The sequence below is a fragment of the Aliiroseovarius sp. F47248L genome, assembly GCF_023016085.1.
Taxonomy (GTDB): Bacteria; Pseudomonadota; Alphaproteobacteria; order Rhodobacterales; family Rhodobacteraceae; genus Aliiroseovarius.
Genome location: NZ_JALKBF010000003.1, coordinates 1 through 115003, shown reverse-complemented (window position 1 = coordinate 115003; position 115003 = coordinate 1). Strand labels below are relative to the sequence as shown.

At 59.1% G+C, this 115003-nt stretch carries 107 protein-coding genes and 1 pseudogene (1 of these 108 cut by a window edge); 38 read left to right on the top strand and 70 right to left on the bottom strand.

The genetic code is table 11. The annotated features are described in order from the left end of the window. The 3 genes in view from MWU51_RS16665 to MWU51_RS16655 are tightly spaced (at most 16 nt apart) and all read right to left on the bottom strand, a layout consistent with a single transcriptional unit that may run on beyond the window. Positions 1–1821: the 5' portion of an FAD-dependent oxidoreductase gene (locus MWU51_RS16665; RefSeq protein WP_247039584.1), read on the bottom strand. The gene continues 162 nt to the left of window position 1, outside the view; 1821 of the gene's 1983 nt are visible here — the first part of the coding sequence; the start codon lies at positions 1819–1821; its stop codon lies beyond the left edge, outside the window. A 16-nt stretch (positions 1822–1837) separates the two neighbouring features. Further along, a complete protein-coding gene (locus MWU51_RS16660) occupies positions 1838–3883 on the bottom strand; it encodes an NADH:flavin oxidoreductase (protein WP_247039582.1) in 2046 nt (681 codons plus the stop codon). 10 nt (positions 3884–3893) lie between these two features. Next, positions 3894–5468 carry a trimethylamine methyltransferase family protein gene (locus MWU51_RS16655; RefSeq protein ID WP_247039580.1) on the bottom strand — a complete coding sequence of 525 codons (1575 nt, stop codon included), beginning with the start codon at positions 5466–5468 and terminating at the stop codon, positions 3894–3896. A gap of 81 nt (positions 5469–5549) precedes the next feature. Here MWU51_RS16655 and MWU51_RS16650 point away from each other — a divergent pair, with 81 nt between their 5' ends. Together MWU51_RS16650 and MWU51_RS16645 are read left to right on the top strand one after the other, a co-directional pair. Next, positions 5550–6176: a TetR/AcrR family transcriptional regulator gene (locus MWU51_RS16650; protein ID WP_247039578.1), complete on the top strand. Its 627-nt coding sequence runs from the start codon at positions 5550–5552 to the stop codon at positions 6174–6176. Positions 6177–6329: 153 nt separating this feature from the next. Continuing rightward, positions 6330–7163 carry a bifunctional allantoicase/(S)-ureidoglycine aminohydrolase gene (locus MWU51_RS16645; protein WP_247039577.1) on the top strand — a complete coding sequence of 278 codons (834 nt, stop codon included), beginning with the start codon at positions 6330–6332 and terminating at the stop codon, positions 7161–7163. Here the strand turns inward: MWU51_RS16645 and bhcR are convergent. Beyond that, positions 7160–7969, bottom strand: coding sequence for an HTH-type transcriptional regulator BhcR (gene bhcR, locus MWU51_RS16640; protein ID WP_247039575.1), 810 nt, complete (start codon positions 7967–7969; stop codon positions 7160–7162). The two genes, MWU51_RS16645 and bhcR, sit on opposite strands and share 4 nt — an antisense overlap. Before the next feature lie 199 nt (positions 7970–8168). Here bhcR and bhcA point away from each other — a divergent pair, with 199 nt between their 5' ends. The 7 genes from bhcA (at position 8169) to MWU51_RS16605 (ending at position 17094) form a co-directional block, all read left to right on the top strand. Then, the gene (gene bhcA, locus MWU51_RS16635) at positions 8169–9356 is read left to right on the top strand and encodes an L-aspartate--glyoxylate aminotransferase BhcA (RefSeq protein WP_247039573.1); all 1188 of its coding nucleotides are present in this window, start codon (positions 8169–8171) and stop codon (positions 9354–9356) included. A gap of 11 nt (positions 9357–9367) precedes the next feature. Further along, on the top strand, positions 9368–10321 hold the full coding sequence (bhcB, locus tag MWU51_RS16630) for a beta-hydroxyaspartate dehydratase BhcB (protein ID WP_247039571.1): 954 nt from the start codon (positions 9368–9370) through the stop codon (positions 10319–10321). Positions 10322–10336: 15 nt separating this feature from the next. Next, entirely contained in the window at positions 10337–11500 is a 1164-nt protein-coding gene (gene bhcC / locus MWU51_RS16625) for a 3-hydroxy-D-aspartate aldolase BhcC (RefSeq protein ID WP_247039570.1), read from the top strand. 64 nt (positions 11501–11564) lie between these two features. After that, the gene (gene bhcD / locus MWU51_RS16620) at positions 11565–12530 is read left to right on the top strand and encodes an iminosuccinate reductase BhcD (protein WP_247039568.1); all 966 of its coding nucleotides are present in this window, start codon (positions 11565–11567) and stop codon (positions 12528–12530) included. 152 nt (positions 12531–12682) lie between these two features. Next, positions 12683–14959 carry an NADP-dependent malic enzyme gene (locus MWU51_RS16615; RefSeq protein WP_247039567.1) on the top strand — a complete coding sequence of 759 codons (2277 nt, stop codon included), beginning with the start codon at positions 12683–12685 and terminating at the stop codon, positions 14957–14959. Positions 14960–15045: 86 nt separating this feature from the next. Then, a complete protein-coding gene (locus MWU51_RS16610) occupies positions 15046–16542 on the top strand; it encodes a nucleobase:cation symporter-2 family protein (protein ID WP_247039565.1) in 1497 nt (498 codons plus the stop codon). A 162-nt stretch (positions 16543–16704) separates the two neighbouring features. Then, positions 16705–17094, top strand: a complete 390-nt coding sequence (locus tag MWU51_RS16605) for a VOC family protein (RefSeq protein WP_247039563.1) — start codon at positions 16705–16707, stop codon at positions 17092–17094. Between the two features lie 21 nt (positions 17095–17115). On the opposite strand, the gene MWU51_RS16600 is transcribed toward MWU51_RS16605, so the two are convergent. The 7 genes from MWU51_RS16600 to puuE form a co-directional block, all read right to left on the bottom strand. After that, positions 17116–17868: a sulfite exporter TauE/SafE family protein gene (locus tag MWU51_RS16600; RefSeq protein ID WP_247039561.1), complete on the bottom strand. Its 753-nt coding sequence runs from the start codon at positions 17866–17868 to the stop codon at positions 17116–17118. A gap of 123 nt (positions 17869–17991) precedes the next feature. Beyond that, a complete protein-coding gene (gene lpdA, locus MWU51_RS16595) occupies positions 17992–19731 on the bottom strand; it encodes a dihydrolipoyl dehydrogenase (protein WP_247039559.1) in 1740 nt (579 codons plus the stop codon). Positions 19732–19744: 13 nt separating this feature from the next. Then, positions 19745–20998, bottom strand: coding sequence for a dihydrolipoyllysine-residue acetyltransferase (aceF, locus tag MWU51_RS16590; RefSeq protein ID WP_247039556.1), 1254 nt, complete (start codon positions 20996–20998; stop codon positions 19745–19747). Between the two features lie 23 nt (positions 20999–21021). Continuing rightward, a complete protein-coding gene (gene aceE, locus MWU51_RS16585) occupies positions 21022–23679 on the bottom strand; it encodes a pyruvate dehydrogenase (acetyl-transferring), homodimeric type (protein ID WP_247039554.1) in 2658 nt (885 codons plus the stop codon). A 199-nt stretch (positions 23680–23878) separates the two neighbouring features. Then, positions 23879–25315, bottom strand: a complete 1437-nt coding sequence (locus tag MWU51_RS16580; RefSeq protein ID WP_247039552.1) for a nucleobase:cation symporter-2 family protein — start codon at positions 25313–25315, stop codon at positions 23879–23881. A 61-nt stretch (positions 25316–25376) separates the two neighbouring features. Continuing rightward, positions 25377–25865 carry an ureidoglycolate lyase gene (locus MWU51_RS16575; protein WP_247039549.1) on the bottom strand — a complete coding sequence of 163 codons (489 nt, stop codon included), beginning with the start codon at positions 25863–25865 and terminating at the stop codon, positions 25377–25379. Continuing rightward, complete coding sequence (gene puuE / locus MWU51_RS16570; RefSeq protein WP_247039548.1) at positions 25862–27277, bottom strand: allantoinase PuuE; 1416 nt, start codon at positions 27275–27277, stop codon at positions 25862–25864. The genes MWU51_RS16575 and puuE overlap by 4 nt, the downstream gene beginning before the upstream one ends. Before the next feature lie 144 nt (positions 27278–27421). Here puuE and uraH point away from each other — a divergent pair, with 144 nt between their 5' ends. After that, entirely contained in the window at positions 27422–27775 is a 354-nt protein-coding gene (gene uraH / locus MWU51_RS16565; RefSeq protein WP_247039540.1) for a hydroxyisourate hydrolase, read from the top strand. Between the two features lie 9 nt (positions 27776–27784). On the opposite strand, the gene MWU51_RS16560 is transcribed toward uraH, so the two are convergent. Then, entirely contained in the window at positions 27785–28690 is a 906-nt protein-coding gene (locus MWU51_RS16560; RefSeq protein ID WP_247039538.1) for a LysR family transcriptional regulator, read from the bottom strand. A 101-nt stretch (positions 28691–28791) separates the two neighbouring features. On the opposite strand from MWU51_RS16560, the gene MWU51_RS16555 reads away from it, so the two are divergent. After that, the gene (locus tag MWU51_RS16555; protein WP_247039536.1) at positions 28792–30051 is read left to right on the top strand and encodes a urate hydroxylase PuuD; all 1260 of its coding nucleotides are present in this window, start codon (positions 28792–28794) and stop codon (positions 30049–30051) included. A 90-nt stretch (positions 30052–30141) separates the two neighbouring features. Beyond that, positions 30142–30813, top strand: coding sequence for an SDR family NAD(P)-dependent oxidoreductase (locus MWU51_RS16550; protein WP_247039534.1), 672 nt, complete (start codon positions 30142–30144; stop codon positions 30811–30813). Between the two features lie 327 nt (positions 30814–31140). Here the strand turns inward: MWU51_RS16550 and MWU51_RS16545 are convergent, their stop codons facing one another. Continuing rightward, complete coding sequence (locus MWU51_RS16545) at positions 31141–32337, bottom strand: diaminopropionate ammonia-lyase (protein WP_247039532.1); 1197 nt, start codon at positions 32335–32337, stop codon at positions 31141–31143. 87 nt (positions 32338–32424) lie between these two features. Between MWU51_RS16545 and MWU51_RS16540 the strand changes: the two genes are divergently transcribed. Beyond that, positions 32425–32886, top strand: a complete 462-nt coding sequence (locus MWU51_RS16540) for an Lrp/AsnC family transcriptional regulator (RefSeq protein ID WP_247039531.1) — start codon at positions 32425–32427, stop codon at positions 32884–32886. On the opposite strand, the gene MWU51_RS16535 is transcribed toward MWU51_RS16540, so the two are convergent. Continuing rightward, entirely contained in the window at positions 32883–33794 is a 912-nt protein-coding gene (locus tag MWU51_RS16535; protein ID WP_247039529.1) for a LysR family transcriptional regulator, read from the bottom strand. The genes MWU51_RS16540 and MWU51_RS16535 overlap by 4 nt on opposite strands. Positions 33795–33961: 167 nt before the next feature. Between MWU51_RS16535 and xdhA the strand changes: the two genes are divergently transcribed. From xdhA to guaD, 5 genes are all read left to right on the top strand, one after another. Then, positions 33962–35425: a xanthine dehydrogenase small subunit gene (gene xdhA / locus MWU51_RS16530; RefSeq protein ID WP_247039527.1), complete on the top strand. Its 1464-nt coding sequence runs from the start codon at positions 33962–33964 to the stop codon at positions 35423–35425. Positions 35426–35437: 12 nt separating this feature from the next. Further along, a complete protein-coding gene (xdhB, locus tag MWU51_RS16525) occupies positions 35438–37756 on the top strand; it encodes a xanthine dehydrogenase molybdopterin binding subunit (protein WP_247039525.1) in 2319 nt (772 codons plus the stop codon). A gap of 3 nt (positions 37757–37759) precedes the next feature. Continuing rightward, entirely contained in the window at positions 37760–38644 is an 885-nt protein-coding gene (gene xdhC, locus MWU51_RS16520) for a xanthine dehydrogenase accessory protein XdhC (protein WP_247039523.1), read from the top strand. 39 nt (positions 38645–38683) lie between these two features. Continuing rightward, positions 38684–40267 carry a xanthine/uracil/vitamin C permease gene (locus MWU51_RS16515; RefSeq protein WP_247039522.1) on the top strand — a complete coding sequence of 528 codons (1584 nt, stop codon included), beginning with the start codon at positions 38684–38686 and terminating at the stop codon, positions 40265–40267. 74 nt (positions 40268–40341) lie between these two features. Then, a complete protein-coding gene (gene guaD / locus MWU51_RS16510) occupies positions 40342–41643 on the top strand; it encodes a guanine deaminase (protein ID WP_247039519.1) in 1302 nt (433 codons plus the stop codon). A gap of 105 nt (positions 41644–41748) precedes the next feature. Here guaD and MWU51_RS16505 read toward each other — a convergent pair. The 8 genes and pseudogenes from MWU51_RS16505 to MWU51_RS16470 all read right to left on the bottom strand — a co-directional run. After that, a pseudogene (locus MWU51_RS16505) lies at positions 41749–42128 on the bottom strand (OmpA family protein); the annotation flags it as partial. 247 nt (positions 42129–42375) lie between these two features. Then, on the bottom strand, positions 42376–43416 hold the full coding sequence (locus MWU51_RS16500; protein WP_247039517.1) for an aromatic ring-hydroxylating dioxygenase subunit alpha: 1041 nt from the start codon (positions 43414–43416) through the stop codon (positions 42376–42378). A gap of 169 nt (positions 43417–43585) precedes the next feature. Then, positions 43586–44011 carry an HIT domain-containing protein gene (locus tag MWU51_RS16495; RefSeq protein WP_247039515.1) on the bottom strand — a complete coding sequence of 142 codons (426 nt, stop codon included), beginning with the start codon at positions 44009–44011 and terminating at the stop codon, positions 43586–43588. A 123-nt stretch (positions 44012–44134) separates the two neighbouring features. Continuing rightward, positions 44135–45685, bottom strand: coding sequence for a TRAP transporter large permease subunit (locus MWU51_RS16490; protein WP_247039513.1), 1551 nt, complete (start codon positions 45683–45685; stop codon positions 44135–44137). Next, complete coding sequence (locus MWU51_RS16485; protein WP_247039511.1) at positions 45682–46179, bottom strand: TRAP transporter small permease subunit; 498 nt, start codon at positions 46177–46179, stop codon at positions 45682–45684. The genes MWU51_RS16490 and MWU51_RS16485 overlap by 4 nt, the downstream gene beginning before the upstream one ends. Positions 46180–46242: 63 nt before the next feature. Further along, entirely contained in the window at positions 46243–47328 is a 1086-nt protein-coding gene (locus MWU51_RS16480) for a TRAP transporter substrate-binding protein (RefSeq protein WP_247039509.1), read from the bottom strand. A 124-nt stretch (positions 47329–47452) separates the two neighbouring features. Further along, entirely contained in the window at positions 47453–48592 is a 1140-nt protein-coding gene (locus tag MWU51_RS16475) for an acyl-CoA dehydrogenase family protein (RefSeq protein WP_247039507.1), read from the bottom strand. Further along, on the bottom strand, positions 48589–49767 hold the full coding sequence (locus MWU51_RS16470; RefSeq protein WP_247039505.1) for a CoA transferase: 1179 nt from the start codon (positions 49765–49767) through the stop codon (positions 48589–48591). Before MWU51_RS16470 ends, MWU51_RS16475 begins: the two co-directional genes overlap by 4 nt. 80 nt (positions 49768–49847) lie before the next feature. Here MWU51_RS16470 and MWU51_RS16465 point away from each other — a divergent pair, with 80 nt between their 5' ends. Both MWU51_RS16465 and MWU51_RS16460 read left to right on the top strand, forming a co-directional pair. Continuing rightward, a complete protein-coding gene (locus MWU51_RS16465; protein ID WP_247039498.1) occupies positions 49848–50741 on the top strand; it encodes a LysR family transcriptional regulator in 894 nt (297 codons plus the stop codon). A gap of 92 nt (positions 50742–50833) precedes the next feature. Beyond that, on the top strand, positions 50834–51523 hold the full coding sequence (locus MWU51_RS16460) for a GntR family transcriptional regulator (RefSeq protein WP_247039496.1): 690 nt from the start codon (positions 50834–50836) through the stop codon (positions 51521–51523). Between the two features lie 58 nt (positions 51524–51581). Here the strand turns inward: MWU51_RS16460 and MWU51_RS16455 are convergent, their stop codons facing one another. From MWU51_RS16455 to hutI, 5 genes are read right to left on the bottom strand one after another with little or no spacing between them, the layout of a single operon-like run. Next, positions 51582–51923, bottom strand: coding sequence for a RidA family protein (locus MWU51_RS16455; protein WP_242113222.1), 342 nt, complete (start codon positions 51921–51923; stop codon positions 51582–51584). A 50-nt stretch (positions 51924–51973) separates the two neighbouring features. Then, positions 51974–53641, bottom strand: coding sequence for a urocanate hydratase (hutU, locus tag MWU51_RS16450; protein ID WP_247039494.1), 1668 nt, complete (start codon positions 53639–53641; stop codon positions 51974–51976). Then, complete coding sequence (hutG, locus tag MWU51_RS16445) at positions 53638–54438, bottom strand: N-formylglutamate deformylase (protein ID WP_247039492.1); 801 nt, start codon at positions 54436–54438, stop codon at positions 53638–53640. Before hutG ends, hutU begins: the two co-directional genes overlap by 4 nt. Next, positions 54435–55973: a histidine ammonia-lyase gene (gene hutH, locus MWU51_RS16440; protein WP_247039490.1), complete on the bottom strand. Its 1539-nt coding sequence runs from the start codon at positions 55971–55973 to the stop codon at positions 54435–54437. Before hutH ends, hutG begins: the two co-directional genes overlap by 4 nt. Further along, a complete protein-coding gene (hutI, locus tag MWU51_RS16435; protein WP_247039488.1) occupies positions 55970–57181 on the bottom strand; it encodes an imidazolonepropionase in 1212 nt (403 codons plus the stop codon). Before hutI ends, hutH begins: the two co-directional genes overlap by 4 nt. 93 nt (positions 57182–57274) lie before the next feature. Here hutI and MWU51_RS16430 point away from each other — a divergent pair, with 93 nt between their 5' ends. Next, positions 57275–58633 (top strand): formimidoylglutamate deiminase, encoded by a 1359-nt coding sequence (locus tag MWU51_RS16430; protein ID WP_247039486.1) that lies wholly within the window; start codon positions 57275–57277, stop codon positions 58631–58633. Here MWU51_RS16430 and MWU51_RS16425 read toward each other — a convergent pair. Next, the gene (locus MWU51_RS16425; protein WP_247039484.1) at positions 58630–59178 is read right to left on the bottom strand and encodes a HutD family protein; all 549 of its coding nucleotides are present in this window, start codon (positions 59176–59178) and stop codon (positions 58630–58632) included. The genes MWU51_RS16430 and MWU51_RS16425 overlap by 4 nt on opposite strands. A 64-nt stretch (positions 59179–59242) precedes the next feature. Between MWU51_RS16425 and MWU51_RS16420 the strand changes: the two genes are divergently transcribed. After that, positions 59243–60148 carry a bestrophin family ion channel gene (locus tag MWU51_RS16420; protein WP_247039479.1) on the top strand — a complete coding sequence of 302 codons (906 nt, stop codon included), beginning with the start codon at positions 59243–59245 and terminating at the stop codon, positions 60146–60148. Between the two features lie 6 nt (positions 60149–60154). On the opposite strand, the gene MWU51_RS16415 is transcribed toward MWU51_RS16420, so the two are convergent. From MWU51_RS16415 to MWU51_RS16385, 7 genes are all read right to left on the bottom strand, one after another. Further along, positions 60155–62131 (bottom strand): CocE/NonD family hydrolase, encoded by a 1977-nt coding sequence (locus MWU51_RS16415; RefSeq protein WP_247039477.1) that lies wholly within the window; start codon positions 62129–62131, stop codon positions 60155–60157. A gap of 237 nt (positions 62132–62368) precedes the next feature. Continuing rightward, complete coding sequence (locus MWU51_RS16410; protein ID WP_247039475.1) at positions 62369–62935, bottom strand: fasciclin domain-containing protein; 567 nt, start codon at positions 62933–62935, stop codon at positions 62369–62371. A 149-nt stretch (positions 62936–63084) separates the two neighbouring features. Next, complete coding sequence (locus MWU51_RS16405; protein WP_247039473.1) at positions 63085–63780, bottom strand: anti-sigma factor; 696 nt, start codon at positions 63778–63780, stop codon at positions 63085–63087. Then, on the bottom strand, positions 63777–64319 hold the full coding sequence (locus tag MWU51_RS16400; protein ID WP_247039470.1) for a sigma-70 family RNA polymerase sigma factor: 543 nt from the start codon (positions 64317–64319) through the stop codon (positions 63777–63779). Before MWU51_RS16400 ends, MWU51_RS16405 begins: the two co-directional genes overlap by 4 nt. A 136-nt stretch (positions 64320–64455) precedes the next feature. Continuing rightward, positions 64456–64761, bottom strand: coding sequence for a type II toxin-antitoxin system RelE/ParE family toxin (locus MWU51_RS16395; RefSeq protein WP_247039469.1), 306 nt, complete (start codon positions 64759–64761; stop codon positions 64456–64458). Continuing rightward, positions 64751–64990 carry a type II toxin-antitoxin system ParD family antitoxin gene (locus MWU51_RS16390; RefSeq protein WP_247039467.1) on the bottom strand — a complete coding sequence of 80 codons (240 nt, stop codon included), beginning with the start codon at positions 64988–64990 and terminating at the stop codon, positions 64751–64753. The genes MWU51_RS16395 and MWU51_RS16390 overlap by 11 nt, the downstream gene beginning before the upstream one ends. Positions 64991–65059: 69 nt before the next feature. Beyond that, positions 65060–65959 (bottom strand): N-acetylneuraminate lyase, encoded by a 900-nt coding sequence (locus MWU51_RS16385; RefSeq protein ID WP_247039465.1) that lies wholly within the window; start codon positions 65957–65959, stop codon positions 65060–65062. Between the two features lie 165 nt (positions 65960–66124). Between MWU51_RS16385 and MWU51_RS16380 the strand changes: the two genes are divergently transcribed. From MWU51_RS16380 to MWU51_RS16355, 6 genes are all read left to right on the top strand, one after another. Further along, a complete protein-coding gene (locus tag MWU51_RS16380; RefSeq protein WP_247039463.1) occupies positions 66125–66847 on the top strand; it encodes an FCD domain-containing protein in 723 nt (240 codons plus the stop codon). 74 nt (positions 66848–66921) lie between these two features. Further along, positions 66922–67884, top strand: a complete 963-nt coding sequence (locus MWU51_RS16375; protein WP_247039461.1) for a DctP family TRAP transporter solute-binding subunit — start codon at positions 66922–66924, stop codon at positions 67882–67884. Positions 67885–67942: 58 nt separating this feature from the next. Continuing rightward, on the top strand, positions 67943–68434 hold the full coding sequence (locus MWU51_RS16370; protein ID WP_247039459.1) for a TRAP transporter small permease: 492 nt from the start codon (positions 67943–67945) through the stop codon (positions 68432–68434). Further along, on the top strand, positions 68431–69705 hold the full coding sequence (locus MWU51_RS16365) for a TRAP transporter large permease (RefSeq protein WP_247039457.1): 1275 nt from the start codon (positions 68431–68433) through the stop codon (positions 69703–69705). The genes MWU51_RS16370 and MWU51_RS16365 overlap by 4 nt, the downstream gene beginning before the upstream one ends. A 3-nt stretch (positions 69706–69708) precedes the next feature. Further along, the gene (locus tag MWU51_RS16360; protein ID WP_247039454.1) at positions 69709–70386 is read left to right on the top strand and encodes a putative N-acetylmannosamine-6-phosphate 2-epimerase; all 678 of its coding nucleotides are present in this window, start codon (positions 69709–69711) and stop codon (positions 70384–70386) included. Further along, on the top strand, positions 70383–71288 hold the full coding sequence (locus MWU51_RS16355; protein ID WP_247039452.1) for an ROK family protein: 906 nt from the start codon (positions 70383–70385) through the stop codon (positions 71286–71288). The genes MWU51_RS16360 and MWU51_RS16355 overlap by 4 nt, the downstream gene beginning before the upstream one ends. A 42-nt stretch (positions 71289–71330) precedes the next feature. Here the strand turns inward: MWU51_RS16355 and MWU51_RS16350 are convergent, their stop codons facing one another. Then, positions 71331–72080, bottom strand: coding sequence for a hypothetical protein (locus tag MWU51_RS16350; RefSeq protein WP_247039450.1), 750 nt, complete (start codon positions 72078–72080; stop codon positions 71331–71333). A 90-nt stretch (positions 72081–72170) separates the two neighbouring features. Here MWU51_RS16350 and MWU51_RS16345 point away from each other — a divergent pair, with 90 nt between their 5' ends. Continuing rightward, positions 72171–72713 carry a MarR family transcriptional regulator gene (locus tag MWU51_RS16345; RefSeq protein WP_247039440.1) on the top strand — a complete coding sequence of 181 codons (543 nt, stop codon included), beginning with the start codon at positions 72171–72173 and terminating at the stop codon, positions 72711–72713. Between the two features lie 49 nt (positions 72714–72762). Here MWU51_RS16345 and nadC read toward each other — a convergent pair whose 3' ends face one another. The 11 genes from nadC to MWU51_RS16290 all read right to left on the bottom strand — a co-directional run bounded on the left by nadC (position 72763) and on the right by MWU51_RS16290 (position 83129). Then, positions 72763–73611 (bottom strand): carboxylating nicotinate-nucleotide diphosphorylase, encoded by an 849-nt coding sequence (gene nadC / locus MWU51_RS16340; protein ID WP_247039438.1) that lies wholly within the window; start codon positions 73609–73611, stop codon positions 72763–72765. Continuing rightward, a complete protein-coding gene (locus tag MWU51_RS16335) occupies positions 73608–75176 on the bottom strand; it encodes an L-aspartate oxidase (RefSeq protein ID WP_247039436.1) in 1569 nt (522 codons plus the stop codon). Before MWU51_RS16335 ends, nadC begins: the two co-directional genes overlap by 4 nt. Before the next feature lie 6 nt (positions 75177–75182). Next, complete coding sequence (gene nadA / locus MWU51_RS16330; protein ID WP_247039434.1) at positions 75183–76232, bottom strand: quinolinate synthase NadA; 1050 nt, start codon at positions 76230–76232, stop codon at positions 75183–75185. Between the two features lie 89 nt (positions 76233–76321). Beyond that, complete coding sequence (locus MWU51_RS16325) at positions 76322–76945, bottom strand: class I SAM-dependent methyltransferase (protein WP_247039432.1); 624 nt, start codon at positions 76943–76945, stop codon at positions 76322–76324. 1 nt (position 76946) lies between these two features. Further along, positions 76947–77711 (bottom strand): CDP-diacylglycerol--serine O-phosphatidyltransferase, encoded by a 765-nt coding sequence (pssA, locus tag MWU51_RS16320; protein WP_247039427.1) that lies wholly within the window; start codon positions 77709–77711, stop codon positions 76947–76949. Continuing rightward, a complete protein-coding gene (locus MWU51_RS16315; RefSeq protein ID WP_247039425.1) occupies positions 77708–78394 on the bottom strand; it encodes a phosphatidylserine decarboxylase in 687 nt (228 codons plus the stop codon). Before MWU51_RS16315 ends, pssA begins: the two co-directional genes overlap by 4 nt. A 154-nt stretch (positions 78395–78548) precedes the next feature. Next, the gene (locus MWU51_RS16310; RefSeq protein ID WP_247039423.1) at positions 78549–79169 is read right to left on the bottom strand and encodes an SMC-Scp complex subunit ScpB; all 621 of its coding nucleotides are present in this window, start codon (positions 79167–79169) and stop codon (positions 78549–78551) included. Positions 79170–79171: 2 nt separating this feature from the next. Then, positions 79172–80062: a DUF1403 family protein gene (locus tag MWU51_RS16305; protein WP_247039415.1), complete on the bottom strand. Its 891-nt coding sequence runs from the start codon at positions 80060–80062 to the stop codon at positions 79172–79174. 116 nt (positions 80063–80178) lie between these two features. Further along, the gene (locus tag MWU51_RS16300) at positions 80179–80967 is read right to left on the bottom strand and encodes an ATP-binding cassette domain-containing protein (protein ID WP_247039413.1); all 789 of its coding nucleotides are present in this window, start codon (positions 80965–80967) and stop codon (positions 80179–80181) included. A 1-nt stretch (position 80968) separates the two neighbouring features. Further along, on the bottom strand, positions 80969–82081 hold the full coding sequence (locus MWU51_RS16295; RefSeq protein ID WP_247039410.1) for an ABC transporter permease: 1113 nt from the start codon (positions 82079–82081) through the stop codon (positions 80969–80971). Between the two features lie 97 nt (positions 82082–82178). Continuing rightward, the gene (locus tag MWU51_RS16290) at positions 82179–83129 is read right to left on the bottom strand and encodes a sugar ABC transporter substrate-binding protein (RefSeq protein WP_247039408.1); all 951 of its coding nucleotides are present in this window, start codon (positions 83127–83129) and stop codon (positions 82179–82181) included. 190 nt (positions 83130–83319) lie between these two features. Here MWU51_RS16290 and MWU51_RS16285 point away from each other — a divergent pair, with 190 nt between their 5' ends. Continuing rightward, positions 83320–84321, top strand: coding sequence for a LacI family DNA-binding transcriptional regulator (locus MWU51_RS16285; protein ID WP_247039407.1), 1002 nt, complete (start codon positions 83320–83322; stop codon positions 84319–84321). Positions 84322–84330: 9 nt separating this feature from the next. Here MWU51_RS16285 and MWU51_RS16280 read toward each other — a convergent pair whose 3' ends face one another. The 3 genes from MWU51_RS16280 to MWU51_RS16270 are packed head-to-tail and all read right to left on the bottom strand — an operon-like array spanning position 84331 to position 87494. After that, positions 84331–85464: a Gfo/Idh/MocA family oxidoreductase gene (locus MWU51_RS16280; protein ID WP_247039405.1), complete on the bottom strand. Its 1134-nt coding sequence runs from the start codon at positions 85462–85464 to the stop codon at positions 84331–84333. 13 nt (positions 85465–85477) lie between these two features. After that, complete coding sequence (locus MWU51_RS16275; RefSeq protein WP_247039397.1) at positions 85478–86371, bottom strand: TIM barrel protein; 894 nt, start codon at positions 86369–86371, stop codon at positions 85478–85480. A 19-nt stretch (positions 86372–86390) separates the two neighbouring features. Continuing rightward, positions 86391–87494: a Gfo/Idh/MocA family oxidoreductase gene (locus tag MWU51_RS16270; RefSeq protein ID WP_247039395.1), complete on the bottom strand. Its 1104-nt coding sequence runs from the start codon at positions 87492–87494 to the stop codon at positions 86391–86393. A gap of 122 nt (positions 87495–87616) precedes the next feature. Between MWU51_RS16270 and iolD the strand changes: the two genes are divergently transcribed. Genes iolD through iolG form a run of 5 tightly spaced genes read left to right on the top strand, consistent with a single transcriptional unit; the run spans position 87617 to position 93154 of the window. Then, on the top strand, positions 87617–89485 hold the full coding sequence (iolD, locus tag MWU51_RS16265; RefSeq protein WP_247039393.1) for a 3D-(3,5/4)-trihydroxycyclohexane-1,2-dione acylhydrolase (decyclizing): 1869 nt from the start codon (positions 87617–87619) through the stop codon (positions 89483–89485). A gap of 4 nt (positions 89486–89489) precedes the next feature. Beyond that, complete coding sequence (gene iolC / locus MWU51_RS16260; RefSeq protein WP_247039378.1) at positions 89490–90464, top strand: 5-dehydro-2-deoxygluconokinase; 975 nt, start codon at positions 89490–89492, stop codon at positions 90462–90464. Positions 90465–90493: 29 nt separating this feature from the next. Beyond that, positions 90494–91336: a 5-deoxy-glucuronate isomerase gene (locus MWU51_RS16255; protein ID WP_247039376.1), complete on the top strand. Its 843-nt coding sequence runs from the start codon at positions 90494–90496 to the stop codon at positions 91334–91336. Further along, entirely contained in the window at positions 91333–92163 is an 831-nt protein-coding gene (locus MWU51_RS16250) for a class II fructose-bisphosphate aldolase (protein ID WP_247039375.1), read from the top strand. Before MWU51_RS16255 ends, MWU51_RS16250 begins: the two co-directional genes overlap by 4 nt. Position 92164: 1 nt before the next feature. Then, positions 92165–93154: an inositol 2-dehydrogenase gene (gene iolG, locus MWU51_RS16245; RefSeq protein ID WP_247039373.1), complete on the top strand. Its 990-nt coding sequence runs from the start codon at positions 92165–92167 to the stop codon at positions 93152–93154. A 124-nt stretch (positions 93155–93278) separates the two neighbouring features. On the opposite strand, the gene MWU51_RS16240 is transcribed toward iolG, so the two are convergent. The 9 genes from MWU51_RS16240 to MWU51_RS16200 all read right to left on the bottom strand — a co-directional run bounded on the left by MWU51_RS16240 (position 93279) and on the right by MWU51_RS16200 (position 102640). Further along, on the bottom strand, positions 93279–94364 hold the full coding sequence (locus MWU51_RS16240; RefSeq protein ID WP_247039365.1) for an ABC transporter ATP-binding protein: 1086 nt from the start codon (positions 94362–94364) through the stop codon (positions 93279–93281). A gap of 3 nt (positions 94365–94367) precedes the next feature. Next, positions 94368–95153, bottom strand: a complete 786-nt coding sequence (locus MWU51_RS16235) for an ABC transporter permease (RefSeq protein ID WP_247039699.1) — start codon at positions 95151–95153, stop codon at positions 94368–94370. 14 nt (positions 95154–95167) lie between these two features. Further along, complete coding sequence (locus MWU51_RS16230; RefSeq protein WP_247039363.1) at positions 95168–96154, bottom strand: ABC transporter permease; 987 nt, start codon at positions 96152–96154, stop codon at positions 95168–95170. 73 nt (positions 96155–96227) lie between these two features. Next, the gene (locus MWU51_RS16225; RefSeq protein WP_247039361.1) at positions 96228–97337 is read right to left on the bottom strand and encodes an extracellular solute-binding protein; all 1110 of its coding nucleotides are present in this window, start codon (positions 97335–97337) and stop codon (positions 96228–96230) included. A 55-nt stretch (positions 97338–97392) separates the two neighbouring features. Then, positions 97393–98490 carry an NAD/NADP octopine/nopaline dehydrogenase family protein gene (locus tag MWU51_RS16220; protein ID WP_247039359.1) on the bottom strand — a complete coding sequence of 366 codons (1098 nt, stop codon included), beginning with the start codon at positions 98488–98490 and terminating at the stop codon, positions 97393–97395. An 82-nt stretch (positions 98491–98572) separates the two neighbouring features. After that, positions 98573–99163: a peroxidase-related enzyme gene (locus MWU51_RS16215; protein WP_247039357.1), complete on the bottom strand. Its 591-nt coding sequence runs from the start codon at positions 99161–99163 to the stop codon at positions 98573–98575. After that, positions 99160–99639, bottom strand: coding sequence for a hypothetical protein (locus tag MWU51_RS16210; protein ID WP_247039355.1), 480 nt, complete (start codon positions 99637–99639; stop codon positions 99160–99162). Before MWU51_RS16210 ends, MWU51_RS16215 begins: the two co-directional genes overlap by 4 nt. Further along, positions 99639–101105 (bottom strand): NAD(P)/FAD-dependent oxidoreductase, encoded by a 1467-nt coding sequence (locus MWU51_RS16205; protein WP_247039353.1) that lies wholly within the window; start codon positions 101103–101105, stop codon positions 99639–99641. The genes MWU51_RS16210 and MWU51_RS16205 overlap by 1 nt, the downstream gene beginning before the upstream one ends. 74 nt (positions 101106–101179) lie before the next feature. Beyond that, positions 101180–102640, bottom strand: coding sequence for an aminotransferase class V-fold PLP-dependent enzyme (locus MWU51_RS16200; protein ID WP_247039351.1), 1461 nt, complete (start codon positions 102638–102640; stop codon positions 101180–101182). Positions 102641–102741: 101 nt separating this feature from the next. Here MWU51_RS16200 and MWU51_RS16195 point away from each other — a divergent pair, with 101 nt between their 5' ends. Then, the gene (locus MWU51_RS16195) at positions 102742–103206 is read left to right on the top strand and encodes an Lrp/AsnC family transcriptional regulator (RefSeq protein WP_247039349.1); all 465 of its coding nucleotides are present in this window, start codon (positions 102742–102744) and stop codon (positions 103204–103206) included. 9 nt (positions 103207–103215) lie between these two features. Here the strand turns inward: MWU51_RS16195 and tdh are convergent, their stop codons facing one another. From tdh to MWU51_RS16140, 11 genes are all read right to left on the bottom strand, one after another. After that, entirely contained in the window at positions 103216–104244 is a 1029-nt protein-coding gene (gene tdh / locus MWU51_RS16190; protein WP_247039697.1) for an L-threonine 3-dehydrogenase, read from the bottom strand. Positions 104245–104258: 14 nt separating this feature from the next. After that, positions 104259–105446 carry a glycine C-acetyltransferase gene (locus MWU51_RS16185; protein ID WP_247039347.1) on the bottom strand — a complete coding sequence of 396 codons (1188 nt, stop codon included), beginning with the start codon at positions 105444–105446 and terminating at the stop codon, positions 104259–104261. A 93-nt stretch (positions 105447–105539) separates the two neighbouring features. Continuing rightward, positions 105540–106097, bottom strand: a complete 558-nt coding sequence (locus MWU51_RS16180) for a helix-turn-helix domain-containing protein (protein ID WP_247039340.1) — start codon at positions 106095–106097, stop codon at positions 105540–105542. A 108-nt stretch (positions 106098–106205) separates the two neighbouring features. Beyond that, a complete protein-coding gene (locus MWU51_RS16175; protein WP_247039338.1) occupies positions 106206–106598 on the bottom strand; it encodes a CBS domain-containing protein in 393 nt (130 codons plus the stop codon). Further along, on the bottom strand, positions 106595–106774 hold the full coding sequence (locus MWU51_RS16170; RefSeq protein WP_247039330.1) for a hypothetical protein: 180 nt from the start codon (positions 106772–106774) through the stop codon (positions 106595–106597). Before MWU51_RS16170 ends, MWU51_RS16175 begins: the two co-directional genes overlap by 4 nt. 174 nt (positions 106775–106948) lie before the next feature. Next, entirely contained in the window at positions 106949–108172 is a 1224-nt protein-coding gene (nqrF, locus tag MWU51_RS16165) for an NADH:ubiquinone reductase (Na(+)-transporting) subunit F (protein WP_247039328.1), read from the bottom strand. Then, entirely contained in the window at positions 108169–108783 is a 615-nt protein-coding gene (gene nqrE / locus MWU51_RS16160) for an NADH:ubiquinone reductase (Na(+)-transporting) subunit E (RefSeq protein ID WP_247039326.1), read from the bottom strand. Before nqrE ends, nqrF begins: the two co-directional genes overlap by 4 nt. Further along, positions 108780–109445 (bottom strand): NADH:ubiquinone reductase (Na(+)-transporting) subunit D, encoded by a 666-nt coding sequence (locus tag MWU51_RS16155; RefSeq protein ID WP_247039324.1) that lies wholly within the window; start codon positions 109443–109445, stop codon positions 108780–108782. Before MWU51_RS16155 ends, nqrE begins: the two co-directional genes overlap by 4 nt. Positions 109446–109448: 3 nt before the next feature. Then, positions 109449–110243, bottom strand: a complete 795-nt coding sequence (locus MWU51_RS16150) for an FMN-binding protein (protein WP_247039323.1) — start codon at positions 110241–110243, stop codon at positions 109449–109451. Then, a complete protein-coding gene (locus MWU51_RS16145) occupies positions 110230–111012 on the bottom strand; it encodes an RnfABCDGE type electron transport complex subunit D (RefSeq protein ID WP_247039321.1) in 783 nt (260 codons plus the stop codon). The genes MWU51_RS16150 and MWU51_RS16145 overlap by 14 nt, the downstream gene beginning before the upstream one ends. Next, a complete protein-coding gene (locus tag MWU51_RS16140; protein WP_247039319.1) occupies positions 111009–112280 on the bottom strand; it encodes a Na(+)-translocating NADH-quinone reductase subunit A in 1272 nt (423 codons plus the stop codon). The genes MWU51_RS16145 and MWU51_RS16140 overlap by 4 nt, the downstream gene beginning before the upstream one ends. A gap of 181 nt (positions 112281–112461) precedes the next feature. On the opposite strand from MWU51_RS16140, the gene MWU51_RS16135 reads away from it, so the two are divergent. Together MWU51_RS16135 and MWU51_RS16130 are read left to right on the top strand one after the other, a co-directional pair. After that, positions 112462–113589 (top strand): cytochrome c3 family protein, encoded by a 1128-nt coding sequence (locus MWU51_RS16135; RefSeq protein WP_247039311.1) that lies wholly within the window; start codon positions 112462–112464, stop codon positions 113587–113589. Positions 113590–113650: 61 nt separating this feature from the next. Beyond that, positions 113651–114817: a cation:proton antiporter gene (locus MWU51_RS16130; protein WP_247039309.1), complete on the top strand. Its 1167-nt coding sequence runs from the start codon at positions 113651–113653 to the stop codon at positions 114815–114817. The last annotated feature ends 186 nt before the right edge of the window (positions 114818–115003 follow it).

Here is a 115003-nt window from a genome sequence, read left to right as displayed (position 1 = left end):
GGCCAGAAGTTCGGTCTGACCGGTCAGCAGAGATTTTATGATCGCACCGTCGGTGGTCCATTCACCAATCGTGGTGTCGGTCACGAAGTGCACACCCAATCGCGCCAACGCCCGTCTGAGCGGCCAATCGGTCGCCGAGCGCTCCAGTTCCTTGCCGATCATCGCGGCGGGGGTGACAATCGTCACCGCGTGGCCGTCTTCGGCCAGCCGCCAAGCAGTGCCGCAGCCGCGCCAGTTGCCGCCTTCGTCCAGCACCACAACGCGCGGGCCGGGCCGGGCGGCCTGCATCATCACATCCTCGACCGACCAGACGCGGCCCAACCCGAGGCCCGGCAGGCGCGGCAGATGCGGCAGCGCCTTCTGGAACCCGGTCCCGGCGGGCAACGATCCGGTGGCCAACACAACGTGGTCGGCGCCGATGTCCGCAATCTCGTCGTCGTCCAGACAGGTGTTCAGGCGCAGCTCGACGCCCAGCCGCGCCAGTTGCCGGTCATACCAGTCGATCAGGTCGCCGATCTGACCCCGGCGCGGTTGCAGACCGGCCAGACGGAACTGTCCGCCCAGTTTCGGCCCGGCCTCGGCCAGCGTGACGCGGTGGCCGCGTTCGGCGGCGACACGCGCGGCTTCCAGCCCGGCGGGGCCCGCGCCGACCACCAGCACCGTTTGCGGGTTGGGGGCCGGTTCGAAGCGATCCCCGCCCCACAGGTATTCATGCCCCGCAGACGGGTTGATCAGACACGAGATATAGTAATCCCGCGACCGCCGACCCCAACATTGCTGGTTGCAGGAGATGCAGCCGCGAATGTCGTCCGCTCGCCCGGCTTCGGCCTTGGCGACCAGATGCGGGTCGGCAATCTGGCCGCGCACGATGGACACCAGATCCGCCTCGCTCGCGCCCAGCACGGTGTTGGCGTTTTCCGGTGTGCGGATGTGGCTTTCGGCGGTGACAAGGGCGTTTTTCACCACGCGTTTCAGCATCGCGGCCAGATCGACCCCTAGCTTCTCGCTATACAGGAACGTGGGCATTAGCTTGTAGAAGTCGAAATAGCCGCCGGTGCCACAGGTGACGTAATCCATCAGCCCTTCGGCATCGTGCAGGGCGACGATATCGGCGGTTTCCTCGCGGTTCAGCGCGGCGTCGACATCCGGTTCATCATTGACGGCAAGCCCGATGATGAAGTCGTCGCCGCAGGCTGCACGAATGCGGCGCAACACCTCGCGCGAGGCGCGGGTGCGGTTTTCAAGACTGCCGCCCCAGCGGTCGCTGCGCTGGTTGGAAAACGGTGTCCAGAACTGGTCCAGAAGCCCGTGATAGGCCGCCCAGACCTCGACCCCGTCAAAGCCTGCCTTTTGGCACCGAATGGCGGCCTGCACGAAACCGTCGATGGTGTCCTCGATCTCGGCCTCGGTCATTTCGTGACTGCCGTCGCTGTCGTGATAGCTGGGGCCGCCCGAGGGCGACCAATGCGCGTGCCACGAGTTGTCGCCATCGCCATGCGCGCCGATGTGATAGAGCTGCTGGATCATCACCGTGCCGTGGGCCTGGCACGCTTCGGTCAATCGCCTGAAATGCGGGATGACATCGTCCGAGCCGGGTCGGAAATTGCCGCGGGTCAGGACGGCGGCAGGGTGGACCGGCATCGGCTCGACTACGATCATCGCGGCCCCACCCATGGCGCGTTCGACGTAGTAGGCCAGATGCTGGTCGCCGGGCAGGCCATCACGCGCCATGTTGGTGGTATGCGCGCCGAACACCACCCGGTTCTTCAGCGTCTTGTGCCGCAATTGCACCGGTTGAAAGACATGGGGGAAATCGGTCACTGGCTCGCGTCCCGTTTCAGATGTCCTTGACCAGCCGAAGCGCGTCATAGATCGCCGCGTGGGTGTTGCGGGCCGAAACTGCATCGCCAATGCGGAACAGCTGGAACGAGCCGTCGGGGTTGCGGTCGGTTGTTTGCGGTTGACCGTCGATCAGGGCGTCGTAATCCACCGCGCCGCCATTTGACGACAGCGGTTTCAGATCGAAATAGAGATCATCCAACGGCAGGGTGCCATAGTTCACCACGACCTGATCATACTGCGTGGTGTGCGTGTGATCGCTGTAGTCGGTGCCGATGGTCGCGGTCAGCTTGTTGCCGTCGCGGGTCACGTCCAGAAGCCGCCGGGTCACGGTGAAGGTCACGTCTTTGTCCTGTAACGCGCGCATGTAAGGGACAAGGTTCATCGCCATGATGTCGGGGGCAAACACGCGGTCGGGAGTCATCACTTCGACCTTCGATCCGGCGAGCGCAGCAATCTCGGCAGCCTGAAGCCCCGGATGATCGCCGCTTTCGTCATAGATCAGGAGGCTGTCCGCAGGCTTCACGTCGCCCGAGATGATGTCCCAGGCAGTAACGACATTGGCTTGCTCGGTCCCGGTTTCGAAAAGTTCGGTGTTGGGCAGACCGCCGGTGGCGACGATCACCACATCGGGGGCCAGGGCGGTGATGTCATCGGCCTCGGCCCAGGTGTTGAACCGGAAGGTCACATCGCGGGCGGCACATTGGGCCATGCGCCAGTCGATGATCCCGATCATCTCGCGCCGCCGGGGGGATTGCGCGGTCAGCCGCACCTGCCCGCCGGGGTCGGCAGCGGCTTCGAACACGATCACTTCGTGGCCGCGTTCGGCGGCGACGCGGGCGGCTTCCAGCCCACCAGGACCGGCCCCGACCACCACCACCTTCTTGCGGGTCTTGGCGGGCGGAATGTCATGCGGCATGGTCAGCTCGCGCCCCGTTGCCGCGTTGTGCATGCACAGCGCATCGCCCGCCTGATAGATACGATCAAGGCAATAGGTTGCGCCAACGCAGGGGCGGATATCATCCTCGCGCCCTTCGATGATTTTGCGCACGATATGGGGGTCGGCCATATGTGCCCGCGTCATGCCGACCATGTCCAGAAGCCCCGCCTGCACTGCATGGCGCGCGGTCGCCACATCGGGGATTTTCGCGGCGTGGAAGGTGGGCATTCCGGTGGCTTTCCGGACCGCGCCTGCGAAATCCAGATGCGGGGCGTTTTTCATCCCCTGCACCGGAATCACGTCGGTCATCGCCGGATCGGTGTGAATGCGCCCGCGGATGACGTTCAGAAAATCGACTTGCTTGGTGGCGGCCAACTTCTTGGAAATCTCGATCCCGTCTTCGGCGGTGATGCCGCCCTTCTGCGCCTCGTCCGCCGTGTAGCGGAACCCGACGATGAAGTCGTTGCCGACGCGTTTTCGAATGGCCGCAAGCACATCCATCGGAAAACGCAGCCGGTTTTCAAGTGTATCGGCGCCATATGGCCCGGTCAGGTCATTGGTCAGGGGTGACCAGAACTGGTCCAGCAGATGGCCATAGACCTGCAATTCGATCCCGTCCATACCCCCAGCCTGCATCCGTTCGGCGGCGTCGGCGAAATCGGTGATGATGCGGTCGATGTCCCAATCCTCGATCAGTTTGGGAAAGGCGCGGTGTGCCGGTTCGCGGTGTTTGGACGAGGACACCGAAGGCAGCCAGTCGCCCTTGTTCCACGCGGTGCGGCGGCCCAGATGGGTCAGCTGGATCATCACCGCGCAGCCATGGTCGTGGCAGGCATCGGTCAGGTTTCTGATCCACGGCACCACCTCGTCGCGAAAGGCGAGGATGTTGTTGAACACCGGCGGGCTGTCCTTTGACACCGCCGCCGACCCGGCGGTCATGGCCAGCGCAACCCCCGCCTTCGCCCGTTCCGCGTGATAGGCAGCATAGCGTTCCTTCGGCATCCCGTCTTCGGGATAGGCGGGTTCATGACTGGTGGTCATGATCCGATTTCTGAGCGTCAGATGTTTAAGCTGATAGGGCTGGAGTAGCGGATCGTTGGACATCGGATTATCCTTAATACCACGCGTCTGGCATCGACGCTTTCTTCTTTGTCATGAAGTCCTGCAGGGCTTCGTCTTTTCCGGGGTCAAGCGGGGGTGCCTGATAGGCGTTCAGTTGTTCTTTCCAGCGCGCATTGGCGCGGGTCGCGGCGTCAATCCCGCCTTGCTCGTCCCACGTTTCCCACGGCTGGTTGTCGTCCATTGCACTGTCCCAATAGGCGGTTTTGTAGTGCCGCATCGTGTGCGCGGTCGAGAACAGATGCTCGCCGGGCCCTTGTTCGGCCAAGGCTTCGAACGCAAGCGTGTCCTCGTTTACCTCGATTCCTTTCAGATAGGCGTGAAGCGCGCCACACAGATCGGTGTCCATGATGAATTTCTCGTAGGACATCGACAGCAGCCCATCGAGGAACCCGGCCGAATGCAGGACGTAGTTGGCCCCGCATTGGACCGCCGACATCATCGACATCATGGATTGCTGCATCGCTTGCGCATCGGGCAATTTCGAGGTTGAGAAGTTACCAGCGCAGCGCAGGGGCAAGTTCAGGCGGCGGGCAAGTTGGCCCATTACAAGCGATCCCAGCGCGGGTTCCGGCGTGCCGAAGGTGGGCGAGCCGGACCGGAGTGACATTGAGCTAAGGAAAGATGCCAGCACCGCAGGCGCACCGGGGCGGACAATCTGGGTCAGGGCGCAAGACACCATGCTTTCGGCCAGGCATTGTGCGACGGACCCCGCCATCGTCAGGGGTGACACCGCGCCGCCCAACAGGAAGGGCAGGTGGATCGACCCCTGTCCGGCCCCCGCATAGGCGCGGATGCCTTTGGTTGTGACGCCATCAAGCACCAAGGGCGATGTCGTGTTGAAATTGCCCATGATGACGCAGTTCTGGTCGACGAAGTCAGCCCCGAACAGGATGCGGCACATCTCGATACTGTCCTCGACGCGTTCGGGGGCAGTGATCGACCCCAGAAACGCGCGGTCGGAATAGCGGACGTGGGAATACACCATATCCAGATGCCGCTTGTTCACCGCGATGTCTGTTGGCTCACAGATCGTGCCGCCGGAATGGTGTAGCCACGGGCTGGATTGGCCCAGTTTGATGAAATTGCGGAAATCTTCGATCGTGCCGTAGCGGCGACCTTTGTCGAGGTCCATCACGAAGGGCGAGCCATAGGACGGTGCGAACACCACCGCGTCGCCGCCGATCTCAACCGATCGCGCGGGATTGCGGGCATGTTGGGTGAAGCGGGCTGGCGCGGTTTTCAAAATATCGCGGATCATGCCGGGTTCGAATTTAATGTTCCAGCTGTCGGCGGTCAGATCGGTGACGTGCCCACCGGCGGCACGGAACAAATTCACGGTTTCGGGGTCGTCGCGAAACTCGATCCCGATCTCGGCAAGGATGCGGTCGGCTGTTGCCTCGATCTGCACCAGACTGTCGTCACTCAGAAGATCATAGGTCGGGATGCCGCGGGTGATGAAGGGCACTTCGAGTTGTGGGTTCTGACCGGGGGCGCCGCTGCGCGGCTGATGATCACCGCCCCGCGCGCGCCGCCGCGGTCTGCGTGCTGGTTCTGTCACATGACCCATCTATGTCGCCTTTCGAGTCGCCCTGTTGACACATCTGTCCGCAGAATTGACATACCTGTCAAGAGATTCTAAAACGTCCCCATGAACGTCATCGACCCCTCTCGGCCAAGTGCCACTGAAGATGTCTGGCTGAAAGCGGCCTATGATGTCCTGACCGAAAGCGGTGTTGAGGCGGTGAAAATCATGCCGCTGGCCAAACGGTTGGGTCTGACGCGCACAAGCTTTTACTGGCATTTTAAAGATCGCGACGCTTTGCTGGAAGCGATGATCCGGCATTGGGAAGACACCAACACCGGCAATCTGGTGACCCGCTGCAATGCCTATGCTGCAAATATTTTCGAGGCGATCTTTAACCTGTTCGACTGCTGGCTGGATGACGCGCTGTTTGACTCGCGTCTGGATCTGGCAATCCGCAACTGGGCGCGTAACGATCCCAGCTTGCAAGCCCGGTTAGACCAAGCCGACGCGCGCCGGAAAGAAGCGATGGAGGGTATCTTCCTGCGTTTCGGCTTCGCCCCGGCAGAGGCTGAAATCCGCGCGCTGACCATGATCTATACCCAGATCGGCTATATCTCGATGCAGGTGACGGAAAGCCGCGAGGAGCGGTTCGGCCGGATGCCGGGTTATGTCGAAGTGTTCACGGGGCAAAAACCATCCAAGACCGACATTGAGCGTTTCGTGGCGCGTCATGGCATAGCAACATCCTAGGACGTCAGGGACCTATTGCCGTTTTTTGATCTGATATCGAGATTTTCAAAATTTTGCTGATAATCCTTCATGGACAAATGGAAAGATTAATCTGTCGGTTGTCGGCATTATGGGAGACAGTTGTACCCGAAACCCTTTGCAGAAAGCCCCGGCATGACAAATTCAAGCTACTACGCCCCGCATGGGGGTTTGCCTCCGCAGACGCAGCTTCTGACAGATCGGGCGATGTTCACGGAAGCCTATGCGGTGATCCCAAAGGGAACCTATAGCGATATCGTGACCAGCCTTCTGCCGTTCTGGGACGACGCGCGGTTCTGGGTGCTGTCGCGCCCGCTGTCGGGGTTTGCCGAGACGTTCTCGCAATACATCGCCGAGGTTCTGCCGGGCGGCGGCAGTGACTGGCCCGAAACCGAAGCGGGGGTTGAAGCTGTGCTGTTCGTCGTCGAAGGCGGCATGACCCTGACCATTGATGGCACGGCGCATGAGATGAGTGAAGGTGGATATGCCTTCCTGCCGCCGCACGCCAAGTGGAGCCTACGCAACAACGGGTCCGCGCCGGTTCGGTTCCACTGGATTCGCAAGCAGTATCAGGCGGTTGACGGACTGGACGCGCCCGAGGCGTTCGTGACCAACGAAAACGATGTAGCGCCCACTCCGATGCCCGACACGGATGGCGCGTGGGCGACCAGCCGCTTTGTGGATCCGAACGACCTGCGCCACGATATGCACGTGACGATCGTGACCTTCCAGCCCGGCGGCGTCATCCCGTTTGCAGAAACCCATGTGATGGAGCATGGGCTTTATGTGCTTGAGGGCAAAGCGGTCTATCGCCTGAACCAGGATTGGGTCGAGGTCGAAGCGGGCGATTATATGTGGTTGCGCGCGTTCTGCCCGCAGGCGTGTTATGCGGGTGGGCCGGGGCCGTTCCGGTATCTGCTTTATAAGGACGTGAACCGGCACATGACGCTGGGGTTGTCAGGGGTCTAGGGCGCGCCAAGGCCGCGCGATACCTGCGTGGCCGCGTCCGAAACCAGTGCGCCGATCCGCACGACCTCGCTTTCCGGTATCCGATGGGTGGGGCCAGAGATTGAGATGCCCGCTACCGCCTCGTCGTAAATGTCGCGAATGGGGGCAGCGATGCAGCGCATCCCGTCCGCTTTTTCTTCATCATCAAACGCCCAGCCTTTTTCGCGGATGCGGTTCATTTCTTCCCGCAACCTGTCGGGCTGTGTGATCGTCTTGCTGGTGAAGCCTGTCAGGCGGGCGGATTGCACATACCTGTCCATGCGCCGATCCGAATAGCAACTGAGTAGCGCCTTGCCGATGCCGGATGCGTGCATGGGCGACAAGGTGCCGGGGGGGAAGAAGGCGCGGATGGACTCGTTTGTTTCAACCTGGCTGATGAACATCACCTCGCCGTTGCGTTCGATGCCAAGGTTCGAGGTCTCGCCCGTTGCTTCCATCAGTTCGCGCATGATGGGGCGGCTACGCTCAACAATGCTGCTTCGGCGCAAGAAAGCCGACCCCATCCGAAACGCAGCCGATCCGATGTGCCAAGCTTGGGTTCTTGGGTCCATTTCCACCACGTCGCGCGCATGAAGGGTTGCAAGCACCCGGTGCATGGTCGCGGGCGATTGGTCCAGATGCGTTGACAGGTCAGATAATGTCATGCCGTTCGCATGGGCCAGCGCATCCAGCACATCAAGCGCCCGATCCAACGCCATAATGGTGGTCTGCTTTTCATTGGGGTTGAAGTTCTTCGGGCGACCCATCCGCCGTTTCGGGGCTTCCATTTTCTTTCCTTTCGAGCAAAGCAAGCAAGACTTTCTGGAAAAATTTGAAAGCCGTGAATGGTAAATGAAAAAGTCAAGTCTTTGATAATAATTGTGAATAACATGATTATCCCATAATTGAAACACTTTTTCAAAAATATATCCTCACATCAACCCCTTCGCTACTGTGTGTAGAAACCGCCAATAGGAGGGCAGAATCATGAGCTTCCAGAACCCCGTTTTCATTCCCGGTCCGACCAACATGCCCGAAAGCCTGCGCAAGGCTGTCGATATGCCGACGCTGGACCACCGTTCGCCTCTGTTCGGGCAAATCCTGCATCCGGCGCTGGAGGGTGTGAAGAAGGTTCTGAAAAGCGAAACCGCCAAGATCTTCATCTTCCCGTCAACCGGCACCGGTGGCTGGGAAACCGCGCTGACCAACACGCTGTCCGCCGGTGACAAGGTTCTGGCCGCGCGCAACGGGATGTTCAGCCACCGTTGGATCGATATGTGCCAGCGTCATGGTCTGGACGTTCAAATTGTCGAAACCCCTTGGGGCGCCGGGCTGCCTGCCGACACATACGCCGACATCCTGAAGGCGGATACGGGCCACGAGATTAAGGTGGTTCTGGCCACGCATAACGAAACGGCGACCGGGGTTCGCTCGGACATTGCCGCCGTGCGCAAGGCACTGGACGCTGCAAACCACCCGGCGATGTTGTTTGTGGATGGTGTCAGCTCGATCGCGTCGATGGATTTCCGGATGGACGAATGGGGCGTGGATATCGCCGTCACTGGATCGCAGAAGGGCTTTATGCTGCCTGCTGGTTTGGCGATCGTCGGCTTTTCGCCGAAAGCCATGGACGCGCTTGAAACCGCAACCCTGCCGCGCACCTTCTTTGACGTGCGGGATATGGGCAAAGGTTATGCCAATAGTGCCTATCCCTATACGCCCGCCGTTGGTTTGCTGAACGGTTTGAACGAATCTGTTAAAATGTTGTTGGACGAAGGTCTGGAAAACGTCTTTGCTCGCCACCACCGCATCGCAGAAGGCGTGCGTCAGGCGGTCAGCGCTTGGGGGCTGGACCTGTGCGCAGTGTCGAAAGATGTGCAGTCGGACACGGTCAGCGCCATTCGCACGCCCGAAGGCTTCAACGCCACGGATATCGTCACCCATGCGGCCAACAAATACGGCGTCGCGTTTGGTGTTGGCCTGGGCGAGGTCGCGGGCAAGGTGTTCCGTATCGGCCACCTTGGCAGTCTGACCGACGTGATGACCTTGTCCGGTCTGGCCACCGCCGAAATGTGCATGGTCGATCTGGGGCTGGATATCAAACTGGGGTCAGGCGTTGCCGCGGCACAGGAATACTATCGCGCCAATCAGCTCGCCATGAGCAAAGCTGCGTGAAGGGGGCCACGATGTATATCCCGACCTATCAGGACATGCTGGACGCGCATGAGCGCATCAAACCGCATATCCGCCGCACGCCGATCCGCACGTCGAATTACCTGAACGAGTTGACTGGGGCCGAGTTGTTCTTCAAGTGCGAGAATTTTCAGGAGCCGGGCGCCTTCAAGGTGCGCGGTGCCTCGAACGCGGTGTTCGGGCTGGATGACGAACAGGCGAAGAAGGGTGTCGCCACCCATTCATCGGGCAATCATGCCTCGTGCCTGAGCTATGCGGCCATGCTGCGCGGCATCCCATGTAACGTGGTGATGCCGCACACAGCGCCGCAGGCCAAGAAAGACACCGTGCGTCGGTATGGTGGCAAGATCACCGAATGCGAACCTTCGACCACCTCGCGCGAAGAAACATTTGCCAAAGTGCAGGCTGAAACCGGCGGCGATTTCGTGCACCCCTATAACGATCCGCGCGTGATTGCGGGGCAGGGGACTTGTGCGAAAGAGATGATCGAGCAGGTGGATGGGCTGGACTTTGCGGTTGCGCCCATTGGCGGCGGCGGCATGATTTCGGGCACCTGCCTGACCCTGTCCAATCTTGCCCCGGAAACCAAGATCATCGCGGCGGAACCGGAGCAGGCGGACGATGCTTATCGCAGCTTCAAGGCGGGGCATATCATTGCCGACGACGCGCCCAAGACCATCGCCGATGGTCTGCTGGTGCCCTTGAAGGATCTGACGTGGCATTTCGTGTCGAACCACGTCTCCGACATCTATACCGTGTCCGACCCCGAGATCATCGAAGCGATGAAGATCATCTGGAAGCATCTGCGCGTGGTGATGGAACCCTCCAGCGCCGTGCCTCTGGCGACGATCCTGAAAAACCCCGACACGTTTAAAGGCAAGCGTGTTGGCATCATCATCACTGGCGGCAATGTCGATCTGGACAAACTGCCGTGGCTGAACACCTGATTGGGAGACTGAACAATGAATGCACCGACTGATTTTTCGAAGTTCGACGTGGGTTTCGACATTCCCGCCAAACCCGGCATGGACGAGGCGGACATCCAAACGCCATGTCTGATCCTTGATCTTGATGCGCTTGAGCGTAACGTCAAGAAAATGGGCGACTATGCCAAGGCGCACGGGATGCGTCACCGCGCCCACGGCAAAATGCACAAGTCCGTTGACGTGCTGAAGCTGCAACAAGATCTTGGCGCTGCTGTTGGCGTGTGCTGCCAGAAAGTCTCTGAGGCCGAAGTTTTTGCCCGTGGCGGCATCAAGGACGTCATGGTGTCGAACCAAGTGACGGAACCGGCCAAGATCAAACGTCTGGCTGAAATGCCCAAGCTGGGTGCGCGGGTTCTGGTTTGTGTGGATGACCCCGAGAACGTCAAGCAACTGTCGGATGCTGCTGTTGCAGCGGGCACGGAGTTGGAAGCGCTGGTCGAGATCGACTGCGGCGCGGGCCGTTGCGGCGTCAGCACTACACAGGACGTGGTGAACATTGCCAAGCTGATCGACGCGGCTCCGAACCTGAAATTTGCGGGCATCCAAGCCTATCAGGGCGCGATGCAACACATGGACCTGTATGAAGATCGCAAGGAAAAGCTGGATGCGGCCATCGCGCAGGTCGCCGACGCGGTTCAGGGTCTGAAAAGCAACGGTCTGGAGTGTGACATCGTTGGTGGCGGTGGCACCGGGTCGTATTATTTCGAAAGCGCCTCGGGCGTGTATAACGAGCTGCAATGCGGATCGTATGCCTTCATGGATGCCGATTACGGTCGTATCCTCGACAAGGACGGCAAGCGCATTGACGATGGGGAGTGGGAGAACGCGCTGTTCATCCTGACCACGGTGATGAGCCATTCGAAAGCTGACAAGGCCATCGTGGACGCCGGTCTGAAAGCGCAATCCGTCGATAGCGGTCTTCCGTTCATCTATGGCCGCGATGATGTCGAATACCTGAAATGTTCAGACGAACATGGCGTTGTTGCCGACCCTAACGGCGCGTTGAAGGTGAACGACAAGCTGAAGCTGGTGCCGGGTCACTGCGACCCGACCTGTAACGTCCATGATTGGTATGTGGGCGTGCGCAACGGCAAGGTTGAAACCGTCTGGCCCGTGTCTGCACGTGGCAAAGCCTACTAAGGTTACTTCCCTGAACTGGTGGGGCTTTCTTTCCGGTCCCACCACTATTTTAGGATAGAAGATCATGTTTATCGTTCCCGAAAAAGAAATCGCCGCCCTTGTGACGCGCAAAGACAACTTTGATGCGGTTGAACAAGTGTTCGCGTCTATGGCCAAACGTTCGGCCTATAACTTTCCCGTGATCCGTGAAGCGATTGGCCATGCTGACGCGCTTTACGGGTTCAAATCGGGGTTTGACCGCGCCGCGCTGAACCTTGGTTTGAAATCGGGCGGATACTGGCCCGGCAATGCCGACAAGGGTCTAACCAACCACCAATCGACCGTTTTTCTGTTTGATGCGGATACTGGCAAATGCCGCGCCGTTGTCGGGGGCAACCTGTTGACCGCTCTGCGCACGGCTGCCGCCGCCGCTGTGTCGGTCGCGCATCTGGCGCGCAAGGACAGCAAGGTGCTGGGCATGATCGGGGCAGGGCACCAAGCCACGTTCCAACTGCAAGCCGTGGCCGAGCAGCGCAACTTTGAAAAAGTCGTCGCTTGGAACCGGACGCCCGAAAAATTGGCCTCGCTTGAGAAAGTCGCGGGCGAGTTGGGTCTGCCGTTTGAAAGCGTCAGCCTTGACGAATTGGGCGCGCAGGCGGACGTGATCGTGACGATCGTGTCCAGCCAAGCCGCGATCCTGAAGGACGCTCAGGTCAAGCCCGGCACCCACGTTGCCTGTATGGGCACCGACACCAAAGGCAAGCAAGAGGTTGAGGCCGAATTGGTCGCGCGCGCCACCGTGTTCACCGATGAAATCGCCCAGTCGACCACCATCGGCGAGGCACAGCACGCGATTGCGGATGGGTCGCTGAAACAGGCTGACATCGCCGAGATTGGCGCGGTGATCAACGGTGCTCATCCGGGCCGCAGTTCGGACAATGAAGTGACGTTGTTCGACGGCACCGGTGTGGGTCTGCAAGACCTCGCGGTTGCGTCCAAGGTTGTCGATCTTGCCGTAGAAAAGGGTATCGCTATCGAGGTTGATTTCTAAGCGATTTCCGGCTGCCGCGCAGCAGGCAGCGACCACCAATCAACACGATCCAGCCGTTTGCGGTTAGTATCAGCATGACAACAGGTGGGGCAAACCCATAACATGCTGAAAGCGGGTACCTTTTGGCCCACCCCTTGGAGGAGGAACAGAACATGGCATTGGACAACAAAAGCGACGACAAACGTCAGGAAGCTCTGGATTACCACGAGTTTCCGAAGCCCGGAAAACTTGAAATCCGCGCGACCAAGCCAATGGCCACCGGGCGCGATCTGTCTAACGCCTATAGCCCCGGCGTGGCCGAGGCCTGTCTTGAGATCGAAAAGAATCCCGCTGATGCCACGCGCTATACGTCGAAGGGCAATCTGGTCGCGGTGATTTCCAACGGAACGGCGGTTCTGGGGTTGGGCGATATCGGGGCACAGGCGTCCAAGCCCGTGATGGAAGGCAAGGCGGTTCTGTTCAAGAAATTCGCTGGCATTGATTGCTTTGACATCGAAGTGAACGAAACCGACCCCGAAAAGCTGGCCGAAATTGTCGCCAAACTGGAACCCACTTTCGGGGCGGTCAACCTTGAGGATATCAAGGCGCCCGACTGTTTTCTGGTCGAGGAATTGTGCAAGCAGAAGATGAACATTCCGGTGTTCCATGACGACCAGCACGGCACGGCGATTGTGGCCTCGGCGGCGGCTTTCAACGCGCTGATCGTGGCGAAAAAGGATGTGGCCAAGATCAAGGTTGTGGCCCTTGGTGCGGGGGCTGCGGGCATTGCCTGTCTGAAAATGCTGATGGTGATGGGCGTCAAGAAAGAGCATATCACCATGCTGGACAGCAAGGGCGTGGTGCACACGGGCCGCTCTGACCTGAACAAGCAAAAGCAGGAATTCGCCCGCGACACCGACATGCGCACCACCGATGATGCGATGGTCGGGGCGGACCTTTTCCTGGGCGTTTCTGGTCCGGGTCTATTGACCAAAGAAATGGTTGCCAAGATGGCGGATGACCCGATCATCTTTGCCCTTGCCAATCCCACTCCGGAAATTATGCCCGAAGAAGCGCGAAAAGTGGCGCCCGGTGCCCTGATCGCCACCGGCCGGTCGGATTATCCCAATCAGGTCAACAACGTGCTTTGTTTCCCGTTCATCTTCCGCGGCGCGCTGGACAGTGGCGCGACCGAGATCAATGACGAGATGAAGCTGGCTTGCGTCGAAGCGATTGCAGGGCTGGCACGTGAAACGACCTCGGCTGAGGTGGGCGTGGCCTATCGTGGCGAGCGTCTGACCTTTGGGCCTGAATACCTGATCCCGAAACCGTTCGACCCGCGCCTGCTGCCGAAAATTGCCACCGCCGTTGCGCGCGCTGCGATCGAATCTGGTGTCGCCACGCGCCCACTTGACCTTGATGAATACAAGATCACCCTTCAGGGCGAGGTTTTCCGATCGTATTCCATCATGCGCCGCGTGTTTGACGCCGCCCGCGCTGCCAAGCGCCGGATCGTCTTTGCCGAAGGCGAGGATGAACGCGTGTTGCGCGCCGCTCAGACCATGGTGGAAGACGGGGTAGATACGCCAATTCTGATTGGCCGTCCCGAGGTCGTTGAGGCGCGGTTGGAGCGGGAAGGGTTGAAGATCAAGCCCGACAAGGATTTTGAGCTTGTGAACCCGGAAAGCGATCCCCGTTACCGCGATTATTGGGAGACCTATCACGAAGTTCTGGCGCGAAAAGGCGTCACGCCCGATCTGGCCCGCGCCATTCTGCGCACAAACACAACCGCCATCGCTGGCGTGATGGTACGGCGTGGCGAGGCTGACAGCATGATCTGTGGCACGTTCGGCGAGTTCCGCTGGCATCTGAATTATGCCACGAGCCTGCTGGCGGAAGGCGAACTGCACCCGGTCGGTGCGCTGTCGCTGGTGATCCTGGATCAAGGCCCGCTGTTCGTGGCCGACACCCATGTCAACATCACGCCCGATGCGCAGCAACTGTCGGAAATCGTTGTCGCCGCCGCGCGCCATGTCTGCCGGTTCGGGGTCGAGCCGCGGGTCGCGCTGTGTTCGGGCTCGCAATTCGGCAACCTTGACAGCGCGTCAGGGCGGGCGATGCGCGGGGCGCTGGAAATTCTGGACGCGCAGGATCTGAATTTCGAATACGAAGGTGAGATGCACACCGATGCCGCCCTTGACCCGGAATTGCGCGAACGGCTGTTCCCCGGCGGGCGGCTGACCGGCAAGGCGAATGTGCTTGTTTATTCCAACACAGATGCGGCAGGGGCCACGCGCAACATTCTGAAATCCGTCGCCGGCGGGCTTGAGGTCGGCCCGATCCTGATGGGGATGGGCAACCGCGTGCATATCGTCACGCCCTCGATCACCGTGCGCGGGTTGTTGAATACCGCTGCGTTGGCGGGATCCGCGGTGTCCAGTTACGGCTGAACACCCGGTCAAGGGGTTGGGCCATCGCCGTAAGAGCGGCCCAACCTCGCGACCATAAATCAAGAAAATTTTGGAGGAGAATGAAAGTGTCTGCACTTACTACAGACGTGTCTGCGGTTGACGAAAAGCTGCCGCCCGCGAAATTATTTACACTTGGATTACAACATGTTCTGGTGATGTATGCCGGTGCTATCGCGGTGCCGCTGATTGTCGGGCGTGTCCTGAAATTGAACCCTGAACAGGTGGCGTTCCTGATCTCGGCTGACCTGTTTGTCTGCGGGGTTGTGACCATTATCCAGTCGCTGGGCGCGTCTAAATGGTTTGGCATCAAGATGCCGGTCATGATGGGTGTGACCTTTGCCTCGGTCGGACCGATGGTGTCGATTGCGGTGGCCAATCCGGGCGTCGATGGTGCGCGGATGATCTTCGGGGCCATTATCGGCGCGGGTATCATCGCGATGCTGATTGCGCCATTGGTCAGTCGCATGTTGCGGTTCTTTCCGCCTGTTGTCACGGGCACGATTATTCTTGTGATCGGTGTCACCCTGATGCGTGTCGGGATCAACTGGATCTTTGGCCTTCCCGTCGGCCCCACCGCACCTGCAATTGTCGATCCTGCCCACACGGCATGGCTTGAGGAAGTGCGGGGGATGCTTGCAAGCGGCGCAATTCCGGCCATCCCGGAAGGGCTTACAGTCGCACCGACCGTGGACAACCCGCGTTACGCGACACCGCAGAACATGATGATCTCGGGCATCGTGCTGCTGACCATTATCGTTGTGATGAAATACGCCACGGGCTTCCTGGCGAACATCTCGGTCCTTTTGGGCATTATCGTGGGTGCGATTTTCGCAGCCTCGATCGGGATGATGCATTTCGACAGCGTCGGTCATGCTGGCTGGTTTGCCCTGATCACGCCGTTCCGCTTCGGCCTGCCGATTTTCGACCCCATCATGATCCTGACCATGACGCTTGTCATGATCGTCGTGATGATTGAATCGACCGGTATGTTTCTGGCTTTGGGCGAGATGTGCGGCAAGAAGATCGAGCGTCCGTCTTTGTCGGCCGGTCTGCGCACTGATGGTCTGGGCACCTTGATCGGTGGCGTGTTCAACACCTTCCCCTATACCTCGTTCAGCCAGAATGTGGGCCTTGTCGGTGTGACGGGCATCCGGTCGCGCTATGTCTGTGTGGCCGGTGGTGCGATCATGATCGTGCTGGGTCTGGTGCCCAAAATGGGCGCTTTGGTCGAAGCCTTGCCAGTCGCCGTTCTTGGCGGTGCTGGTCTGGTGATGTTCGGCATGGTCGCGGCCACGGGTGTTCGCATTCTGGGTGGCGTTGACTTCAAGAACAACCGTTTCAATGGTCTGATTGTCGCCATTTCACTGGGTCTGGGTATGATCCCGTTGATCGCGCCGGATTTCACCATGTGGCTGCCGCACTCGATCGAGCCGCTGATCCACTCGGGTATCCTTCTGGCCGCGATTGCCTCGGTTGTGTTGAACATGGTGTTCAACGGCACCAAGGAGATCTCGGAAGAGGAACTGGTCGAAGCAGCCAAGCAATCAGATGGTGGTCACTAATCTGACGATCTGACAGCTTGTGAAAACCGGGGAAGGGGCGTTTGTCCCTTCCTTTTTTTGTTCGATACCGGAAATAGGTTGCCGTCGTTGTGCCGGATTGGTTTTGCCGCAGGGGGTGCTAGCATGTGAGCCACCTGCCAATCTCCGAGAAAGGTTAGACGCATGTCCACCGTAATCGATCACGTCACCCTTGGCGTTTCTGATTTTGAAGAAACCCGAAAATTCTATGATTGCGTCATGCCCGCTCTGGGGTTCCATATTGTTTGGGAAAAGCCGTCCATGGTTGCCTATGGCATCGGGCGAGAGGACGATTTCGGACTGATGGCGGATGAAGGGCGTGCGCGCCGGGGCACTCATGTGGCCTTCCGCGCGCCAGACCGGAACAGCGTGCGCCGGTTCCATTCCGAGGCTTTGAAGGCTGGTGGGCGCGATGATGGAGCCCCCGGACTGCGGCCAGAGTATAACGCCACCTATTATGCTGCGTTTGTCATTGACCCAGAGGGCAACCGCATTGAAGCGGTATGTCATGATAAGGACGTGCCGCCCGCATAGCGGGACGAGGAAGCCGCCTCGTCACCCCGCCAGAAAGCGATAGAAGAAAACGGCGCTCATCGAGAAGCCGATGATGGCGATGATCAGGCGCAGCACAGGCACCGGGATCGCGCGGGCGACGGGCGCGCCGGTGTAGCCACCCAGTGTGGATGCCACCATCATCACCAGCGCCTGTGGCCATGCGACCAGCCCCGCCAGAGCGAAGATCGCGACCGAGATGGCGGACAGCGCGAAGGACAACCCGTTTTTCAGCCCGTTCATCTGGTGGATGTTGGACATGCCCCAAAGCGAAAACAGCGCCAGAAGAACGATGCCAAGGCCGCCGTTGAAATAGCCGCCATAGATGCTGATCAAAAACAGCCCCGCCGCGCCAAAGGGCGTGACGGATCGGCTGTGTTTTGCACTCCATTCCCGTAAGCGGTTGCCAAACAGGAAGACCAGAGTCGCGGCGAGCAGCAGGAACGGCACCACGGCTGAAAACGCCTTGTCGGATGAAATCAGGAGCAAACCGGCCCCGACCACACCGCCCGCCAGCGTGACCAAGGTCAGTTTGACCATCAGCTTGCGCTCAAAGCTTTTCAGTTCTGGCAGAAACCCCAACGCGCCGCCCAGATAGCCGGGAAACACCGCAACGGCACTGGTGGCATTGGCGGCGACAACCGGCACGCCGGTAAAGACCAAAGCGGGCAGCGTCAGGAAGGTGCCGCCCCCTGCAATTGTGTTTAAAACGCCCGCCGCATAAGCCGCGATGGCAAGGATGATGAATTCCAGCATGAAAGATGATCCTGTGCAGTCTGTTTCATTCCTATGGGGCTGAAAGAAGGCCTGCAACATAGAAAAAGGCGCGCCGGGATGGGCGCGCCTTGTCTGTTTGGTTGGCCCAGATCGGGCCGCCCATCACTTCTTGCGTTTCTTCGGCGGGATCAGGTCGGTGATCGTGCCTTCGAACATCTCGGCGGCGAAGTTCACCGTTTCCGACAGGGTCGGGTGCGGGTGGATTGTGTGACCCAGATCGACCGCATCGGCACCCATCTCGATCGCCAGCGCGACTTCGGCGATTAGATCGCCCGCGTTGGGGCCGACGATGCCTGCGCCGATCACCCGGTCGTCTTCTTCGTCAAAGAGCAGCTTGGTGATCCCTTCGGAGCGTCCAAGGCTAAGCGCCCGGCCCGAGGCTGCCCAAGGGAAGCTGCCCTTGCCGACCTTGATGCCCTGCGCCTTGGCCTCGGTTTCCGTCAGGCCGACCCAAGCTACTTCGGGGTCGGTATAGGCGACAGATGGGATCACGCGGGCGTCGAAGTGGCGGTTGTGACCTGCACAGACCTCGGCGGCCACCTTGCCTTCGTGCACGGCTTTGTGCGCCAACATTGGTTGTCCGACCACGTCGCCAATGGCGAAGATATGCGGCACACCCGTGCGCTGCTGGTTGTCCACGTGGATGAAGCCACGGTCGTCCACGGCGACGCCCGCCTTTTCAGCGTCGACCATTTTGCCGTTGGGCTTGCGGCCAACCGCGACCAACACCTTGTCGAACGTGTCGGTTTTCTCGCCGTCCGGGCCTTCCATCGTGACCTTAAGACCCTTCTTCTGGCCTTCGACCGCGGTGACTTTCGTCTTGGTCAGGATCGCTTCATATCGGCCTTCGATCCTCTTGTGCAATGGCTTCACGATGTCCTTGTCGGCACCCGGAATGATCTGGTCCATGAACTCGACAATCGTCACTTTGGACCCGAGCGCATCATAGACCGTGGCCATTTCCAAGCCGATGATCCCGCCGCCCAGCACCAGAAGACGCTTGGGGATATCCTCAAGCTCCAATGCGCCGGTTGAATCGATCACGCGCGGGTCGTCATGCGGGATGAAGGGCAGGGTGACGGGTTCGGAACCCGCCGCGATCACGCACTGATCAAAACTGACTTTGGTCAGGCCATCATCGGTCTGCACCTCGATCATGTTCGGGCCAGAGAAGCGGCCGTAGCCGTTCACGACCTGCACTTTGCGGGCTTTCGCCAGGCCGGACAGACCGCCGGTCAGCCCGGTCACGACGCTTTCTTTCCAACCACGCAGCTTCTTCAGATCCACCTTCGGCTTGGCAAATTTAAGGCCATGCTCGCCCATTTCCTCGGACTCGGTGATGACCTTGGCGGCGTGCAACAGGGCTTTTGACGGAATACAGCCCACGTTCAGGCAGACCCCGCCAAGCGAGCTGTCTTTTTCGATCAGCACGACCTTTTTGCCAAGGTCAGCCGCACGGAACGCGGCGGTGTAGCCACCGGGACCGGAGCCGAGCACGACGACCTCGCCGTGAATATCTCCTTGGCCGGTTGCGGTGCCTGTTGCGGCCACGGAGGCGGGCGCTGCGGCGGGGGCGGCTTCGGGTGTCGCCTTGGCAGGCGCGTCACCCGCATCGGCTGCGTCCAGCACCATGATGACCGAGCCTTCGGACACTTTGTCGCCTTCGGCCACTTTGATCTCTTTCACCACACCAGCGGCGGGTGAGGGGACTTCCATCGTGGCCTTGTCGCTTTCAAGCTCGATCAACGGATCTTCGGCGGCGACCGTGTCACCCACGGCGACCAGAATGCCGATCACCGGCACATCCGTGAAATCGCCAATATCAGGAACTTTCACATCCATGTCTTCGTTCCCCTTACAGCATCAGCCGGCGCACATCGCCGAGCAGGTGTTTCAATGTTGCCGAGAAGCGCGCCGCCAATGCGCCGTCGATGGCGCGGTGGTCATAAGACAGGCTGAGTGGCTGCATGTTGCGCGGCACGAACTCTTCCCCGTTCCAAACGGGCGCCATTTTCGACCGGGTCAGACCCAGAATAGCGACCTCTGGCGCGTTGACGATGGGGGTGAACGACGTGCCACCGATGCCGCCAAGCGACGAGATGGTGAAGGTCGCACCCGACATGTCGTCGCCCTTCAGCTTGCCGTCGCGCGCTTTGGCGGACAGATCGCCCAGTTCCTTGGAGATCTCGATGATCCCCTTGCGGTCGGCATCCTTGATCACCGGCACCATTAAACCGTTGGGCGTGTCGGCGGCGAAGCCGATGTTATAGAAATCCTTGCGGATCAGCTTGTCGCCGTCGGGGTGGATCGAGGAGTTGACCTCCCAATGGGTTTTCAGGGCGGAGACGCTGGCCTTGATGACGAAAGACAGAAGCGTGACGCGATAGCCGTCGGCCTTGGCTGCCGTATCCAGTTCCTTACGATAAGCGTCCAGTTCGGTGATGTCGGCTTCTTCGTTATGGGTGACATGCGGGATGTTCAGCCATGATCGGTGAAGGGCGGGGCCGGACAGTTTCTTGATACGCGGCATTTCCACATCTTCGGTCGGGCCGAATTTCGAGAAGTCCACGGCGGGAATCGGCGGAATGCCCATGCCACCGCTGACCGCAGCCCCACCAGCCGCAGGGGCAGATTTCGATTTTAGGAAGGCAGTTACGTCTTCGCGCAGGATGCGACCCTTGCGGCCCGATCCGTTAACCTGTGCCAGATCAATTTCCAGCTGACGCGCAAAGGCGCGGACCGACGGGCTGGCATGGGCCTTGCCGAATCCAGCGTCTGTCACCGCTGCCGGTGCCGGTGCGGCGGCTGGCGCTGCTGCCGGTGCGGGTGCCGCGTCAGCAGCGGGGGCGGGGGCTGGCGTATCAGCTCCGGCGCCGTCGCCTTCCAGCAGCAGGATCAGCGCGCCTTCGGATACGGTGTCGCCTTCGGACACTTTGATCTCAACAACCTTGCCCGCAGCGGGCGCGGGCACCTCTAGCGTGGCCTTGTCGCTTTCCAGCTCGATAATCGGGTCTTCTTCGGCAATCACATCCCCCACGCTGACCAGAACGGTCACAACGGGCACGTCGGAAAAATCACCGATGTCGGGAACTTTTACTTCGATTGTCATTGTATAATCTCCTGTCTGTCCGTTCACACCAAGCGCGGGTTGGGCTTGTTGCCGTCGATGTCATATTTGGAAAGCGCGTCTTGAAGCTGTTTCTTCGTCACGTTGCCGTCGCGATAGAGGTCCACCATGGCGGCTGCAGCGATGTGGTTCGCGTCCACCTCGAAGAAGCGGCGGAGGTTCACGCGGCTGTCCGAGCGGCCAAACCCGTCTGTGCCCAGCACGGTGTAACGGCCCGGCACGCTTGACCGGATCTGTTCTGCGTAGTTCTTCATGTAATCGGTCGCGGCAATGATCGGGCCTTTGGCCTTTGATAGCTGCTGGGTCACGAAAGCTTCGCGCGGGTCGGACAGCGGGTTCAGCCGGTTCCAGCGCGCCACGTCCTGACAATCGCGCGCCAGCTCGTTGAAGGATGTGGCCGACCAGATTTCCGCTGTGACGCCAAAATCTTCTTTCAGCATTTCGGCGGCCTTGATCGCCTGCACCAGAATTGTGCCTGACCCCATCAGGGTGACGTGTTTCTTGCCGGGCTTCTTGACCTCTTGCAGGCGGTAAAGCCCCTTGATGATCTCGTCCTCGACGCCCATCGGCATGTCGGGGTGCGAATAGTTTTCGTTCATCAGGGTCAGATAAAAATACACGTCCTCCTGATCGACAAACATCCGCTGCAGGCCGTTTTGCACGATCACCGCGACCTCATACTGATAGGTCGGATCATAGGAAATGCAGTTGGGAATAGTGCCCGCCAGAATGTGGCTGTGGCCATCCTGGTGCTGCAACCCTTCACCGTTCAACGTGGTGCGCCCGGCGGTGCCGCCCAGCATGAAGCCGCGCGAACGGCTGTCACCTGCCGCCCATGCCAGATCGCCGATCCGCTGGAATCCGAACATCGAGTAATAGATGTAGAAGGGGATCATCGGAACGCCGTGATTGGAATATGACGTGGCCGCCGCGATCCAATCGGCCATGGCGCCGGCCTCGTTGATGCCTTCCTGAAGCACCTGACCATCGGTGCTTTCCTTGTAATACATCATCTGATCGGCGTCTTCGGGGGTATAGTTCTGCCCTTTTGGGTTATAGATTCCAACGGATCGGAACAGACCCTCCATCCCGAAGGTGCGGCTTTCGTCGGGCACGATAGGCACGACATTCTTGCCGATATTCTTGTCGCGCAGAAGCGTGGTCAGGATGCGCACGAACGCCATGGTGGTCGAAATTTCACGGTCGCCCGTGCCTTTCAACTGGGCGTCGAACTTGTCCAGACCGGGAATGTCCAGTTTGGGCGTGTCGCGCCAGTCGCGTTTGGGAAATTCGCCGCCTAACTTTTTGCGCTGATCCAGAAGATAGGATTTCTGCGCGTTGTTCAGCTTGACGAAAGGCGCGTTTGGCAGGTCTTCGTCGCTGACCGGAATGTCAAAGCGGTCGCGGAAGGCGCGCAGTTGATCTTCGGCCATCTTCTTTTGTTGGTGGGTGATATTTTGGCCTTCACCGGCTTTGCCCATACCATAGCCTTTGACCGTTTTGACCAGAAGGCAGGTGGGTTGGCCTTTGTTCTCGGAGGCTCGTTTGAAAGCGGTATAGACCTTTTGTGGATCGTGTCCGCCCCGGCGCAGCGCCCAGATCTGGTCATCGGTCCAGTCTTCGACCAACGCGGCGGTTTCGGGGTATTTTCCGAAGAAATGCTTGCGGATGTAAGCGCCGTCCTTCGACTTAAAGGTCTGATAGTCGCCATCAACGGTTTCATCCATTAACTGACGCAGGCGCCCCGTCGTGTCTTTCTCAAGCAGTTCGTCCCAGCCTTTGCCCCACAAGAGCTTGATGACGTTCCAGCCAGAGCCGCGAAAGCCGCCCTCCAGCTCCTGCACAATTTTGGAGTTGCCGCGCACGGGGCCATCCAGCCGTTGCAGGTTGCAGTTCACCACGAAGATCAGGTTGTCCAGCCCTTCGCGTGCCGCAAGGTCGATCGCGCCGCGGCTTTCCGGTTCGTCCATTTCGCCGTCGCCAAGGAAGACCCAGACCTTGCGGTCAGCCATGTCGATCAGGCCGCGATTGTGCATGTATTTCATGAATCGCGCCTGATAGATCGCCATCAGCGGACCAAGGCCCATCGAGACGGTCGGGAACTGCCAGTAATCCGGCATCAGCCACGGGTGCGGATAGGATGACAGGCCTTCGCCTGCCACCTCGGATCGGAAGTTTTCAAGCTGTTCCTCGGAAAGGCGACCTTCCATAAAGGACCGCGCATAGATGCCGGGGATCACGTGGCCCTGGAAGAACACCAGATCACCGCCGTGGATCGCGGATTTCGAGCGCCAGAAGTGGTTCAGCCCGATGTCATACATCACCGCCGAGGATGCGAACGACGCGATATGTCCGCCATATTCCGATGAGACCTTGTTGCGGCGCACGACGGTGGCCATGGCGTTCCAGCGGTTGATGGTGCGGATGCGCCATTCCATGTCCATGTTACCGGGGATCTCAAGTTCGTCATCCGCGGGAATGGTGTTTTGATAGGGGGTAGTCGCCGAAAACGGCAGGTTCGCACCCGATGCGCGGGCTTGTTGAACAGACTTGTCCAGCAGGAAGTGGGCACGATCCGGGCCGTCTCGGGCAATGACGTCTTCTATCGCTTCCTGCCATTCGCGACTTTCGATTGGATCAATGTCGTTAGGAAATTCAACCATGGCAAAGTCTCCGTTTTGTGCGGTTCATTAAGCAATACTGGTTCATTGCGCGGCATTTGCCCACAGGAATTATTTTTTGATTATTCGAGGGTTGGGCAGATCTGCGAGCCGGGGATGGCACACGTAGTGTGTCAGGCGTTGCGTGACGTCATCCGTTCTTTGAAACAGACGCCCCCGTTTGGGGGCGTCTGATGTTTCTTTAGACGTGATCGTCGTGGGGAAGTGACCCGCGACCGTGACCAGCCATACCGCCCGAGACTTCTTCGGTCGATTCGTCAGCCAGTTCTTCGGGCAGGATCAGGTTCAGGACGATGGCGATCAACGCGGCTGGCAGCAGACCCGAAGTCAGCAGGATGCGCGCCGTGTCCGGCATGTGCTGAAGCGCACCCGGTTCCAGTTGCAGGCCCAGACCGATGGACAGGGCAATCGCGAAGATCACCATGTTGCGACGGTTCCAGTCCACGTCCGACAGCATCGAGATACCGGCGGCCACGACCATTCCGAACATCACGATCACGCCGCCGCCCAGAACCTCGATCGGGACGGTGCGGATGACGCCGCCGACCTTGGGGATCAGGCCGCAGATGATCAGGAAGATCGCACCACAGGTGACGACGTGGCGGCTCATCACGCCGGTCATGGCGATCAGGCCCACGTTCTGGCTGAACGAGGTGTTGGGGAACGCACCGAACATCCCGGCAATCGCAGTGCCGATACCATCGGCATAGGTCGCGCCCTGGATCTCTTCTTCGGTGGCCTCGCGGCCTGCACCACCTTTGGTGATCCCCGACACGTCGCCGACCGTCTCAATCGCCGAGATGAAGGCCATCAGGCAGAAGCCGATGATCGCGGCAGCCGACAGTTCGAAGCCGTATTTGAACGGTTGCGGCAGGGCGAAGGCGGCCGAATTGTTCCACGAACCAGCGATGGCTTCAAACGACAACATGCCGACCATGATCGAATAGACATAGCCGACGATCAGACCAATCAGCACCGCCGAGATCGACAGCATCCCCTTGGTGAAAAACTTCAGCCCAAGTGTCACCAGGATGACGATCAACGCCGCCGACCAGTTCAGAAGTGAGCCATATTCAGGCGTGCCAATCGCGGGAACGCCGCCTGCGGCATACTGAATGCCCACTTTCACAAGCGCCAGACCGATCATGGTCACGACAAGCCCGGTGACAAGCGGGGGCAGCGCAAAGCGCAGTTTGCCGACGAATGTCCCGATGAAGGCATGGAAGATACCGCCGATGATGACACCCGTGAACAGGGCGGCCAGCGCGTCAACGCCTTTGCCCGCCACAAGCGGGATCATGATGGGCAGGAACGCAAAGGACGTGCCCTGCACGATGGGCAACGCTGCGCCAACCGGGCCAAGTGTAATGGTTTGCAGCAAGGTTGCGACACCGGCAAAGAGCATCGACATCTGGATCAGATACAAAAGCTCGGGAAAGTCGGGTGAGTTTGACCCGAAGCCGAATCCTGCCGCGCCGGCGACGATGATCGCGGGCGTGACGTTCGAGACGAACATCGCCAGGACGTGCTGGATGCCCAGCGGGATCGCCTTGTGCAATGGGGGTGTAAAATTCGGGTCGCGAAGTTGCTCCGCTGTCCCGATGGAATTGTCAGCCATGTGGTTTCCTCCCAATTTGACTGTTCGCGCTAGGCCCCCGCTTCTGAGGCGAGGTGCCTTGTTAAACTGATTGAACGATATAGGGGTCGTCGAACCAGTGTTCTTGCAGGTTTGACCCATCGCCGATGCGGTCGATGACGATGAACTGTCCCGGTTTTTCGATGGGGGCGAGCACGCCGTGCCAGACTCCGCGATGAAGGTTGATGGATTGGCCGGGTTGCGACACGAAGGCCATCAGGTTCACCGGTACGCCGTCCTGATCTTCGGCCACGATGACCAGCATGGGAACACCTGACACCGGGATGAACGCCTGACTGCCGTCCGGGTGACGTTCGACCATATCCACGATATGCGGAAAACTCCGCGCTTTGGCGTCAAACAGGCTGATCCCGGCCCGACCATCCGCAAAATCGAGCTTGGCAAGGTCATGGTGACGCCCGCACATGCCTTGGTTGATGATCTTGTCGGGATCGCCCGAGACCTCGATCACCTCGCCAAACGGGGCGAAAGCGGCAGCCGTCAGGGGCTGCGGGATCAGCGGGCGGCTCACGGCAGCAGATCCTTCAGACGAAACTGCGCGATGCGTTCGACCTGACGGCAGGCTTCGGCAAATTCGGTGTCGCGGTCATTGTCGATCCGCTTGCGGAAATTGGCGAGGATGGACGCCTTGTCGTGGTCACGCACTGCGATGATGAAGGGAAAGCCGTGCTTGTCCACATAGGTGGTGTTGAGCTTGGTGAAGGTCTCGCGTTCCTCGTCGGTCAGATAGTCCAACCCCGCGCGTGCCTGTTCCGAGGTGCTTTCGGCGGTCAACTCACCCGCCGCCGCCAGCTTGCCTGCCAAGTCGGGGTGGGCGGTCAGAACGCCAAGGCGTTCGTCTTCAGTTGCTGATCGGAAGACACGAGACAGCGCATTGTGGACACCTGCCGCACTGTCATGGGCCGGGCCAAGCTCCAGATCGAAGGCGCGTTCGGCGATCCACGGGGAGTGCTCGAAGATCGAGCCATAGAGTGAAACGAAACGCTCTTTGTCCATCTGGCTGGGGCGCTCAAACCGCTTGGGCGGATGGGTCTTCGTCCAGTGGTCGGCGATGTCGATGCGACGCGGGGTCCAGACGCCGTCATGGGCCTGAATGTGGTCAATGAAACGTTTCAGACCGGCGATCTTGCCGGGGCGCCCCACAAGGCGGCAGTGCAGACCGATGGTCATCATCGCCGGACGCCCGGCTTCGCCTTCGGCATACAGTGTGTCGAACGCGTCGGTCAGATAATCGCCGAAATCTTGCCCCGTCACCCAACCCGGCGCAGTGGCGAAGCGCATGTCGTTGGCTTCCAGGGTGTAGGGGATGATCAGTTGATCGCGGTCGCCCACTTCCAGCCAATAGGGCAGGTCGTCGTCATAGGTGTCGGACACATAGGCAAACCCGCCTTCTTCGGCGGTCAGACGCACGGTGTTTTCCGAACAGCGCCCGGTATACCAACCGCGTGGACGTTCGCCCACGACCTCGGTGTGCAGGCGGACGGCTTCGGCAATCGCGGCGCGCTCGGCGTCTTCGGGCATGTCCTTGTGTTCGATCCATTTCAGGCCATGGCTGGCGATTTCCCAGCCCGCGTCTTTCATCGCCTGAACCTGTTCGGGGCTGCGCGAAAGGGCGCGGGCGACGCCGTAGATGGTCAGCGGAATATCTGCACCGGTGAACAAACGGTGCAGACGCCAGAACCCGGCGCGCGCGCCGTATTCATACATGCTTTCCATGTTCCAATGACGCTTGCCGGGCCAGGGTGCGGCGCCGGGAATGTCGGACAGGAAGGCCTCGGAGGCGTCATCGCCGTGCAGGACACAGTTTTCCGCGCCTTCTTCATAGTTCAACACAAACTGCACTGCGACCTTGGCATCGCCAGGCCACTGTGGATGGGGCGGGTTCGGGCCGTAGCCGCGCATATCACGAGTGTAACGGTTCAACACGGGTCTCCTCATTTTGTTTCTTATAGCTCGAAACAATCTCTGTAACTTTCATATTTTTTTTGAAAGAGCTTTTTGTCACTTCTCTATGTAATGATGACAAAGCGCAGGACATTAATGAGCCAACCCAAAAGGAGATGCCACATGACCGGATATCTGACCACACACGTTCTGGACACGGCACGGGGTTGCCCGGCCGAGGGACTTGAGATCGACCTGTATCGGATCGAGGGCGACAAACGCACCCATCTGCGCAGCCTGAAGACCAATGATGACGGGCGCACGGACGAGCAGATCCTGCCCAAGGATGATTTTGAAATCGGAACCTACGAGCTTGTGTTTCATGCGGGCGCCTATCTGGACGCGACCGGCACCCCGCCGGAAGATCCGCGCTTCCTCGATGTGGTTCCGCTTCGCTTTGGGATGTCGCAAGAGGCGCACTACCACGTGCCGCTTTTGTTGTCGCCCTTTGGCTATTCGACCTATCGCGGCAGCTAAGTCGTCGGTCTATTTAGGCATCGACGCCAGAATGTGATCGACCATGAAATCGATGAACAGGCGGGCCTTGGGGTCTTGCCTGCGGCGGTGCATATACAGGCAAGCCAGCTGAATGGGCAGGGGGGGCTCATTCTCGAGCACCGGTACCAGACGCCCCTTGGCCAGATGGTCCGAAATCTCGAACACTGTTTTCAGAACGATGCCGTGTCCGTCCAGCGCCCAATTGGTCAGGATCTCGCCGTGGTCGGCTTCGAACGGGCCTGATACGGTCACGCGCTTGACGCCGTCAGGGGTTTGCAGCGGCCATTGAAATTCCGGCGCACCCGGATAGCGCAGATTCAGGCAATCATGCATATCGGTGCGCAGCTCGTCGCTGGAAGTCGGCATCCCATGGTTTTTGATGTATTCGGGCGAGGCACACAGCACCCGCGGACAATCGGTGATCTTGCGAATGCGCAGATTGCTGTCTTCGGGCACACCCAGAAAGAAGGCAGCATCCAAGCCTTCGGCGGCAAGATCAAGTTTCCGGTCAGACGACCGCAGGCGGATGTTGATCAGGGGATAAGCTTCCTTGAACTTCGGCACTGCGGGCGCAATGAACCGTTGGGATATGCCAATGGGTGCGGCCACATGCAACGTGCCGCGCGGTGATTGCGTAATATCGCTGATATCAGCCTCGGCGGCCTCGACTGCCTCAAGAATTTTGCTGGCCCCTTTGTAAAAGGTATTGCCTTGCTCGGTCGGGTTTAGAAGCCGCGTCGTGCGCTGAAACAGCCGTATGCCCAAATGCCCCTCAAGCTGCGATATGCGCGACGACGCCACGGCCGCTGAGATCCTAAGATCGCGGGCGGCAGCCGACATGCTGCCCAATTCATAGACCCGCACGAAGGTTCTGATATTGTCCAGATAGGCCATTTTCGATTATTCTTCTTTTTTTGAAGCAGCTAGATACTTTTTCCTAATATACGATAATCAGGCAGTGAGCTACCGTTTGTAAAAGCTCGGAGGAAAACCCTATGCAAGATCTTGCAATCATGTGGGACTGGCTGGCCTTTGCGGTCCGTTGGTTGCACGTCATCACGGCTATGGCCTGGATTGGCTCGTCCTTTTACTTTGTCGCACTGGACCTTGGTCTGCGCAAAGCACCGGATTTGCCCAAAGGGGCCCATGGTGAGGAATGGCAGGTGCATGGGGGCGGGTTTTATCATATCCGCAAGTTCCTTGTGGCGCCTGAAAACATGCCCGAGCACCTGATCTGGTTCAAATGGGAAAGCTATACGACATGGCTGTCGGGCGCAGCGCTTCTGATGATCGTTTACTGGGTGGGTGGTGAACTTTACCTGATCGACGCGCAGAAAGCCGATCTGGCCTTGTGGCAAGGGATCGTGATTTCGGCCGTGTCGTTGTCGATTGGCTGGCTGGTCTATGACCGGTTGTGCAAATCGCCTTTGGCTGAAAATCCGACTGTTCTGATGGTTCTGCTGTTCGTGCTGCTTGTGGCGATGGGATATGGCTATAACCAGATTTTCACGGGCCGGGCGACGATGCTGCACCTTGGCGCCTTCACCGCGACGATCATGACGGCGAATGTGTTTTTCATCATCATGCCGAACCAGCGTATCGTGGTGAAAGACCTGCAGGAAGGCCGCACGCCGGACGCCAAATACGGCAAGATCGCCAAGCTGCGCTCGACACATAACAACTATCTGACGCTGCCAGTGATCTTCCTGATGCTGTCCAATCACTATCCGCTGGCGTTTGCTTCGGAATACAACTGGATCATCGCAGCCCTTGTGTTCCTGATGGGTGTGTCGATCCGGCATTACTTCAACTCGAACCACGCGGGCACAAGTGACCCCAAGTGGACATGGTTGGTGACCGCGGTTCTATTCATCCTGATCATGTGGCTGTCGACCGCACCGTTGGAGAATGACACGCTGGAAGAGGCCGAAGCCCGCCCGCTGAGCAAAACCGAGCAGATCTTCGCAAATGCCGAAGGGTTTGAAGAGGTCCAGGACATTGTCCTGGGCCGCTGCTCCATGTGTCATGCACGCGAGGTTTACTATGACGGTATCCGCCGCGCACCCAAGGGCCTCCATCTGGAAACCACCGGCGACATCACCCGCGCTGCGCGCCAGATTTATCTGCAAGCTGGTGTCTCGGTCGCCATGCCGCCTGCGAATGTTTCGTTCATGGAAGAAGAAGAGCGTAAGAAGGTGGTCAAATGGTATCGCAATGCCGCCAAGGATCTGCCGTTCTACATCGCGTCAAACTGAGATCAATCCACAGAGCAATGTCTTTGCAAAAGGCCGCTGTCCAATCAGGGGCCTTTTGCCTGTTCTGACCCCGGATCGTATGATCGGGGCATGACAGAATCAAACAAACGCGCGCTTGTCATTGGATCGTCTGGCGGGGTGGGGCAGGCGCTGAGCATGGCCTTAAAGAGGCGGGGATATGACGTTACCGGCTTGTCACGCACGGATGACGGGTTGGACATCACAAACGAAGATAGTGTGTCATATGCGCTGGGGCGGCTTGATGGTCCCTTTGACATGATTGTTGCCGCCACAGGCATTCTTGCCGACCAGACCGGCCCCGAGAAATCGCTAAGCGCTGTGACGGGTGACGAGCTTTCCGCACTGTTCGCAGTCAATGCGATTGGTCCCGCGCTAATCCTGAAGCACGTAAAACACTTGTTGCCCCGTGACAGACGCGCGGTCTTTGCCGCCCTGTCCGCCCGTGTGGGGTCTATTGGCGATAACAGGCTGGGCGGTTGGTACTCCTATCGCGCCTCGAAAGCGGCGCTGAACCAGTTGATCAAGACCGCCGCGATTGAACTTGGCCGGACGCACAAACACCTGATCTGCATCGCACTGCATCCGGGTACGGTCGCAACCCCCTTTACCCAAGACTATCCCCAACACAAATCCGTCCCAGCCCAAGACGCTGCCAAAAACCTGTTGACGGTCATGGACGGGCTGACACCGGAAGACACCGGAGGCTTTTACGATTGGGCAGGGAAACCTGTGCCGTGGTGAAAGGGCGGATACGCATAATGAGAGTTATGTTAATAAAAGATCGCTTAAGCAGCCAAAAACGTCAGCAATCGGTTTGAATTTAGCACTTGGCAGACGTTGACGGCAATCGTCACAAAAACGCGGCTGCCATGGTCCAAAGCTGCATCGTTGAAATCATAGGTCGGGCTGTGAAGCAGTGCTGATACCTCTCCGTTGCCGATGAATGCGATGCCGCGCGTTTCTTCGCCACGAACGCCTCAGTGCGATGCTCTTCAAAGCCAAACTCGCGGTGCTGGTGCAGGTCCCGGCGCTATGCGGTCATCTCGGCTTCAAGGGCGGCTGGATCGATCATCTGAGCCCACTTAGTACGGCTTCGGGTGTACGGCCTATGATTTCGGCGTAAAGCGCAGGGTCAGTTGCACCTTCGGTGTTGATTACCAGAAGCCGTGCCTCGGGGCCAAGGCCGATACTGGCGGCAAGTTCCGGGTCGTTCAGAACGGCAATGGCCCCGGCCAGCCCCACCCCGCCGCTTTCGCCTGCGACGATTGCGGGATCACCAGCGACGGGGTCGGCGAGGCGGCGCATAATCGACAGCGCATCATCTTCATCGACTGTCATGAACCCGTCCGCGACACGTTCCAGAACCCGGAAGGCGACCAAAGACGGCTCGTAGCATTCCAGCATAGCCATGACGGTTGGCTCGGTTTCATCGACCTTCACAGGTTGATTTTGTTTGGCGCTGGCCAACACACAAGCCGCGCGGGTTGGTTCGACCACGGTGATATATGGGCGATTCTTGCCCAATAGCACGGCCAGATGCCCAGCAATGGCAGCCGCGAAACCGCCGACGCCTGCCTGAAGGAACACATGGGTCGGAGGCTGCGGTAGGTCTGCCAAAGCCTCGCGGACAATGGCTGTATATCCTTGCATCACAAGACCGGGGACGTCCTCATAGCCCGGCCAGGAGGTGTCCGACAAAACGGTCCAACCCCTTTCCCGCGCGACGGCCGAAGCCTCGGCGACTGAGTCGTCATAATTGCCCGCCACGCGCATGATTTCGGCACCGAAACCCGCGATGGCGTCAATGCGGGACTGGCTGACACCGGCGTGAACGAAGATCACGGCCTTCGCCCCCATCAACTGCGCGCCTTGTGCGACGGACCGCCCGTGATTGCCATCGGTGGCACAGGCAAACGTCATGCCGCGGGCGATCGCGCGCACCTCGTCGGATAGCAGTGCGTCGACGGGGAAGGTGCGGCCCAGTTGCTGCTCTGCCTCGTCCTGCACCAAACGCATCAGGGCGTAAGCCCCACCCAGCGCCTTAAAGCTGCCTAGACCCAGCCGATACCCTTCGTCCTTCAGGTGCAAGGCGCCAAGGTTTAACTTCATCGCAAGTCCCGGAAGAGCCGCCAGCGGCGTGGGCGCGCTGTTCTCTCTGAGTGTCAGGATACGAGCAACGTCATCAGCACCTGCAACCCCCAGAGTTTCGGCATCGCGGGGATCGAGAGGGGTGTTATGGGTCGGAAGGGTATTGTGCAAATACATGAAGAACTCCGTGTTTATAGAATTAATATTGCAGAGGACCTGAAATTTGCGCTGATTTTTCGAGGTTGTTGTGCAACTTTGTTTCACATGTCCTCACTAGATGCTTTCGACATTGCCATTCTGCGCATCCTGCAGCGCGACAACACAACGCCTCAGCGGCAGATTGGCGAGGCGGTGAACTTGTCCGCGCCTTCCGTTCAACGCCGCATCCGCCGGATGGAGAATGGTGGCGTCATCACGTCGAACGTGGCCGTCATCGACCCGGACAAGGTGGGGCTGCCCCTGACCATATTCGTGCAGGTCGAACTGGTCAGTGAAACTCCATCAGAAATTGATGTAATGAAGCACCGGTTTCGTGATGCCCCCGAAGTGCAACAATGTTTCTATGTCACCGGCGATGCGGACTTCATGCTCGTCGTCGTGGTTGAAAGCATGGCGGCGTACGAAGAATTTACCCGCCGCGTCTTTTTCCAAGACAGCAATGTCCGCAAATTTCGCACCTTCGTGTCTATGGATGCGGTGAAGACAGGATCGGGGCTGAACGTCTAGTTTTGTTCGCCCAACAACGGCTTGCTGTGTTCAATCACATATTCGACGAACAGGCGAATTTTTGGGTCTTGCAGCTTTTTATGAGGATAGAGACAGCCGAAGATCGTCGGGGTTGGTGGCGTTTCGGAAAGCACTTCAACCAGACTGCCGTCGCGCAGATGTTCCGCCACGTCGAAGCGGGGTTTGTTCACGATGCCGCGCCCGTCCAGTGCCCAAGCGGTCAGCACGTCCCCGTCATCGACATCGTATTTTCCGGCGACCTCTAACTTACGTGCGCCTGCGGGGGTTTGCAGAACCCAAAAATATTCGGGCGAGCGTGGGTATCTGAGCAGCAGGCAATTGAACTGCTCTTTAAGCAGATCATCTGGCGTCTTTGGCGTTCCGTTTCGGGCCAGATATGTCGGGGATGCACACAAGACCCGTTCACAATCGCGGATCTTGCGTAGCTTCAGGTTCGAATCGCTAGGCGTGCCGATGAAAAAGGCGATATCCAAGCCGTCGGCCATGATGTCCACCTTGCGGTCGGACAGACGCATTTGCACCCGTGTATCGGGAAAGGCGTCAACAAAACGGGGCACCAGAGGGGCGATAATCCGGCGACCCGCCCCCAATGGCGCTGTTATTCGGATTGTGCCGCGCGGCGCGTGCGAGAAGTTTGCGACCTTCGATTCCGCGATCTCAACGGTTTCCAGAACCGCCTTGGCTTCGTGATAGAACAGCTTGCCAACCTCGGTTGGCGACAGCGATCGCGTGGTGCGATTAAACAGGCGCACACCCAGATGTTTTTCCAATTCTTTGATGCGCTTGCTGGCCACCGCCGGGGTCAGGCGCAGGTCACGCCCGCCCGAAGTGATGCTGCCCAGATCGACGACGCGGACGAAGACGCGGAGGCTTTCGATATAGGACATGGTGTCCCTTTCGACATTCGGATTGGTCCGCGTTCACAGTGCCATGCACAAAACTTATTATCAACGATCTGTTGAAAGTCTTTGCCGAATGGACCTCTGTTTGGAGGCATTAGCCCGCGCTATGGTTTTTGGGAATGGTCCAACATGACCCGTTTTCAGGAGCCACCATGACACATCGCAGCCACATCCACTTTCTTCTGAATGGGCAAGCCGTCAGCGTCGCGGAAGTCTGTGCAGACCAGACCTTGCTGGACTACCTGCGCCTGAACCGGCGTCTGACCGGCACCAAGGAAGGTTGTGCAGAAGGCGATTGCGGTGCTTGCACCGTGTTGGTTGGCCGCCTTACTGACGGGGGCCTGACCTATGAGCCGGTGAATGCCTGCATCCGTTTTCTGGCCTCGTTGGATGGCTGTCATGTGGTGACGATCGAACATGTGTCCGGTCCTGAAGGGCGTCTGCACCCGGTGCAACAAGCGATGGTTGACCACCACGGCAGCCAATGCGGCTTCTGCACTCCCGGCTTCGTGATGTCGCTGTATGCGCTGTGGATGACGACGCCCGAACCCACCGAAACACAGGTCGAAACCGCGCTGCAAGGCAATCTGTGTCGCTGCACGGGATACGAGCCGATCATCCGCGCCGCGGTAGCGGTCAGCCGTTATGGCACGCCGTCAGCGGACCATTTGAACACTGAACGCGATCACGTGATCGCCCGGTTGCGTGATTTGCAAGACCGCCAGCGTGTCGTTACCGGCCCTGCCGACAACCAAGCCATTCTGCCCGCAGATGTAGATGATTTGGCCGAGGTTCTGCTGAACCATCCCAATGCAACCATCGTGGCTGGGGCCACAGATGTTGGCCTGTGGGTCACGAAGTTTCTGCGCCCCATCGGCCCGGCGGTGTTCATCGGTCATCTGACCGAGTTGAAAACCGTACACTTTGACGACGGCGCCCTGACCATCGGGGCCACCGCGACCTATACAGACTGTCAGGACGCGATTGCCAAGGTCTTCCCGCACCTGACCCCCTATTGGGACCGGATCGCCGGGTGGCAGGTGCGCAATATGGGCACGGTCGGTGGCAATATCGCAAACGGCTCGCCCATTGGCGACACGCCGCCCGTGCTGATTGCGCTGGGGGCCGAGGTCACTCTGCGTCACGGCACCACCCGGCGCACCATGCCGTTGCAGGACTTTTTCATCGACTATGGCAAGCAGGATCGCAAACCCGGCGAGTTCGTCGAAAGCATCCGCGTGCCCAGCCCTGCGCCCGACCAACGCGATGCGGCCTATAAGATTTCGAAACGTCGGGACGAGGATATTTCGTCGGTTGCCGTTGGGATCAGTGTCACGGTGACTGACAATATCATCACGGAAGCCCGGATTGCCTTCGGCGGGATGGCCGCCACGCCGAAACGTGCCGCCGCGGCCGAAGCCGCTCTGTTGGGTCAGATGTGGAGCGAAGAGACCTTCGAAGCCGCCGCAAAGGTGCTGCCGCAGGATTTCCAACCACTGTCTGATTGGCGCGCGTCATCTGACTATCGGATGTTGTCGGCGCAAAACCTGCTGCGCCGGTTTTACCTCGACCAAGATGATGCCTCGTCTGATCCCGTTCAACTGGCCATCGCGTAAGGAGTGGATGATATGAAAGACAACGTCTCGATCCGTGGGGCCGCCCATACCGACCGCATCCATGACAGCGCCACCAAACATGTCACGGGGGCGGCTGACTATACCGACGATATCGTCGAACCCGTCGGCACGCTTCACGCTTATCTGGGCGTGTCGGACGTGGCCCATGCCAATATCCGCAGCTTGGACCTGAGTGCCGTGCGCGCTGCCCCCGGTGTGGTGGGCGTTCTGACTGCTGCCGATATCCCCGGCCACAACGATATCAGCCCAACGGGCCTGAATGACGAGCCGGTGTTTCCCACCGACAAGATCCAGTTTCACGGCCAGCCCCTGTTTGCGGTCATCGCCGAAACTCGCGATGCTGCGCGTCGGGCTGCTGAACTCGCCAAAGTTGATTGTGAAGAGCTGCCCCACGCGCTGGACCCGATTGCTGCACAGGATGCGGGCTATCCCCATGTCACTGCGCCCTTGAAGTTGGAGCGTGGCGAGGTGGCTCCGGCTATTGCCAAGGCGACCAACCGCATCAAGGGACGGATGAGCGTCGGCGGGCAGGATCACATGTATCTGGAAGGCCATATCGCCTTCGCCATTCCCGGTGAGGATGACGATGTGATCCTCCATTGTTCAACCCAGCACCCAAGCGAGGCGCAGCATATGGTGGCCCATGTGTTGGGCGTGCCCTCGAACGCCGTCACGGTGAACGTGCGCCGTATGGGCGGCGGGTTTGGTGGCAAGGAAAGCCAGATGAACCTGTTCTGTGTGGTCGCCGCAATGGCCGCCAAAAAATGGGGCCGTGCGGTGAAAATCCGCCCCGACCGCGATCAGGATATGACCGCGACCGGCAAGCGGCATGATTTCGTGATCGATTATGACGTGGGTTTTGATGACGCAGGCCGGATTGAAGCTGTGGATGGTGTCTTTGCCGCCCGCTGCGGGTTTTCGTCTGACCTGTCCGGCCCCGTCACCGACCGCGCTTTGTTTCACGCAGACAATGCATACTTTTATCCGAATGTGCGGTTGGTTAGCCATCCGATGAAGACCAACACCGTTTCGAATACAGCGTTTCGTGGTTTCGGTGGACCGCAAGGCGTGATCGTCGCCGAGCGCATCATGGAAGAGATCGCCTATGCCACTGGCCAAGACCCGCTGGATGTGCGCAAGGCGAACTTCTATGGCGGTAAGGGGCGTGATCTGACGCCCTATCATCAAGAGGTTGAGGATAATATCCTGGACCGTCTGGTGAGCGAGCTTGAGGAAAGCGCCGATTATCGCGCACGTCGCAAAGCGATCATTGATTTTAATGCCACATCACGCATTCTGAAAAAAGGCATCGCGCTGACGCCGGTCAAGTTCGGCATCTCGTTCACTGCGACCTGGTATAATCAGGCGGGTGCGCTGGTCCATGTCTATAATGACGGGTCGATCCACTTGAACCATGGCGGCACCGAAATGGGTCAAGGTCTGAACACCAAGGTTGCCCAAGTGGTGGCCGAGGCGTTCCAAGTGGATTTCGAGCGCATCAAAATCACCAAAACGACGACCGAGAAAGTACCGAACACTTCGGCCACCGCCGCCTCGTCGGGCACCGACCTGAACGGCATGGCCGCGCTGAACGCGGTCGAGCAGATCAAGGCGCGGCTGGTCGAATTTGCGGCCAGCAAGTGGGATGTTGCACCAGATGCCGTGGTGTTCGAACCCAACCAAGTGCGCATCGGTGACGAGGTTCTGAGCTTTGATGCCTTCATCAAACAGGCGTATCTGGCCCGCGTTCAATTGTCCGCCGCAGGCTTCTACAAAACGCCCAAGATCCACTGGGACCGCGCCGCTGGCAAGGGACGGCCCTTCTATTACTATGCCTATGGTGCGGCTTGTTCCGAGGTCACTATTGACACGCTGACCGGCGAGTACCGGGTCGAACAGACAGATATCCTGCACGATGTAGGCCGGTCGCTGAACCCGGTATTGGACAAGGGTCAAGTCGAAGGCGCGTTCATTCAAGGCATGGGCTGGCTGACCACAGAAGAGCTTTGGTGGGATGATTCAGGTCGTTTGCGCACGCATGCGCCGTCGACTTACAAAATTCCGTTGGCTTCCGACCGGCCGCGCAAATTTAATGTGAAACTGGTCGACTGGTCCGATAACCGCGAACTGACCATCAAACGCTCCAAGGCCGTGGGCGAGCCGCCCTTCATGCTGGGCATTTCGGTGTTCGAGGCCTTGTCGATGGCGGTAGCCTCGGTCGCAGACTATCGCATTTGCCCGCGTCTTGATGCGCCTGCCACGCCTGAGCGTGTATTGATTGCGGTCGAACGTCTGAAGGCGGCGGGCTGAGTGATGGCCCACCCCGTGCGCACCCTGTCCGACTTTCTGTCCCTGAACGGGCCGGTCATTCGCGTGACATTGACCCGCGTGCGCGGCTCGTCTCCGCGCAATGAAGGGACCGAGATGTTCGTGACGCGGGAGCACCTGTGGGGAACCATCGGGGGCGGGCAATTGGAGTTCATCGCCATCGAACATGCTCGCGACATGCTGAAGGGCGGTGTTCTGAACCTTGATCTGGACGTGCCGCTTGGCCCCGAAATCGGCCAGTGCTGCGGAGGCCGGGTCGAGCTGTCGCTGGCGCGAATGCGCCGGGCTGACAAGCGCGATGCGCTGACAAGGGCACAGGATCAGGCGGCGCATCTGCCCCATGTCTATGTCATGGGGGCGGGTCATGTGGGGCGTGCGCTGGCCGATCTGTTTCAGCATATGCCGGTGTGCTGCATCCTGATTGATACTCGTGAAAATGAATTGGCCCAATGCCGGGCAGATGTGGAAACAAGATTAAGCGCCATCCCGGAAGTGGATATCGCCAATGCCCCGGCTGGCAGCGCCTTTGTCGTGCTGACCCATGACCACGCGCTTGATTTTCTGCTGACGCTTGCCGCACTGGAAAAAGGCGACGCGCGATATGTCGGCATGATCGGATCGGCCACCAAGCGGGCCAAGTTTCGCAACTGGGTCCGCCAGCATGGCGACAACCACAGCACCGAACAATTGATTTGCCCCATCGGGGCAAGCGGCAGCCGCGATAAGCGGCCCAGCGTGATCGCGGCCTTCGTGGCGGCGGAAGTGATCGCTGATTTGACCTCTGAAACTGCCGCAAATTCCCTGCAATGGGACATGGGAGCGCCCGTCGCGGGCAAACAACAAGACCAAAAGGACAGCACTGTCGTTTAGCGGCGTGACTGACCATCGGTCACAGAGGAGGAGACCGTCATGGACGGGACAACACATAACTACAAGCTATTTGCGCGCAGTGATTTCAGCGCGTTTTGGGCGCTGTTTACGGACAACTTGATCAATCTGATCGTGTTGGCTGGCGTCTGTCAGTTCGTTTTCAACATGCCGACCGAGATCGTGTTTGGCCGCATCCTACCCGGTGCGGCCGTGGCTATCATGGCCGGTGTCGCGGCCTATACCTGGCTTGCAAAACGGGCTGCCGCGCGGCATGGGCGCGACGTGACCGCCCTGCCCTATGGTATTTCGACGCCCGTCATGTTCGTCTACCTGTTTGGTGTGATCGGGCCAATTTACTGGTCCACCAATGACGCAACACTTGCTTGGCAAGTGGGCATCGGTGCGGGTTTCATGGGGGGGATCGTTGCAGGACTTGGAGCCATCGTCGGCCCGTGGCTGAAACGCGTTACACCGCGCGCGGGTATGTTGGGCACTTTGTGCGGGATCGCGCTTGTGTTCATCGGCACTGTGCCTCTGGCCACCGTTTTCGAGGATCCGTTCATCGGTTTTGCCTCGATGATTATCATCCTGTGGGGTCTGGTCGGACGTTTCCGTCTGCCCTTTAACATTCCCGCCGGTCTTCTGGCGCTGATCGTCGGCACCGTGGTTGCACTGGGCATGGGCAAGGCGACCATCAGCTTTGAAGGCGTCGGCTTCTATCCGCCCCTGCCCTATTTCGGTGATTTGATCGCGGGTATCCAGCACCTGTTCGCCAATCCCGAACTGTTCCTGGTTCTGGTGCCGGTGCAGATCTATAACTTCATCGAAACCATGAACAATGTCGAAAGCGCCGAAGCGGCGGGCGACCACTATCCGGTGGGAACCTGTCAGGTTGTGGACGGCGTGGGCACGATGATCGGAGCGGTCTTTGGCTCGCCCTTCCCGACCACGGCCTATATCGGCCACCCCGCTTACAAACGGATGGGGGCACATACCGGCTATATCATCGCGGTTGGGTTGGTCATTCCCTTCGCGGCGTTCTTTGGGTTGCTGGCTTTTCTGAACAACCTGATCCCCGTGGCTGCCGCCGCGCCAGTTCTGGTCTTCGTGGCCCTAAGCCTGATCACCAACACGGCACATTCGGTCAAGACCGAGCATATGGCCGCCGTGACCATCGCGATGATGCCGCATGTCTCGTCCTTTCTTGTGACCAAATGGGGGTCGCTGATGGGCGCACTTGGTGCAACCGGGGTAGAAGGCCTGCCGCGTCTTGGTGACGAAGCGTTGACTGCAGCGCTGTTGCAACAAGGCGCGCATTTCGAGGGTCATTTGGCGCTGAGCCAAGGGGCCATTCTGACCGGCCTGATTTGGGGTGCCATCGTAGCCAGCGTGATTGACGGACGGTTCCGCAACGCCGGCGGGTTTGCTCTTGCTGCATGTGGCATGTCGCTGGTTGGTATCGTCCATTCGGCCAGCCTGCATTGGCCAAGCCTTAGCGGGGTCAGCATGGGGTATCTGATCGCCGCGGCGTTCCTGTTCATCTATCCGCACTTCCACAAGGAAGACGAGCTGGTGAACGAGAACCTGCCGACGGACGAGCCACAAGTAACGCCGGGCGAATAGTTCCTCCCTTTCGCCCAAACTCAGCACAGGGCGCGCGTGTTGCGTCCTGTGCCTTTTCTTGAACGGATTACACAATGACTTCGCCGCAAACACTTCTGCGTGGCCGCACGCTCAGCTTCAACGCCGAACCAACCGGCCCTGACGACACCCACGCTTATGAGTATTGCGAGGATGGCGCGGTGCTGGTCGAGGATGGCAAGATCATCGCCGCTGGCGATTACACCACAGTCAGCGCACAGTCTAATGACGCGCGGATCATCGACCACCGTCCACACCTTCTGATGGCCGGTTTCATCGACACGCATATCCATTTCCCGCAGGTGCAGGTGATTGCCTCTTGGGGCGCGCAGCTTCTGGATTGGCTGAACACCTACACGTTCCCTGCCGAGACAGAATATTCCGACCCCGCGCATAGCGCGACGATGGCGGGCAGGTTCTATGACCAGATCACCGCGCATGGCACCACGACGGCGGTGGCCTATTGTTCGGTCCACAAAACGTCTGCGGATGCGTTCTTTACCGAGGCCGCCCGGCGCAACATGTGCATGATCGGCGGTAAAGTGATGATGGACCGCAATGCGCCGGACGGGCTTCGCGACACGCCGCAATCATCCTATGACGACACCAAGACGTTGATCGACGCATGGCATGGCACCGGGCGCGGCCACTATGCGATCACGCCGCGCTTCGCGATCACCTCGACCCCTGCGCAGATGGAGATGGCGCAAGCCTTGGTGCAGGAACATCCTGATTGCTACGTACAAACGCATCTGTCCGAAAACCACGACGAGATTGCCTTTACCGCCGAGCTTTACCCCGATGCCCGCGACTATCTGGATGTCTATCAATCCTATGAATTGCTGAGCCCCAAGATGCTTCTGGGCCATTCCATCCACCTGCAACCGCGCGAGATCGACGCGCTGGTCGACACCGGCGCGCATCCGGTGTTCTGCCCGACCTCGAACCTGTTTCTGGGCAGCGGGCTGTTCGATGACGCGGGCCTGCGCGGCCGGGGCATCACCAACGCAATTGCCACCGATGTGGGCGCTGGCACCAGCTACTCGATGCTGCAAACGCTGAACGAGGGCTACAAGGTGTTGCAATTGCAGGGTCAATCCCTGCACCCGCTGCGCGCTTTTCACTGGATCACCCGCGGCAATGCGCTGGCGCTGGGGCTTGAGGACAAGATCGGCACGCTTGCCACCGGAAGTGACGCCGACATTGTCGTGCTGAATGCGTCTGCCACCAAGGCTATGGCTTTGCGGATGGCACGAGCAACCACCCTGTCGGAAGAGTTGTTCGTGTTGATGATGATGGGTGACGACCGTGCAGTGGAACAGGTTTATGTGGCCGGTGTGGCTCCTGAACCTGCCTGAGCCAAAGCGGGTCGGTTCGAACACCTCAACCGCGCACAGAATGCGGACGGGCAACGGTGTTGATCTATGGCTGACCAAGCCAATGAGTGATCCGTCATGGCCTGATCAGTTGGAGGCCTGACGCAACAACTGGGTGATCAGGCGCACACTGGCGCGGCGGTTCGCCCGTTCTTCGAGTTCGGAATCCACCTTCAGGAAGGCCTCGCCATACCCTTGCACGATCAAGTTTTCGGGTGGCACATCAAAATACTCAGTCAAAGCCAGCGCCACCGATTCCGGGCGACGGTCTGACAAGGCCAGATTATAGGTGGCTGACCCCACTACATCAGTGTGACCTTCGATCAGGAACACCTCGTTCCGGTCATTGGCCACATAGCTTTGAATCAACTTGCCCAGCCGCGCCAGTGACCGCGCTTGATCGCAGCGGACCCGGATTCAAACGTTACAGAATCCAAGTCTATCACCGGGACAAGGTTGCGCACTTGCGGGATGTGCCGGATCGGCGCCGGCTGAAACGACGATCAAACGCGGTCTAGCGCGCCGGCGCCGCGCGCAAGGCGTTGTCATCCTTGATGATCTCTTAGCTGCCATCGCCGCGGTCTCGGCCTCGGGTGCTCCTAAACCTACCCGTTCGCCTGCAAAGACACAGCCGCTGGCCTGTCCCAGAATCTGACAGGCTTTATGGGCGCGGCACTGGCCGATGTCCCACCGACCAATTCGATGCGAAGTTTGCTATTCGGCCATCTGTCGGTCTACTTCCTGCTCCTCGTTGATCATTGCTTGAAGCTGGCGCCGGAAACGCAACTGACCGCCATCGATCGGCAGGTCGATATGTGGCGTCCGTTTATTGGCCATACCCTTCTGCACCTCATTCAGGACCGCCCGGTCCTCTTCAAACGCGTGCTGTACGTCCTCACTCATTAGTTTTGACAGCGCTTCATCGTCGGGGCGGATATTGCGAAGCTGGAACCAATAGTAGCGGGTTTGACCTTCGTTGGTCGGAGTCATGAAATTGTAGCTATCCATGATAAAGACATCTTCATGCAAGGGGCCATCCGGTCCGCCGGTTCCAGCAGGCGTAAAGACCGCCTTGATCAGGGCGTGGCTCGGATACCTTACCTCATAGTGCTGCAGACGGTCGCAGTTGCCCTTGAAACCGACGACCTTTTTATAGAACGGTGCGGGTTCCACATCCATCATCCAACGATGCACGATAATGCTGTCATTCGTCTTGCTGACGCGCAGGGGTGCGTCTTTGGTCGCGGACTGGCCAAAGCTACTTTCATGGACCCAAGCGACATGGGTCGGGTCCAACAGGTTATCGCACATCAACAAGTAGTTGCAGTCCAGCTCCATTGCTGCGCCACGGTTGATGCCCCAAGCGGGATCATCGTAGTTTTCAATCTCGAAGATGTCGTTTGGATCAGCCAGTGCGGGATTGCCCATCCAGATCCAAACCAGTCCGTATTCTTCATGCAACGGATAGGCATGTACTTTGGCATTTGAAGGGATGCGACCCGTCCCCGGTGACCACACGCATTGTCCCGCACAATCAAACGTCAGGCCATGATAGCCGCATTCAACCGTATCGCCCTTGATCCGACCTTTTGAAAGCGGCAGCTTGCGGTGTGGACAAGCATCCTCAAGCCCGACAAGCTCGCCGGATTCTGACCGGAAAACACAGATCTTTTCACCGAGGACCATGATCTGTTGCAGATCGCGCGTAATCTCGGAACCCCACGCGGCCACGTACCAAGCGTTCTTTAAAAACATGCCATGCCTTTCGATAATTTGTCGTGATTCAAGCTTTGATCGTGCACCCGGTCCAGTACGAATGCGCAGCCCTTATCGACTCAAGACCTTCGCTGCGTTTCAGAAAGAATGCAACAAGGCTGATCGGTTTAGAAGATGCGACATCGACCTTGAAACAGCCGATGGACAGTTAACCAGCACGCAGTTTACGCGCTATCTCTGCCATTTCGGGGTCTGGAAGTTGCGGCGGTAAAGTGTATTCGTCGGTGCCTGCCGAAAGATACGCCTGCGAGGTGACATCATGCACATGATGCATAGGCACCACATGGGCATGGGCATGAGGCACATGGATACCGGTGTAAAACATCGCGACGCGCTCGACCCCGTATAGCGCCTTCATTCGCTGCGCCAAACGCTGCGCGCAACTTGTTATCCGCGTCGCCAGGTCCTCGGGCAGGTCTTCGAACCAGACATGATGCGCTTTCGGAATGACCAGCGCATGGCCGGCACGGATCGGATGCAGGTCCAGAAAAGCCAGGATATGGTCGTCCTCATAGACGCGATGAGCAGGCACATCGCCGGATGCGATCCGGCAAAACAGGCAACCATCATTCATGTTTCGATCTTTCATTCACACCTATCGCGGCCATGTGTGGTTTATCTTGATAGTCCCAAGACATAATTGCAAATACTTGGGTGCCGTGTCGTGCAGTGACTCCGTCCCCGACCCTGCCCCGCTTTAGAACAGGACCGATGGCAGCCAGGTCGCCAGCACCGGCAGCAACCAGATCAGGGATATCCCCACGATCTGAAGGCAGATGAACGGCAACACCCCCGCATAGATCTGTCCTGTCGTGACCTCTTTCGGGGCCGCGCCGCGCAGATAGAACAGCGAAAATCCGAAGGGCGGCGTCAGGAACGAGGTCTGAAGGTTCACCGCAATCAGCACGCCCAGCCAGATCGGGTCATGGCCCAGCAGGATCAGCGTCGGCGTGATCAAGGGCAGGACGATCACCGAAATTTCTACGAAATCAAGGAAGAAACCCAGGATGAAGATAAAGACCATGCAAAAGACCAGCGCGCCGTTGGCGCCGCCCGGCATCTCGGCCAGAATGCCCGCCACACGCTCTTCCCCGCCCAGGCCGATAAAGACAAGGCTGAAAAACCCTGCCGCAATGATCGTTGCAAAGATCATCGAGGTCATGGTCATCGTGGATTTCACCGCCTCTTGCACGATCTTCCTGTTAAGGGCTGCGCGCAAAGCCAGCAGCACGGACACCATGCCCACGACCGCCAAAGCAGCATAGAAAATCCCAAGTGCATAAGCGCCCGAGGTCAGATCGCTGCGCTGAAAGCGCACCGGAAACGCGCCCGCCAGAATACCCAACGCGATCAGGGCCACCGTACCCATCAAAATGATGCGCGGCGCGATGCCAATGCGATAGCCAGTCATCAACAGCGCGCCCACAGCGCCGACCGATGCGGCTTCGGTCGGGGTGGCAACGCCGCCCAGAATGGCGCCCAGAACGGCCACGATCAGCAGCACGGGTGGGATCACCGCGCCCACAACCTCGCGCCAATCGGGCTTGGCCATGTCAAGGGGCGCGGGCGGCATGTCCTGCGGGCGCAGCCATCCGCGCACCACGATGTAAATCAGGTAAAGGCACACCAGCACCAGACCGGGAATCACGGCAGCGGCGAAAAACTGGCCGACCGACAAAGCCTCGACCGAGAATTTGCCCTGTTCATATTGCGCCTGCTGGAACGAGGTGGACATCACGTCCGCCAGAATGATCAGAAGGGTCGAGGGCGGGATGATCTGCCCCAACGTGCCCGCCGTGCAAACGATGCCCGACGCGACCCGCGCATCATAGCCCGCGCGCAGCATGGTGGGCAGCGCGATCATGCCCATCGCGACCACCGTTGCCCCGACAATGCCTGTCGAGGCCGCCAGCAAGGTGCCGACCAGCACGACCGAGATCCCCAGCCCTCCGCGCAACTGCCCGAACAACCGGCCCATCGTGTCCAGAAGCCCCTCGGCGATGCGGCTTTTCTCCAGCAGCGCGCCCATCAGCACGAACAGCGGAATGGCGATCAGCACCGGGTTGGTCAGAATGCCAAATACGCGCTGACCCAACGCGCCCAGCAGGCTGATATCCATCTGACCCAGCATCCAGCCCAGATAGGCAAAGATCACGGCAACCCCTGCGATGCTGAAGGACACGGGGAATCCCAGAAGGATCGCGCACATCAGGGCGGCAAACATGATAAGGTCGAGATATTGGATCATCGGGTCTCTTTCACGGCCAGAAGGCGGATCAACAGGGCGAGTGATTGCAACATCACGAGGACGCAAAAGGCAGGGATCAGGGATTTCAGCAGGAACACCGCCTCGATCCCGCCCACCGAAATCGGCCCTTCAAGGATCGCCCATGAATTTCGCACCGACGGCCAAGACCAGTAAAGAAGCGCGATCATCGACGGCATCAGCAGGAACAGATGGCCGAAAATATCGATCCGCCGCCGCGCCTCTGGCGTCGCCTTGGCATAGAACACGTCAACGCGCACATGCTTGTCGACCAGAAGCGTATAGCCCGCTGCGAGCATGAACAGCGCGGCGTGCATGTAAAGAACACTTTCCTGCACAGCGATCGAATTCACACCGAACGAATAGCGCCCGACGACGATACCAAACTGCACCAGCATCATCGCCAGCGCGAACCAGCGCACCACATAGGCCACGCCCAGATTCACCTTGTCCAAGGCGTTTGCCAGTTGCTCCATCTTCGGTCCCCGTCGCAAAGGTTACAAGGGCGCAGCCATCGCCACGCCCTTGTCCGGAAGGTCTTAGTAACCCATGACCAGATTACGTGCGTTCATCTGACCGTTGTCGGCATAGACCATGTATTGGCCGACCGAGTCGCGATAAGCCACAAAGCTTTCGGTGATCCGCTTCACCAACTCGTCGTCGTCATTGCGGAGATCATCGATGACTTCGCCAGCGGCCTTGCCCATGGCAGTGATGACATCCTCGGGGAACATCTTCACCTGAACGCCATGCTCGGCAATCATCGCCTGCAGGGCTTGTGCGTGCTTGGTCGTATATTCGGTCCAAACTTGGTTATACAGACTGTCGCACGCCGCCTGCACAACCTGCTTCAGGTCGTCGGGCAGCTCGTTGAACACATCCATGTTGACGCCGCATTCCTCGGCCGAGGACGGCTCGCCCACGCCGGGCCAATAGTAGTTCTTGGCAACCTGGTAATAGCCAAGCGCGCTGTCGGTCCACGGGCCGATGAACTCGCCCGCGTCCAATGCGCCGGTTTGCAGCGCCTGGAACATGTCCGGGCCGCTCATCGCTTCCGCCGCCATGCCCATTTTCGCCGCCATTTCCGAGGCCAACCCGGTGGTGCGGAACTTCATGCCCTTCAGGTCTTCGGCCGAGTTCACTTCGTTGCGGAACCAACCGCCCCATTGCGGGCCAGAGTTGCCGCACAGAAACGGCTTGATCCCGAAACGGCCATACATTTCATCATACAGTGCCTGACCGCCGCCATGGGTCAACCAGCCGACTTGTTCATCTGCACGCAGGCCGAAAGGTTGCGAACCAAACAGCAAAATGCCCTTTGACTTCGATCCCCAATAGGCGGGAACGGCGTGATACAGCTCGGCGGTGCCTTCGCTGACCGCGTCAAAGACGCCGCGCCCGGGTACAAGTTCCCCGGCGGGGAACAGTTTCACCTCGATCCGGCCACCCGACAGGGTGGTGATCCGGTCGGCCAGTTGTTGTGCGGCCACGCCCGGCCCGGGCAGGTTCTTGGGCCATGCCGTCACCATTTTCCACTGGCGCTTGTCCTGCGCGATGGCAGGGGTTGCGAGCGCCGTGGCAGCAGTGCCGATGGCCCCGGTTGTCAGAAATGTCCGTCTTTGCATATGCCTCTCCTCCAATCGGCAGTTGCGACCAAAGGTCAAGCAGCGCGCGCCCTTGGTCAAATCCGTGCATAAAGCTATTATGTAAATACATAATAGAGTCAATCTTTCCGACGCAAAAAGCGGGTTATGCCAGCAGCCCTCGCGCAATGATTGTGCGCTGGATCTCGGACGACCCTTCATAGATGCGGAAAATCCGCAGATCGCGCAGATAGCGTTCCAGTGGGAAGTCGCGGGTATAGCCATAACCGCCATGAATTTGCAGCGCCCGGTCCGCGATCCGCCACGCCGCTTCGCTGGCATAGAGCTTGGCAAAGGCGGATTCACTGGAATAGCGCACGCCAGTGCCGCGCAGGGTGGCCGCCTGCATCGCCAGCGCACGGGCGGCGGCCAGTTCGGTGGCGCTGTCGGCCAGCATCCATTGCAACCCCTGGAATTCCGCGATCGCATGGCCGCTGACCTGCCGTTCCTTGGCATAGGAAATCGCGGCCTTCAACGCGGCGTCGGCAATGCCTGTCGCCTGCGCGGCGACTTCGATCCGGCCATTGTCCAGGACCTTCATCGCAGTGCGGAACCCGGTGCCTTCGTCGCCCAGACGGTTTTCTTCCGGCACCCAGCAATCAAAGCTGATGCCAAAGACGTGCCCGCCTTTCAGGCCCATCGTCTTTTCATGCGGCGCGACCGAGACACCATCGATCTTCTTCGGTTCGACGATGAAGGCGCTGACTCCCCGCGCACCCGCGTCAGGGTCGGTCTTGGCATAGACCACCATGAAATCCGCCGCCCCTGCGTTCGAGATGAAACACTTTGACCCTTTGATCCGGTATCCTTCGCCTTCACGCTTCGCCGTCGTGCGCATGTCGGCGGGGTTCGATCCGGCCTGCGGTTCGGTCAGGGCAAACGCACCCAGTGACGTGCCCGCCGCTGCATCTGGCAGAATCCGCGCCTGCAAGTCGGCATCCGCCCCCAGCAGCAGCGAATCCGTCGCCAGAAAATGCGCCGTCAGCATGGATGCGGTGGACCCACAAGCCCCTGCAATCGCCTCGACCGCCGCATACAGCGCGGGACCGGACAGGCCGATGCCGCCGTGTTCTTCCGGCAGGTTCACACCAAACAGGCCCATTTCGGCCATCGCGTCCCGGTGGACAGTGGCAAACAATGCCTCTTCGTCGATCTGTGCGGCTTTCGGGGCCAGAACCTCGGTCGAGAACCGTTCGATCTGCGCGACCAGCGCGCGTTCGTCGTCGCTCATGGGATAGGTGGTCATGTGCGTTGCTCCTTGTTCAGGGTGTTCAGAATGTCACCTGCATCAGCGTTCAGGGCCGGGGCCGGTTTGCGCCCGCCGCGTGGGACGCCGTTGAAATGCACGGGCTGTTCGGGGACGTTCAAAACGCCCAAGTCGGGATGCGTGACCGTGGACGCCAAGCCGCGTTCCACCGCTTGGGACGAGGCCCAGGCCTGAGCCACCGATTGGATGGGGGATGCCGGAATGCCCGCCGCTGACAGGTGATCCACCACCTGATCCACGGGCAGCGCGCCCGCCCACTGGTCGATATACTCGGCCAAGGCAGGCTCGTTTTCGCGGCGCAGAGGGTCCGTGGCAAACCGCGCGTCGCTGACCAGATCAGGTTGCCCGATCACATCGCAGAAGGTGGCGAACAGCCGGTCGTTCAGAACCGCCAGCGCGAAATGCCCATCGCTCGCCGGATAGGTGCCAAAGGGCGCGGATAGCGGGTGGCGGTTGCCGGTGCGCACGGGGACCTCACCGCCCATCAGGGTGCGGCAGGCCAAGATCGGCATCATTGACACCAGCCCGTCAAACAGCGCCACATCCACATGCCGCCCCTGCCCCGTGCGGCTGCGGTCAAACAGGGCAACCATCGTGCCCCAAGCGGCGAACAGGCCACCGGCCACGTCGCCCAACGCCTCGCCCACCATCGTTGGTGCGCCGTCGGGCTCGCCGGTGGCGTCCATCAGGCCGCTCATCGCCTGCACGATGATGTCATAGGCGGGCTTTTTTGTGTTCGGCCCGGTCTGCCCGAAGCCCGAGACCGAGACATAGACCAGATGCGGAAAGTCCTCGGCCAGCGCGTCATAGCTCAGCCCCAACTTGTCCATCACGCCGGGGCGAAAGTTTTCGATCAGCACGTCACACTCGGCCAACAACGCCTTGACCGTCGCAATCGCATCGGGCGATTTCAGGTCCAGCGCGATGGACCGCTTGCCCCGGTTGATCGCCTGAAACAGCAGGCTTTCCCCATCCTTGAACGGCCCGATATGGCGGTAGTCATCGCCATGTGCGTCTTCGACCTTGATCACATCCGCGCCCAGATCGGCCATCATCGCTGTGCAATAGGGGCCTGCCAGAACGCGGGTGAAATCAAGCACGCGCACCCCGCTGAGTGGTTGCGCGGATTGGGGAATGGGGGGCTGGGCGGGCATATGATCCTCCGATTTTGATCGGTTGAGCATACAGGCCAACATGCTATAAGCAGAAATACACATTGCTGATAGAGTGATTAATGCAGACTATACCCATCAGCTTGCGCCAGATCGACTATGTCATCGCCGCCGCGGACACCGGCAGCACCGCTGCCGCCGCACGGGCCTTGAACGTGTCGCAACCGTCGGTATCGCTGGCAATTGCCAAGGTCGAGGACCATTTCGGCCGCCCGCTGTTCGCCCGCAGCGCAGGCCAGGGCATCGCACCCACCGCCTTCGGGCTGCGCAAGCTGGGCGCCCTGCGCAGCCTGCGCACACAGGCGCAATCGGTGCTCAGCCATGCCGACACGGGGGCGGTGGAATTGAACCTTGGCGTCTTCTCGACCCTTGGCCCGCGTTACGCACCTGCGTTGGTCAATGGCTTTCAGAAGACCAATCCCAACGCAGTCATCAAGCTGCACGAAGGCGACCTTGACCGGCTGACCCGCTGGCTGGACAGTGGACGGATCGACCTTGCCCTGATCTATGATTTCGGCCTGCCCTCATCATTGGACATCATTCCGCTGGCCGACGTGCGCCCCTATGGTCTGGTCGCGCGGGCGCATCCTTTGGCCGGGCGCGGCACGGTCACGATGGCCGAGTTGCTGACCGATCCCCTGATCCTGATGAGCCTGCCACACAGCCGCGATTATTTCCTGACGCTGGCGCAGATGAACGGCATCCGCCCGCGCATCGCGCATGAAACCGGCTCGGTCGAGATGTTGCGCGCCATGGTTGCCAACCATATGGGCGTTGGGCTTCTGGCCACTGACATCGCACAGGACACCGCCTGCGACGGCCAGCCTGTCACCCGGCTGGAACTGGCCGGCCCGCTGGCACCGCACCGCATCGCACTGGCGCGCGCGCCACACCCGCACACCGCGCCGCTGATTGCGGCCTTTCAGGATCACGTGGCGCGCGCTTTCGACGCCTGACACGCTATGTCTGGTGTTTTGCGCCTTATGTCTATATCTTTCAAAGTCAATCCGCCGGGATCACCCCTTACCGCAAGGTCGAAAGGCACAGCATGTCCATAACCTATCGCGAGGTGAAAGCCGATATCCTGCGCCAGATCACCCAGGGCACGCTTGCCCCCGGCAGCGCCATGCCGAACGAAGTTGACCTGGCCGCAAGCTATGGCTGCGCGCGGGCCACTGTCAATCGGGCGATGCGTGAACTGGCCGATGACGGCATCATCGAACGCCGCCGCAAGGCTGGCACAAGGGTGCGCCAGAATCCAATCCGCCAGGTGCGCCTGAACATCCCCATCGTTGGGCAGGAAATCGAGGAACTGGGCGCCACCTATCGCTATGCGCTGGTGCATGGTCAGGCCGAACCCGCCCCCAACTGGCTGCGCGCCCGCATGGCGTTGCAGCGCGATGACCGGGTGCTTCACCTGACCTGTATGCATTACGCCGACGGCGCGCCGTATCAGCACGAGGATCGCTGGATCAACCTCTCGGCCCTGCCCGAAGCAGAGCAACACGATTTCTCAGATGTCGGCCCCAATGAATGGCTGGTGTCCACCGTGCCGTTTACCGACGCGCAGATCAGCTTTCACGCCGTCCAGGCGGACGCCACCATCGCGGAATATCTGGATTGCACCGAAGGCAACGCCCTGTTCCAGACCGAGCGCACAACTTGGCTTGAGGGGCGGACGATCACCTTTGTGCAACTGACCTATCGCCGTGGCCACCGCGTGACGATGCAATACTGACCGCGCATAAGAAAAGGCCCGCACGGAATGATTCGCACGGGCCTTTCAAGGTTCGTTATCAGCTATACGCCGCGTCCACGATGATCTCGACCTTCAGCTCGGGCCGAGCCAGTTTGGCTTCGCCACAGGCGCGGGCGGGGGCGTGGCCCTCGGGCACCCAGGCATTCCAGACCTCGTTCAGCCCGTCGAAATCGCTCATGTCTGCGAGCCAGATGGTGGCCCGCAACATATGTTCGCGCGACGATCCCGCCTGTGTCAGCAACGCATCGACGCGGCGCAGGCACTCGGCAGTCTGGTCCTGAATGGTCGCGCCTTCCCCGACCTGTCCGGTCAGATAAGCAACGCCATTGTGTTTCACGATCTTTGACGACCGGATACCGGTGTCGATGCGTTCGATCATATCTGCGTCTCCTGCATTGGAATGGGGGGCGTTTGTCGCCCCCCGGATCATTACAGAATACCCGGCAGGTTCAAGCCGTTCTCGCGGGCGCAGTCCTTGGCGATCTCATAGCCTGCATCGGCGTGACGCATGACGCCCGTGGCCGGGTCGTTCCACAGAACACGCTCGATCCGGCGGTCTGCATCCTCGGTGCCGTCACAGCAGATCACCATGCCCGAGTGCTGGCTGAAACCCATGCCAACCCCGCCACCATGGTGCAGCGACACCCAGGTCGCGCCCGACGCGGTGTTCAGAAGCGCGTTCAAAAGCGGCCAGTCCGACACGGCGTCCGAACCGTCCATCATCGCTTCCGTCTCGCGGTTGGGCGATGCGACCGAGCCACTGTCCAGATGGTCACGTCCAATCACGATCGGCGCTTTCAATTCGCCGTTGCGCACCATTTCGTTGAATGCCAGCCCCAGTTTGTGACGCACGCCCAGACCGACCCAGCAGATGCGGGCGGGCAGGCCCTGGAATGCAATCCGTTCGCGGGCCATGTCTAGCCAATTGTGCAGGTGACTGTCCTCGGCCAGGATTTCCTTCACCTTGGCGTCGGTCTTGTAGATGTCTTCCGGGTCGCCCGACAGCGCCGCCCAACGGAACGGGCCGATGCCACGGCAGAACAGCGGGCGGATATAGGCGGGCACGAAGCCGGGGAAATCAAACGCATTCTCCAACCCTTCTTCCAGCGCCATCTGGCGGATGTTGTTGCCGTAATCGACGGTCGGAATACCGGCGGCGTGGAAATCGACCATCGCCTTGACCTGCACCTTCATCGACGCGCGGGCGGCTTTTTCGACGGCTTTCGGGTCGCTCTCGCGCTTCTCGCGCCATTCGGCCATGGTCCAGCCCTGCGGCAGATAGCCGTTTACGGGGTCATGGGCGCTGGTCTGGTCGGTGACGATGTCAGGGCGGATGCCGCGTTTCACCAGTTCGGGGAACACGTCGGCAGCATTGCCCAAGAGCGCGACCGACTTGGCCTCACCGGCTGCGGTCCAGCGTTCGATCATCGCAAGCGCTTCATCAAGGCTGTCGGTTTTTTCGTCCACGTAACGGGTGCGCAGGCGGAAATCGATGCTGTCGGGGTTGCATTCGACCGCCAGACAGCAGGCCCCGGCCATCACGGCCGCCAAAGGCTGAGCACCGCCCATACCGCCCAGACCACCGGTCAGGATCCACTTGCCGGTCAGGTCGCCGCTGTAATGCTGGCGCCCAGCTTCAACAAAGGTTTCATAGGTGCCCTGCACGATGCCCTGCGACCCGATGTAAATCCACGAACCGGCCGTCATCTGGCCATACATCGCCAGACCTTTCTTATCCAGCTCGTTGAAATGATCCCAGGTCGCCCAATGTGGCACGAGGTTCGAGTTCGCGATCAACACACGCGGCGCGTCTTTGTGGGTTTGGAACACGCCGACGGGCTTGCCCGATTGCACCAGCAGGGTCTGGTCCTCGTCCAGATCGCGCAAGGTGGCGACCATCTTGTCGAAATCGTCCCATGTGCGTGCGGCGCGGCCGATGCCGCCATAGACGACCAGTTCATGCGGGTTTTCAGCCACGTCGGGGTGCAGGTTGTTCATCAACATCCGCAGGGGCGCTTCGGTCGTCCAGTGCTTGGCCGTCATTTTGGTGCCGGTTGCGGGATAGATGTCGCGGGTGTTTTTGCGCGGATCGCTCATGATGTTCCTTTCAGGTCAGGTGCCATGTCGGCCAAGGTTGTCAGAATGGTTTTCAGATGCCCGCGCAAACGCGCGGCCTTCGCGTCGTCATAGGTCCAGGGCGCGGCCTCGTCCGTCAGATAGGTGCTTTGCGCCAGTTCCATCTGGATCGCGTGCAGCCCCTCAGCAGGTCGGCCATAATGGCGCGTGGTCCAGCCGCCCTTGAAGCGTCCGTTCGTGACGTTGGAATAGCCATCCGCCATCTGGCACAGACTTTGCACGGCGGCCTCAAACTGGGCGGCGCAGGTGGTGCCCAGATTGGTGCCGATGTTAAAATTGGGCAGGGTGCCGTCGAACAGAAACGGGATGCGCGACCGGATCGAGTGGCAATCATACAGGATCGCGATGCCGTGTTGGTCGCGCACCCGCTCAAGCTCGGCCTCCAGCGCGGCGTGATAGGGGGCGTGGAAGGCTTGGCGTCGGGCCTCGACCTCGGCGTCTGTGGGGGGGGTGTCCCAAATATCCTGCCCGTCGAAATCGGTCAGCGGCACCAGCCCGGTGGTGTTCTGGCCGGGGTAAAGCGACTGGCCTGACGGGTCGCGGTTGGCGTCGATCACGTAACGATGGAAGGTCGCGCGGACCGTCGTCGCGCCGGGCAGCAACCCGTCATACAGTGTGTGGATATGCCAATCGGTGTCATCCAACCCCTGCCCGCGCGCGTTCAGACACGCCTTGATGTCATCAGGAACATACGTCCCCGTATGGGGCAGGCCCAGCACGATGGGGCTGTCGCCCCGGTGGATTTCAACGGGGGTCATGGGTGAAGCTCCGGCATTTGGGTGTTGGTAGCGGCCACGATGGCATTCGACGCAATCAGCGACGCTGCTTTTTCCAAGTCAGGCGCAAGGTAACGGTCGTCACGCAATGTCTCGACCTGTTCGCGCACGGCGGCAATCACCGCCGCCAGCGGCGCGCTCGTCGTCAGCGGTGCGCGGAATTCGATGCCTTGCGCGGCGCACAGAAGTTCGACGCCAAGGATGCGCTCCAGATTGGCGACCATGCGCGACAGGCGCACCGCGCCATGGGCGGCCATGCTGACGTGGTCTTCCTGGTTGGCCGAGGTCGGCGTTGAATCCGTCACGCAAGGGTTCGCCAAATGCTTATTCTCGCTCATCAACGCGGCGGTGGTCACTTCGGCGATCATATAGCCCGAGTTCAGCCCCGGATTGGGCGTCAGGAACGGCGGCAGATCGTGGCTGAGAACCGGGTCGACAATCAGGGCGATGCGTCGTTGTGCAATCGCGCCGATCTCGGCAATCGCCAGTGCGATCATGTCGGCGGCAAAGCCCACGGGTTCGGCGTGGAAGTTTCCGCCTGACACAATCAGCCCTGCCTCGCTGAGCACAAGCGGGTTGTCGGTGGCGGCGTTCGCCTCGATCTGCAGCGTGCGGGCGGCCATACGCAACATGTCCATCGCGGCCCCTGTCACCTGCGGCTGGCAGCGGATGCAATAGGGGTCCTGCACGCGCGTATCGCCTTCGCGGTGGCTTTCACGAATGATCGACCCGTCCAGCAGCGCACGCATGGTCGCCGCGGCCTCGATCTGGCCCGCATGACCGCGCAGAGTATGAATTTCCGGCTGCAACGGCGCGGTCGATCCCATGATCGCATCGGTCGACATGGCAGATGTGACCAAAGCCGAGGACATCGCCCGCCATGCGCCAAACAGCCCGATCAGGGCATAGGCCGTGCTGAACTGGGTGCCATTGATCAGTGCCAGCCCCTCTTTCGCGCTGAGCACGACGGGGGTCAGGCCCGCACGGCGCAAAGCCTCGGCTCCGGGCAGCACGTTGCCTTCGAACGTGGCTTCGCCGTGACCGATCATTGCGGCCGCCATATGCGCCAGCGGGGCCAGATCGCCGGACGCGCCAACTGACCCTTGCACGGGAATGACGGGCGTCACGCCGCGCGCGAGCATCTGCTCCAGCAGCTCGATCAACTCCATCCGCACGCCGGACGCACCGCGCCCGAGCGACAGAAGTTTCAGCGCCATCATCAGGCGCGCATGGGGTTCGGGGATCGCGTCACCTACACCGCAGCAATGGGACAGGATCAGGTTGCGTTGCAGGGTGGCGGTGTCGGCGGGGTCGATTTTGACCGAAGCCAGTTTTCCAAAGCCCGTGTTCACGCCATATACCGCGTCCGTTCCGTTGGCGGCGTCGGAGATCCGCGCCTGTGCGGCCTGGATGCCGTCGTGGCAGGCCGGATCAAGGCGCACGGCAAGTCCGTCGCGCCAGATCATTTCCAGATCAGCCAGTGTGGTTTCAGCGGGGGTCAGGGTCAGAGTGGTCATGCGGTCGCTCCTGTGATGCGGAATGCAAGGGGGTTGAAGCCGATGCGGTAAGACAGTTCCGCCGGTTCCGCGATGTCCCAAACCGCCAGATCAGCCGCCTGCCCCGGCGCGATTGTGCCCAGATCCGCCAGACCCAGCGCGGCGGCGGCGTGTTGCGTGACACCGCGCAGCGATTCCTCGGGTGTCATACGAAACAGGGTGCAGCCCATGTTCATTGTCAGCAGGATTGAATTCAGCGGCGACGAACCGGGGTTGATGTCCGTGGCCAAGGCCATCGGCACATTGTGCTTGCGCAAAAGCTCGATGGGCGGCTGTTGCGTCTCGCGCAGGGTATAGAACGCGCCGGGCAGGATCACGGCAACCGTGCCCGCGTCCGCCATGGCACGCACGCCGTCTTCGTCCAGATACTCGATATGATCGGCAGACAGCGCACCATAGCTTGCCGCCAGCTTCGCGCCACCCAGATTGGACAGTTGTTCGGCGTGCAGCTTCACGGGCAAGCCCAGTTCGCGGGCGACGTCAAAGACGCGGGCGATCTGGTCGGGCTGAAAGGCGATGCCTTCGCAGAACCCGTCCACCGCATCCACCAGCCCTTCGGCGTGGGCGGCGCGTAGGGCGGGGATGCACACCTCGTCGATATAGGCGTCATCGCGACCCGCATATTCGGCGGGCGTGGCATGAGCGCCAAGGAAGGTGGTCTTGACGCGAATGGGGCGTTGCTCGGCAATCGCGCGGGCCGTGCGCAGCATCCGAAGCTCGGTGTCCGTGTCCAGACCATAGCCCGACTTGACCTCGATCGTGGTCACGCCTTCGGCGATCAGGACATCGACGCGGCGCAGCGCCGCTTGCAGCAATTCGTCCTCACTGGCCGCGCGGGTGGCTTTAACCGTCGACACGATCCCGCCACCGGCACGCGCGACTTCTTCGTAACTGGCCCCGTTCAAACGCATTTCAAATTCCACCGCGCGGTCGCCACCATGCACGATATGGGTGTGGCAGTCGATCAGGCCCGGCGTCACCACACGCCCAGCCAACGACCGTTGATCCAGCCCGGCAAAATCGGCTGGCACGTCCGCCTGCGGCCCGACCCAAGCGATCTTGCCATCCTGAATGGCAATCGCTGCGTCTCGGATCATCCCATAGGGCGCATCGCCATGCGCCATTGTCGCGGCGTGCAGATCGGTCAAAAGCTGAGGCATAGCAGTCATAAGATCGGTCCTTTTCGCGAAGTTTCGCCTTTTCTGGTATAATTTAATGTGCAATATGTCTATACATAAAATGAAATACACAGGACAAAGACCATGATCCACGCCCGTCAGGCCCTGCTCGCGTCCGGTTGGGCGCAGGATGTTCGCATCACCCTTGAAGGTGGCCGCATTGATCAGATCACGCCCAGCACGGAGGCCCAGCCGGGCGACGCGCGCGTCGATACCCTGCTGCCAGCTTTGGGCAACCTGCACTCGCACACATTCCAGCGCGCAATGGCTGGCATGACCGAGGTCCGCAAGGCCGGGCGCGACAGTTTCTGGACCTGGCGCGAGCTGATGTATCGCTTCATGGACCGCCTGACCCCCGAGCAGATCGAGGCCATCGCGGCGCTTGTTTTCGTCGAAATGCAAGAGGCCGGATATGCCAGCGTGGGCGAGTTTCACTATGTCCACCACCAGCGCGGCGGCGCGCCCTATGATGCGCTGGCCGAACTGTCGCTGCGGGTGATGGCAGCGGCGGGGGAAACCGGCATCGGGCTGACCCATCTGCCGGTGCTTTATACCTATGGCGGGGCGGGCAAGGTGCCGCTGGCCGAAGGGCAGATGCGCTTTGGCAATGATGTCGAACGATTCGCCGATCTGGTGCAGGGTGCGCGCGACGCGCTTGTGGGCTTGCCCGATGACGCCCGCGTCGGCATTGCCCCGCATTCCCTGCGCGCCACCTCGCCCGACGACCTGACCCGCGCGCTGGCGAACCATCAGGGCGGGCCGATCCATATCCACATCGCCGAACAACCGAAAGAGGTCGAGGACATCCAGACTTGGCTGGGCGCACGCCCGGTCGAGTGGCTGTTGGCCAACGCCCTCGTCGATCAAGGCTGGTGCCTGATCCATGCCACCCACATGACCGACACCGAGACCCGCGCGATGGCCGCATCAGGTGCGGTTGCCGGCCTCTGCCCGATCACCGAGGCGAACCTTGGCGACGGCCCCTTCAACGGCCCCACCTTCCTTGAGGCAGGCGGCGCGTTCGGCGTCGGATCGGACAGCAACATCAATATCTCGCTGACGGAAGAGCTGCGCACGCTGGAGTATTCCCAACGTCTGCGCGACGTGGCGCGTAACGTAATGGTGGTCGGCGAAGGCTCGGTCGGGGCAACGCTTTACACGGGCGCGGCCTGCGGTGGGGCGCAAGCTTTGGGCCGTGACGCGGGCGAGATTGCTCAAGGCCGCCTTGCCGATCTGGTCGCCATCGACAGCACTGACCCGACGCTCTGCGCGCTGACGCCGGACCAGATCCTTGACGGTCTAGCCTTTGCAGCGAAGGACAATGTGATTACCGATCTGTGGTCTGCCGGACGTCACAACGTCACCGGCGGGCGGCACATCGCGCGCGACGCTGTCGTTTCAAGTTATCGCCGCGCCGTGACGGATCTTCTGGCGTCGCTTTAACCTTGCGGGCGCAGGGTGATGGTCAGCGCGACCGCATCCTGCACCAGATCGAAACGCAGCGGCGCGGCGGTGCTGATCGCCGTGTCGCCCACGCCCAGATCTGCGCCGTGCACAGACGCAGTTCCAGCGATCACGTGCAGCACGCCGGTCTGCCCTGCCTGCCCGACCTGATGCGGGCCAGCATTGCGCACGATCTGAGCATCCCCCGCACACCGCGCGGTGTCGAACATCAGGTTGAAATCACGGATTGGGCCTTGGGTCAGCGTGGCCGTGACCGGCGCTGCGCCATCGAACCGCACGGGGTTGGCATAATCCGCCTGCAGATCGCCATCCGGCCCGTGCAGCACCATGCCGTCGCCCTTGATCACCGTCAGAATACGCGTCAGGCCGGGAAAGCTGGAAAACGTCCCGTCCCCATCCACATCCGCCATGCTCAGCCGCCAAAGTGCGCCACGGTCGTCGCGTTCCTCGGCAATATTGCGGGTGATACCGCCGCCGTTTTTCCACGGTGTCTCTACAAGATCACGTCGCCGGATTATCTGCATGTCTTTCCCCAGATCCCAAAACTGCCTCTTTATGTCTGATCTCACCTGACGATAGAACCGCGTTATGATTGTTCGATCGCCTCCCTCAGCGCTGCGCCTGTTTTTCATCATGCAAGGCTCAGTTGTGCCTCGTGTTTACGGTAAGATGGTCGCAGTCCTGCTGCTGACCCTGACGGTCGTGCTGGTGGATGAAATGCTGATTCCCCTGCCCCGTATATCACTTGCCGCGATGAGCGTCTTTGGCGTCGCCTTGTCACTGTTTCTGGGCTTTCGCAACAATGCCGCCTATGACCGTTGGTGGGAAGCGCGCCAGCTTTGGGGCGGCCTGATCGCTGATACCCGCACCATTGCCCGCCAACTTGAACTATTCGCCATTCCACCCAGCGACCGGCCCGCCTTGTTAAATATGCTTGCGGCCTATACCCACGCCCACCGTGGCAGCTTGCGACACTGTGACGTGCAGAATGATATTGCCGCATGGATCGGGGATACAGAGGCGCAGGCGTTATTGGCGCATGCCAACCCCGCCGATGCGGCGCTTCGCGATATTGCACAACAGATTGCAAGGCTGCGAAGTGCTGGCGTGTTGGACGGTTTCGCGCAGATATCGCTGGCTGATACTCTTTCTCGGTTGGCGATTTCGCAAACGGGATGCGAGCGGATTCAGACCACGCCGCTGCCCTTCGTCTATTCCCTTCTGGTGCGCCGCACGACATATCTCTATTGCGCGCTGTTGCCGTTTGGACTGCTTGGCTCGGTTGAATGGTTTGCACCGGTGTTTGCCGTCGTCGTGGCCTATGTCTTCTTTGGTCTGCAAGCGGTTACAAACGAACTGGAACACCCGTTTGAACCACGGCCAAATGGCCTGCCGCTGGACGCCATGACCCGCGTGATTGAACGCACCATTTGCGACGCACTGGGAAGAGATATTCCACCTGAAGTGCAGCCCGATGGCCATCTTTTGAGCTAAGGCCATCTAACGCTTGATCTGATGCGTCCATGTTTGATCGAATAATGTTTCATTACCTTCGCTGGCCACAAGCCTCTGCGTGATCTTGAACAGATCCCGCGCGCCGTGCATTTCTGTGTCAGCACGGGTGGACACAAACCAGTCGCCGCGCCCGAAGCTGCGTGTCCATTTGATCTGAGCACGGGCATCGGCCGGGTTGGCGGGGTCAATCGACCAGATTTCTTTCACGGTGCTTTCGGTGATGATGCCTGTTTCCAGATCCTCAATACGGCCATGATCGGACGCAATCGTCAGAATGACCCGTCCGGACTTCGGATCAACCTGCCGCGTCTTCTCATCCTGCCCCTTGCGCAGAAGTCGTGTGCGCCGAGGCGGGGCCGAGATCGGGGGTGGAAATGTCCATTCATCGCCGTCCAACGGGGCGCGCAACGGCAAACCGATATGACCGCCTTCAAGTGTCAGGGTCGCGGGATCGGGTTCAGGCCAGGAGTAAGGCCAGTAACTGCCCGCCACCGCCAATTGCAAGCGATGACCTTTCGGCAGATGATATGCGGTTTCATCAAGGTCCAGCGTCACCTCGACCCATTGATCAGGGATCAGGTCGCGTTTTGCCTCAAACCCTTCACGGTTGCGCAGATCCAACAGTCCCAAAGTGATCAGCATCGAGGTGCCATCGGGCCTGAGATCACACAGCCGCACCACAAGTTGCGCGCGGGCGCGGTCGGCGGACAGGCGCAGTCGCACCGTGGGGCGTCCCACGATGTCGGTCCCGTGATCCAGCGCCTGACTGTCAAAACAGGCGCTGCGGGCATCGTCTGGCTGCTGATCATCTGGCAGTTCGCCTGACCCGAAGCCAAAGGTGAAAAACTCGCCGCATTGTTCACCGTGACGAAGGTCTGGCGCTACGGTTACAGGCAAATCGCCTGACAAGTCCTTTCCCAGTGTCAAATCCTGAACCTGCACATGGGCCGAGGGCAGAGTTTGGTCGCAAACCCAACGCCCGTCACGATGGCTTGCGATCGGATTTGGCTTCGCGCTGTTCATGACATAGGCACGCCATGCCGGGTCATGCGCAGCGCCGTTGTCGACCCCTTTCAACCAGCGATCCCACCAGCGCAGCGCCTCTTGCAAATACCCTATTGAAGGCCCGATTTGTGAGATATGCGGGTATTTGTGCCCCCACGGTCCGGCCACGCCTTTTACCGGCGCATCAAGGTTTTCCACCAGATGCCGCATGGTATTGCGATAGCCATCATGCAGCCCGCCAAAGGCCAGAACCGCCGCTTTGATCGTGCTGTAATCCTCGCACACAGATCCGTGTTTCCAATAGGCATCGCGATCCAGATGCGCGGTCCAGATGCGCGGCAAGGGTGGTGTGTTTTCCAACCGTTCAAGCCACATCGCCCGCCACCTGTCGCCCACCTGATCCGGGTCGGGCGGCGTCGAAAACCACGACAACACCGTCGCCGCCCAACTGATATTGTCAGAGTGCTGAATACCACCTTTGTAGTGGACATCGTCCGCGTAGCGGTCGACGGTTGACCCTATAGTGATCACAGCCTTTAGCGCCTCGGGCGCTCGCGCGGCGATCTGTAAGCTGTTGAACCCGCCCCAAGAGATGCCTTGCATCCCAACCGCCCCCGTGCACCAGGGTTGGCGTGCGATCCAAGCAATCACGTCTTCGCCGTCCTGCAACTCCTGTTCCGAATATTCGTCGTCAAACAACCCTTCGCTTTCGCCGCATCCGCGCCGATCCACCCGCAGGCAGGCATAGCCTCGCTGCGCGATCCAAGGGTGCATCCCAGCATCCCGTTCGGCTGTGCCGTCGGTTTTGCGATAGGGCAGATATTCAAGAATGGCCGGGACGGGATGGACCAACGCATCCACCGGCATCCAGACACGCGCCGACAAACGGGTGCCGTCCGGCAGTGTGATCCCTAGATCGCGATCATGGGTAAGCTCGTGAAGATGTGGTTCGGTCATGTTCCAGCCCTACGACAGTAGAACCAACGGTCCCAGAACCAAACCGACGCGTCAACGCCAACCAAGCAGATTGTTAGCTGATAGACATGAAAGTGGCCTGCCCAAACAAATGGACAGGCCGTGTGGAGAACGCCGTGGGACTGGTCAACCTTTACAATCATACTATGGTTGGCGTTGCCACATTCGCCGAGCGGGTCCAGCACCCAACTGGGAAAGGGCGCCGGCTCTACCAGATGCTTACATGGCGGGCAGAAGCACCTTGTCGATCACATGGATCACACCGTTCGACTGCTTCACATCGGCAATGGTTACGGTCGCCATGTTGCCCTGCTCGTCCTCGATCCAGATGTTGTCCCCGTCATAGGTGGCTTGCAACGTGCAGCCGCCCACGGTGGGCACAGGGTGTTTGCCGCCATCATCATCAATCATGCCGCGAATGGCTTCCGACATTGCATCGGCGGCAACCACGTGACAGGTCAGAACCTTGGTCAGCATCTCTTTGTTTTCGGGCTTCAGCAGCGTTTCAACTGTGCCTTCAGGCAGAGCATCAAAGGCAGCATTGACCGGGGCGAACACGGTGAACGGACCGTCGCCTTGCAGGGTTTCGACAAGACCAGCGGCTTTGACCGCCGCAACCAGCGTCGTGTGGTCGGCAGAGTTCAAGGCATTCTCGACGATGTTCTTATCGGCAAACATTGCCGCGCCGCCCACCATTGGATTTTCATGCGAATGGCCGTCAGCGAAAGCGGTGGTTGCCACAAGTGCAAAGGCTGCAGCGGTGTTCAGAACATTCAATTTGGTCATTTTAGGGTTCCTTTCCTGTTGAGCCGGGCTTCTTACCCGGAGACATTAGGAACCACGAAAGACCGTCGGAAAGAGTTTCAGGGATTACAAAGAAATTTTCAAAAAATTGGAAAACCTATGATAATCAACACATTGGAAGTGAGATTATTTTACAAAACTTGAATCGGACCCGCAGCCAGCACCGCGCCTGAGGGTTGACCAGTGGGTGAGCCGCCCTTTGGCTCATCACTTATCGCAAAGGTGGCTGCCGTCAGACGCACGCGCAATTCTTCGGGAAGGGTTATCCGGGTGCCGTCTTCGGCTGGCATGATACCTAGCGAGATCGGCGCGTCAGCCCCGTCGGGGATCAGCCACATCTCAAGATCGCGCCCGCTGGCGGGACCACCTGCCACCCGACGCACCGTAAATTCGCCGGTGTCCGCCGAGAATACAGCAGCCACGATCAGCGATTGATCCTGCGCACTGATCTCAACGGTGTGGGTCGGGACGGGTGTCTTAGGATCGGTGATCAAGGGCAGAACCGCGACAAGGGCCATTGCCAGTCCAGCCGCCACGCCACCGCCCAGAAGCCAGCCGAACGCGCCGCTCAGGGGTGATGTCTTCTGCGTGGTCCCGAAGACCCGCGCATGGATCGCTGCCTTCACATGGGCGGGTGGTGCGACGCTGTCAAACTCCTCCGACAAGGCGTGAAACTGGTGATCCCAGTCGCGCACAAGCTCCCTCAGCCGGGCATCATCCTGCATTCGGGCTTCGAACTTGCTGCGATCTTCAGCCGACAACAGATGCAGGGCATATTCTGCCGCAAGGACGTCATCGTCCCGGTCATATATGTCTGCCGTGCTCATCGCGTTAAACACTCTTTCAGTTTCATCAAGCTGCGCCGCAGCCAGGTTCGCATCGTATTTACCGGCACCGCGTATCGGCTGGCCAGCTCGTCATAGGTTTCGCCCAGTAGGTAGGCACCGCGCACTGCGCCCGCCTTGGGATCATCCAATTCGTCCAGACATGTGTTGATCCGGTCCCGCTCTGATGACGCCAGTGCAGCATCTTCGGGCGTTGGACCCGCATCGGCGATGTCCTGTCGCGCGGCGATATCTTCGGTCGGGGCCTTGCGGGTGCGCAGCCTGTCGATCGCCTGATTGCGTGTCACCGTAATCAACCATGTCATCGGGCTGTATCCATTGGCCTTGAAGCGTTTTGCGTTCTGCCAGATGCGCACAAAGGCATCCTGCAACACTTCTTCCGCCTCAGCCCGATTATTTAAGACACGCAAACAAACGCCAAAAAGTTTCGCTGATGTCGCATCATAAAGCGCATCAAAGGCCGCGCGGTCGCCCAGGCCAGTCCTGACAATCCAGTCTTCCAGTTCGTGCAGGTCAGCCATGAATATCCCAAATCCGCGTCAACAGAAAGCAAAGGCGGGCGAAGGTGCGCGCCGGTCGATCATGGGGCAATACGGTTGAGATTACAAAGCCTTCATTGGGCTTGGTGAAATTCCGCGCGACCAGACAGGCGGGCGGTTAGCTGTCCAATGCCGCCAGAAGATCCCGTCGGTTATGAAGCACGCGCAGGACTGTCACGCCCTGATTGTCTGCCGTGTAAACAACCAGGTGAGAGCCGGTTGGAAAGATACGCAGGGGCGGCGAAAACTCGGCCCGCAGGCGTGAAATTTCCGGCTGGTCGGTGATCAGTTCGAACCCTGTAATCAATATATCAAGATAGCGATCCGCCTGATCGGCAGACCATGTCTGGGCGCCATATCGCCAAATATCTGTAAGATCGCTTTCTGCTGCAGGGGTTAGTCGATAGGTCGCCCTAGCCGGCATCTTGACGCATCCGGGCTTTGAATGCGTCGGCATCAAAAGAGGTTGCGGGGCCGGAAGCAAGGGCGGCATCAACCGCGGCTTGAACCTCGGCAATTGCGGCGGCACGTTCCTGATCGCGCCGGATCAAATCGCGAACATAGTCGCTGGAATTGGCAAACCGGCCGGATCGGGACTGCGACTCGACCCAACTTTTCATCTGTTCGGGCAGGGAAATGTTCATTGTGGACATGGCGGGCCTCCTGTTCAGAATGTATGGCAAAGATTGCCAATATACAAGTTTCCCGCAGAAATACCTTGATCAGGCTGCAAGCCATGATCTGATTTCCGGGTCATCCAGAAAGACTTGAAGGTCTGCTTTTGCAGTGTCCGACAGCACACGGAACGGAGCGCGACACGGGCCGCAATCCACGCCCAGATGTTGCAATGACAATTTCACACCCGGCATGACACCTGTGCGGAACAGAATTTCCACATAGTCCTGAGAGATACGCTGCAAGCGGCGGGTCAGGGCGATATCCCCGGACGCGACCGCGTCATCCAACGCCACGTATAGCTTGCCAAAGACGTTATAGGTGGACCCGATACCCCCATCTGCGCCCGACAGCGCACCGGTCATGAATGTCTCGTCCGACCCAAAATAGATCACCTTGTCTTGATGGTATTTACGAAGCTGAGACAAGATAAACAGGTTCATGCTGGAAAACTTGATCCCTGCGACACCGGAAAGTTGAAGGATCTTCGACAACTCCTCGACCGTGGATTCACGACCAATACGCCCCGGCACTTCATAGACGATCAGCGGCAGATCGGTCGCCGCTGCAAGCGCCTTGTAATACTCGAAAATCTCATCACTCGTGAACTTGTAAGAATGCGGCGGCAGGGCCGACAAGGCGTCATACCCCAAACGTTCGGCGTTCTTGGCAAGACGAATGGAATCACGCAGCGATGGCTGGCCCACATGTGCAATCAGCTTTGCGCCTGAACCCTTCGTTGCGTCGGCCACAATTCCTTGCTGTTCAGAAAGCTCATCGGTCGACATCAAGCCGGATTCGCCCGTGCTGCCGCCCACATAGAGCCCAGCAAGCCCTTGTCTAAGGTTGTATTCAACGATGTTCCGTTGGCGCGCCTCGTCCAATTCCTCTTGATCCGAAAATCCGGTCAGAAGTGCGGAATACATACCATTCAATTTGGTGTTCATGTGAATTTCCTAAGAGTTTTGGGCTGTTACACCCTTTGAGGGACCGATTTCTTCAGTAAGAGCTAAAAATCTGAATAATGCAAAAGGGGGTTCTGGTAAAGTATGGTTTGACAGCTTTTTAGTTTGGCTTTACCAAAACCCTATCACTGGATCGGAGGAACCCACGTGATTCAAGAAGCAACAGATCGGGTGCTTGCCAAGACAAAGGGCGCAGCAAAGGAAATCGCATCCTCACTTGAGGCACGCATCCATTCGGGGCAGATCACCGTTGGTGATCCGCTGCCAACTGAACGCGCCTTGTGCGAAGAGTTTGCCACCTCGCGCCCTACGGTGCGCGAAGCCATGCTTCTGTTGCAAGGACGCGGCTATGTCAGTCTTGAAACAGGTCACAGACCACGCGCCGCGAAACCAACGCTGGATGGCATTCTGACCTCGGCAGCGGGCCACATCTCGAGCCTTTTGGGGGATGCGGAAAGCGGCGCGCATCTGGAACAGATGCGTCAGTTTATCGAAGCGGCTGCTGCGCGAATTGCGGCAGGCAAAGCCACATCTATTCAGCTGCACCAAATCCGATCAGCGCTTGAACGCAATCAACAAGACATCGATACGGATCAATTCGCCGAAAGCGACATTGCGTTTCATCGCGCGGTGGTCGCGGTGGTTGGAAATCCTATCATCCTGCGTCTTCACGACATGTTCGTCAGCACAATGTTGGCCAATCGCCCTGCACGGGCGAAATATGGCGGGTCGGATCAAACATCCTTTGACGAACACAAGGCGATCTTTGACGCCATTGTCGCGGGCGACGCCATGTCGGCCGCGGAACTGACTGATCAACACCTGATGCGGTCCTATCGGTCGCGATTGTCAGGGGTTGCTACAAAATAGTGGGGCGGCGCTTAGTCCTTTGGACGGCAGCGCTCCTTTCATCCACGAAAGAACGACAGCAGCGAGGAGAAATTATGATGCTGAACAAGATTGTTGGAGGCGTAGTTGCGAGCTTGATGCTGGCCGGAGTGGCCAGCGCCGAAAAGGTTCTAACCTTCGGAACGCAAGAAAACGAAGCCTCGGCCATGTATCAGGGCATGTTGGCGATGAATGACACGCTCAAGGAAGTTTCGGGCGGTGAAATGTCTTTGAAGTTGTTCCCGTCCTCAACTTTGGGCGACTTCAAGGCCATGGTCGCACAGACTCAGGCCGGAGAGCTTGATCTGGTCATGACCGGATATCCGGATATGAGCTATATCATCCCCGAGCTGAAGCTGATCGGCGCGCCTTACGTGGTTTCCGATTTCGGGCATCTGAAGGATCTGATCGCGGGTGAATTCGGCCAGAAAATGGACGCAGCCTTTACCGCCCAAGGCGTGAAGGTTCTGGATGTCTGGTATCTGGGGACACGTCACACGACTTCAAACCGCCCGATCAATTCGCTTGAGGATATGAAAGGTTTGCGTCTGCGCACGCCGAACGTGCCCTTCCTGATCGCATATGCCGAAAACACTGGCGCGTCGCCCGCACCTGTCGCCTTTGCCGAGGTCTATTTGGCCCTGCAAACCAATCAGGTGGACGCCGAAGAAAACCCGCTGCCCACGATTGAAGCGATGAAATTCTACGAGGTGCAAGACCACATCGCTCTGACAGGTCACTTCATTGCTTCGTCGGCCATTCAGGTTGGCACCGGCACTTGGGACAGCCTGTCGGATCAGGAAAAAGGGTGGCTGCAAGAAGCGATCATCAAAGGCGGCGAAGTTGCCAACAAGATCGTAATGGACAAGGAAGAAAGCCTGATCGCTGAATTTGAAGCCAAGGGCCTGACCATCACACGTCCCGACACAGGCCCGTTCCGCGATGCGATGCAGCCATACTATGACGAACTTGAAGCCGAGTTTGGTGAAGGCAGCATCAGCGCCCTGTTCAAGAAGTAAGCCGTTGTTGCGTGCGGGTCCGCCCGCGCGCACTGACACCTAATAGCAAGGCGGGTAAATGCAAAAGCATCGAAAATACAGCATCGAGGGTTACGCCGCGACAGTGCTGTTCCTTGGATTGATCTTCATTGTGCTTTTGCAGGTCGTCGGCCGCACCAGCCTGTTTTCTGCCCCCATCTGGACCGAGGAATTGGCCCGCTGGATCTGGGTCTGGATGGCTTTCATTGCCACCGGTGAAGCTGAACGCCAAAACGTCCAGCTTCGCATGGGCATTCTGGTGGAAAGCCTGTTGGGCAAGGCACGCTTTGCGCTGTTTACCCTGATCGACATCATCTATCTGGCCGTCACCTGCCATCTGCTGTGGATCGGTTACAAAACGGTCATGCGCACTTGGAGCAACGAAGCAGTGACGTTGCCGTTTTCCGATGCAGTGCTGTATGCGTCTTATCCCATTGCGGCGTTGTTTGTGATCTGGCGTGTCACAAATCGCATCCGCTGGCAGGTGGTCAATAAAAACACCTATGTCCATAACGGAGGGGACGTTCTGTGACCCTGCTTATTGTCTGTTCCGTTTGGTTGTTCATGGTATTCGGCGGTGTGCCGATTGGGATCGCGATGATCCTGGTGTCCATGGGCTATTTTTATCACACTGGTATGGGGGCCTCGTTTGCGGTTCAGCGTATGGTGGACGGATTGAACAGCTTTCCCATGCTGGCCGTGCCGCTGTTTTTGCTGGCCGCCGCCATCCTGAATTCCGCAGGCATCACCAATCACCTGTTCGGATTTGCGCGCGCGCTTGTCGGTCGCTTCACCGGTGGGCTTGGCCATGTGAATGTGCTGGCATCGTTGTTCTTTTCCGGCATGTCCGGGTCAGCGGTTGCAGATGCTGGTGGGCTTGGCAAAATGGAAATCAAGGCGATGCGCGACGCGGGCTATGATGACGAGTTTTCAGGCTCGGTCACGGCCGCATCGTCGATGATCGGGCCGCTCGTGCCGCCGTCGATTACCATGGTTCTGTATGGCGTGATTTCGAACACGTCCATCGGCAAGCTATTTTTGGGTGGAGTCGTGCCCGGTTTCCTGTGTGCCGGAGCTTTGATGGCAATGGTTTACGTACTGGCCAAGCGCCGCAACTATCCCAAAGACCCGGTGCAGACGGGCGGCGAAGTTGGACGACTGTTCGTCAAATCCTTCCCTGCTCTTCTGACCCCCATGGTCATTGTGGGTGGAATTTTCAGCGGGCTGTTTTCCCCAACCGAAGCTGCCGCTGTCACTGTGCTGTATGCCATCATCATCGACCTTGTGTTTTACCGCGAGCTGACGTTTCGTCGTTTCTTCGACGCCGTCTATGAAACCGCCGTGACCTCGGCCACCATCGGAACGATCATTGCGGGCGTGTCAGTGCTGGGTTTCGTTTTGGCGCGCGAACAAGCTCCGCAACAGATCGCCAGTTTCTTCCTGTCTTTCGTTGACGATCCGATCAGCTTCCTGATTGCTGTTAACCTTATGATCTTTGTGCTGGGTGCCTTCATCGAATCCCTCGCCATTCTGTTGATTGTTGTTCCGGTGCTAATCCCGCTGGCATTGGGGTTCGGTATTGACCCTGTCCATTTCGGCATCATCGTGGTTCTGAACTTGATGATTTCGACTCTGACGCCCCCAATGGGCATGGCCTTGTTCGTCGTCGCACAGGTTGGCGAAATTGAGTATCACAAGCTGGCCCGCGCCATCCTTCCGTGGCTGATCCCACCTCTTATCGTGCTGGCGCTTGTTTGTGTCTTTCCGATCCTGGCCACTGGCCTTCCTAATTTGATGCAGTGACTCATGACAATTCTGAACAGCTTGAAAGGCGGCCTTGTCGTCTCGTGCCAGCCGTTGACCGGTGGTCCGATGGACCAGACCGATATCATCGTCGCGATGGCACGGGCGGCGGTTGATGGCGGGGCGGATGGGCTACGCATTGAAGGGGTCAACAATATGAGAGCGGTGCGGGCGGCGGTCTCGGTGCCGTTGATCGGCATTGTAAAACGCGATTTGCCCGATACGCCGGTTCGCATAACCCCCTTTGTGTCGGACGCACTTGAATTGATCGAGGCTGGGGCAGACATCGTAGCTTACGATGCGACCGATCGGCCCTCTCGCGACACAAGGTCCGACATCGTGCGTGCCATTTTCGAAGCCGGGGCGCTGGCAATGGGCGACTGCGCCACCCTGCGGGACGCCAAGGCGGCACAGGACATCGGTACGGCGATCATCGGCACGACATTGTCGGGCTACACCGCCGAAACAGAAACAGAGGCAACCGATCCGGACTTTGCCCTTGTCACTGCGTTCACAAAGCTTGGCGGGTTTGTCATGGCGGAGGGGCGCTACAACGCCCCTGATCTTGCACGCCGAGCCATCGAAGCTGGGGCGAATTGTGTCACAGTCGGCAGCGCAATCACCCGAATCGAACATATCTCGCAGTGGTTCTCGGACGCTGTGAAACGTGCTGCGAAATGACAATACGCAACGACATCACTGGTATTGCCCTTGATTTGGGTGGCACCAAGATTGCAGCGGCGCGCATTCAAGACGGACGGGTGATGAAACGCGTTGTCCATCCGACCAGTCCCAACGACCCGCCTGCCCTGCATGTAACGCGCATGCTTGAAATGGCGCAGAAGCTGGGGTTGGCCAAGGCAGACAGGATCGGCATGGCGGTCACCGGTCGCATTGATGCGCAAGGTCTGTGGCACGCGGTGAACGCGGGCACTTTGACCGATGTGAAAGATGCCAATCTGATAAGGCTTGCCAGCCACGCATTTGACCGCCCTGTTCCCATCGTGAATGACGCGCTTGCAGCTGCGATTGCTGAATACAAGATAGGTGCCGGTCAGGGCAGTTCCGCCATGGCATATCTTACGGTTTCAACGGGTGTGGGTGGTGGATTAATCATTGATGGCAAGCCCTTGGCATCACCAAACGGTATGGCTGGACATGTCGGTTTTACAACCTCGCGCCAATCCCAACGGCAATGTGGAAGCGGACGAACGGGCACCGTCGAAAGCGTCGCGGGCGGGCGGGCAATAGCGGCCATTGCTGCCGCACAGGGGCACGACATCACCACCGCCAAACAGGTGTTTGAACATGCCGCTGCCGGGGTAGAATGGGCAGACGAAATCATAGACACGGCCGCCCTGGCAATTGCTGAACTTCTTGGAAATCTAACCGCAACCCTTGGCACGGATCGCGTAGTTCTGGGTGGTAGTATCGGACTTGCCGACGGGTTTGCGGACCGGGTCGGGCGACATCTTATGAAAGAACCCGCGTTGTTTCGCACTGACCTTCGTATCGCACAGCTTGGACAAGACAGCGTGCTTCTGGGTGCGTTCATGCAACCCTCACTCGTCAGACGTCGTTGATCCCGCCACCCGCGCACAAGGGCAGCGCGTGGCGGGGCTGGCTCAATTCAAAGCACCCGGCAATGATAGATCGCCCGAGGCCACGTCGAACACATCCGTCACACAAAGAAGCGGCGCATGAATGTTGGCGTTGACACGCAGCGCCGCCGTCACCCCATCATATGACATTTCTGCCAGATCGACATCGCTGGCAAACCCGACATTCACGCTGATCTCTGGCCCATCAAACAGGGGTGTGAAACCGGGGCTGTCCAGAAAGATCGGAAGCCCGGGCCATGTGGCAGGCAGCTTCGGGGTCGTGCCTTCGGGAATATCACGCACGGCCAACGCGCCATCACCGCAGTCCGGGGTTGGGGTCAGCACGACCCAATGGCTGTGCCAGATCAACCCGTCATTGGCTGGATCGCCGTCCCGGTTTTCATCCAAAAGGGGTGTGTCGTCAAAATCCGGGTGGCTGGTGGCAGCCAGCGCCAGAATGCCAGTCTCTTCCTCGAACCCAACAGCCGAGGGGTCCAGCGACGTGGGCCAGACATAGGACCAGACAGGCGCCCCGCCAAGTGCGCCATTCGGGTCCGGCTGTTCGGCCCCTGCGACACCATTTGTTGTCATGTGGAACGTGACCTGATTGGCGTTTCGATGGGCATGCGCGGCCAGAATATCAAACGACGCAGTGATGGTTTCAGCAGGCGGTGAGATCACCGCACCTTGTTGCTGAACAGCATGATTGCTGTCGGCATGAGCCGCAATGGCACTTAGCCCGACAGTGGCAAATGTAAGTGGGAACAATCGCATTTTAGGTCTCCTTGATGAATTGCGTGCCACTCACATTAGTAGCGAGTCGAAACAATTGCAATTATAATTTCGAGTCGCTATAAAAACTTCATGAGACACCCTGACAAAATCAAAGATCTGATCACGCGCCTTGCACGCATCGAAGCCAGCGAAAGTTGGGAGGCGGATCTGAACCCCGCGCAACGTGCGGCGCTTGATTACCTGGCGCAGGCCAATCGGTTTTCACGCTCACCGTCGCATGCCGCGGCCTATCTGGGCACCACGCGCGGCACGACGACGCAAACCTTCAAAGCGCTGGCGCGAAAGGGGTATGTGTCCGAGCATCGATCCCAAACCGACAAGCGGTCGATCTCATACAATCTGACGGAAGCGGGCAGTCGATGCCTTGACGGTCAAAGCCTGCTGGAACGCGCCCTGCCGGACATCGACCCGACTGAACGGGCGCAGCTGGATCAGGGGTTGCAATCTTTGCTGCGTGTCGCGGTGCGCCAGAACAGTTTTAAGCCGTTTGGAATTTGCCGGACCTGTCGTCATTTCCAAACGCGCCAAAATGGTGGCTATTGCACCCTGCTTGAACAACCTCTTGAGCCTGCCGAAACCGCGCAAATCTGCCACGAGCACGAACTCGCGTAACTTCTTCAGAAGCCTAGTCGCAGATCACGGGTCTCGAGAAAGCAGAGCGTCAGAAATCCAGCCCAAGATCGACTGTGCGCGCCGAATGGGTCAACGCGCCGGATGAAATATAGTCGACCCCCGTCGCCGCGATCGAGGCAATACGCTCAAGCGTTACATTTCCACTGGCTTCGGTCTTCATCGCGCCATCGACCATCGCCACGGCCTGCCGCAGCGTGTCGTTGTCCATATTGTCCAGCAGCACGACCGATGCGCCGCCGACCTCAAGCACTTCGGCCAGTTGGTCTAGCCGGTCGACCTCGATCTCGACCGCCATCATGTGGCTGGCATGGGCCTTGGAGGCCTCAAGCACCTGTCGCACACCGCCTGCCGCCGCGATATGGTTGTCCTTGATCAGGATCGCATCCGATAGGGAATAGCGATGATTAAACCCGCCGCCATGCAGCACTGCCAGTTTTTCCACCAGCCGCAGCCCCGGTGTGGTCTTGCGGGTGCAGGTGACGCGGGCATGGGAGCCGTGTGTTTCGGCCACGAACCCAGCGGTCTTGGTGGCGATCCCGGTCAGGCGTCCCGCGAAGTTCAGCGCCACCCGTTCGCTTGACAGGATCGATGCCGCTGATCCCTTGATTGTCAGCAACGTGTCACCCTTCTTGCAGGGCTGCCCGTCCGCAATGTGGGTGATGACCTCAAGTGTGGGATCCACCAGTCGAAAGGCTATCTTGGCCACCTGCATCCCCGACACGACCGCATCTTCGCGCGCATTCAGCCGGGCGTCATACGTGGTGTCCGCCGGAATGACGGCGCGTGTGGTGACATCACCATAGCTGCCCAGATCCTCCATCAACGCGGTGCGGATCATCGGCTCAAGAACAAGATCGGGAAGAGTGGAAAAGCTCATGACAGCTCCTTACAAGCCTGCGCCCGAACGGCGAGCGCATCGGTCAGATACATCTCAGACCGCTGGCCCGGCCCGTCGGCAGGGTCTGGGAAATCGGAACGTTCATGCGCCCCGCGACTTTCTTGGCGAACCAAAGCCCCCGCCGCGATCAGCGTTGCGGTGGCGCACATGTTCAGAAAGGACGGACTGTCGCCATGGGCGTCTTCCAGCGCGGCGATGGTCACAAGCGCATGGGTCAGTCCATCATGATCCCGCACAACGCCCACATTCTGGGTCATGGTCTGACGCAGGGCTTGTACGGCCTCGGGCGCAGGCGGAGTGCCGTCGTTGGAAAACGTAATGTTCAGAGTCACAGCGTCGGCAACGCCGGTCAGGGACTGCGCGATTCCTTGGGCACAAATGCGGGCAAAGACAAGCGCTTCTAACAACCCGTTGGACGCCAATCGGTTCGCCCCATGCAGCCCCGTTGACGAGGCTTCACCGCAGACCCAAAGACCCTTGAGTGTGGCACATCCCTGCGTGTCGGTCGCAATGCCGCCCATGTGGTAATGCGCCGCCGGGGCAACAGGGATCGGGTCAACCGCCGGGTCAATTCCGTTGCGGGCACAGTATTCAGCGACGGCGGGAAACCGCGCCTTGATCGCCTCGCCCAACACTTCGCGGGTGTCCAGCATCGGGCGGTTGCCTGCCTTGACCTCAGCATAGATCGCGCGGGCAACAATATCGCGCGGCGCGAGTTCGGCATCCGGGTGTATGGCTTGCATGAACCGTTCGCCGTGCTTGTTGATCAGGATCGCCCCCTCTCCGCGCAACGCCTCGGTCGCCAGTGGCGCCGGGTCTTCGCCCACATCCATCGCTGTGGGGTGGAACTGCACAAACTCGGCATCGGCAATCAATGCGCCGGCCCGCGCCGCCATACCAATCACCTGCCCGCGAATACGCGGCGGGTTGGTGGTTAGGGCGTAAAGCCCGCCGGACCCGCCGCCCGCCAGCAACACTGCTGCCCCGCGCAAGAGCACCGGGCCGGAGCGTCCATCATCCGCTTCCTGAATGACTACACCGGTGACGCGCCCATGCGACAGCTCAAGATCACTGGCCATGGTGCCTTCCAGCACCTGAATGGACGGGGTTTCACGCACCTGCGCAATCAGTGCCGCCATGATTTGCGCGCCGGCTTGATCGCCCTTCACCCGCACCACCCGCGCGAAACTATGTGCTGCTTCGCGTGACAAGACATAGTCGCCATCCTCGGTCCGGTCGAACGGCGTGCCCATAGTTGTCAGGTCAAGAATGTAGTCACGGGCTTCCCGCGTCACCAGATCGGCAACCGTCGGGTTCACCGTCCCTGCCCCGGCCTTCACTGTGTCGGCGGCGTGGCTTTCGGGGCTGTCGGCCGAATCCATCGCGGCAGCGACGCCACCTTGCGCCCAAGCTGAACTGGCCCCTTCGCCCAATACTTCGGGCGAGATCATGACGACCGGGTGTGGGGCAAGCTTCAGCGCTGCGTAAAGCGCGCCCAGACCGGCCCCAACGATGATGACACGATCCGTTTCAACGACCTGCATATTGAGTCAAAGGCCCAGCTTGCGAGACAAATCGATCATCGCCTGAACCGAATGACGGGCTTTTTCCGCCACCTCTGGATCAACTTCAACCTGGCCTTCCATCGTGTGAAGGACATACAAGATCTTCTCCAGCGTGATCTTCTTCATGTAGGGGCACATGTTGCAGGGACCGACGAACTCGACTTCGGGCAGTTCGTCCGCGATGTTCGACGCCATCGAGCATTCGGTGATCAGCATCGCCTTCTCGGGTTTCTGGTCGGTCACGTATTTCAGGATACCACTGGTTGAGCCGGAAAAATCTGCCTCGGCCACCACCTCGGGTGTGCATTCGGGATGTGCGATCAGCTTTGTTCCCGGGTTCCATTCACGGAAATCGCGCAAATCCTGCGCGGTGTATTGTTCGTGCACAATGCACGATCCAGGCCAGTAAACCACATTCTTGTGGCTTTCATTGGCGACGTTCTGCGCCAGATATTGATCCGGCGTCATGATAACAGTATCGCTGTCCATCGCGTTCACGATCTGAACCGCGTTGGACGAGGTGCAGCAGATGTCGGACGCCGCCTTCACCTCGGCTGTCGTGTTCACATAGGACACAACCGGCGCGCCGGGATATTTGGCGCGCATTTCGTCGATACCATCGGCGGTAATGCTTTCAGCCAGCGAACACCCGGCCTCAATATCCGGCATCAGCACGGTTTTCTCAGGGCTTAGGATTTTCGAGGTCTCGGCCATGAAATGCACACCTGCCTGCACAATCACGTCCGCTTCGACATCGCTGGCCTTCATCGCCAGTTGCAGACTGTCGCCCACAAAGTCGGACACGCCATGAAAGATCTCGGGCGTCATATAGTTGTGGCCAAGGATTACCGCATTGCGCTTTTTCTTCAAAGCGTTGACGGCCTTGATATAAGGTGCGTAGATCGCGAAGTCCGGCGGGGTTACCACCCGGTCCATGCGGGCATAGATCTCCTGCATCTCGTCGACAAGATCGGCCGAAGGGGTGAGGTCGTAGTGCTCGGACAGAACAGTACGCACATGGGTAAGATCCAACAACGGGCAGGCCTCCAATTCAATTGGCTAAGTGGCTAACACACTGGGCATGGCACGAAAAGCCCATCGCGTGATAGCGTCGATGGACGGCGCTACGCCGCACCGGCTTTGGTCAGTACAAGAAAAGTCATCAATCCAAGCGGCGGCAACGCCTTATGCTCTTCGACCTCCAGCGCACGTTCTTGTAACACCGTTTCAATATGAAAATCGGAATGCCAACCGATCGTGTTTGCAAAAGGTGCAGACAAGCGCTCCAACAGCGCCAATATACCCTGCGTGCGCACGAAATGATTGGTGATGACCACCTTGCCGCCCGGTTTCAACACGCGTGCGATCTCGGACATGACCTGTTCGGGTTCCGGTACAACGGACAGCACATGCATAGCAGCGATCGTGTCGAAACTATGATCGGGAAAGTCCAGCGCGCGGGCATCCATCTTCCGCAGCGCCACAACATGCCTCAGATCATGCTCGCGCACTTTTGCCTGCGCCTTGGACAGCATCTGCGCACTGAAATCAATGCCAGTCACCTTCAATTCGGGATTGTAATGTTCCAAAGACAGGCCAGTGCCGACACCAACCTCCAAAACCGATCCGTCCCGACTGTTGATATAGCTGACCGCCCGCCGCCTGCCAGAATGTGTCACAGCACCGAAGGTCTTGTCATAGATCGGGGCCCAGCGGGCATACGAGGACTGAACCGCTTCGATATCCATCTTAGCCTTTCCTTTCGGAAATCGTCGAACGATGTGCGACACCACACCAGATGATCATGACAATATAGCTAAGGCCCAGCATCAAAAAAGTGACCCAGGCGAAACTAAGCGCCGCAACGCCGACGACCGCAAATCCGACCAGAAAGAATTTAACGTTCTCTCGCGATATGCGCGTTGTCTTGAATGACCAGATCGGCGTGCGGCTGATCATCAACATCCCGATCGCAACCATATAGGCGCAAATCGCCAAGTCGGGCGGCATCGGGATACTGTCAAACGCAAACGATGTTGCCATCGGCAGAAGCACCAAGATAGCACCTGCTGGGGACGGGACGCCCGAGAAGAACGCGCTTGGCGTGCTTTGGCCATTTTCGCTGCTGGCGTTGCTGCTGACATTGAACCGTGCAAGGCGCAGCACGCAACAGACGGCATAGACCAGCACAGATATCCACGCCAGATTGCGCGTGTCCTGCAAAGCCCAGTAGTAGATGACCAAGGGCGGCGCGACGCCGAAATTCACGAAGTCAGCAAGTGAGTCCAATTCGGCCCCCATCTTGCTGCCGCTGTTCATCAGTCGGGCAATGCGCCCATCCAGACCGTCCAGAACACAGGCCACAAGGATCAACTGGACCGCAAATCTGAAATCCCCCTGCACACCATAGCGGATCGCGGACAAACCGGCACACAGGCCCGCGATAGTGAGCATGTTGGGGATCAACTGAATCAGGGCAAACTCAGATGCAGGCTTGTCAGAAGGTCCGGTCACGACACGCTGACCTCGTCGCTGCTGCTGTGCATCTCGGCAATCACGGTTTCACCGGCAACCATTGTTTGACCAATACTGACCAGCGGCGTGACTCCTTCGGGCAGATAAACATCCAAACGCGACCCGAACCGGATCAATCCGAACCGTTCGCCCGTCTGCATCAGCGCACCGGGTTTTACAAAACAAACGATGCGGCGGGCCACCAGCCCGGCAATCTGGACCACAGCTAAATCCTGCCCGTCCTCCATCCGAATACACAGGCTGTTGCGTTCATTATCCGCGCTGGCCTTATCCAGCGATGCATTGAAAAACTTTCCGGGGCGATAGGCCACAGCGGTGATCTCACCGGCGATGGGTGTGCGGTTTACATGACAGTTGAACACGCTCATGAACACACTGACACGGGTCAAGGGCGTGGCAGCCATGCCAAGTTCCTCGGGTGGAACGGCGGCTTCGATCAATGACACCACCCCGTCTGCGGGACTGACAATCACCCCTGGCCGATCAGGCGTCACCCGTTTTGGGTCACGAAAGAAATAGTAGCACCAGACAGTCAACCCGACACCGATCCAACCCAGAAACGGCGATATCAGGAACAGCAGGGCTGTAACACCGGCAAACACCGCGACAAACTTGATGCCTTCAGGGTGCATCGGTTTGATGAAAGTACCCAGCATTTGCATTGAAGATTTCCCTTGCGGCCATTCTGCCCACTCTCATAAGGCGGTTGGGGTCAAGTGCAAGAACATTCCTGATGGGGTGATCCGGTCTGTAAGGCCGTTTCGTCGGGATCCACATTGCCACCTGACAGATACGGCACGGGCAAATCCGTCAACCTTACTCCCCAAGCAAACCCGGTGAGGGCTGGCTTATTCCGGCATCCTCGATCTGCTCACGATCCGGCAAGTCGCGCAGGCTTGTCAGATCGAAGGCGACAAGGAACTGGTCGGTGGTGACGAAGGTGTAGGGTGCCCCGCGACGGGGGGCGCGGGGACCGGTGGCAATCAGGGTGCGGGCGTGCAACCGCCCGATCAAATCGCGGCTGATGTCCTTGCCGAAAATCTCTGCAAGACCGTCACGCGTGATCGGTTGGTGATAGGCGATGGCCGCCAGAACCGCGATATCAAACGGGTTCAAATCCAAAAGCTGATCATCCACATCCGCCGCGGCGCGGATCACGGGCGCATAGGCGGGGCGGGTGCGCAACATCCAACCATCCGCACGCTTGGTAACTTCGAACGATCGCCCGGCCAGATCGTCTGCAAGGTCGTCGATCAGCAGATCAACCGATACTTCGCGTCCCACAACACGCGCCAGATCTTCGCGCGCAAGGGGGGTGCGGCTTGCAAACAACACCGCCTCGATCCGGCGCATCCATTCCCGCCACCGCAGCTCAGGTGGCAGATCAGGCAGTTCGCGATCCAGCTCTGGCTCGGTTCGGTTCTCGGCCACATTCATGGTCACACCCCGTAAAGCCGAAACGTGTCACGCCCCGTCAGCTCGCGCACAGCGCCAAGATCGACCAGCCGATCACATAATCGCCGTGCCGCCCGGTCTGACATCAAGGATGTCAGCGCCGCAGGGGCTGCCGCATCCCGTGTCAGGAAAATGTCGACCGCCGCACTCGCCCCCTTGGCGCGCAGCTTCGGGGTCACAGCTCGAAGATACGCGGCACGGCGCGTCAGATCAGCAGCAATACGAAGTGCGTCCGTCGAAGATCGTGTAACAGCCGAATGGCAGGCCGTTGTCAGATCAGCACCGGCAAGCCGTAACTCTCGCCGCTTCAATCCCATTGCCAATATTGGCATCAGATGGGACCACCCTACGCCACGCGCCAGTGCCGCATCAGCCATGATCAGCGCCGATGCCTCTTCGGTCGGGTGGTCGGCCAACACCGCTTCTAACACCGCCGCAGCTTGACGCACCGGCCCCCCCTGCACTGCCGCCAGCCAAACTGGCACATGTGTTTCCAACCCATCCGGCACTGCGCGTTTCAACACAGGAACCGAGATCGGCCGCGTCACAGCTGTCCACCATTGGTGATAGATCGCGCCGGCCGGTCCCGGATGATCGCCGGGCCGTATCAGATGCAGCGCATCCCGCAGATCTGATGCCCGTTCAGGACGACCCGACAAGACGACGCAGGCTTCAGCGGCAGACAGCGCCAACCGCGCGCGCAACAATGCCTGTGGTACGTCATCCTGAGATACCGCAAAATGTAGATGCGCCAACGCGGCACCCGATAAAAATGCAACATCTTCAGACGTTTCCGGCCGACCGGCTGTCACCCATGCTGGCATCAGGGGGACGGTGTCTGCACCATCGCAGTGGCTTGGTTGGGCATATGTCATGCCTGGATACTAGTCAGGCGCGGCGCTTTTATCCAGACGGTTCGTCCATAACCGCCGCAACAAAAAAAGCACCGCCATCGATCTGACGGCGGTGCTGCCTTTCACATGATACGACCCTAGACCGTGCCGCCCAAGCTGCCCTCCAAGGCGACAAGCTCCTGCCCGCCCGCCATCATATCCTGCAACTCGTCAGGTGTGATCTGGCCACGTTGGGCGGTGCCCAGAGTCTGACCGCGGTTCAACACCGTGAACCGATCCCCCACAGCCATCGCGTGCCGCACGTTGTGCGTGATGAATACAACTGCGATCCCCTGCTTGCGAACTTTGTCAATTGTCGCAAGAACATTGGCCGTCTGTCGAACGCCAAGCGCCGAAGTCGGTTCGTCAAGGATCAACACCTTGGCACCGAAATGCACGGCGCGCGCGATGGCCACGGTCTGACGCTCACCCCCTGACAGGGTGCCGACCGCCTGATCGGGGCCACGCAGGTTGATGCCCATCTTGCTCATTTCGTCCATCGTGACTTTGTTGGCATACTCATGGTCGAAGAATTTCATCGGACCGACCTTTTTCACGGGCTCATTGCCCATGAAGAAGTTGCGGCTGACCGACATCAGGGGGATCATGGCAAGGTGCTGGTGCACAGTCGCGATACCCGCCGAAATCGCATCGCGCGGATCGTGAAACTGCATCGGTTTACCTTCAAAGAAGATTTCGCCACGGGTGGGCTGGTGTACACCGGACATCGTCTTGATGAAGGTCGACTTGCCCGCGCCGTTGTCGCCCAACAGGCAGTGGCATTCCCCGGGGAAGACTTCCAGTGATACACCTGCCAGCGCGATTACGCTGCCAAAATGTTTCTCGATATTCTTCATTTGAATGATTGGGGCTTTTTCCGGATTCATATCAACGCTCCCCTGTGATGATGCGACGGATATAGGTGTTCAGAATGACCGCAAACAGAAGGATCACCCCAAGGAAAACCCGGAACAACGAGCTTTCGACACCTGCGAAAAACAGACCTTGTTGAACGACACCGAAAATCAGAGCACCAAGGGCTGCGCCCAGAACCGAGCCATAGCCACCGGTCAGCAAGGCGCCGCCAATGACCACGGCAATGATCGCTTCAAACTCTTTCAACACACCCCGATCCGCACCGGCAGATCCGAATTCCATAACCTGACAAACGGCAAGAACCGTTGCGCAGAACGCCGTGAGAGTGAACATCAGGATCTTGACTTTGTTCACCGGAACACCCGAGTTACGCGCCGCTTCCGGGTCGCCGCCAGATGCGAAGATCCAGTTGCCGAATTGTGTGCGCGTCAGAAGGATATGGCCAAGCACGATCAACACAATTGCCCAGACAATCAACATGGGGATGCCGTCAACAACCGGTTGTCCTTCACGCGAACCGCGCTCGAACACCGTGATGACACCTATATCCCCCAGCCACTGGAACACAGATTCGCCGATTTTTCCGCCAAAGATCGGGGCCAGCCAATCCCCTTCTGCGGCGTCACGAATGCCGCCAATGATCGTTTTACGCTCGATCGTTTGGGGAATGTAGATGGTGAAACCACGCAGAATGAACAAAAAGGCCAGAGTCACAATGAAACTGGGCAAGCCGGTCTTGACGACGATCCAGCCATTCAGCGCACCAAGCGCACTGCAAATCACAAACGTGATAATAATTGCGATCCACATGGGCCAGCCCAGGACAACGCCGAACACAGCGATCATCATACCGGCGAAACCGATCATCGAACCGACCGACAGATCAAACTCTCCTGCGATCATCAACAGACACGCACCAACGGCAATGATCATGAACTGGGCGGATACGACGGACCAGTTCAGAACCCCTTGTGAGGCAAACATACCGCTGTCAAAGGCAAACAGAAGAAACAGAGTAAACACAGCGACGGTGCCTACGATACCGCCTAGTTCGGGGCGAATAAGCGCCTGCCGAAACGCGGATATCTCTTTTACGCGTTCGTCAGATTGGGTGGTCTCAGCCATAGCTGGCTCCTCCTTAAGTCAAATTCGGAAGATGGTTGAGAAACGGGCGGCGCTTAAGGCCGCCCGCACTGATTGCTCATTTTCTAATAAGCAGAGGTTAGCGGTATTCACCCGCAAACTCTTCAACCTTAGCCAAGCCATCCTTGGTCACGAAGCCAGGGCCAGAGTTGATGTTGTTGCCCGGCAGAACGCCATAGCGATCCCAGTTGGCCAGGATGATGACTGGCATATAGGCCTGCAGGAACGGTTGTTGGTCGATGCCCCAGTTGATCACGCCGTCCTTGATTCCTTTGACAATCTCTTCACCCAGATCGAATGTGCCGAAGTGGATATCCCCGGCCATTCCGCTTTCCTGCAACGCAGCGATGGTGGGGTCTGCTGACACTGGACCAAGGGTCAGGATACCGTCAACATCAGGGTTTGCCGACAGATAGGCCAGCACCTTGTTCTTGATTTCCGACGGGTCCGTCCCCGAATCCATCATCGCATCGCCCAATTCAATGCCGAGGCCGTCCGCGTAACCGCGGCAACGTTCGCCCACAGTGGGCTGTTGAATGGCGTGGTTCACACAAAGGAACTTGGTCACACCTTCGCCTTTGGCGCGCTGCCCAGCGGCGAAACCTGCGTCATATTCAGGCTGACCCACATACATCAGTGCACCAACTTCGCGTGCCTGTTCGGGCGTACCTGTGTTCATGATGATGACGTCGATGCCTTGATCAACGGCGGCGCTGATCGGTCCTTTCAAAACGTCAAAGTCGGCCAATGTGGTGATGATTCCGTCCGGGCTTGACGCCGCAGCCTGATCGATGATGCGCGCCATATCGGCTACGTCACCGGTCGGCGGATTGCGATATTCAACTTCGGCACCAACCTGCTCGCCCGCCAGTGCGATACCGTTCTTGATCGTGTTCCACCAGCTGTCGCTGTCCGGGGCATGGCTGACAAGAATGTACTTTTCGCCTTCGGCCATCGCGCCGGTCCCAACCATCAGCGGCGCTGCGGCGACGGCCGTGGCCAATACGACATTTTTCATCAGTGATTTCATTTGATCCTCCCAAGATCCACTCATTTTGGCATCTGTTCTAAGACCGGGTGGTCCCGACCTCCGAGTCGGAGTTAAGCATATCCTCTGCAATTTTGCAACCGGTTGCAATACACCCATGTTCTTTTCTTGATGCCCTTATGAAAGAACTGCTATAAAAGTGGATAAACAGGCAGTTCCGGGTCAGACTGACATGGCAGTAACATTGAAAGAGGTTGCAGAACGCGCCGGGGTTTCACGCTCCGCTGTTTCCCGCACCTTTACGCCTGGAGCTTCGGTTTCGGACAAAACACGACGAAAGGTTGAAAAAGCCGCGGACGAGCTTGGATACAGCCCGAATGCGCTGGCCTCGTCCTTGACCACAGGGCGTACCAAGTTGATCGGTCTTGTTTCGAACAACTTTCACAACCCGATCTTTCTGGAAGTGTTCGACCTGTTCACCCGCGGCCTTCAAGACCGTGGATTGCGACCGCTTCTGGTCAATCTGACCAATGAAACCGACCCGGAAAACTCGGTGCGGATGCTTCGGCAGTATTCTGTCGATGGCGTTGTCGTCGCCTCGTCCACTTTGCCGCCTGGATTTTCAAAAGCGTTCCGCGATGCGGGCGTCCCGGTGGTGAATTCATTTGGACGTTACTCTTCGACGCCGCAGGTCCATGTGGTCGGGATCGACAACGTCGAATGTGGCCGCATGGCCGCCCGGACGCTGGTAGCGCGTGGCTACAAGAACGTCGCGTTTCTGGGTGGCCCCCAAAGCGCCACATCAACGCAAGATCGGCACAAAGGCTTCATGGCCGAAATGGCCGAACACCCCAACGTCACGGCCACCTGTTCTTACGCCGAAGCCTATTCGTTCGATGCAGGGCGACGCGAAATGCTGCGATTGCTGGAAGGCAGCCCGTCCGAAGCCTATTTTTGCGGCGACGACGTGCTGTCCATCGGTGTTCTGTCTGCCATTCAAGACAGCGGCCTGTCGGTGCCACAGGATATCGGTCTGATGGGTTTGAATGATATGGAAATGGCGGGGTGGGAGAACATCAACCTCACCACCATCCACCAACCCATCCGCCAAATCGTCACATCGTCAATCGAGCTTATGGTCGCGATGCTGGACGAACCAGACCGCTATCCCGAAGCGCGCATTTTCCCATGTTCGATTGTCGAACGTGGAACCTTGCGCCCGATCAGCAGCTAACCCAAAAGATCAGCGAAACATGGGCGGACGCGCGTCAACCCATGTGCCACCAGCCTTGGCTGATGATACCGCCATATGCACCGCCGCCATCGACCGCACACCGTCTGCAGCATTGGGCAGTCCATCGCGTTTCTCGCCCCGGATCGCATCCGCCAGATCGCAATAGACGTTGGCGACGGCCAGCGGAAAGCCCTCGGGATGTGCGATGGCGACCCGGCTCAGACGCTGGGCGTCTTCATGCAAACCGCCTTCGCCTTTTTCGATGACCTGCGTGCGCCCGCCAACAGGGGTATAGATCAACTGGTTCGGCTGCTCTGACGCCCAGCGAAGCCCACCCGTTTCACCGAACACCTGAATGTCGAACCCATGCTGACGACCAATCGCAACGGACGAGGTCCAAAGACGCCCCACGGCCCCGCCTTCCATGCGGAAATTCACCATGGCGTCATCTTCCAGCTCGCGGCTGGCGATGGTCGAGGCGAAATCGGCGGACAGGGTCTTAACCTCGTCATCCGCAATGAAACCCGCCATATGCAGCGCGTGTATACCGCAATCTGCAAACTGTCCTGACACCCCTGCCATCGCGGGGTCATAGCGCCAGCGCACGCGCGGATTGTCTGCGTCTGTCGCATCACCATGATGCCCGTGGCTGAAATTCGTGACGACAAGTCGCACCTTGCCGATCTCGCCCGCGCGCACCATGGCACGCGCTTGACGGACAATCGGATAGGCCGAATAGCAGTAGTTGACCGCGCAGATTTTGCCGGTTTTCTCCGCCACGCGCACGATCTCTTCGCCCTCTTCCACGGTCATGGTCATGGGCTTTTCGCAAAGCACATTGAAACCCGCTTCCAGAAAGGCCTTGGTGATTTCAAAATGGGTCGAGTTGGGTGTCGCAACCGTCACCAGATCCACCCTATCGGCGCGGTCTTTTTCTCCGGCCAACATCTCGGTCCAATCCCCATAAGCGCGATCTTCAGCAATCCCAAGACGCTGAGCATATTCACGCCCTACGTCCGGACGATGGTCCAGCGCACCGGCTGCAAATTCAAACTGCCCATCGGCCAAAGCACCCAAGCGGTGCGCCGGGCCGATCTGACTGCCTTCGCCGCCACCGATCATGCCCCATTTCAGTTTTGCCATGGCTCGTATCTCCTCAGTTAAAGCCAATGCTTTCCAGATATTCACGGTTCAGACGCGCGTCCCCAACAGGGTCTGGGTCAAGCGTCGGATCGCAATCCTGTTCGACCGTGCACCAGCCTTTGAATCCAGCATCGACCAGCACTTGGCGAACCGCTGGGAAATCGACATCACCGTCACCCAGATTGCAGAAAATACCCTGCCCGCAGGCGTCATAGAACCCGGTGCGCTTTTCGATCACGTCGGCTTTGACTTTCGGATCAATATCTTTGAAGTGCATATACGAAATCCGATCCATATGCCGTTTCATGAACGTCACCGGGTCAAAACCGGCATAGGAATGGTGTCCAGTATCAAAGCAGATCTTCAGGATCCTCTCATCCACTTCATCCAGCAAACGCTCCAGTTCCGGCTCGAAATCCATGAACCCCGCCGCGTGGGCATGAATGCCAACGGTCAGCCCGTATTCCTCGGCCCCGATCCGCGCGCTTTCCACGATCCGGTCACGATAGGCCGTCCATTCCGCCTTATCCATCTGCTCGGCTTCGGTCACCCTCCCTGCTGTGGGGGCACGACGGGGCGAGATCGAGTCGATCAGCACAAGATGCTGCGCTCCATGCGCCTTGAGTGCGCGCGCGGTGCGGTGTGTGGCATCCAGCACATCGTCCCATGCGTCCGGGTCGTGATAGGCGCGAAATACAACGCCACCGATCAGTTCCAGATCGTTCTCTTCCAACGCGTCCGCCAAGACCGCCGGGTCTTCCGGCATGAACCCGACCGGGCCAAGCTCAATCCCCTTATATCCTGCCGCCGCGCAGTCTTTCAGCACGGATTGCCATGTTGGATTGCGCGGATCATCCGCAAATTCCACACCCCACGAACAGGGAGCATTGCCAATTCTGATTGTCACTTGGGTCGCCTTTCAAAGCTCAGAAGTTGTCGATGTCCTGCCAGCCGCCTGACTGGTCCGAGGTCAAAGCCGCCGCGATCACGCGGTTAACTTCGTGCCCGTCCCGAAAGGTCGGCCAACGGTTTTCTTGGGTCTCGATGGCGGTCAGAAAATCGCGCGCCTCTATGATGATCTGATCCTGATACCCGGTGCCATGCCCCGGTCCCTGACAGAAGGGTTCATAGTCGGGATGGTCCGGCCCGGTCAGGATCTTGGTGAAACCGCGCGTGGCATCCGGCCCTTCGCTGCGATACAGCCAAAGCGCGTTCTGATCTTCCTGATCAAATCGGATCGCGCCTTTTGTGCCTGTGATTTCATAAGCATAGCCCATCTTGCGCCCCGTCGCGATGCGGCTGAAATACATCTGGCCCATCGCCCCATTGCCAAAGCGACACATCATCTGTCCATGGTCATCATTCGTCACCTCGCCTCCGGGGCGAATTTTATGGACGGTCTCGACTTCGGCCATAACGCGGGTGATCGGCCCCATCAGCGCAAGCGCCGCATTGATCATATGGGGTGCCAAATCACCCATCGTTCCATTGGCCATGCCGGACGTGCGCCAATTTGCGGGCGTTTGAGGATTGGCCAAAAAATCCTCGGTATGTTCGCCGCGAAACCACGTGATGTCGCCAATGGCACCCTCTGCGATCAGCTGGCGTGCAAATTGGCTGGCTGGCGTGCGGATGTAGTTGAACCCGACCATATTTATGGCCCCTGTCCGTTCTGCTGCTTCGGTCATCGCCGCGCTGTCCGCGATCGACGCACCAAGGGGTTTTTCACAAAAGACAGGCTTTCCCAAGGCGAACGCTGCCTCGGCCACCTCGCGGTGGGTTTCTTGTGGTGACGCAATCACAATTGCCCCGATGGCGTCATCATTGACCAATACGCGCCAATCATCGGTGCCCCGGCGAAACCCATAGGCCTTGCGATACCGTTCAGCACTTTCGGGTGTTGTCGCACACACCATCTCAAGCCGCGGGCGCAAGGCTGTATTGAACACCGCCCCAACGGACGACATGGCGACCGCATGAGCTTTGCCCATATAGCCACCGCCAAGGATTCCGATACCGATCTCTGTCATGCTTTCGAGGTCCATCTTGAAATACGGTTTGCAACCGGTTGCAAATTTAGTATCGTAAGAATCAAATTCTCGCAAGCTGCATTCGGTGACACGCCGAAAATTCTCGAAGGGTTCACGCCAACATGACGAAACAACAAGACACTGTTCGCCTGACCACGGCCCAAGCCATCATCCGTTGGCTGTCAAATCAGTTCATCCAGATCGACGGGCAGGAAATGCGCCTGTGTGGTGGAGGGTTTGGCATTTTTGGCCACGGCAACGTGACCTGCCTTGGTGAGGCGCTTTACAATGTGCAGGACGAGTTGCCGCTCTATCGCGGCCAGAATGAACAAAGCATGGGGTTCGCTGCGGCGGGCTATGCCAAAGCGTGGCTGCGCCAGCGGTTCATGTTCTGCACGGCTTCGGCCGGGCCGGGCACAGCGAACCTTTTGACGGCTGCCGGGTTGGCCCACGCAAACCGCCTGCCCATGTTGCTTCTGTGTGGCGACACGTTCATCACCCGCCTGCCGGACCCGGTGTTACAGCAGATGGAGAATTACGGCGACCCGACCTTTGGTGTGAATGACGCGTTCAAACCCGTCGTGCGCTATTGGGATCGCATCAGTCATCCGGCACAGATCATCCAATCGCTGCCCAATGCCATCGCCACCATGCTGGACCCTGCCGATTGCGGCCCCGCTTTCCTTGGCCTGCCGCAAGACGTGCAGGGCTGGACCTATGATTATCCGGACGTGTTCTTCGAAAAGAAAGTGCATCGCATTCGCCGCCAGTCCCCCGATATGGATGAGGTTGCCGATGCGGTTGCACTTCTGAAAACAGCCAAGCGCCCGATGATCATTGCGGGGGGTGGCGTGCAGTATTCCGGTGCGGTCGATGAACTAACTGCTTTTGCTGAAGCCCACCAGATCCCTGTGGTTGAAACCATTGCGGGCCGGGCCAACATGCTGGCCACCCACCCACTGAATATCGGTCCGATTGGTGTCACCGGATCTAACAGCGCCAATGCGATTGCTGAAAAGGCAGATGTAGTCGTCGCCGTGGGCACACGGCTTCAGGATTTCACCACCGGTTCGTGGACTGCATTTTCCAAGGACGCGTGTTTCATCTCGATCAATGCGGCCCGTCACGATGCCGGCAAGCATATGTCGCTGCCGGTTGTTGGCGACGCCAAACTGGCTTTGACCGCCCTTGGGGCGAGGCTGGACTATCAATCGCCCGTTGATTGGGTTCGAACCGCTCAGGACGAGCGCAAGACGTGGGATGCCTATGTCGCTGACAACGTATCCCATGGAAATCGCCCGAACTCCTATGCCCAAGTCATCGGTGTTGTGAACGAGTTGTGCGATCCCCGCGACCGTATCGTTGCTGCCGCAGGCGGTCTGCCAGCAGAAGTCACAGCCAACTGGCGCACGCTGGATATCGGCACCGTAGATGTAGAGTTCGGCTTCTCCTGCATGGGGTACGAGATCGCAGGCGCCTGGGGCGCGCGCATTGCGCAGATGGAACGCGAGCCGGATCAGGATGTTATCACCTTCTGCGGCGACGGCTCTTATATGATGTTGAACTCAGACATTTATTCCAGCGTGTTAAGCCGCAAGAAGCTGATTGTGATGCTGCTGGACAATGGTGGTTTCGCCGTCATCAACAAGCTGCAAAACAACACCGGAAACGAGAGCTTTAACAACTTGATCGCCGATTGCCCGACCGTGCCCGACCCCTTCGGTGTGGATTTCGTGGCGCACGCGGCGTCGATGGGGGCAGAGGCCGAAAAAGTGTCAAACCCGGCCGAGCTGGGCGAAGCGTTCAAGCGCGCCAAGGCATCCGACAGATCCTATGTGATCGTAATGGATGTGGACCCTTATGAAGGCTGGACCACCGAAGGTCACGCCTGGTGGGAGGTGGGCACCCCACACATCACCAACAGCGACCGGGTGCGCGAGGCGCATAAAGATTGGGAAAGCTCCCGCCCGAAACAGCGGAAGGGGGTATAGACTCATGCTCCTTGACGGTATCAGACAGAACAATTTCGTGGTCTTTGGCCGCGCAGGGATGGACCTTTACGCGGACCCCATTGGCACCAAATCAGAACATGCTGATACGTTTCACGCTGACCTTGGCGGCTCGTCCGCAAATATCTGCGCCGGGCTGGTGAAACTGGGGGCAAAGGCCGCTTTGGTCACCTCAGTTTCTGATGACGCCGTGGGGCGGTTCTGTATCAACCGCCTGCAGCACTATGGTGTCGATACCAGCTTTGTTCAGTCCGTCGGAGGTGAAGCACGCACATCGCTTGCTGTCTATGAAAGCGTTCTGGAGGACTTTCAGAACGTGATCTATCGCAATGGAGCAGCAGATTTTCAGGTGCCTGATGCAAATGTCGATCAGGTCGACTATCAGGCCTTCGGTGCGCTGATCACTGCAGGCACCGTATTTGCCGCCGAACCATCGCGCGGTTCGACCCTTCGCGCCATGGACCATGCCCGCGCTGCCGGGTTGCCGGTGATCTTCGACATTGACTATCGACCTTACAGCTGGCCATCCGCGGCAGTTGCCGCTGATATCCTGTCGCGCGCCGGTGCGGCCAGCGATATGATTGTCGGCAATGATGAAGAGTTTGGCTTCATGGCTGGTGGGATCGAGAAAGGTCTTGAAATGGCACGCGAACTTGCCGCCCAAGGCAAGTTGATCATCTATAAAATGGGCCATGAAGGCGCAATCACCCTCTGGCAGGGGGAAGAGATCCGCACCGGCATTTATCCCGTCACCGCCATCAAACCCAACGGAGCAGGTGACAGTTTCATGGCCGGGCTTCTGGCCTCGATTGCAGATGGGCATAGCTTGCAGGATGCCGTTCTGCGCGGATCAGCCTGTGCGTCCATTGTGGTCAGCCAACCCGGCTGTGCGCCTGCCATGCCCACCACCCCCGAACTCGATGCTTTCCTCGCCCAACATCCCGGCGCCAGCGCTGCCTGACCGCGCCGCCCTTTACAAGGATAAACCCGATGCACATCGCCCCCTACGACAACAAGAACCAACCCATCGTCGACGCCGAGCACGATCTGGTGCCGCTTAACTATTTCAACATCGTCAAGCTGAAGAAAGGTGAGGCGTTCGAATATCAGGTGCCCGGCTATGAAACCTGTGTCGTCCCGGCCACCGGGACCGTGGATGTCGACGTGGAAGGAGTTAGCTTCACGTCTCTGGGCAATCGCACCATCGACGTCTGGGATGGCGAACCCGAAGGCGTCTATGTCCCGGTTGGCGCAAAAGTGACGATCACCTGTCTTACGAATGACACCGAAACCTTCATCGCCGGGGCGAAATACGACAAGGTGCTGGACCCGTTTGACGTTCGCGCGGATGAGCTTGACCTTGTGCAATACGGGTCGGACGATACGAAAACGCACCGCAAGATCAAGCATATCCTTGGGCAGAAACACCACGACAAAGTGGGTCGCCTGCTGGTCAGCGAACTTTACACCGTCGGTCAAGGCGGCTGGTCCGGCTTCCCCTCACACAAGCATGACACCGATCGCCTGCCCGATGAGACACGGCATGACGAAACCTATAACTTCCGCTTCCGCCCGAATTATGGCTCGGGGGTGCAGATGTTGCAGCGCGAAGACAACAAGCCGGGGGATGCCTATCACATCGTAGACGGGTCCACGATTGTTCTGGACAAGGGCTATCACCCCTGCGCGGTGTTGCCCGGCTATGAAATGTATTATTTCACCATTCTGGGCGGTCTCAGCCAGCGGTCTCTGGTGCAGTATTTCCAGCCGACTCATGCCGGCCAGATCGAAACCATTCCCGGCATCAAAGACATGATCGCGAAATTCAAATGACACTGGCAACACTTGCGGATGTGCTTCAGCCTGCGCTGAAGCAAGGCTACGCCGTGGCCGGGTTGGTCACGCTGGGCTGGGAAGAAATGCGCGCCTATGTCGCTGCCGCCGAAGCCGAAGGCGTTCCGGTGATCCTTCAAGCTGGTCCATCTTGCCGGGAACACACTCCGCTGCCGGTGCTGGGTAAAATGTTCCGCCATCTGGCAGAAGGTGCCAGTGTGCCGGTGGTCGCACATCTTGATCACGGATACACGATGGATGACTGTCGCGAAGCGATCGACTGCGGGTTCACATCCGTGATGTTCGATGGGTCGCGCAAACCTATCGCGGACAATATCGCCGAGACCAGAACCATCGCCGACCTTGCCCATGCCGCGGGTGTCTCGTGCGAAGGCGAAATTGGATTCGTTGGCTATTCCGGTGGCGAAGGATCAGCGGGCACAGACCCTGACGACGCGGCCCGCTTCGCCACTGAAACCGGCGTGGATGCGATGGCAATCTCGGTCGGCAACGTCCACCTTCAGCAGGACAAAGTAGGCGGGCTGGACATACCCCGCATCCGCGCCATTGAGGCCGTAACCAGAGTGCCACTTGTCATTCATGGCGGCTCTGGCGTGCCGGTCGAACAAAGGCGGTTACTGGCGACGGGATCAAATATCTGCAAGTTCAACATCGGAACCGAACTGCGCATGGCCTTCGGGCACGCATTGCGCGAGGCGGTAAACCGCGACACATCCCGCTTTGATCGGGTGTCGATCTTAAAAGAAACTCACGATCCCGTCATGGATGCCACGCGCCAGGTGCTGCGCGCGTTCAAAGGAGAATGACATGTTGAACATCGGACTTCTGGGCTGTGGCCGCATCGGGCAGGTTCACGCCCGCTCTATCGGCCAGATTGAAGCTGCCCGGGTTGCTGCTGTCTCGGACGCATTTGCAGAGCCAGCCCAAGCTCTGGCAACGAAAACCGGCGCAAAGGTCATGGACAGTGATGCGCTGATCAACAGCGTAGATGTTGAAGCCGTGGTAATCGGAACGCCGACGGACACTCATTATGATCTGATCCATGCCGCTGCCCGCGCGGGCAAGGCGATCTTCTGTGAAAAACCCGTGGACATGTCCGCCAACCGCATCCGCGATTGCATCAAAGCAGTCGATGCAGCAGGCGTTCCGTTCATGACCGCGTTCAACCGTCGCTTCGACCCCAACTTCGCCAACATACGGTACCGTATTGAACAGGGAGAGATTGGGGACGTCGAGATCGTGACAATCATGTCGCGCGACCCCTCCCCGCCCCCTGTCAGCTATATCGAAAGCTCGGGCGGGTTGTTTCGGGACATGATGATCCATGACCTTGATATGGCACGTTTTATTCTGGGAGAGGAACCGATCAGCGTCTATGCCGTCGGCGCCGCCCTTGTCGACCCCGCCATCGGCGCAGCAGGAGATGTTGATACCGCTGCTGTCACCTTGGCCACAGCTTCTGGGAAGATTTGCCAGATCTCCAACTCACGCCGGGCGACCTATGGTTATGATCAACGGTTAGAGGTGCATGGATCCGCTGGAATGCTGCGCGCTGAAAACATGTTGGAAACGACGGTCGAAGCCGCGAACGCATCTGGGTTTCGCAAAGCACCGGCGCAATACTTCTTCCTTGAACGCTACGAAGCGGCCTATCGTAATGAAATGGCCCACTTCGTTGACGCTGTCGTTGGCGGGAACCCTGTAAGCCCGAACATCACGGACGGGTTGCGCGCCCAGATATTGGCGGATGCAGCAACCAAATCTCTTGCGTCGGGAAGACCCGTCGAAATCGACTGATCCCTTCACGTCGCAAGCGGTCGCGTTGGTATGCAGATTGCATCGGCCAACGCGACCTTATGGTCGAACAGACTTTGCCTTGCACTAAAGCATACTCCAAAGGCAGTTGGAGGACATCACGCCGTCAGTCGTTCAACACCGCCATGTTGTCCGCTTCCCAACCGATCCAGACCGGGTCGCTTCCAACGGACTGTCCGGTTTCGGCATCCACATAGGCCTTGAGCAGCGCATCGCCCCCGTCGCCCACCGCAATCTCCATCGCCATACGCGAGCCAAGGAAGGTCTTGCCCACCACGCGCCCCTGCACCGCATTGCCGGTCTGCGGGCGTTCGGCATGAAAGCCCAGTTTCTCCAACCGCACAGAGGCGGTGATCGGCTGCCCCTCACCGGGCAGCCTGTCGGGCGCTTTGCCCATCAAGGTTGCCCCGTGCCAATCCATCACAACCTTGTCGCCTTCGATGCCGCGCATCTGACCCGACAACAGGTTGGTCTCGCCGATGAACTCGGCCACGAACCGGCTGGCAGGGCGGAAATACAGCTCTTCCGGTGTGCCATCCTGTTCCACCCGGCCCTGGTTCATCACCACGATCCGGTCGGACATTGTCAGCGCCTCTTCCTGATCATGGGTCACGAAGAAGAAGGTCTTGTGAGTGCGCCGCTGGATCGATTTCAGTTCCTGTTGAACCTGACCGCGCAGTTTGGCGTCCAGTGCGCCCAGCGGTTCGTCCAGCAACAACAGCGCTGGATCAGGCGCAAGAGCACGGGCCAGCGCCACACGCTGCCGCTGACCGCCCGACAATTGCACCGGATAGCGGTCGCCAAAGGCGTCGAGTTCAAGAAACGACATGATCTCGTCCGAGCGGCGCTTGATTTCCGCCTTGCCCATGCCCTTCAACTCCAGCCCGAAGGAAATGTTCTGCGCCACAGTCATATGTGGAAACAGCGCGTAATCCTGAAACACCATGTTTACATGGCGCTTTTCGGGGGGTTGGTTGGTCACGTCCTCACCGTCAAGGATCACACGACCCGTGGTCGGGCGTTCAAACCCGCCAAGGATGCGCAGTGTGGTGGACTTGCCGCAACCGGACGGGCCAAGGAAAGTCACGAACTCTCCCTGCGCGATGTCCAGCGTCAGATTGTCCAGCGCGACAGTCGGGCCGAAATGTTTCGACAGCCCTTCGATGCGGACGAGTGGTGTCTGGTCGGTCATGGCTCAGCTTTCCTTGTTCATGCGGCGGGTGAAACGCTCGGCCCAGATGCCGATGGCGGCGGTCAAGATCAGCGCAACAGTTGCGATGGCGTTAATTTCCGGGCTCATGCCCGAACGAAGTTTTGCAAAGATCAGCACCGGCAGTGTCGGCTCGTATCCACCCAGGAAGAACGAGCGGACAAAATCGTCAAACGACAACAGCAGGCAGAAGATCGACGCGCCCAGAATGGCGGGCACCAGATAAGGCAAGGTGATCCGGATGAACGTAACCAGCGGGTCAGCGCCAAGATCGCGGGCGGCCTCGATCTGGCTTTTGGGCAGGGTCGACAGCCGCGCCATCACCACAAGCACCACGAACGGCACGTTGTGCACCGCGTGCGCCCAGACAATCGCGCCCATGCCCGGCTCGATGCCCAGATAACGGGCGTAGATGCGGAACGCGATGGCCGAGATAATACCCGGCACCAGCGCCGGCAGCACGGTCATTCCAAAAATCACTGTGCGACCAAAGAATTTACGTCCCTCAAGCAGCACCGCGATCCAAGTGCCAACCATCACAGAGATCAGCGTCGACAGAACCGCGATGGCGATGGAGTACCCAAAGGTCGATAGAACCTCGGCATCGGCAAAGACACCCGTGTACCAATCCAATGTCCAAGACCGGATTGGAAAGCCAATGAATTTCGAATCCTTGAAGCCCATGATGATCATCAGGAACAGCGGCACGAAGACGTAAAGGACAAAGGCCCAATAGACACAGCTCAGGAAAATACGGTTGCCGCGGAACAGCTCTGGACGATCGTTCATTTCTGCTCTCCTTTACGTAGCGAGTTCATCACTTTCTGGAAGGTCGCCGTAATGATAAGCGCCGCCATGAACATGATCGTGGCAAATGCCGCGCCGGTGGGCCATTCGTCGCCCGCGACGTGGAAGAAACCCGCGATGGTTTCGGCAAACACTGTGGTCGACGGCCCGCCCAGAAGAACCGGCGTCGCATAAAACCCGGTCGAGATCAGGAACACCAACGTGCAGCCCGATGAGATACCTTCGATGGTCAAAGGCAGCGACACCCGGCGGAACCGCGTCCAAGCACCTGCCCCCAGATCGGCCGCCGCTTCGTTCATACTTTGCGGCAGTTTTTCCAGCGCAGAATACAACGGCAGCAGCATGTATAGAGCAGTCAGATAGACGATGCCTACGCCCATGGAGAAGCTGGTGTACATGAAGGGAATGGGCCGGTCGATCAGACCCAGCCATTTCAACACAAGGTTCACAGCACCCGTGTTGCCCAACAAGATCATGATCGCATAGGTGCGCACGATCTCACCCACCCAGAACGGGATTAGCAGAAGCAGCAGGAACAGCATCTGGTTCTTGCGGCTGACATGGCGGGCTAGAAAATAGGCCACCGGATAAGTGATGATCAGGGTGCAGAAGGTAAACACCCCGGCAAAGGCCAGCGTGCGGAAAAACGGCATCCAGAAGATGCTGTCGCCAAAGAAGCGCGCGTAATTGTCCAGCGTAAAATGTTGCTCGACCCCCGGTGCAACCGGATAGGCATCGGTCAGCGACACCCGCAACATCTGCAACATCGGGCCAAGGTGCTGGGTCAGAACCCAGAGGATCGGAAAAGCGGCTAGGATCAGGAACTGACGGCGGGGCGAGGCTGTCGCCAGCCGCATCAGTGTATGATACGGACCCCACTCCACCAGACGGCCCCAGAAGGTCCGGCCAGAAGTGTCATGCGTTTCAGTGCGCTTGCCCCGCTGCGAGGATGCGTCATAGGTCATTCGATGGTCTTTCGGAAGGTCAGGGCCCCCGCCCCGCAACAGGCGGGACAGGAACAGGTTTCCTAACGTATTATCAGGCGGCTTTGATTGCCTCGACCGCTGGGTCGACAAGGCTGTATTTCAGATCGTTAGCCTCGGCGCGGAAGAATTGCAGGTTCGCCAGTTGCTCTTCCGGGAACGAGGTCGATTTCTTCTCAAGGTCGCTGAGGTGTTGCGACGCGTCCTTATAGGTCGAGATGAAGCCAGAAGCCTTGGTCATTGCTGCGCCGATCTCGGGAGAGGCAAGGATCGCATCAAGGAAGGTGTAAGCGTTATCGGCATTCGGTGCGTTATTGGCGATGTTGTATGTGTAAACAAAGCCATACGACCCTTCGCGCGGAATCGTCATTGCCAGCGGGAAACCATCATTGATCAGCGCGGCTGCCGGACCGTTCCACGAATGGCCCAACGCGATGTCCTGATTGACCATCATCTGCTGGAACTCGGCCCCGCCGTCGTAATACTTGCGCACCAACGGCTTCTTCTCGATCAGGAATTGCTTGGCCTCTTCGACGATCTGTGCGGCCTTCTCAGGGTCATCCATATATTCGACCATGTTACCGTCATAGCCCATTTTCAGCATCACAATCGACATCATGTCCTGAATGATATAGGCCGTCTGGCCGCTGTATTTCTCGGAAAACAGCGTGTCCCAGGTCAACGCCTCTTCTTCGCTTACCAGTTCCGTGTTGTAGGACAGAACTTCCATCCCCGACAGGATCGGCGCGCCCCATTTGTTGCCATTGATCGTTGACCAATCGCTTTCCGAGAAGGTTGGGTTGATTTTGTCCCAGTTGGTCAGCCGGTCTGTGTCGAGAGGCGCTAGAAGGTCGCTGTCGATGAACTGCAGGAACCGGTGACCGGCGACAGTCATGATGTCGACGGTCGGGTTCGGCTGTTCGGCGGCCAGCAGGTTGAACTGCTTGCCCTGGTCATCGACCAGACGGACATTGACCTTGATGCCGGTCTCGGCCTCGAACTGTTCCTTGAACGCTTCGGGCACGAAATCGTTGTAGGTCCAGATGTTCACCTCGCCACCAGACTGGGCCGCAGCGCGACGCAGATAGAAGGGCGATGCCAACGCCGCACCGGTGGTGGCGGCAGTGCCAAGAAAACGGCGGCGGCTGTAAAGCAGTTTTGACATAGTAGGTCTCCTTGTTGGTTCAGTGGTCTTCTTCTTGGTTGTTACTTATCGTCGTTCAGGCGCTGGCAGGTTGGCGCAACAACCCGGTTTGTGCGGCCTGCTTCAGATCATCAAGGTCAAAGCGGCCAAGGTCCAGCGCCTTCAGAATTTCGTTTTCTGCTTCGAAGTCCCGGCCATACATGGCGGAAAAAATCTGAATGCCAGCCTCGTGCAGCTTCGCCGGATGGCCGGTCAGACGCCCCAGCGCCGCCGTCAGCACCAGACCGTAAGGCACATCCTCGGTCACGTAACGGCTGTCGGCGGTGGCCGGGCCGACACCGCCATTGCCTTGCGCGTGCATCTGTTGGTTCATCTCGGAAATCGAGGCGACGGGCACATGAAACGACAGGTGGAAATGCTCGAAGATGGTCTTCACCTCCAGCCCCAGAGCCTTCGCGATCTCTAACCGTTCGCGGTCCAGCTCTTCCAGCAGGCGGCCCACTTTCGGGGTGACGTTCTGACCCTGCGACCACGTTTCGCCCTGCTCCATCCGGGTGATGTTGCCCAAGGCGATCCCCATATGGTTCTGTGGGTTCAAGTTCGACAACGAGATGGCCAAAAGCCCATCACGCGGCTGGAACCGGTCGCCGAACAAAGTCTGGCACAGGTTCAACGCCTCTTCGGACCGGTCTTGCGGCACGGTGCACAGATCGACACGGCTGCGCACGGTGTTCACCCTCACCTCGGTACCCGACTGCCGTCGCCCGGTGCAGATCGTGGTGCCCCAAGCGGTGATCGGGACGCGCACACCGCGCGCGGCCAGCAATTGCATCAGATAGACCGCGCCCAATGAAGCATGGGAGGAGATGATCACCTGATGGCGCGGTTCGATATGCGGGGCCAGCGCATCCAGTACGGCCTTATGACCGTAACCGGGCAGCGCGATAATCAAGACGTCGTTGTCGCGCGCCAGCATCGCAGCACTGTCGGCGACGCGGGGCGTCAGCGTGACTTCAACCGCGCCAACCGCGTTCAGTGCCGCACCCGTCGCAAGCTCTGCCGTGCCCTTGCCCGAAGGCGACCACAGCATAGGATCATGGCCAGCTTTGCGTAACAACGCCGCCGTTCCAAATGCGATTGAGCCTGCGCCCGCCAGTCCTACTGTCTTGCTCACATTACCCCCAATGATTCGCTTGTGAACTTTCTCATACTACTACACCATTATATTAGATACATATCTGTTATAATGGATATGTTTATACTGCTGCTTCCGGCAACCGCACCGGATCTCCCAGCACATGCATCAACCGGTTTGCCCAGCCAAAAAGCGCCGCAGAAAGAATCAGGTCCAACACCTCGGCCTCGTCCAACCCGGCGGATTTCAGCGCGTCCATATGCGCTGGCCCCGCTTGTGACGGTGCCTCAGACAGCGCCACTGCAAAATCAAAGATTGCCCGGTCGCGCTCGCTCAGATCTGCCTTGGCACCATCGCGAAACAGCTTGTCGGTCACGTCGGTCGATTTCTCAAGTTGGGCGTGACGCGCGGCATGAACGGCGGCGCAATAAATGCAATGATTGACCATCGACGCACCCAGCGCACCCAGCTCCCGTTCAGCCCGGCTCATCCCGCCCTTGTCATACATAATGGCATTGAACAGCGGCGAACGCACCTTCAGGCTTTCCACGTCATGTGCCAGGGTCAGGACATATTCCGATACCTTGGTGTTCGACGGCGTGACCTGCAGCGCGTCCAACTGTTCTTCGCTGGCCTCTTTCAGGTCAACCGGCGTCACGCGCGGCTGCCAATGCGGGAGGTTACGGGTGAATTTCGTGATCACCTTGGTCATGCAAACGCCCCCTTCATCAACCGCAGCCCGGCAATCACCCGGATCTGATACGCCAGAAATGCGTTCAATTCGGCCAGCCGCACAATATCGGCATCCGCCACCCCGGCCGCTTGCAGGCCCGAAATATCGGCCGCCACAACATTGCGCGTGTCAATTGCGACCTTGTCCATGAACGCCACAACCTCGGCCAAACCCTGCGCTGCCCCGTCATTTTGCGGGTCAGCCAGATCGGCAAACGCACATGCCCCGTCGGCATATTGCGCGGCAAGGTCCGCTTCTCCGTTCAACGTCGCGATCCGCGCTGCCAGCGCTACCCGCAACTCATGCGACCACGGGCCTTCGTCCTTTGGACGCAACACGGCGTCTTCTGCAGCCTGCGTCATCTCGAAGATCGCGGCACGCCCTTCGACGGCAGCCGCCGAACCACCATCAGGCGCGATTCCTGCATGTCGCAGTGCGTTCGTATCTAAAGCCATCAGGCAACCTCCCCCTTTTCACTTTCTGTGATCAGGTCGGCGGGTTCCCATTCGCTACCATCCAGTTCCGGCTTGTCGTAATCCAGCATCGCCTGCCAATGCTCGGATACATCCTCGACATACAGCTTCGCTGCAATCTCGCGCGCCATCCAGTTCGCGCCTTCCGAGATACCCGGAATATCGCCCGACACCTTGCCCAGGCTGGCCGACGCACCGTAGTTGAAGCAATAGACATTGGATAACCAAGCTGCGGTCCCCGGCACCTTCTCACGGAAGGTGAAATCGTCGTTTAAATACGGGAATCGCCCCAGATCGCGCGATGGTTCATCCGCAGGTGGAGTGTAGACGTCCTGCCAGAGCAGAATATTGGTTGCCGCCTTGCCGAACTCGGTCCGCGACAGCGGGTCGATGGTGAAGCCGGTGCCAAGGATCACGAAATCCGCCTCATACGCCGCGCCATCGGCGAACCCCACTTCGACCGCACCGTTCTTTTCGACCGTCGTTTGCACCGCTTTGCCGAAATGAAAATACGCGTTCGGATGACGGCTGACCCGGTTGGTCGAGCCATGCGGCGGCGGCGTTTGCGTGGAGAAGGAATACTGCATGAAGCGCCAACGCCATTCATCCGGCAGGCTGGCATAACCCACGGTGAACCCGAACGACCCGATCCCCATCATCTTGTTGATGGTCGGCATTTCTTTGCGACGGATCAGGTGGCGGACTTCGGTCGCGCCGTGTTCCAACGCTTCGGCGGCATTGTCGACGGCGGACGCGCCCACGCCCACCACCGCCACGCGCTTGCCTTTCAGATTGGCAAAGTCGATCTCGTCGGCACTGTGCGCCCAGAACTTGCGGTCCAGACCCTGCACGAAGCCGGGGATATTGGGTTGCCCGGTGCCATCGCGCCCGGTTGCAAAAACCAGTTTGCGGCACAGGATTGATTTCTCCTTCGCGCCGGACAGGTGCAGCCGCAACAAATCCCCTTCTGGTTCAACCAGATCGACGGCCACGTTGTTCTCGGTCGGGATGTCCAAAACCTGCCGATACCATTGCAGGTATTCCATCCACATCGGGCGCGGAATCTTGTCCAGCGCATCCCATTCTTTTGTACCGAATTGCGCGCGATACCACGCTTGGAAACTCAACGCACCATGGCCGAATGCCGGGCCGGTCAACTCTTTAGGCGAGCGCAAAGTCTCCATCCGCGCATAGGTCAGCCATGGTCCTTCCAACCCCTCGGGGCTGCGGTCCAGCACCCGCATGTTGTGAATGCCACCAGTCTTCAGCGCCAGCCACGCCACCATGCCGCACATGCCGCCTCCGATGATTACCACATCACTGACCCCGTCACGCGTTGGCACCCAGTCCTTTCCGGGCCAGCACAGGAACTTAAGATCCTCGCGCAGTCGCGCCTCCAATGCAGGCAGCCCTTGGCCATCTATTGGGGAGTCTGTGTCATGTGTCATGTTGGTTGTCCTTCAAGTGTCGATGTCCGTCACACCTGATCAATCCGCGCGGATGCGGACAGGCCAGAGTTTTGTTATGAAGCAAGCGTATCCTTGGGCAAGGCTTGGGCTTTGAAACGGGCGGTACTGGTATCGACGTTGTACTGTGCCGCATAATCTTGGGCGATCCGCGCCAGATCGTCCACCGCCTGAATGATAATTTCTGCCTTCTCGTCCGTCATCAGGGCAGAAAGGTTCAACCGCACCCAGCCGGGTTTGGCGGTTTCCTGGCCCAGTTCCAACGCCGCCATGGTGGCATCCGAATCAGACTTGCCCAGACCCAGCAAACGGTGGCCGTAAGGCCCAGCACAGGCGCAGCCGCCACGCGCCTGCACACCAGTAAGGTCACTAAGAAGCCGGGTAAAGAACTGGTGATGCACCTGCGCTCCCTGCTCATCCCGCACCCGAAACGAAAAGATCGGCAGCGCGTCTGCTTCGGGGTTGCCCAGCAATTGTATGCGGTCGTTGGCAGCCCAAACCTTCATCGCGCGCGCCCGCAATTCGGCTTGCCGCCCGTCCAGCCAATCCTGCCCCAGCGCCTCTTTCACCAGCATTGCCAATGCGGCGCGAATGTCGCCGGTCACGTTTGGTGTGCCGCCCTCTTCCCGCGCCGCAAGACTGTCGGAATAGACGTGCCCCCACGGCGACACGAAACTGACCGTGCCGCCTCCGGGAAGAGTCGGTGTGGCACGGCGGGCGATCCCGTCACGGATCACGGCGACGCCGCTGGATCCGGGACCGCCGGGAAACTTGTGAACCGAGAACACGATAGCGTCTTTCTGGGCATCGCTGCCCTGTTTCATATCCATCTCGCAGTAAGGGCCAGCGCAACCGTAATCCCACACCGCCAGCGCACCATGGGCACGCAACATCCGTGTGACCGCATCCGCATCGGTCAGAATGCCGGTCACGTTGGACGCAGCCGAAAAGGTGCCAACAATCCGCACCGCACCTTTGGCCGCCCACAAAGCGCGGGCCAGATCGTTCATGTCGACGCCTCCACCCTGTGCCTCGGCAACCTCAATCACCTCGGCACCGGTTTCTCGCCACGGCAGAATATTGGAATGATGCTCGTACGGGCCGGTCAGAACCACCACCCTCTTCCCGTCCGCCACCAACGCGGCCAGATCCAGCAGGCCGACGATCCGGTTGATCCCGGCAGTTGACCCGGCCCCGGTAAACACCACGCTCATCCCCTGCCCCGCGCCGGTCAGGCGGGCAATCTCGGCCCGCGCAGCCTCGCGCAGTTTGGTCATGTATTCACCGCAGAATGACGCCTGTGTGTGGGTGTTGGCATAATAGGGCAACACACGGTCGCGAATGAAATCCTCGACCTGCGCCAGAGCCCGCCCGGACGCCACATAGTCGGCATAGATCAGCGGCTTCGGCCCGAAGGGCCCGTCAATTTGCACATCCTCGCCGATCAGACCTTTGCGGATCTGCTCGTGGATGTCAGCACCCTTCAGCGCAACCTTGAAATCGTCGAGAGCGGTCATGTAATCCTCTAGTTTTATCCAACCATCATGACGCAATAAATTCAAATTTCTTCACAGTTCTTTACTGTTGTAATTCATTTATTGGGTCATATAATCGCCATATGACCCCTAAATTCGATCATTTTGACTATCGCATCCTTGAAGAGCTTCAGCGCGACGCGGCACAGTCCCAACGGGCGCTGGCCGACAAGGTTGGACTGTCGCAAAACGCCTGCTGGCGGCGGCTCAAAGCGTTGGAGGCCAAAGGCGCAATACGTAATCGCACCGTGGTGATCGACCGTGAAAAACTGGGCGGTGGCTTTGTCGTCTTTTCTCTGATCAAGACACGACACCATTCATCCGATTGGCTGCGCCAGTTCCGCAACCATGTGTCAGCCATCCCCGAGGTGATCGACTTTTTCCGTATCGGTGGCGAATACGATTACCTGCTGAAAATCGTCGTCGGCAACATGGCCGGGTATGACGATGTTTATAAGCGCCTGATCGGGAATATTGAGCTTGAGACCGTCACATCCTATTTTGCAATGGAAGCGATCGAGGAACAGCGGCCCATCCCGCTCAGATAGCCTGCGGCCCTAGCGCCAGTTCAGCACCACTTTGCCTGACAGGCCGGATTTCATCGCGGCGAACCCTTCCTTGAACGCGTCCACAGGCATCCGGTGGGTAATCACCCGGCTCACATCCAGCCCGTTTTGCAACATGGCGATCATCTTGTACCAGGTCTCAAACATCTCACGGCCATACACGCCCTTGATGGTGATCGCCTTGAACACGATGTGCGACCAGTCGACGGGGGACTTGCCGGGCGGAATTCCCAGAAGCGCGATCTTGCCGCCCATGATCAGGCTCTCCACCATCTGGTCCAGCGCCTGCTGACTGCCTGACATTTCAAGCCCGACATCAAAGCCCTGCTTCATCTTCAGTTCTCTGATCACATCGCGCAGGTCTTCGCGGGTCACATCCACCGTACGGATATTGGCACAGACATGTTCGGCCAGCTTCAGGCGATCCGGGTTGATATCAGTGATCACAACATGACGCGCACCTGCATGACGTGCCACAGCGGCCGCCATGATGCCAATCGGCCCGGCCCCGGTGATCAACACATCTTCGCCCAACAGATCGAAACTCAGCGCCGTGTGCACCGCGTTGCCAAGGGGATCTAGGATTGCGCCGATCTCGTCCGGGATATCATCGGGCAACGGCACAACGTTGAACGCAGGCAGGCGCAGATATTCCGCAAACGCCCCTTGCACGTTCACACCAATCCCCCGCGTGCCCGGGTCCAGATGGAACTTTCCCGACCGGCTCTGGCGGCTTTCCGTTCCGACCACGTGCCCCTCGCCCGAGCAGCGCTGACCAATTTCAAGCCCGGTGACATTGCGGCCAAGCTCGACAATCTCGCCAGCAAACTCGTGTCCTGTGATCATCGGCACCGGCACCGTGGCAGCAGCCCAGTCATCCCAGTTCCAGATGTGGATGTCGGTGCCGCAAATACCGGTGGCATTGATACGGATCAGCACGTCGTCCGGACCGATTTCAGGCACCGGCGCCTGCACCATCCACAGCCCCTCTTCGGGCTTGGATTTTTCCAACGCTTTCATGGTGTTTGGCAGGCTCATTTGATCACTCCCAAATCACGACCCACCTTGTCGAACGCAGCCAGCGCACGGTCTAGCTGCTCGGTGGTCAGAGCGGCGCTCATCTGCGTGCGAATGCGCGCTTGTCCATGCGGCACGACCGGGAAAAAGAAGCCCGAGACATAGACGCCTTCGTCAAACAACCCGGCCGCCATTTTCTGTGCCAAGGAGGCATCACCCAGCATCACCGGAATGATCGGATGCTCGCCGTCCAGCAGCTTGAAGCCCAGCTTACTCAGCTCGTCCCGCCAATAGCGCGCGTTTTCAAACAGCTTCGTGCGAAGGTCCGCGCCTTCCTCAACCAACCGGATCGCCTCTAGACCGGCCGCGACGATGGAGGGCGGGAGCGCGTTCGAGAACAGATAAGGTCGCGCCCGTTGGCGCAACAGGTCAATCACCGGCTGCGGCCCGGCAATATAGCCGCCAAGCGCGCCGCCAAGCGCCTTGCCCAACGTGCCGGTCAGGATATCCACATCGACGCCGAAGTGATCCGGCGTCCCTGCCCCGTGTGGCCCCATGAAACCGGTCGCGTGGCAGTCATCAACCATCACCACCGCGTCATATTCTTTTGCCAACCGGGTGATATCCGGCAGGTTGGCCAGATAGCCATCCATCGAAAACACACCATCCGTCGCGATCATCACATGCCGCGCGCCACCTTCGCGCGCCTCTTTCAGCTTCGCCTCAAGATCGCCCATGTCGTTGTTGGCGTAACGGAAGCGCCGCGCCTTGCACAACCTGATCCCGTCGATGATCGACGCATGGTTCAGCGCGTCCGAGACAATCGCATCCTCTGGCCCCAGCAGCGGTTCAAACAACCCGCCATTCGCATCGAAACACGCCGCAAACAGAATTGAGTCGTCCTTCCCCAGAAACGCCGCCAGCTTCTGTTCCAGCTCGCGGTGCAAATCCTGCGTACCGCAGATGAACCGGACCGATGCCATACCGAACCCTTTGTCATCCATCACATCGCGTGCGGCACGGATCAGGTCAGGATGATCGGCCAGTCCCAGATAATTGTTGGCGCACAGGTTGATGACCTCACGGTCACCAACCGAGATTTCAGCCCCTTGCGGTGACGTGATCAGGCGCTCGCGCTTCATCAGGCCGTCAGCCTCGATCCCGGCAAGCGTGGATTCCAGATCGGTGAGAAAACGGTCAGACATGGGGTGCTCCTCTGATATGCGCGACCTTGCTACTATAGCGGATAACATTCCGCAATACGGGATAACGAGAGATGGCCACCGGCTCAGGCCCGGTCAAACGCCTTTGACAACAAGAAACGCCCGCGCCTGCCCATCTGCTTTCAATCGGTGCGGCACATCCGCGGCATAGCGCGCGGTTTCGCCAGTGTTCAAACGGTTCGATGCCTCGCCGCTTGTCACAGTCAAAATACCTTCGATCACTGTTAGATTCTCTTTCGTGCCACAGGCATGGGGGTCGGACTCCAACATACCCCCATCAGCAAAGCGCAGCTCATAGACCTCGTGACGCCCTGCGTCTTCGGGCGGTGACAGGATACGGATCGTGCATCCATCCCCGTGGTTCTCGATTGTCGGCACTTCATCGACACGCAACACCTCGATCCGGCTGCGCGCCTGATCTTCTAACAACCCCGCGAAATCCACCTGCAAGGCACGGGTCAAGTTCCAAAGGGTCGACACCGTGGGCGAAGATTCGCCCCTTTCGATCTGGCTGACCATGCTGCGCGACACGCCCGACAATTTTGCCACCGCGTCCAGCGACAACCCCTGCGCTTGCCGCGCTTGTTTCAAGCGGGCCGGAAGAAGGGAAAGGATCGAGTCTGGCTTGTCCATGATATTTTGGAAGGTAAGCCCCTATCGGACGACCTTCCAGCGAAAACTGAGACCCGGCACGAGGCGCATCACCTGTGGAAGGCATGGTTCACGCCAAATTCCTCAACCTCAGCCCGCGCGCAACAGGAAGGACAGGACATCTGAGCGGTTCACCAGCCCGACGACGGTTGCGCCGTCCATAACCGGAAAGACGCGATACGGGTGAGTCAGGAACATCTCTGCCACACGGATCATATCGTCGCTGGCATCAACGCTGATGACATCTGCTGACATTTGATCCGCCACCCGACCCGTCCATTCCTGATGATAACTTGCATGCAGAGCTGGTCGGAAACAGTCCTTCTGGGTCAGGATCCCCACAAGCCCACCATCGACCCCAATCACGGGGGCGGCGGCGGCACGTGCATCAAGCAGAACGGTAATCGCATGCCGGATCGGTGTGTCAGGCGCAAGCATAGGGACATCGCTGCGCATGATTGATGCAACCCGATGCGTGCTCATTCTTGTGACTCCGCAGCCTCTGCGCGATGGCGCAAGGGACAGTCCGAACAGCGTCCTTCGCGCAGACCGGCAGACGCCCCGCAGCTGGTGCGCACTGGATCTCGTCCGAAGGTAAGCCCCAGCCCCAACCCAACAGCCGCAAGGCCGAAGATGACAATCGCAAACAAGATTTCCATAGCTGTAGCTCCTTATTCAAAGCAGCCGTGTGTCAATCCAACCGGTCCTAATGACCTGATACTTATCAAATCCCACATGGCAAAGGCATGCAAAGTCCGTTTGAACACGCAAGCCGCAACGATCACGCCCAAGGCGATACAAAGTTTCGGGCACAATACTAGATTGTGCATTGCCTAGCCTCCAAAATCATCGAAGAAGATTGAGCGCGGCTCAACGCCCAACCGTTCCAGCGTGCCAAGTACAGCCGAGATCATGACTGGTGGGCCGCATAGGTAGTATTCGCAGTCTTCCGGAGCGGTGTGGGTGCTCATCTCTGCTTTAAGCATCTCATGTATGAACCCCGTCTTGCCCATCCAACGGTCCCCCGGCGCCGGGTCTGACAGGGCGGGTGTCCAGCTAAAATTGGCATACTCCGCCGCCAATGCCTCGAACTCATCAGAATAGAACAGATCGGCAGCGGTGCGCGCGCCATAAAAGTAGCGAAGACGCCGGGTGGTGCCGCGCCCCAGCTCCTGATGGATCATCGCGCGCAGCGGGGCCATACCCACCCCGCCCCCGATAAAAATCATCTCGCGGTCGGTCGGCTGAACGTGGAACTCGCCGAACGGGCCAGACACATCGACCATATCGCCCGGCTTCAGTGAAAACAGCCATGACGATACGATGCCCGGCGGAACCTCGGTTTCGCGTCCGGCGGGTGGCACGGCTAGGCGGATATTGAACACTGCGCGCCCCACATCCTTGGGCCGGCTGGCCAGCGAATAGGCCCGGGTGACTTCCACTTCTGACGCCACGTTCAACCCGCCCCACCCGTTGATTTCCCATGCGTCGCGAAACTGTGGCGCCACGTCCAACCCGGTAAAATCGAGCTGATAGGCGGGCGCGGTGATCTGCATGAAGTCGCCTGCCCGAAAGGCCGTCGGGTGATCGTCGGGTATATTCAGCACGATCTCGCGAATAAGCGGGGCAAGCATTCGGGTCGAGGAAACCTTGCACGCGACACCACCCCCCGCGCTAAGGATGTCGTCAGGCACGCTCACTTCACAGTCGCCGCGCAGCGTGGCCTGGCAGGCAAGGCGCATATGAGCGCGGCGTTCTTTTGGCGACAGAACACCGCGTTCGGTCGCCTGCGGCTCTCCGGCACCTTCGCCCGTGACCGTAACACGACAAAGCCCGCAGGTGCCCGACCCGCCACAGGCCGCCGGAATACGAATGTCCGCACCATGCAGAACGCCCAACAGCTTGGCCCCCCGCTGCGCTGCAATCTGCCGCGCGCCGTTGACGGTCACATTGATGGCCCCCTTCGGCACCAGCCTGCTGCGCGCGACCAGAAGGCCGATTGCCAACCCCACCACGAGGGCCGCGATGATCAAGCTGCCAAGGACGATCTCGCTCATGGTGCTGCCGCCATTTGCGCGAACGAGGCGAAGCCTAGCGACATAAGCCCGGTCAGAATAAACGCGATGCCAAGCCCCCGCAGACCCGCAGGCAGATCCGCATAGGAAAGGCGTGTGCGGATAGCGCTGAGCATGACCACGGCCACAGCAAATCCAAACCCGCTGCCCACGCCGAAAATGGCCGACTGACCAAGGGTATAGTTGCGTTCGACCATGAAAAGGCTACCCGCAAGGATCGCACATTGTACGGTCAGAAGCGGCAGGAAGACACCGAATGCGGCGTGAATGGTCGGAAAGAACCGATCAAGCAACATCTCCAAAAGCTGCACCGTCGCTGCAATCACGCCGATAAAGGCAATCAGCGCCAGATATGACAGATCAAGGTCAGGCTGCCCCACCCAACCCCATGCGCCGGGGGCAAGAAGCCCGTTGTAGATCAGGTTGTTCAAAGGGACCGTCACCCCCAAGACACCCGTCATGGCGATGCCCAGCCCGATCGCGCTTTCAGTGCGGCGCGACAGGGCAAGGAACGTGCACAACCCCAGAAACAGGGTCAGCGGCATGTTGTCGACAAACGCCGCGAACAGGAAAAAGGACCAGGCGTCGCTCATTCCACGATCTCCGGTCGCAAGGGGGGCGTATGCTCAGGCGGTTCGGCCTGTTCGGTCCACACCGATCGCACGGCCCAGACCAGCCCCCCCAGCAGGAAGAAAGCAGACGGTGCGAGCAGCATCAGACTCAGCGGTGTGAACCAGCCCCCGTCATCGGCCAACGGTAGCACCTGATGACCGAACAACTGTCCCCGCCCGAAAAGCTCGCGGAACGCACCGATGATGATCAGGACCAGAGAATATCCCAGCCCATTGCCAAACGCATCGACCATCGATGGCAGTGGCGCGTGATAGCGGGCGTAGGCCTCGGTGCGACCAAGGACCAGACAGTTCGTGGTGATCAGCCCGACATAGACCGAAAGCGCGCGGCTAATCTCGGCAAAATAGGCTTGCAGGATCTGGTCAATCACAATCACCAGCGAGGCGACAATCACGATCTGGACGATCAGGCGGATCGTGTCCGGGATGTGCCGGCGGATTACGCTGATCACACCTGCCGCCAGCGTCAACACAACGGTCAGCGACACCGACATTGTCAACGCCGTGGCCAGCGATGTCGTGACTGCAAGCGCCGAGCAGATCCCAAGGATCTGCAATGTAACCGGGTTCTGCCGGATCAGCGGATCAGTCAGCGTGGTCCAGAATGAGGTGCGCGTGGGCATGGGTCAGAACTCCCCCCGTGCGATGGCGTCCAGCAGCGGGCCGTAGCCATCTGGTCCCATCCAGAACCGCATCATCTGGGTCATTCCTCCCCCGGTGCGGGTCGCGCCGGTGATACCGTCAACCTGATATTCGTTCGCCGCATCGCCGCGGGCCACACTGAACTGCACTGCACCGCTGTCGTCACGGATCAACTTGCCGGGGAAACTTTCCAGCCATGACCGATCCTCGATCCGGCCACCCAGCCCCGGGGTTTCTGAATGCTGGGTAATCGCCATGCCGGCTATCGTATTCATGTCCCCATGGACGGCAACAATCGCATCAATCCGACCGCCATAGCCCTGACCCGTCACCGGCAACAACACCAGCGAAACACCTTCGCTGTCTCGCAGCAGGAAAATCTGTGCATAGTTCGGCCGCTGGCCCAGCCCGGAAAGATCAGCACTGGCATCCAAAGCGGTCCAGTTGGCCTGATCGGCCAGCACAGTGTCAAGCGTTTCACGCGTGACACCTTCGGCGGCGCGGCCCGTTTCAAGGTCGATCACGACGGTCGACAGGGTGCCGCCCGACGTCTCAAGCAGGGCTGCCATACCGGGAATGCCGCGCACCAGATCGCTGATCCGCGCTTGCTCTTCCGCTGCACGGTTTGCCGTCTGGATCGGCCTTAGAATAACCGTGGCACCGCTGACCAGAACAGCGCAAACTGCCGACACAAGGAAGGCCACGATGATCGTCTTGGTTCGGCTTTCGTTTGGCGAGGCAAGAAAACGGCGCCAAGGGTTCCAGTCAGTTTCGGCCATGACGCCTCCTGCGTTGCGCGATCCAAAGCGAGATTGCGATTTCATCCAAAAGTGGCGCAGCCAACGACGTCAAAAGCGCCGCCGCGACCGCCATCTGTATGGGGGCTGCTCCGCTCCATCCGGCTGCAAACATGACCACAAGGCCGCCATAAAGCGCGCCGTTCAACCATCGGCCAATGGTTGTCGTGGCACTCGTCACCGGATCGGCGACAAGAAGAACAAGAACGATACCCGCTGAAGGCAATACGGCTTCAACAGGGGCACCAAACATCGCCGCAGCGCCTAAGACCAAAAGTGCACCGCCAAAAACAGCAGCGGGCATAACGCCGGTCGCAACGCCAATCAGCGCCGCCGGGATTGACGCCCAGATGACGGGATCATCAAAGCCCGGCCACGCAAACCCGGGAAAGCCGAAGCCAAGAAATGACAGCGTGACGGCCGCCGGGTTGACGACATTTCGCCCCCAACCGCCAAAGACAAGTTCACCGATCACGGCGCCGAAACTGATCCCCAGCACCAGCCGGAACACGCCCAAATTTTCGGGCGCCAGCATTGCGATGGCCAATGACGTCACCAGAAAGGCAAAAGATGGCGGCTGTGCCCGCGCGAGCATGAACACCAAGCTCCAAACGGCAAGACAGAGAGCGGCAAGCCCAAACGCCGCCAAAGCTTGTGCACCACCATACCAAAGCCAGAACAGCGCGAGTGGCATAACCGCCGCCAGCAGCAACAGCGCAACCGTTTCGCGATCCCACAACCCTTTGATCATGGCGCAAACTCCGTTTGGACACGATCCAACATGCCACGCAACAATTTGGCCATGTGGGCATCGCCTCCCAAGATGTAATCGGCCAGCCCCAGATCCTCTTCCAGCAACGACAGCGCGCCGAGCTTCATCGCCATTTCGTCGTCACCCGAACTTAGCGCACGCACCATCGCAACGGCTGGCAAGGCTGCGCCAAACGCTTGCGTCAATGCCGCGGTCGGGATCACCGGCTTGGGCAGGCCCGACCGGGTAAGCGCCGAGACCAACCAGTGTTGCGGTGCACCTTTGGGCGAGCGGGGCAGAACCGTCACCTGCCTGTGGCGCGGGGCTAGCCACTGGGCCTCATGTCCGTCCAGCGGCGACCCGGACAGCAAAGCATTTGCGCCGGGGATCTGAGCGCGAAGCGTCAGTTCGCGCAGATCAGCGCCGGGCTGGGTCCGGATCAACCGACTTTCGCGCAATCCCTCACCGGCAACTCGCACAAGACGAGACATCGGCAAGACACCAGTCACAAGAAGATCGCCCAGTGCCGCAACATCTTCGGCGTGAACATCCCAGACGGGCGTCTCAATCGTGGCCGGTGCAAGGTCATGAACCCGAAAACCGGCCGATCCGTGCGGATGGCGGGCGTGGCCATCAACGGACCGCACCTGCCCGCCGCTAAGCCCCTGTTCAAACAATGCAGGTCCAGCAGTTTGACAGACAAACACGGGGCCGTCGCACAGCATCGTCAATGCCTGAAGGCCGCGTGCGAAGGCACCCTCGCGCCCCTCCAGCGCTAGGCGCGGATCAGGGGCGAAAGGTCGGGTATCCATCGCCATCACAACAATCGCCGCAGGTCGCTCACCTGCTGGCGGCATGCCGCCAAACGGTCGTCGCCGCAACCACGGCCACACACCGGCGGCTTTCATGAGCTTGCGAAGTCCTACCTCTGTATCCACATCGGCGCATTTGTGTCGCACCACGTCACCGCCTGCTTCATGGAACAATACGATTTCTGACAACTTGCGCCCGGGCCGAAGCGATATCCGGGCGACGCGTCCGGGCATAGGGGCCACGAATTGAACGTCGGGGATGTCACGCAAACAGGCAACCGCCGCACCCTGCGAAACGATGTCACCTTCGCGCACCAACGGATTGACACGAAGCGACAGGCCGGATGGCGTCCGTATCCCGGCCTCCTGAGTGATCACATCTGTTGGTTCCAGCGCGCTGATCCGAGGCGATGGGAATGCCGGGGTCAGGCCGGACCCAAACTTGAGAGCATTCATGACCTCTCTCCTGCGTCGAAAGGGCGCGAACAAACAGCGCGACTTCCAGTTCTGACTTACATCAATGCGACGATAGCATACTCATAGTAGCTTGAAAGAAGATCATTTCAATTACAACGGGGAATCAGTCATGAGGTCTAAATATCCAACACTCATATGTTTTTCAGCATTCTTGGTAGCTTTGAGTACCCTTGCAGGCAGCCACGTTGCGCTGGGTCAAACCACGAATAGCGATCCTGCGGCAGAGGAAGCCGACATTCCATTTGCGCTTCCAAAATCGGGGCCGTTCAACGCCGCCGATATCAAAGTTGAAAACAGCCAGGCGATTGCGAACTGGTTTCGATCAGGCCATGCCGACGCCGCAGCCGAAGCCTTTCGCCACTGGGACGAGGACGAAGAAATTCAACCCGCCTGCGCCACCTGCCACGCGGGCGAGGGGTTTCGTGCATTTCACGGTCTGGACGGCAGCAAACCCGGCGTCATTGAGAACCCGATCGACATTGGCGGCGTCGTGGATTGCGGCACTTGCCACAATGCCGGATTGGCCGAAATCACCGAAGTACAGTTCCCCAGCGGCCTGATGCATCCCGTCCAAGGGGTCGAGGCTTCCTGCATGACCTGTCACCAAGGCCGAACTGCAGGCGTGACCGTCAGCAAGGCCATCGCCGATATGGACACAGACACTCCGAACGCCGAGCTGCGTTTCGTCAACCCACACTATGCCACCGCTGCCGCGACATGGCTGGGCGGATATGGTGGTGCAGGTTATCACTATGATGGGCGCGACTATTCAGGCCGGTTCTTCCACGCCAGACCGGTTTCGACCTGCAACTCCTGCCACGAGCCACATACACTTGAAATCGCGTTCGAGCCTTGCCTGACCTGCCACCAGGCTGACAGCATGCAGGACATCCGTATCTCGCGCCAAAGCTACTCCGGCACTGGCGACACCTCGGTTGGTATCCGCTCTGACATTCAGGCGAACGCGGCGCTCTTGCTGGATACGGTCAAATCCTATGCAAAAGACGTGACAGGTGTGCCGATGGTTTACGATGGGAACCGGTATCCTTACTTCTTCACGGATGCGAACGGGGATGGCGTCGTCGACCAGGCCGAAGGCAAGCCGGTCGCCTATAACGGTTGGACACCGCGCAGCCTGCGCGCCGCTTACAACTGGAAACTGGTCACATCGGACCCGGGCAACTATGCGCATAATCCACACTACGCCCTCGAGCTCCTCTATGACTCGATCGAGGATCTAAGCGGCCCGTTGGGTATTGATATGGGCAGTCTCGATCTGCTGAGGTAATCAACCCTTTGGCCCGGTACGCCGGGCCAAAGGCACGACGTGACACGAGGGACCGCACGCGATGGAACAGGCGCTGTTGCTGATCACGCTTGGCGTGCTTTTTCTTGGCAGTTTGCTGGCAGATAAAGTTGGCCACATCACGCGATTGCCGCGTGTCACCATGCTGTTGCTTCTTGGCCTTCTTGTCGGGCCGTCCGGTCTGGACCTTCTGCACGGATCTGTCACCGACTTGTTCGAGCCGATTTCTGTCGTGGCGCTGACCATGGTGGCGTTCCTGCTTGGCGGGGAACTGACCCGCGAAAACATGTTGCGCCATGGCCGTGCCATTTCCTCAATATCGCTCAGCATCGTTTTCGGAACGACGGCAATTGTCTGGGGCGGTCTTACAGCCTTGGGGCTTGATCCTGGCCTTGCGCTTTTGCTTGGGGCGATTGCCACGGCGACCGATCCGGCGGCAATTTCAGATGTCATACGGCAATCAGGTGTGCGCAACGGGTTCACTGAAACGCTCAGCGGCATCGTTGCGATTGACGATGTTTGGGGGCTTTTGATGTTCAGCCTTTGCTTGGCGCTTGTTGATCAGTCCGGCGGATGGGCCGCCCCGCTCATGGGGGCCGGTCGCGATATTGGTGGCGGCATTCTGCTTGGTGCGTGTGTCGGCATCCCGTCGGCCTTCCTAACAGGACGCCTGAAAGAGGGTGAACCACTTCAGACCGAAGCAATCGGCGTCGTCTTCCTGACCGCGGGTCTTGCGATCTGGCTGGAGGTGTCGTTCCTCGTGGCCGGGATGACCGCAGGCGCGATGATCGCAAATTTGGCCCGCCATCACGACCACGCTTTTCACGAAATTGAATATATCGAATGGCCGTTCATGCTGCTGTTCTTTCTTCTCGCCGGTGCGACACTTGAACTGGATGCACTTTGGACGCTTGGCTGGATCAGCCTTGCATATGTCGTGCTTCGTATCGCAGCACGGCTGGTCAGCGGTGAGATCGGTGCGCGAATTGGCGGCGTCCCCCCTTCGCAGGTACATATCTATGGCCCTGCCCTTCTGCCACAAGCAGGGGTGGCGGTCGGAATGGCGTTGGTTGCTGCCGAAACCTTCCCACACTGGGCTGCACCGATCATGACACTGACCATCGCGGCCACAGTCTTCTTCGAAATCGTCGGCCCACTTGCCACGCTGCTGGCTCTTAAGCGGCAGCGCAGCCATGAAATCTCATCCTGATGTCGTAACCCTCCTAACCGTCAATGATCGGTGTGGCACCTTCCGCATTATTAATTCACTCTTATTTATTTATTGACTTGATCTGCAAACTTGGTCAGTTTCTCGTTAGGACAGGTCATGGATACGGGACGAGATGAACCACGCTTTGAAAGCTGAAGTCGAAGATGCCGGCCTCGATACCCCATG

Excerpts from the sequence above, each read along its gene's own strand:
- MWU51_RS16660 (WP_247039582.1), bottom strand. The coding sequence starts at position 3,883 with ATGTCCAACGATCCGCTACTCCAGCCCTATCAGCTTAAACATCTGACG.
- MWU51_RS16655 (WP_247039580.1), bottom strand. The coding sequence starts at position 5,468 with ATGGGTCATGTGACAGAACCAGCACGCAGACCGCGGCGGCGCGCGCGG.
- MWU51_RS16650 (WP_247039578.1), top strand. The coding sequence starts at position 5,550 with ATGAACGTCATCGACCCCTCTCGGCCAAGTGCCACTGAAGATGTCTGG.
- MWU51_RS16645 (WP_247039577.1), top strand. The coding sequence starts at position 6,330 with ATGACAAATTCAAGCTACTACGCCCCGCATGGGGGTTTGCCTCCGCAG.
- bhcR (WP_247039575.1), bottom strand. The coding sequence starts at position 7,969 with ATGGAAGCCCCGAAACGGCGGATGGGTCGCCCGAAGAACTTCAACCCC.
- bhcA (WP_247039573.1), top strand. The coding sequence starts at position 8,169 with ATGAGCTTCCAGAACCCCGTTTTCATTCCCGGTCCGACCAACATGCCC.
- bhcB (WP_247039571.1), top strand. The coding sequence starts at position 9,368 with ATGTATATCCCGACCTATCAGGACATGCTGGACGCGCATGAGCGCATC.
- bhcC (WP_247039570.1), top strand. The coding sequence starts at position 10,337 with ATGAATGCACCGACTGATTTTTCGAAGTTCGACGTGGGTTTCGACATT.
- bhcD (WP_247039568.1), top strand. The coding sequence starts at position 11,565 with ATGTTTATCGTTCCCGAAAAAGAAATCGCCGCCCTTGTGACGCGCAAA.
- MWU51_RS16615 (WP_247039567.1), top strand. The coding sequence starts at position 12,683 with ATGGCATTGGACAACAAAAGCGACGACAAACGTCAGGAAGCTCTGGAT.
- MWU51_RS16605 (WP_247039563.1), top strand. The coding sequence starts at position 16,705 with ATGTCCACCGTAATCGATCACGTCACCCTTGGCGTTTCTGATTTTGAA.
- MWU51_RS16600 (WP_247039561.1), bottom strand. The coding sequence starts at position 17,868 with ATGCTGGAATTCATCATCCTTGCCATCGCGGCTTATGCGGCGGGCGTT.
- lpdA (WP_247039559.1), bottom strand. The coding sequence starts at position 19,731 with ATGGATGTGAAAGTTCCTGATATTGGCGATTTCACGGATGTGCCGGTG.
- aceF (WP_247039556.1), bottom strand. The coding sequence starts at position 20,998 with ATGACAATCGAAGTAAAAGTTCCCGACATCGGTGATTTTTCCGACGTG.
- aceE (WP_247039554.1), bottom strand. The coding sequence starts at position 23,679 with ATGGTTGAATTTCCTAACGACATTGATCCAATCGAAAGTCGCGAATGG.
- MWU51_RS16580 (WP_247039552.1), bottom strand. The coding sequence starts at position 25,315 with ATGGCTGACAATTCCATCGGGACAGCGGAGCAACTTCGCGACCCGAAT.
- uraH (WP_247039540.1), top strand. The coding sequence starts at position 27,422 with ATGACCGGATATCTGACCACACACGTTCTGGACACGGCACGGGGTTGC.
- MWU51_RS16560 (WP_247039538.1), bottom strand. The coding sequence starts at position 28,690 with ATGGCCTATCTGGACAATATCAGAACCTTCGTGCGGGTCTATGAATTG.
- MWU51_RS16555 (WP_247039536.1), top strand. The coding sequence starts at position 28,792 with ATGCAAGATCTTGCAATCATGTGGGACTGGCTGGCCTTTGCGGTCCGT.
- MWU51_RS16550 (WP_247039534.1), top strand. The coding sequence starts at position 30,142 with ATGACAGAATCAAACAAACGCGCGCTTGTCATTGGATCGTCTGGCGGG.
- MWU51_RS16545 (WP_247039532.1), bottom strand. The coding sequence starts at position 32,337 with ATGTATTTGCACAATACCCTTCCGACCCATAACACCCCTCTCGATCCC.
- MWU51_RS16540 (WP_247039531.1), top strand. The coding sequence starts at position 32,425 with ATGTCCTCACTAGATGCTTTCGACATTGCCATTCTGCGCATCCTGCAG.
- MWU51_RS16535 (WP_247039529.1), bottom strand. The coding sequence starts at position 33,794 with ATGTCCTATATCGAAAGCCTCCGCGTCTTCGTCCGCGTCGTCGATCTG.
- xdhA (WP_247039527.1), top strand. The coding sequence starts at position 33,962 with ATGACACATCGCAGCCACATCCACTTTCTTCTGAATGGGCAAGCCGTC.
- xdhB (WP_247039525.1), top strand. The coding sequence starts at position 35,438 with ATGAAAGACAACGTCTCGATCCGTGGGGCCGCCCATACCGACCGCATC.
- xdhC (WP_247039523.1), top strand. The coding sequence starts at position 37,760 with ATGGCCCACCCCGTGCGCACCCTGTCCGACTTTCTGTCCCTGAACGGG.
- MWU51_RS16515 (WP_247039522.1), top strand. The coding sequence starts at position 38,684 with ATGGACGGGACAACACATAACTACAAGCTATTTGCGCGCAGTGATTTC.
- guaD (WP_247039519.1), top strand. The coding sequence starts at position 40,342 with ATGACTTCGCCGCAAACACTTCTGCGTGGCCGCACGCTCAGCTTCAAC.
- MWU51_RS16500 (WP_247039517.1), bottom strand. The coding sequence starts at position 43,416 with ATGTTTTTAAAGAACGCTTGGTACGTGGCCGCGTGGGGTTCCGAGATT.
- MWU51_RS16495 (WP_247039515.1), bottom strand. The coding sequence starts at position 44,011 with ATGAATGATGGTTGCCTGTTTTGCCGGATCGCATCCGGCGATGTGCCT.
- MWU51_RS16490 (WP_247039513.1), bottom strand. The coding sequence starts at position 45,685 with ATGATCCAATATCTCGACCTTATCATGTTTGCCGCCCTGATGTGCGCG.
- MWU51_RS16485 (WP_247039511.1), bottom strand. The coding sequence starts at position 46,179 with ATGGAGCAACTGGCAAACGCCTTGGACAAGGTGAATCTGGGCGTGGCC.
- MWU51_RS16480 (WP_247039509.1), bottom strand. The coding sequence starts at position 47,328 with ATGCAAAGACGGACATTTCTGACAACCGGGGCCATCGGCACTGCTGCC.
- MWU51_RS16475 (WP_247039507.1), bottom strand. The coding sequence starts at position 48,592 with ATGACCACCTATCCCATGAGCGACGACGAACGCGCGCTGGTCGCGCAG.
- MWU51_RS16470 (WP_247039505.1), bottom strand. The coding sequence starts at position 49,767 with ATGCCCGCCCAGCCCCCCATTCCCCAATCCGCGCAACCACTCAGCGGG.
- MWU51_RS16465 (WP_247039498.1), top strand. The coding sequence starts at position 49,848 with ATGCAGACTATACCCATCAGCTTGCGCCAGATCGACTATGTCATCGCC.
- MWU51_RS16460 (WP_247039496.1), top strand. The coding sequence starts at position 50,834 with ATGTCCATAACCTATCGCGAGGTGAAAGCCGATATCCTGCGCCAGATC.
- MWU51_RS16455 (WP_242113222.1), bottom strand. The coding sequence starts at position 51,923 with ATGATCGAACGCATCGACACCGGTATCCGGTCGTCAAAGATCGTGAAA.
- hutU (WP_247039494.1), bottom strand. The coding sequence starts at position 53,641 with ATGAGCGATCCGCGCAAAAACACCCGCGACATCTATCCCGCAACCGGC.
- hutG (WP_247039492.1), bottom strand. The coding sequence starts at position 54,438 with ATGACCCCCGTTGAAATCCACCGGGGCGACAGCCCCATCGTGCTGGGC.
- hutH (WP_247039490.1), bottom strand. The coding sequence starts at position 55,973 with ATGACCACTCTGACCCTGACCCCCGCTGAAACCACACTGGCTGATCTG.
- hutI (WP_247039488.1), bottom strand. The coding sequence starts at position 57,181 with ATGACTGCTATGCCTCAGCTTTTGACCGATCTGCACGCCGCGACAATG.
- MWU51_RS16430 (WP_247039486.1), top strand. The coding sequence starts at position 57,275 with ATGATCCACGCCCGTCAGGCCCTGCTCGCGTCCGGTTGGGCGCAGGAT.
- MWU51_RS16425 (WP_247039484.1), bottom strand. The coding sequence starts at position 59,178 with ATGCAGATAATCCGGCGACGTGATCTTGTAGAGACACCGTGGAAAAAC.
- MWU51_RS16420 (WP_247039479.1), top strand. The coding sequence starts at position 59,243 with ATGATTGTTCGATCGCCTCCCTCAGCGCTGCGCCTGTTTTTCATCATG.
- MWU51_RS16415 (WP_247039477.1), bottom strand. The coding sequence starts at position 62,131 with ATGACCGAACCACATCTTCACGAGCTTACCCATGATCGCGATCTAGGG.
- MWU51_RS16410 (WP_247039475.1), bottom strand. The coding sequence starts at position 62,935 with ATGACCAAATTGAATGTTCTGAACACCGCTGCAGCCTTTGCACTTGTG.
- MWU51_RS16405 (WP_247039473.1), bottom strand. The coding sequence starts at position 63,780 with ATGAGCACGGCAGACATATATGACCGGGACGATGACGTCCTTGCGGCA.
- MWU51_RS16400 (WP_247039470.1), bottom strand. The coding sequence starts at position 64,319 with ATGGCTGACCTGCACGAACTGGAAGACTGGATTGTCAGGACTGGCCTG.
- MWU51_RS16395 (WP_247039469.1), bottom strand. The coding sequence starts at position 64,761 with ATGCCGGCTAGGGCGACCTATCGACTAACCCCTGCAGCAGAAAGCGAT.
- MWU51_RS16390 (WP_247039467.1), bottom strand. The coding sequence starts at position 64,990 with ATGTCCACAATGAACATTTCCCTGCCCGAACAGATGAAAAGTTGGGTC.
- MWU51_RS16385 (WP_247039465.1), bottom strand. The coding sequence starts at position 65,959 with ATGAACACCAAATTGAATGGTATGTATTCCGCACTTCTGACCGGATTT.
- MWU51_RS16375 (WP_247039461.1), top strand. The coding sequence starts at position 66,922 with ATGATGCTGAACAAGATTGTTGGAGGCGTAGTTGCGAGCTTGATGCTG.
- MWU51_RS16370 (WP_247039459.1), top strand. The coding sequence starts at position 67,943 with ATGCAAAAGCATCGAAAATACAGCATCGAGGGTTACGCCGCGACAGTG.
- MWU51_RS16360 (WP_247039454.1), top strand. The coding sequence starts at position 69,709 with ATGACAATTCTGAACAGCTTGAAAGGCGGCCTTGTCGTCTCGTGCCAG.
- MWU51_RS16355 (WP_247039452.1), top strand. The coding sequence starts at position 70,383 with ATGACAATACGCAACGACATCACTGGTATTGCCCTTGATTTGGGTGGC.
- MWU51_RS16350 (WP_247039450.1), bottom strand. The coding sequence starts at position 72,080 with ATGCGATTGTTCCCACTTACATTTGCCACTGTCGGGCTAAGTGCCATT.
- MWU51_RS16345 (WP_247039440.1), top strand. The coding sequence starts at position 72,171 with ATGAGACACCCTGACAAAATCAAAGATCTGATCACGCGCCTTGCACGC.
- nadC (WP_247039438.1), bottom strand. The coding sequence starts at position 73,611 with ATGAGCTTTTCCACTCTTCCCGATCTTGTTCTTGAGCCGATGATCCGC.
- MWU51_RS16335 (WP_247039436.1), bottom strand. The coding sequence starts at position 75,176 with ATGCAGGTCGTTGAAACGGATCGTGTCATCATCGTTGGGGCCGGTCTG.
- MWU51_RS16325 (WP_247039432.1), bottom strand. The coding sequence starts at position 76,945 with ATGGATATCGAAGCGGTTCAGTCCTCGTATGCCCGCTGGGCCCCGATC.
- MWU51_RS16315 (WP_247039425.1), bottom strand. The coding sequence starts at position 78,394 with ATGCAAATGCTGGGTACTTTCATCAAACCGATGCACCCTGAAGGCATC.
- MWU51_RS16310 (WP_247039423.1), bottom strand. The coding sequence starts at position 79,169 with ATGAATGTGGCCGAGAACCGAACCGAGCCAGAGCTGGATCGCGAACTG.
- MWU51_RS16305 (WP_247039415.1), bottom strand. The coding sequence starts at position 80,062 with ATGACATATGCCCAACCAAGCCACTGCGATGGTGCAGACACCGTCCCC.
- MWU51_RS16300 (WP_247039413.1), bottom strand. The coding sequence starts at position 80,967 with ATGAATCCGGAAAAAGCCCCAATCATTCAAATGAAGAATATCGAGAAA.
- MWU51_RS16295 (WP_247039410.1), bottom strand. The coding sequence starts at position 82,081 with ATGGCTGAGACCACCCAATCTGACGAACGCGTAAAAGAGATATCCGCG.
- MWU51_RS16290 (WP_247039408.1), bottom strand. The coding sequence starts at position 83,129 with ATGAAATCACTGATGAAAAATGTCGTATTGGCCACGGCCGTCGCCGCA.
- MWU51_RS16285 (WP_247039407.1), top strand. The coding sequence starts at position 83,320 with ATGGCAGTAACATTGAAAGAGGTTGCAGAACGCGCCGGGGTTTCACGC.
- MWU51_RS16280 (WP_247039405.1), bottom strand. The coding sequence starts at position 85,464 with ATGGCAAAACTGAAATGGGGCATGATCGGTGGCGGCGAAGGCAGTCAG.
- MWU51_RS16270 (WP_247039395.1), bottom strand. The coding sequence starts at position 87,494 with ATGACAGAGATCGGTATCGGAATCCTTGGCGGTGGCTATATGGGCAAA.
- iolD (WP_247039393.1), top strand. The coding sequence starts at position 87,617 with ATGACGAAACAACAAGACACTGTTCGCCTGACCACGGCCCAAGCCATC.
- iolC (WP_247039378.1), top strand. The coding sequence starts at position 89,490 with ATGCTCCTTGACGGTATCAGACAGAACAATTTCGTGGTCTTTGGCCGC.
- MWU51_RS16255 (WP_247039376.1), top strand. The coding sequence starts at position 90,494 with ATGCACATCGCCCCCTACGACAACAAGAACCAACCCATCGTCGACGCC.
- MWU51_RS16250 (WP_247039375.1), top strand. The coding sequence starts at position 91,333 with ATGACACTGGCAACACTTGCGGATGTGCTTCAGCCTGCGCTGAAGCAA.
- iolG (WP_247039373.1), top strand. The coding sequence starts at position 92,165 with ATGTTGAACATCGGACTTCTGGGCTGTGGCCGCATCGGGCAGGTTCAC.
- MWU51_RS16240 (WP_247039365.1), bottom strand. The coding sequence starts at position 94,364 with ATGACCGACCAGACACCACTCGTCCGCATCGAAGGGCTGTCGAAACAT.
- MWU51_RS16230 (WP_247039363.1), bottom strand. The coding sequence starts at position 96,154 with ATGACCTATGACGCATCCTCGCAGCGGGGCAAGCGCACTGAAACGCAT.
- MWU51_RS16225 (WP_247039361.1), bottom strand. The coding sequence starts at position 97,337 with ATGTCAAAACTGCTTTACAGCCGCCGCCGTTTTCTTGGCACTGCCGCC.
- MWU51_RS16215 (WP_247039357.1), bottom strand. The coding sequence starts at position 99,163 with ATGACCAAGGTGATCACGAAATTCACCCGTAACCTCCCGCATTGGCAG.
- MWU51_RS16210 (WP_247039355.1), bottom strand. The coding sequence starts at position 99,639 with ATGGCTTTAGATACGAACGCACTGCGACATGCAGGAATCGCGCCTGAT.
- MWU51_RS16205 (WP_247039353.1), bottom strand. The coding sequence starts at position 101,105 with ATGACACATGACACAGACTCCCCAATAGATGGCCAAGGGCTGCCTGCA.
- MWU51_RS16200 (WP_247039351.1), bottom strand. The coding sequence starts at position 102,640 with ATGACCGCTCTCGACGATTTCAAGGTTGCGCTGAAGGGTGCTGACATC.
- MWU51_RS16195 (WP_247039349.1), top strand. The coding sequence starts at position 102,742 with ATGACCCCTAAATTCGATCATTTTGACTATCGCATCCTTGAAGAGCTT.
- tdh (WP_247039697.1), bottom strand. The coding sequence starts at position 104,244 with ATGAAAGCGTTGGAAAAATCCAAGCCCGAAGAGGGGCTGTGGATGGTG.
- MWU51_RS16185 (WP_247039347.1), bottom strand. The coding sequence starts at position 105,446 with ATGTCTGACCGTTTTCTCACCGATCTGGAATCCACGCTTGCCGGGATC.
- MWU51_RS16180 (WP_247039340.1), bottom strand. The coding sequence starts at position 106,097 with ATGGACAAGCCAGACTCGATCCTTTCCCTTCTTCCGGCCCGCTTGAAA.
- MWU51_RS16175 (WP_247039338.1), bottom strand. The coding sequence starts at position 106,598 with ATGAGCACGCATCGGGTTGCATCAATCATGCGCAGCGATGTCCCTATG.
- MWU51_RS16170 (WP_247039330.1), bottom strand. The coding sequence starts at position 106,774 with ATGGAAATCTTGTTTGCGATTGTCATCTTCGGCCTTGCGGCTGTTGGG.
- nqrF (WP_247039328.1), bottom strand. The coding sequence starts at position 108,172 with ATGAGCGAGATCGTCCTTGGCAGCTTGATCATCGCGGCCCTCGTGGTG.
- nqrE (WP_247039326.1), bottom strand. The coding sequence starts at position 108,783 with ATGAGCGACGCCTGGTCCTTTTTCCTGTTCGCGGCGTTTGTCGACAAC.
- MWU51_RS16155 (WP_247039324.1), bottom strand. The coding sequence starts at position 109,445 with ATGCCCACGCGCACCTCATTCTGGACCACGCTGACTGATCCGCTGATC.
- MWU51_RS16150 (WP_247039323.1), bottom strand. The coding sequence starts at position 110,243 with ATGGCCGAAACTGACTGGAACCCTTGGCGCCGTTTTCTTGCCTCGCCA.
- MWU51_RS16145 (WP_247039321.1), bottom strand. The coding sequence starts at position 111,012 with ATGATCAAAGGGTTGTGGGATCGCGAAACGGTTGCGCTGTTGCTGCTG.
- MWU51_RS16140 (WP_247039319.1), bottom strand. The coding sequence starts at position 112,280 with ATGAATGCTCTCAAGTTTGGGTCCGGCCTGACCCCGGCATTCCCATCG.
- MWU51_RS16130 (WP_247039309.1), top strand. The coding sequence starts at position 113,651 with ATGGAACAGGCGCTGTTGCTGATCACGCTTGGCGTGCTTTTTCTTGGC.